At 65.6% G+C, this 111,049-nt stretch carries 116 protein-coding genes and 1 tRNA gene (1 of these 117 cut by a window edge); 48 read left to right on the top strand and 69 right to left on the bottom strand.

Annotated features, from left to right (window positions below):
* Positions 1 to 383: 383 nt before the first annotated feature.
* Positions 384 to 1,160 carry an enoyl-CoA hydratase gene (locus WT53_RS16780; protein WP_034209849.1) on the bottom strand — a complete coding sequence of 259 codons (777 nt, stop codon included), beginning with the start codon at positions 1,158 to 1,160 and terminating at the stop codon, positions 384 to 386.
* A gap of 129 nt (positions 1,161 to 1,289) precedes the next feature.
* On the opposite strand from WT53_RS16780, the gene paaN reads away from it, so the two are divergent.
* The 5 genes from paaN to paaK all read left to right on the top strand — a co-directional run bounded on the left by paaN (position 1,290) and on the right by paaK (position 6,914).
* Complete coding sequence (paaN, locus tag WT53_RS16785; protein WP_060260771.1) at positions 1,290 to 2,996, top strand: phenylacetic acid degradation protein PaaN; 1,707 nt, start codon at positions 1,290 to 1,292, stop codon at positions 2,994 to 2,996.
* An 87-nt stretch (positions 2,997 to 3,083) separates the two neighbouring features.
* Positions 3,084 to 4,286, top strand: a complete 1,203-nt coding sequence (pcaF, locus tag WT53_RS16790; protein ID WP_034209847.1) for a 3-oxoadipyl-CoA thiolase — start codon at positions 3,084 to 3,086, stop codon at positions 4,284 to 4,286.
* Positions 4,287 to 4,331: 45 nt separating this feature from the next.
* Positions 4,332 to 5,123 (top strand): 2-(1,2-epoxy-1,2-dihydrophenyl)acetyl-CoA isomerase PaaG, encoded by a 792-nt coding sequence (gene paaG / locus WT53_RS16795; protein ID WP_034209846.1) that lies wholly within the window; start codon positions 4,332 to 4,334, stop codon positions 5,121 to 5,123.
* A gap of 1 nt (position 5,124) precedes the next feature.
* Positions 5,125 to 5,577 carry a hydroxyphenylacetyl-CoA thioesterase PaaI gene (gene paaI, locus WT53_RS16800; protein WP_034209845.1) on the top strand — a complete coding sequence of 151 codons (453 nt, stop codon included), beginning with the start codon at positions 5,125 to 5,127 and terminating at the stop codon, positions 5,575 to 5,577.
* 38 nt (positions 5,578 to 5,615) lie between these two features.
* A complete protein-coding gene (gene paaK, locus WT53_RS16805; protein WP_034209844.1) occupies positions 5,616 to 6,914 on the top strand; it encodes a phenylacetate--CoA ligase PaaK in 1,299 nt (432 codons plus the stop codon).
* A gap of 255 nt (positions 6,915 to 7,169) precedes the next feature.
* Here paaK and WT53_RS16810 read toward each other — a convergent pair whose 3' ends face one another.
* Positions 7,170 to 8,294, bottom strand: a complete 1,125-nt coding sequence (locus WT53_RS16810) for a murein transglycosylase A (protein WP_230624987.1) — start codon at positions 8,292 to 8,294, stop codon at positions 7,170 to 7,172.
* 28 nt (positions 8,295 to 8,322) lie between these two features.
* On the opposite strand from WT53_RS16810, the gene WT53_RS34140 reads away from it, so the two are divergent.
* Positions 8,323 to 8,466 (top strand): hypothetical protein, encoded by a 144-nt coding sequence (locus WT53_RS34140; RefSeq protein ID WP_230624986.1) that lies wholly within the window; start codon positions 8,323 to 8,325, stop codon positions 8,464 to 8,466.
* Between the two features lie 19 nt (positions 8,467 to 8,485).
* On the opposite strand, the gene apaG is transcribed toward WT53_RS34140, so the two are convergent.
* Positions 8,486 to 8,860 (bottom strand): Co2+/Mg2+ efflux protein ApaG, encoded by a 375-nt coding sequence (apaG, locus tag WT53_RS16815; protein ID WP_006477037.1) that lies wholly within the window; start codon positions 8,858 to 8,860, stop codon positions 8,486 to 8,488.
* Positions 8,861 to 9,038: 178 nt separating this feature from the next.
* Here apaG and rpe point away from each other — a divergent pair, with 178 nt between their 5' ends.
* The 8 genes from rpe (at position 9,039) to WT53_RS16855 (ending at position 16,364) form a co-directional block, all read left to right on the top strand.
* On the top strand, positions 9,039 to 9,725 hold the full coding sequence (gene rpe, locus WT53_RS16820; RefSeq protein ID WP_006482066.1) for a ribulose-phosphate 3-epimerase: 687 nt from the start codon (positions 9,039 to 9,041) through the stop codon (positions 9,723 to 9,725).
* A gap of 4 nt (positions 9,726 to 9,729) precedes the next feature.
* Complete coding sequence (locus tag WT53_RS16825; RefSeq protein WP_034209843.1) at positions 9,730 to 10,494, top strand: phosphoglycolate phosphatase; 765 nt, start codon at positions 9,730 to 9,732, stop codon at positions 10,492 to 10,494.
* Between the two features lie 357 nt (positions 10,495 to 10,851).
* A complete protein-coding gene (gene trpE, locus WT53_RS16830) occupies positions 10,852 to 12,345 on the top strand; it encodes an anthranilate synthase component I (RefSeq protein WP_034209842.1) in 1,494 nt (497 codons plus the stop codon).
* A 13-nt stretch (positions 12,346 to 12,358) separates the two neighbouring features.
* Entirely contained in the window at positions 12,359 to 12,949 is a 591-nt protein-coding gene (locus WT53_RS16835) for an aminodeoxychorismate/anthranilate synthase component II (RefSeq protein WP_034209841.1), read from the top strand.
* A gap of 13 nt (positions 12,950 to 12,962) precedes the next feature.
* Positions 12,963 to 13,994, top strand: coding sequence for an anthranilate phosphoribosyltransferase (trpD, locus tag WT53_RS16840; protein WP_034209840.1), 1,032 nt, complete (start codon positions 12,963 to 12,965; stop codon positions 13,992 to 13,994).
* A gap of 27 nt (positions 13,995 to 14,021) precedes the next feature.
* Entirely contained in the window at positions 14,022 to 14,807 is a 786-nt protein-coding gene (gene trpC / locus WT53_RS16845) for an indole-3-glycerol phosphate synthase TrpC (protein WP_034209839.1), read from the top strand.
* Positions 14,807 to 15,433: a CYTH domain-containing protein gene (locus tag WT53_RS16850; protein ID WP_034209838.1), complete on the top strand. Its 627-nt coding sequence runs from the start codon at positions 14,807 to 14,809 to the stop codon at positions 15,431 to 15,433. Before trpC ends, WT53_RS16850 begins: the two co-directional genes overlap by 1 nt.
* A gap of 13 nt (positions 15,434 to 15,446) precedes the next feature.
* Entirely contained in the window at positions 15,447 to 16,364 is a 918-nt protein-coding gene (locus WT53_RS16855; RefSeq protein WP_034209837.1) for a uracil-DNA glycosylase, read from the top strand.
* Positions 16,365 to 16,512: 148 nt separating this feature from the next.
* Here the strand turns inward: WT53_RS16855 and WT53_RS16860 are convergent, their stop codons facing one another.
* The 4 genes from WT53_RS16860 to WT53_RS16875 form a co-directional block, all read right to left on the bottom strand.
* Entirely contained in the window at positions 16,513 to 17,109 is a 597-nt protein-coding gene (locus WT53_RS16860; protein ID WP_034209836.1) for an FMN-dependent NADH-azoreductase, read from the bottom strand.
* Between the two features lie 147 nt (positions 17,110 to 17,256).
* On the bottom strand, positions 17,257 to 19,056 hold the full coding sequence (locus WT53_RS16865) for a M61 family metallopeptidase (protein WP_034209835.1): 1,800 nt from the start codon (positions 19,054 to 19,056) through the stop codon (positions 17,257 to 17,259).
* A gap of 98 nt (positions 19,057 to 19,154) precedes the next feature.
* Positions 19,155 to 19,883, bottom strand: a complete 729-nt coding sequence (locus WT53_RS16870) for a DsbC family protein (protein WP_059827628.1) — start codon at positions 19,881 to 19,883, stop codon at positions 19,155 to 19,157.
* Positions 19,884 to 19,973: 90 nt separating this feature from the next.
* A complete protein-coding gene (locus WT53_RS16875) occupies positions 19,974 to 21,152 on the bottom strand; it encodes a UbiH/UbiF family hydroxylase (RefSeq protein WP_034209834.1) in 1,179 nt (392 codons plus the stop codon).
* Positions 21,153 to 21,399: 247 nt separating this feature from the next.
* Here WT53_RS16875 and ychF point away from each other — a divergent pair, with 247 nt between their 5' ends.
* Positions 21,400 to 22,494, top strand: a complete 1,095-nt coding sequence (gene ychF / locus WT53_RS16880) for a redox-regulated ATPase YchF (RefSeq protein ID WP_034209833.1) — start codon at positions 21,400 to 21,402, stop codon at positions 22,492 to 22,494.
* Positions 22,495 to 22,567: 73 nt separating this feature from the next.
* On the opposite strand, the gene WT53_RS16885 is transcribed toward ychF, so the two are convergent.
* From WT53_RS16885 to WT53_RS16900, 4 genes are all read right to left on the bottom strand, one after another.
* Positions 22,568 to 23,779: an MBL fold metallo-hydrolase gene (locus tag WT53_RS16885; protein WP_034209832.1), complete on the bottom strand. Its 1,212-nt coding sequence runs from the start codon at positions 23,777 to 23,779 to the stop codon at positions 22,568 to 22,570.
* Between the two features lie 255 nt (positions 23,780 to 24,034).
* Positions 24,035 to 25,426, bottom strand: coding sequence for a GABA permease (gene gabP, locus WT53_RS16890; protein ID WP_034209831.1), 1,392 nt, complete (start codon positions 25,424 to 25,426; stop codon positions 24,035 to 24,037).
* A gap of 430 nt (positions 25,427 to 25,856) precedes the next feature.
* A complete protein-coding gene (locus WT53_RS16895; protein ID WP_052100458.1) occupies positions 25,857 to 26,147 on the bottom strand; it encodes an MmcQ/YjbR family DNA-binding protein in 291 nt (96 codons plus the stop codon).
* An 80-nt stretch (positions 26,148 to 26,227) separates the two neighbouring features.
* Positions 26,228 to 27,493, bottom strand: a complete 1,266-nt coding sequence (locus tag WT53_RS16900) for an MFS transporter (protein WP_034209830.1) — start codon at positions 27,491 to 27,493, stop codon at positions 26,228 to 26,230.
* A 193-nt stretch (positions 27,494 to 27,686) separates the two neighbouring features.
* On the opposite strand from WT53_RS16900, the gene gcvA reads away from it, so the two are divergent.
* The 3 genes from gcvA (at position 27,687) to ettA (ending at position 30,860) form a co-directional block, all read left to right on the top strand.
* Complete coding sequence (gene gcvA, locus WT53_RS16905; protein WP_034209829.1) at positions 27,687 to 28,604, top strand: transcriptional regulator GcvA; 918 nt, start codon at positions 27,687 to 27,689, stop codon at positions 28,602 to 28,604.
* A 98-nt stretch (positions 28,605 to 28,702) separates the two neighbouring features.
* Entirely contained in the window at positions 28,703 to 29,023 is a 321-nt protein-coding gene (locus WT53_RS16910; protein ID WP_034209828.1) for a DUF3761 domain-containing protein, read from the top strand.
* Positions 29,024 to 29,192: 169 nt separating this feature from the next.
* The gene (gene ettA, locus WT53_RS16915) at positions 29,193 to 30,860 is read left to right on the top strand and encodes an energy-dependent translational throttle protein EttA (protein ID WP_034209827.1); all 1,668 of its coding nucleotides are present in this window, start codon (positions 29,193 to 29,195) and stop codon (positions 30,858 to 30,860) included.
* 130 nt (positions 30,861 to 30,990) lie between these two features.
* On the opposite strand, the gene WT53_RS16920 is transcribed toward ettA, so the two are convergent.
* From WT53_RS16920 to WT53_RS16935, 4 genes are all read right to left on the bottom strand, one after another.
* A complete protein-coding gene (locus WT53_RS16920) occupies positions 30,991 to 31,614 on the bottom strand; it encodes an HAD family hydrolase (RefSeq protein ID WP_034209826.1) in 624 nt (207 codons plus the stop codon).
* Positions 31,611 to 32,162, bottom strand: coding sequence for a cysteine hydrolase family protein (locus WT53_RS16925; protein ID WP_034209825.1), 552 nt, complete (start codon positions 32,160 to 32,162; stop codon positions 31,611 to 31,613). The genes WT53_RS16920 and WT53_RS16925 overlap by 4 nt, the downstream gene beginning before the upstream one ends.
* Positions 32,163 to 32,239: 77 nt before the next feature.
* Positions 32,240 to 34,054 carry an aminopeptidase P family protein gene (locus tag WT53_RS16930; protein ID WP_034209824.1) on the bottom strand — a complete coding sequence of 605 codons (1,815 nt, stop codon included), beginning with the start codon at positions 34,052 to 34,054 and terminating at the stop codon, positions 32,240 to 32,242.
* Positions 34,055 to 34,072: 18 nt separating this feature from the next.
* A complete protein-coding gene (locus WT53_RS16935; RefSeq protein WP_034209823.1) occupies positions 34,073 to 34,327 on the bottom strand; it encodes a hypothetical protein in 255 nt (84 codons plus the stop codon).
* 171 nt (positions 34,328 to 34,498) lie between these two features.
* Here WT53_RS16935 and WT53_RS16940 point away from each other — a divergent pair, with 171 nt between their 5' ends.
* From WT53_RS16940 to WT53_RS16970, 7 genes are all read left to right on the top strand, one after another.
* Complete coding sequence (locus WT53_RS16940; protein ID WP_034209822.1) at positions 34,499 to 35,263, top strand: response regulator transcription factor; 765 nt, start codon at positions 34,499 to 34,501, stop codon at positions 35,261 to 35,263.
* A 26-nt stretch (positions 35,264 to 35,289) separates the two neighbouring features.
* Positions 35,290 to 36,588, top strand: a complete 1,299-nt coding sequence (gene hemA / locus WT53_RS16945; protein ID WP_034209821.1) for a glutamyl-tRNA reductase — start codon at positions 35,290 to 35,292, stop codon at positions 36,586 to 36,588.
* Between the two features lie 90 nt (positions 36,589 to 36,678).
* Complete coding sequence (gene prfA, locus WT53_RS16950; RefSeq protein WP_034209820.1) at positions 36,679 to 37,761, top strand: peptide chain release factor 1; 1,083 nt, start codon at positions 36,679 to 36,681, stop codon at positions 37,759 to 37,761.
* A 7-nt stretch (positions 37,762 to 37,768) separates the two neighbouring features.
* A complete protein-coding gene (gene prmC, locus WT53_RS16955; protein ID WP_059827613.1) occupies positions 37,769 to 38,611 on the top strand; it encodes a peptide chain release factor N(5)-glutamine methyltransferase in 843 nt (280 codons plus the stop codon).
* 67 nt (positions 38,612 to 38,678) lie between these two features.
* Positions 38,679 to 38,990, top strand: a complete 312-nt coding sequence (gene grxD / locus WT53_RS16960; protein WP_006477066.1) for a Grx4 family monothiol glutaredoxin — start codon at positions 38,679 to 38,681, stop codon at positions 38,988 to 38,990.
* Between the two features lie 24 nt (positions 38,991 to 39,014).
* Positions 39,015 to 39,611, top strand: a complete 597-nt coding sequence (locus tag WT53_RS16965; RefSeq protein ID WP_034183704.1) for a UbiX family flavin prenyltransferase — start codon at positions 39,015 to 39,017, stop codon at positions 39,609 to 39,611.
* Positions 39,612 to 39,811: 200 nt separating this feature from the next.
* Complete coding sequence (locus WT53_RS16970; RefSeq protein ID WP_034209818.1) at positions 39,812 to 40,603, top strand: class III extradiol ring-cleavage dioxygenase; 792 nt, start codon at positions 39,812 to 39,814, stop codon at positions 40,601 to 40,603.
* Between the two features lie 109 nt (positions 40,604 to 40,712).
* Here the strand turns inward: WT53_RS16970 and WT53_RS16975 are convergent, their stop codons facing one another.
* Entirely contained in the window at positions 40,713 to 42,311 is a 1,599-nt protein-coding gene (locus WT53_RS16975) for an APC family permease (protein ID WP_034209817.1), read from the bottom strand.
* Positions 42,312 to 42,730: 419 nt separating this feature from the next.
* Between WT53_RS16975 and WT53_RS16980 the strand changes: the two genes are divergently transcribed.
* Positions 42,731 to 42,934: a cold-shock protein gene (locus WT53_RS16980; protein WP_006477070.1), complete on the top strand. Its 204-nt coding sequence runs from the start codon at positions 42,731 to 42,733 to the stop codon at positions 42,932 to 42,934.
* Positions 42,935 to 43,032: 98 nt separating this feature from the next.
* On the opposite strand, the gene WT53_RS16985 is transcribed toward WT53_RS16980, so the two are convergent.
* The 3 genes from WT53_RS16985 to WT53_RS16995 all read right to left on the bottom strand — a co-directional run bounded on the left by WT53_RS16985 (position 43,033) and on the right by WT53_RS16995 (position 46,516).
* Entirely contained in the window at positions 43,033 to 44,283 is a 1,251-nt protein-coding gene (locus WT53_RS16985) for an Hsp70 family protein (RefSeq protein WP_034209816.1), read from the bottom strand.
* 187 nt (positions 44,284 to 44,470) lie between these two features.
* Positions 44,471 to 45,076: a nitroreductase family protein gene (locus WT53_RS16990; protein ID WP_034209815.1), complete on the bottom strand. Its 606-nt coding sequence runs from the start codon at positions 45,074 to 45,076 to the stop codon at positions 44,471 to 44,473.
* A 156-nt stretch (positions 45,077 to 45,232) separates the two neighbouring features.
* Positions 45,233 to 46,516, bottom strand: a complete 1,284-nt coding sequence (locus tag WT53_RS16995) for an MFS transporter (protein ID WP_034209878.1) — start codon at positions 46,514 to 46,516, stop codon at positions 45,233 to 45,235.
* A gap of 217 nt (positions 46,517 to 46,733) precedes the next feature.
* Between WT53_RS16995 and WT53_RS17000 the strand changes: the two genes are divergently transcribed.
* Positions 46,734 to 47,354 carry a TetR/AcrR family transcriptional regulator gene (locus WT53_RS17000; RefSeq protein ID WP_060260774.1) on the top strand — a complete coding sequence of 207 codons (621 nt, stop codon included), beginning with the start codon at positions 46,734 to 46,736 and terminating at the stop codon, positions 47,352 to 47,354.
* A 76-nt stretch (positions 47,355 to 47,430) separates the two neighbouring features.
* Entirely contained in the window at positions 47,431 to 48,003 is a 573-nt protein-coding gene (locus tag WT53_RS17005) for a DUF1415 domain-containing protein (RefSeq protein WP_034209813.1), read from the top strand.
* 51 nt (positions 48,004 to 48,054) lie between these two features.
* Here the strand turns inward: WT53_RS17005 and WT53_RS17010 are convergent, their stop codons facing one another.
* The 5 genes from WT53_RS17010 to WT53_RS33545 form a co-directional block, all read right to left on the bottom strand.
* Complete coding sequence (locus tag WT53_RS17010) at positions 48,055 to 48,945, bottom strand: SAM-dependent methyltransferase (RefSeq protein WP_034209877.1); 891 nt, start codon at positions 48,943 to 48,945, stop codon at positions 48,055 to 48,057.
* A gap of 89 nt (positions 48,946 to 49,034) precedes the next feature.
* Positions 49,035 to 50,168, bottom strand: coding sequence for a class I SAM-dependent methyltransferase (locus WT53_RS17015; RefSeq protein ID WP_034209812.1), 1,134 nt, complete (start codon positions 50,166 to 50,168; stop codon positions 49,035 to 49,037).
* Positions 50,169 to 50,303: 135 nt separating this feature from the next.
* Complete coding sequence (locus tag WT53_RS17020) at positions 50,304 to 50,636, bottom strand: YegP family protein (RefSeq protein ID WP_034209811.1); 333 nt, start codon at positions 50,634 to 50,636, stop codon at positions 50,304 to 50,306.
* Positions 50,637 to 50,790: 154 nt separating this feature from the next.
* The gene (locus tag WT53_RS17025; protein WP_034209810.1) at positions 50,791 to 51,285 is read right to left on the bottom strand and encodes an LEA type 2 family protein; all 495 of its coding nucleotides are present in this window, start codon (positions 51,283 to 51,285) and stop codon (positions 50,791 to 50,793) included.
* Between the two features lie 417 nt (positions 51,286 to 51,702).
* Positions 51,703 to 51,912: a hypothetical protein gene (locus WT53_RS33545; protein WP_155294519.1), complete on the bottom strand. Its 210-nt coding sequence runs from the start codon at positions 51,910 to 51,912 to the stop codon at positions 51,703 to 51,705.
* Positions 51,913 to 51,929: 17 nt separating this feature from the next.
* On the opposite strand from WT53_RS33545, the gene WT53_RS17030 reads away from it, so the two are divergent.
* Positions 51,930 to 54,098 (top strand): M1 family metallopeptidase, encoded by a 2,169-nt coding sequence (locus tag WT53_RS17030; protein ID WP_034209809.1) that lies wholly within the window; start codon positions 51,930 to 51,932, stop codon positions 54,096 to 54,098.
* Between the two features lie 214 nt (positions 54,099 to 54,312).
* On the opposite strand, the gene WT53_RS17035 is transcribed toward WT53_RS17030, so the two are convergent.
* Entirely contained in the window at positions 54,313 to 55,341 is a 1,029-nt protein-coding gene (locus tag WT53_RS17035; protein WP_034209876.1) for a transporter, read from the bottom strand.
* Between the two features lie 213 nt (positions 55,342 to 55,554).
* Positions 55,555 to 56,526 carry a hypothetical protein gene (locus WT53_RS17040; protein ID WP_034209808.1) on the bottom strand — a complete coding sequence of 324 codons (972 nt, stop codon included), beginning with the start codon at positions 56,524 to 56,526 and terminating at the stop codon, positions 55,555 to 55,557.
* Positions 56,527 to 56,647: 121 nt separating this feature from the next.
* Here WT53_RS17040 and WT53_RS17045 point away from each other — a divergent pair, with 121 nt between their 5' ends.
* The 4 genes from WT53_RS17045 to WT53_RS17060 all read left to right on the top strand — a co-directional run bounded on the left by WT53_RS17045 (position 56,648) and on the right by WT53_RS17060 (position 63,695).
* Complete coding sequence (locus WT53_RS17045) at positions 56,648 to 57,493, top strand: M15 family metallopeptidase (RefSeq protein WP_034209807.1); 846 nt, start codon at positions 56,648 to 56,650, stop codon at positions 57,491 to 57,493.
* Positions 57,494 to 57,794: 301 nt separating this feature from the next.
* Positions 57,795 to 61,754 (top strand): type VI secretion system membrane subunit TssM, encoded by a 3,960-nt coding sequence (tssM, locus tag WT53_RS17050; RefSeq protein WP_034209806.1) that lies wholly within the window; start codon positions 57,795 to 57,797, stop codon positions 61,752 to 61,754.
* Entirely contained in the window at positions 61,751 to 62,740 is a 990-nt protein-coding gene (gene tagF / locus WT53_RS17055; RefSeq protein ID WP_034209805.1) for a type VI secretion system-associated protein TagF, read from the top strand. The genes tssM and tagF overlap by 4 nt, the downstream gene beginning before the upstream one ends.
* Before the next feature lie 4 nt (positions 62,741 to 62,744).
* Positions 62,745 to 63,695, top strand: coding sequence for an OmpA family protein (locus tag WT53_RS17060; RefSeq protein ID WP_034209804.1), 951 nt, complete (start codon positions 62,745 to 62,747; stop codon positions 63,693 to 63,695).
* 90 nt (positions 63,696 to 63,785) lie between these two features.
* On the opposite strand, the gene tssA is transcribed toward WT53_RS17060, so the two are convergent.
* The 9 genes from tssA to WT53_RS17105 form a co-directional block, all read right to left on the bottom strand.
* Positions 63,786 to 64,907, bottom strand: coding sequence for a type VI secretion system protein TssA (tssA, locus tag WT53_RS17065; RefSeq protein ID WP_034209803.1), 1,122 nt, complete (start codon positions 64,905 to 64,907; stop codon positions 63,786 to 63,788).
* A 42-nt stretch (positions 64,908 to 64,949) separates the two neighbouring features.
* Entirely contained in the window at positions 64,950 to 67,619 is a 2,670-nt protein-coding gene (gene tssH, locus WT53_RS17070; protein WP_034209802.1) for a type VI secretion system ATPase TssH, read from the bottom strand.
* Positions 67,620 to 67,658: 39 nt separating this feature from the next.
* Complete coding sequence (gene tssG / locus WT53_RS17075; RefSeq protein ID WP_034209801.1) at positions 67,659 to 68,759, bottom strand: type VI secretion system baseplate subunit TssG; 1,101 nt, start codon at positions 68,757 to 68,759, stop codon at positions 67,659 to 67,661.
* Positions 68,723 to 70,558 (bottom strand): type VI secretion system baseplate subunit TssF, encoded by a 1,836-nt coding sequence (tssF, locus tag WT53_RS17080; protein ID WP_034209800.1) that lies wholly within the window; start codon positions 70,556 to 70,558, stop codon positions 68,723 to 68,725. Before tssF ends, tssG begins: the two co-directional genes overlap by 37 nt.
* 76 nt (positions 70,559 to 70,634) lie before the next feature.
* Positions 70,635 to 71,120, bottom strand: a complete 486-nt coding sequence (gene tssE, locus WT53_RS17085) for a type VI secretion system baseplate subunit TssE (RefSeq protein ID WP_034209799.1) — start codon at positions 71,118 to 71,120, stop codon at positions 70,635 to 70,637.
* Between the two features lie 48 nt (positions 71,121 to 71,168).
* A complete protein-coding gene (locus tag WT53_RS17090) occupies positions 71,169 to 71,672 on the bottom strand; it encodes a type VI secretion system tube protein Hcp (RefSeq protein ID WP_059780291.1) in 504 nt (167 codons plus the stop codon).
* A 70-nt stretch (positions 71,673 to 71,742) separates the two neighbouring features.
* Entirely contained in the window at positions 71,743 to 73,233 is a 1,491-nt protein-coding gene (tssC, locus tag WT53_RS17095) for a type VI secretion system contractile sheath large subunit (RefSeq protein WP_034209797.1), read from the bottom strand.
* A gap of 15 nt (positions 73,234 to 73,248) precedes the next feature.
* Positions 73,249 to 73,764, bottom strand: coding sequence for a type VI secretion system contractile sheath small subunit (tssB, locus tag WT53_RS17100; protein WP_059780292.1), 516 nt, complete (start codon positions 73,762 to 73,764; stop codon positions 73,249 to 73,251).
* A gap of 46 nt (positions 73,765 to 73,810) precedes the next feature.
* Entirely contained in the window at positions 73,811 to 74,437 is a 627-nt protein-coding gene (locus WT53_RS17105; protein ID WP_034209795.1) for a M48 family metallopeptidase, read from the bottom strand.
* A 374-nt stretch (positions 74,438 to 74,811) separates the two neighbouring features.
* Between WT53_RS17105 and tssJ the strand changes: the two genes are divergently transcribed.
* The 3 genes from tssJ (at position 74,812) to icmH (ending at position 77,651) form a co-directional block, all read left to right on the top strand.
* The gene (gene tssJ / locus WT53_RS17110) at positions 74,812 to 75,423 is read left to right on the top strand and encodes a type VI secretion system lipoprotein TssJ (protein ID WP_034209794.1); all 612 of its coding nucleotides are present in this window, start codon (positions 74,812 to 74,814) and stop codon (positions 75,421 to 75,423) included.
* 102 nt (positions 75,424 to 75,525) lie between these two features.
* On the top strand, positions 75,526 to 76,872 hold the full coding sequence (tssK, locus tag WT53_RS17115) for a type VI secretion system baseplate subunit TssK (RefSeq protein WP_034209793.1): 1,347 nt from the start codon (positions 75,526 to 75,528) through the stop codon (positions 76,870 to 76,872).
* On the top strand, positions 76,869 to 77,651 hold the full coding sequence (icmH, locus tag WT53_RS17120; RefSeq protein WP_034209792.1) for a type IVB secretion system protein IcmH/DotU: 783 nt from the start codon (positions 76,869 to 76,871) through the stop codon (positions 77,649 to 77,651). Before tssK ends, icmH begins: the two co-directional genes overlap by 4 nt.
* A gap of 114 nt (positions 77,652 to 77,765) precedes the next feature.
* Here the strand turns inward: icmH and WT53_RS17125 are convergent, their stop codons facing one another.
* The 4 genes from WT53_RS17125 to WT53_RS17140 all read right to left on the bottom strand — a co-directional run bounded on the left by WT53_RS17125 (position 77,766) and on the right by WT53_RS17140 (position 79,352).
* Positions 77,766 to 78,101 carry a hypothetical protein gene (locus tag WT53_RS17125; RefSeq protein WP_060260779.1) on the bottom strand — a complete coding sequence of 112 codons (336 nt, stop codon included), beginning with the start codon at positions 78,099 to 78,101 and terminating at the stop codon, positions 77,766 to 77,768.
* 28 nt (positions 78,102 to 78,129) lie between these two features.
* Positions 78,130 to 78,534: an Imm1 family immunity protein gene (locus tag WT53_RS17130; RefSeq protein WP_179949027.1), complete on the bottom strand. Its 405-nt coding sequence runs from the start codon at positions 78,532 to 78,534 to the stop codon at positions 78,130 to 78,132.
* 14 nt (positions 78,535 to 78,548) lie between these two features.
* Positions 78,549 to 78,866: a hypothetical protein gene (locus WT53_RS17135; RefSeq protein ID WP_059795171.1), complete on the bottom strand. Its 318-nt coding sequence runs from the start codon at positions 78,864 to 78,866 to the stop codon at positions 78,549 to 78,551.
* Positions 78,867 to 78,971: 105 nt separating this feature from the next.
* Positions 78,972 to 79,352, bottom strand: a complete 381-nt coding sequence (locus tag WT53_RS17140; protein ID WP_060260785.1) for an Imm10 family immunity protein — start codon at positions 79,350 to 79,352, stop codon at positions 78,972 to 78,974.
* Between the two features lie 234 nt (positions 79,353 to 79,586).
* Here WT53_RS17140 and WT53_RS17145 point away from each other — a divergent pair, with 234 nt between their 5' ends.
* Positions 79,587 to 80,387, top strand: a complete 801-nt coding sequence (locus tag WT53_RS17145; protein WP_011546588.1) for a transporter substrate-binding domain-containing protein — start codon at positions 79,587 to 79,589, stop codon at positions 80,385 to 80,387.
* A 59-nt stretch (positions 80,388 to 80,446) separates the two neighbouring features.
* On the opposite strand, the gene WT53_RS17150 is transcribed toward WT53_RS17145, so the two are convergent.
* The 3 genes from WT53_RS17150 to WT53_RS17155 form a co-directional block, all read right to left on the bottom strand.
* Positions 80,447 to 80,650: a hypothetical protein gene (locus WT53_RS17150; RefSeq protein WP_027783368.1), complete on the bottom strand. Its 204-nt coding sequence runs from the start codon at positions 80,648 to 80,650 to the stop codon at positions 80,447 to 80,449.
* Between the two features lie 896 nt (positions 80,651 to 81,546).
* Positions 81,547 to 81,780, bottom strand: coding sequence for a type II toxin-antitoxin system MqsA family antitoxin (locus WT53_RS34430; RefSeq protein WP_082727504.1), 234 nt, complete (start codon positions 81,778 to 81,780; stop codon positions 81,547 to 81,549).
* Positions 81,781 to 81,850: 70 nt separating this feature from the next.
* Positions 81,851 to 82,519 carry a hypothetical protein gene (locus WT53_RS17155; RefSeq protein ID WP_060260788.1) on the bottom strand — a complete coding sequence of 223 codons (669 nt, stop codon included), beginning with the start codon at positions 82,517 to 82,519 and terminating at the stop codon, positions 81,851 to 81,853.
* Between the two features lie 129 nt (positions 82,520 to 82,648).
* Between WT53_RS17155 and WT53_RS17160 the strand changes: the two genes are divergently transcribed.
* From WT53_RS17160 to WT53_RS17200, 10 genes are all read left to right on the top strand, one after another.
* A complete protein-coding gene (locus WT53_RS17160) occupies positions 82,649 to 82,963 on the top strand; it encodes a hypothetical protein (protein ID WP_060260895.1) in 315 nt (104 codons plus the stop codon).
* Positions 82,964 to 82,970: 7 nt separating this feature from the next.
* Positions 82,971 to 83,267, top strand: a complete 297-nt coding sequence (locus WT53_RS17165) for a hypothetical protein (RefSeq protein WP_257127843.1) — start codon at positions 82,971 to 82,973, stop codon at positions 83,265 to 83,267.
* Between the two features lie 41 nt (positions 83,268 to 83,308).
* Complete coding sequence (locus WT53_RS17170; RefSeq protein WP_060260791.1) at positions 83,309 to 83,548, top strand: major capsid protein; 240 nt, start codon at positions 83,309 to 83,311, stop codon at positions 83,546 to 83,548.
* Positions 83,549 to 83,701: 153 nt separating this feature from the next.
* The gene (locus WT53_RS33550; protein WP_156447889.1) at positions 83,702 to 85,279 is read left to right on the top strand and encodes a hypothetical protein; all 1,578 of its coding nucleotides are present in this window, start codon (positions 83,702 to 83,704) and stop codon (positions 85,277 to 85,279) included.
* A 9-nt stretch (positions 85,280 to 85,288) separates the two neighbouring features.
* Positions 85,289 to 85,582 carry a hypothetical protein gene (locus WT53_RS17180; protein WP_060260799.1) on the top strand — a complete coding sequence of 98 codons (294 nt, stop codon included), beginning with the start codon at positions 85,289 to 85,291 and terminating at the stop codon, positions 85,580 to 85,582.
* A gap of 4 nt (positions 85,583 to 85,586) precedes the next feature.
* Entirely contained in the window at positions 85,587 to 86,684 is a 1,098-nt protein-coding gene (locus WT53_RS17185) for a zonular occludens toxin domain-containing protein (protein ID WP_060260804.1), read from the top strand.
* The gene (locus WT53_RS17190; protein ID WP_060260807.1) at positions 86,681 to 88,015 is read left to right on the top strand and encodes a type II secretion system protein GspD; all 1,335 of its coding nucleotides are present in this window, start codon (positions 86,681 to 86,683) and stop codon (positions 88,013 to 88,015) included. Before WT53_RS17185 ends, WT53_RS17190 begins: the two co-directional genes overlap by 4 nt.
* A 468-nt stretch (positions 88,016 to 88,483) precedes the next feature.
* The gene (locus WT53_RS17195) at positions 88,484 to 89,263 is read left to right on the top strand and encodes a hypothetical protein (protein ID WP_060260811.1); all 780 of its coding nucleotides are present in this window, start codon (positions 88,484 to 88,486) and stop codon (positions 89,261 to 89,263) included.
* A gap of 10 nt (positions 89,264 to 89,273) precedes the next feature.
* Positions 89,274 to 89,489 (top strand): DUF4224 domain-containing protein, encoded by a 216-nt coding sequence (locus WT53_RS32525; RefSeq protein ID WP_082727505.1) that lies wholly within the window; start codon positions 89,274 to 89,276, stop codon positions 89,487 to 89,489.
* A gap of 45 nt (positions 89,490 to 89,534) precedes the next feature.
* Entirely contained in the window at positions 89,535 to 90,512 is a 978-nt protein-coding gene (locus WT53_RS17200; RefSeq protein ID WP_218921413.1) for a tyrosine-type recombinase/integrase, read from the top strand.
* Positions 90,513 to 90,516: 4 nt separating this feature from the next.
* Here WT53_RS17200 and WT53_RS33555 read toward each other — a convergent pair whose 3' ends face one another.
* From WT53_RS33555 to WT53_RS17235, 9 genes are all read right to left on the bottom strand, one after another.
* Positions 90,517 to 91,203: a hypothetical protein gene (locus WT53_RS33555; RefSeq protein WP_156447890.1), complete on the bottom strand. Its 687-nt coding sequence runs from the start codon at positions 91,201 to 91,203 to the stop codon at positions 90,517 to 90,519.
* Position 91,204: 1 nt separating this feature from the next.
* The gene (locus WT53_RS33560; protein WP_156447891.1) at positions 91,205 to 92,221 is read right to left on the bottom strand and encodes a hypothetical protein; all 1,017 of its coding nucleotides are present in this window, start codon (positions 92,219 to 92,221) and stop codon (positions 91,205 to 91,207) included.
* A gap of 157 nt (positions 92,222 to 92,378) precedes the next feature.
* Positions 92,379 to 92,454, bottom strand: a tRNA-Thr gene (locus tag WT53_RS17205).
* A gap of 18 nt (positions 92,455 to 92,472) precedes the next feature.
* Entirely contained in the window at positions 92,473 to 92,994 is a 522-nt protein-coding gene (locus WT53_RS17210) for a ClpXP protease specificity-enhancing factor (RefSeq protein WP_027809263.1), read from the bottom strand.
* Positions 92,995 to 93,065: 71 nt separating this feature from the next.
* On the bottom strand, positions 93,066 to 93,677 hold the full coding sequence (locus WT53_RS17215) for a glutathione S-transferase N-terminal domain-containing protein (RefSeq protein ID WP_006400565.1): 612 nt from the start codon (positions 93,675 to 93,677) through the stop codon (positions 93,066 to 93,068).
* A 94-nt stretch (positions 93,678 to 93,771) separates the two neighbouring features.
* Positions 93,772 to 94,530 (bottom strand): cytochrome c1, encoded by a 759-nt coding sequence (locus WT53_RS17220; RefSeq protein ID WP_034209787.1) that lies wholly within the window; start codon positions 94,528 to 94,530, stop codon positions 93,772 to 93,774.
* 21 nt (positions 94,531 to 94,551) lie between these two features.
* Complete coding sequence (locus WT53_RS17225; RefSeq protein WP_034209786.1) at positions 94,552 to 95,934, bottom strand: cytochrome bc complex cytochrome b subunit; 1,383 nt, start codon at positions 95,932 to 95,934, stop codon at positions 94,552 to 94,554.
* A complete protein-coding gene (gene petA, locus WT53_RS17230; protein ID WP_034209785.1) occupies positions 95,934 to 96,554 on the bottom strand; it encodes a ubiquinol-cytochrome c reductase iron-sulfur subunit in 621 nt (206 codons plus the stop codon). Before petA ends, WT53_RS17225 begins: the two co-directional genes overlap by 1 nt.
* 218 nt (positions 96,555 to 96,772) lie before the next feature.
* Positions 96,773 to 97,519: a Nif3-like dinuclear metal center hexameric protein gene (locus tag WT53_RS17235; RefSeq protein WP_034209784.1), complete on the bottom strand. Its 747-nt coding sequence runs from the start codon at positions 97,517 to 97,519 to the stop codon at positions 96,773 to 96,775.
* Positions 97,520 to 97,540: 21 nt separating this feature from the next.
* On the opposite strand from WT53_RS17235, the gene WT53_RS17240 reads away from it, so the two are divergent.
* Positions 97,541 to 98,746, top strand: a complete 1,206-nt coding sequence (locus WT53_RS17240; protein ID WP_034209783.1) for a Do family serine endopeptidase — start codon at positions 97,541 to 97,543, stop codon at positions 98,744 to 98,746.
* A gap of 207 nt (positions 98,747 to 98,953) precedes the next feature.
* On the opposite strand, the gene tatC is transcribed toward WT53_RS17240, so the two are convergent.
* The 18 genes from tatC to WT53_RS17330 all read right to left on the bottom strand — a co-directional run.
* Complete coding sequence (gene tatC, locus WT53_RS17245; RefSeq protein ID WP_034209782.1) at positions 98,954 to 99,742, bottom strand: twin-arginine translocase subunit TatC; 789 nt, start codon at positions 99,740 to 99,742, stop codon at positions 98,954 to 98,956.
* A 41-nt stretch (positions 99,743 to 99,783) separates the two neighbouring features.
* Entirely contained in the window at positions 99,784 to 100,317 is a 534-nt protein-coding gene (tatB, locus tag WT53_RS17250) for a Sec-independent protein translocase protein TatB (RefSeq protein WP_034209781.1), read from the bottom strand.
* A gap of 26 nt (positions 100,318 to 100,343) precedes the next feature.
* Positions 100,344 to 100,574, bottom strand: coding sequence for a Sec-independent protein translocase subunit TatA (gene tatA, locus WT53_RS17255; RefSeq protein ID WP_034209780.1), 231 nt, complete (start codon positions 100,572 to 100,574; stop codon positions 100,344 to 100,346).
* A gap of 94 nt (positions 100,575 to 100,668) precedes the next feature.
* Positions 100,669 to 101,034 carry a histidine triad nucleotide-binding protein gene (locus WT53_RS17260; protein ID WP_034209779.1) on the bottom strand — a complete coding sequence of 122 codons (366 nt, stop codon included), beginning with the start codon at positions 101,032 to 101,034 and terminating at the stop codon, positions 100,669 to 100,671.
* A 31-nt stretch (positions 101,035 to 101,065) separates the two neighbouring features.
* Positions 101,066 to 101,458 (bottom strand): membrane protein, encoded by a 393-nt coding sequence (locus WT53_RS17265; protein ID WP_034209778.1) that lies wholly within the window; start codon positions 101,456 to 101,458, stop codon positions 101,066 to 101,068.
* Positions 101,459 to 101,528: 70 nt separating this feature from the next.
* A complete protein-coding gene (locus WT53_RS17270) occupies positions 101,529 to 101,894 on the bottom strand; it encodes a phosphoribosyl-ATP diphosphatase (RefSeq protein WP_011546603.1) in 366 nt (121 codons plus the stop codon).
* Positions 101,891 to 102,307, bottom strand: coding sequence for a phosphoribosyl-AMP cyclohydrolase (gene hisI, locus WT53_RS17275; protein WP_011546604.1), 417 nt, complete (start codon positions 102,305 to 102,307; stop codon positions 101,891 to 101,893). The genes WT53_RS17270 and hisI overlap by 4 nt, the downstream gene beginning before the upstream one ends.
* On the bottom strand, positions 102,307 to 103,080 hold the full coding sequence (gene hisF, locus WT53_RS17280; RefSeq protein WP_059499735.1) for an imidazole glycerol phosphate synthase subunit HisF: 774 nt from the start codon (positions 103,078 to 103,080) through the stop codon (positions 102,307 to 102,309). Before hisF ends, hisI begins: the two co-directional genes overlap by 1 nt.
* 106 nt (positions 103,081 to 103,186) lie before the next feature.
* The gene (gene hisA / locus WT53_RS17285) at positions 103,187 to 103,942 is read right to left on the bottom strand and encodes a 1-(5-phosphoribosyl)-5-[(5-phosphoribosylamino)methylideneamino]imidazole-4-carboxamide isomerase (protein WP_059827584.1); all 756 of its coding nucleotides are present in this window, start codon (positions 103,940 to 103,942) and stop codon (positions 103,187 to 103,189) included.
* Positions 103,943 to 104,105: 163 nt separating this feature from the next.
* Positions 104,106 to 104,747, bottom strand: a complete 642-nt coding sequence (gene hisH, locus WT53_RS17290) for an imidazole glycerol phosphate synthase subunit HisH (RefSeq protein ID WP_027783354.1) — start codon at positions 104,745 to 104,747, stop codon at positions 104,106 to 104,108.
* Positions 104,744 to 105,364: a YchE family NAAT transporter gene (locus tag WT53_RS17295; protein ID WP_034209776.1), complete on the bottom strand. Its 621-nt coding sequence runs from the start codon at positions 105,362 to 105,364 to the stop codon at positions 104,744 to 104,746. Before WT53_RS17295 ends, hisH begins: the two co-directional genes overlap by 4 nt.
* A gap of 61 nt (positions 105,365 to 105,425) precedes the next feature.
* Complete coding sequence (gene hisB / locus WT53_RS17300; protein WP_011546606.1) at positions 105,426 to 106,013, bottom strand: imidazoleglycerol-phosphate dehydratase HisB; 588 nt, start codon at positions 106,011 to 106,013, stop codon at positions 105,426 to 105,428.
* Positions 106,014 to 106,078: 65 nt separating this feature from the next.
* Positions 106,079 to 107,152 (bottom strand): histidinol-phosphate transaminase, encoded by a 1,074-nt coding sequence (hisC, locus tag WT53_RS17305; protein WP_034209775.1) that lies wholly within the window; start codon positions 107,150 to 107,152, stop codon positions 106,079 to 106,081.
* Between the two features lie 141 nt (positions 107,153 to 107,293).
* Complete coding sequence (gene hisD, locus WT53_RS17310) at positions 107,294 to 108,610, bottom strand: histidinol dehydrogenase (protein WP_034209774.1); 1,317 nt, start codon at positions 108,608 to 108,610, stop codon at positions 107,294 to 107,296.
* 24 nt (positions 108,611 to 108,634) lie between these two features.
* Positions 108,635 to 109,288 (bottom strand): ATP phosphoribosyltransferase, encoded by a 654-nt coding sequence (gene hisG / locus WT53_RS17315; RefSeq protein WP_034209773.1) that lies wholly within the window; start codon positions 109,286 to 109,288, stop codon positions 108,635 to 108,637.
* Complete coding sequence (gene murA, locus WT53_RS17320; protein WP_034209772.1) at positions 109,285 to 110,634, bottom strand: UDP-N-acetylglucosamine 1-carboxyvinyltransferase; 1,350 nt, start codon at positions 110,632 to 110,634, stop codon at positions 109,285 to 109,287. The genes hisG and murA overlap by 4 nt, the downstream gene beginning before the upstream one ends.
* Before the next feature lie 14 nt (positions 110,635 to 110,648).
* The gene (locus tag WT53_RS17325) at positions 110,649 to 110,888 is read right to left on the bottom strand and encodes a BolA family protein (RefSeq protein WP_006477131.1); all 240 of its coding nucleotides are present in this window, start codon (positions 110,886 to 110,888) and stop codon (positions 110,649 to 110,651) included.
* 55 nt (positions 110,889 to 110,943) lie between these two features.
* Positions 110,944 to 111,049, bottom strand: partial view of an ABC transporter permease gene (locus tag WT53_RS17330; RefSeq protein ID WP_230624984.1) — the final stretch only. The gene runs 716 nt beyond the window's last position; only the last 106 of its 822 coding nucleotides appear in the window; its start codon lies beyond the right edge, outside the window — the gene reads right to left on this strand; it ends in the stop codon at positions 110,944 to 110,946.

Below are 111,049 nucleotides of genomic sequence, written 5' to 3' on the forward strand. Positions count from 1 at the left end.
CGAGGGAACCTGAAGTTTCCCGGCAGCGCTGCGTTTTCAGCAGCAGAGAAGCGAGATTATGAACCGTGTTTCGCAGCGCGTCAACAACTTTCTGCACTACATCGTTGCGACTGCGGGACCATCTTTCTGCGCCGTCGGGCTCGCTACTTCCGAACCTCAACAGCACCGCTTCCCTTCCTTCCGCGCCACGTTTCCGTTGGCGCGAAAGAGGCGTGATTCTATGCATCCGCCCCCGTCCGCGCAAGCCCTTTGTGAAGAAAGTTTGAAAAAGCCTCCGTGCGCTACCGCTCACGGGAGGCTTTTGAGGAACCGGGCGAAGCAATCACGCCGAGAATCGACACAGAGCGGACAGCGGACTTGCCGCGGCGCACGGTGCCGGCCGATCAGCGGTGCTTGAACACTGGCTTGCGCTTCTCGACGAATGCCGCCATCCCTTCCTTCTGGTCTTCGGTTGCGAACAGCGAATGGAACAATCGCCGCTCGAAGTGGACACCTTCAGCCAGCGTCGTCTCGTACGCGCGGTTCACCGACTCCTTGACCATCATGACCGCCGGCAGCGAGAACTCGGCGATCGTCGTCGCGGCGGCAATTGCCTCGTCGAGCAGTTTGTCGGCCGGCAGCACGCGCGATACGAGCCCGGCACGCTCGGCCTCGGCGGCGTCCATGAACCGCGCGGTCAGACACATGTCCATTGCCTTCGCCTTCGATACCGCGCGCGGCAAACGCTGCGTACCGCCGGCACCCGGCATGACGCCCAGCTTGATTTCCGGCTGACCGAACTTGGCCGTGTCCGCCGCGAAGATGATGTCGCACATCATCGCCAGCTCGCAGCCACCGCCCAGCGCAAAGCCCGAAACCGCAGCGATGATCGGTTTGCGGATCTCGCGGACCGTCTCCCAGTTGCGCGTGATGTAGTCGCCCCGATAGACATCCATATAAGAGTAGGCCGCCATCATGCCGATGTCCGCGCCGGCCGCGAACGCCTTCTCGCTCCCGGTCACGACGATCGCGCCGATAGCGTCGTCCGCATCGAACGCCTTCAGCGCAGCGCCCAGCTCGTCCATCAGCGCATCGTTCAGCGCATTCAGTGCCTTCGGACGGTTCAGCGTCACCAGACCGACACGACCGCGGGTCTCCACCAGGATGTTCTCGTAAGCCATCTATTTCTCCTCGATCAATGAAATGAGAAACGCCTCGCACATGCGAATAGTTTGATGCTACCATTCTCCGACCAACCGGTCGGTTAATTAATCGATCCGATCCCTCTCAACGTTCATCAGGCCGCCGCCATGACCCATGCCCTGTTCACGAAGCACGAAGACACGCTGAAACACGCACTCGCCGCCATCGAGAGCCGCGGGTACTGGAGCCCGTTCGCCGAAATGCCGAGCCCCAAAGTGTACGGGGAAAGCGCAAACGCGGACGGTGAGGCCGCGTTCAAGTCGCACCTCGACAAGACTTTCGTGCTCGACCAGCCGGCGTCCGGTGAAACGGTCGGCGCCGAGCGCTCGCCGTACGGCATCGCGCTGGGTGTCCGGTATCCGAAATCGACGCCCGACGCACTGATCGCTGCCGCAGCCGCCGCGCAGCGCACGTGGCGCGAAGCCGGCCCGAGCGCGTGGATCGGCGTCAGCCTCGAAATCCTCGCGCGCCTGAACCGCGCAAGCTTCGAAATTGCCTACAGCGTGATGCACACCACGGGGCAAGCCTTCATGATGGCGTTCCAGGCCGGCGGCCCGCACGCGCAGGACCGCGCTCTCGAGGCGGTCGCCTATGCGTGGGACGAGCTGCGCCGCATCCCGGCCGATGCGCACTGGGAAAAGCCACAAGGCAAGAACCCGCCGCTGGCGATGCACAAGCGCTATACGATCGTGCCGCGCGGCACGGGCCTCGTGCTCGGCTGCTGCACGTTCCCGACCTGGAACGGCTACCCGGGCCTGTTCGCCGATCTGGCAACCGGTAATGCCGTGATCGTCAAACCGCATCCGGGCGCGATCCTGCCGCTCGCCATCACGGTGCGGATCGCCCGCGACGTGCTGCGCGAAGCCGGGTTCGATCCGAACGTCATTACGCTCCTCGCGACCGAACCCAACGACGGCGCCCTCGTCCAGGATCTCGCGCTGCGTCCCGAGATCAAGCTGATCGACTTCACCGGCAGCACGCAGAACGGCACGTGGTTCGAACGCCATGCCCACCAGGCGCAGGTCTACACCGAGAAAGCAGGCGTCAATCAGATCGTGATCGACTCGACCGACGACCTGAAGGCCGCCGCCAAGAACATCGCGTTCTCGCTGGCGCTGTACTCCGGCCAGATGTGCACGGCGCCGCAGAACATCTACGTGCCGCGCGACGGCATCCGGACGGCCGACGGCCATGCGAGCTTCGACGAGGTCGCGCAAGCGATCGCGATTGCCGTACAAAAACTCACCGGCGACCCGGCACGCTCGGTCGAACTGATCGGAGCGATCCAGAACGACAGCGTGACCGCGCGTATCGACGACGCGCGCAAACTCGGCCGCGTGCTCGCGGACAGCGTGCCCCTGCAGCATCCCGCCTTCCCCGATGCGCGCGTGCGCACGCCTCTCGTGCTGCAACTCGACGTGGCCGACCGCGAGAAATTCACGCAGGAGTGGTTCGGCCCGATCTCGTTCGTGATCGCGACCGACTCGACCGCGCAATCGCTCGATCTGGCTGGGGCAATCGCCGCCGAGCATGGCGCACTGACCCTCTCCGTCTACAGCACCGACGAAGCGATCGTCAACGCCGCACACGACGCAGCGGTGCGTGGCGGCGTCGCGCTGTCGATCAACCTGACAGGCGGCGTATTCGTCAACCAGTCGGCCGCCTTCTCCGACTTCCACGGCACGGGCGCGAATCCGGCCGCCAACGCCGCGCTGGCCGACCCGGCCTTCGTCGCCAACCGGTTCCGCGTGGTTCAGAGCCGCGTCCATGTTGCCCCGAAGGCCGTACCTGCGGAAGCTGGCCAGACGGCATAACCCGAATGGCCGACGTGCAAACGCCGCCACGTTCTCTACCATGAACGAATCCGCCACCCGGCGGGTTCGTCACTCACCGATACGCTCATGACAGACGCCTACATCTGCGACGCGATTCGCACTCCCATCGGCCGCTACGGCGGCGCCCTGAAAGATGTCCGCGCCGACGATCTCGGCGCGGTGCCGCTCAAGGCGCTGATCGAGCGCAACCGCGACGTCGACTGGACGGCGATCGACGACGTGATCTACGGCTGCGCGAACCAGGCCGGCGAGGACAACCGCAACGTCGCGCGCATGTCGGCGCTGCTGGCGGGCCTGCCCACGGCCGTGCCGGGCACGACGCTGAACCGATTGTGCGGCTCCGGAATGGACGCCGTCGGCACGGCCGCGCGCGCGATCAAGGCCGGTGAAGCGCGCCTGATGATCGCAGGCGGCGTCGAGAGCATGACGCGCGCGCCGTTCGTGATGGGCAAGGCCGCGAGCGCGTTCGCGCGCCAGGCCGATATCTTCGATACGACGATCGGCTGGCGCTTCGTCAATCCGCTGATGAAGCAGTTGTATGGCGTCGATTCGATGCCGGAGACAGCCGAGAACGTCGCGGTCGACTACAACATCAGCCGCGCGGATCAGGACCTGTTCGCGCTGCGCAGCCAGCAGAAGGCCGCGCGGGCGCAGCAGGACGGCACGCTCGCCGAGGAAATCGTGCCGGTCACGATTGCTCAGAAGAAGGGCGATCCGGTGGTCGTGTTGCGCGACGAGCATCCGCGCGAAACGTCGCTCGAAGCGCTCGCGAAGCTGAAAGGCGTCGTGCGCCCGGACGGCTCGGTCACGGCCGGCAACGCGTCGGGCGTGAACGACGGCGCCTGCGCGCTGCTGCTCGCCAATGCACAGGCGGCCGACCAATACGGCCTGCGCCGCCGCGCGCGCGTCGTCGGGATGGCGACGTCCGGCGTCGAGCCGCGCGTAATGGGCATCGGCCCCGCGCCGGCCACGCAGAAGCTGCTGCACCAGCTCGGCATGCGCATCGACCAGTTCGACGTGATCGAACTGAACGAGGCGTTCGCGTCGCAAGGTCTCGCGGTGCTGCGCATGCTCGGCGTCGCCGACGACGATCCGCGCGTGAACCCGAACGGCGGTGCGATTGCGCTCGGTCACCCGCTCGGCGCATCGGGTGCGCGGCTCGTCACCACGGCGCTCCATCAACTCGAGCGTACCGGCGGCCGCTTCGCGCTCTGTACGATGTGCATCGGCGTCGGCCAGGGCATCGCGCTCGCGATCGAACGCGTGTAACCGACGCGCCGCGCGCCTATAACGAAGTCATGAAGGAGACACTGCATGTCCTATCAGGCGATCCAGCTGGATATCGATCAGGCCGCGCGCGTGGCCACGATCACGCTCAACCGCCCCGACAAGCTCAACAGCTTCACGCGGGCGATGCATCGCGAACTGCAATCGGCGCTCGATGAAGTCGAGGCAGCCGGCGCACGCGCACTGATTCTGACGGGTGCGGGACGCGGCTTTTGCGCGGGCCAGGACCTCGCCGACCTCGACTTCACGCCAGGCGCGTCCACCGACCTCGGCACGCTGATCGACGAGCATTTCAATCCGCTGATCCGCCGCCTGCAGCGTCTGCCGATTCCGGTGATCGCCGCCGTCAACGGCACGGCGGCCGGCGCCGGCGCGAATCTCGCACTTGCGTGCGACCTGGTGTTCGCTGCCCGCTCGAGCAGTTTCATCCAGGCCTTCGTCAAGATCGGACTCGTACCCGATTCGGGCGGCACGTGGTTCCTGCCGCAACGCGTCGGCATGGCACGCGCGCTGGGGCTCGCGCTGACCGGCGACAAGCTCGGCGCCGAACAGGCCGAACAGTGGGGCCTGATCTGGCGCGCGGTCGACGACGACGCGCTCGTCGCCACGGTCCGCCAGCTTGCCGCCCAGCTCGCGCAGCAGCCGACGCTCGCCATCGCGTCGATCAAGCAGTCGATGCGAGACAGCGTCACGAACACGCTCGATCAGCAGCTCGACCTCGAGCGCGATCTGCAGCGCAAGCTCGGCCAGTCGGACGACTATGCGGAAGGGGTGAAGGCCTTCATCGAGAAGCGCGCGCCGCGCTTCGAAGGGCGTTGACATGATGAACGCCACCGCCACGCTCGACCCCGATTCGCTCGCCCGCGCCACCGCGCAGGCCATGTACGACGCCGACGCCTGCAGCCGCGCGTTCGGCATGGAAATCGTCGAAGTACGCGCCGGCTACGCCCGCCTGCAGATGCGCGTGCGGCCCGAATTCCTGAACGGGCACCAGACCTGTCACGGCGGCATCATCTTCACGCTCGCCGATTCGACTTTCGCGTTCGCGTGCAACTCGTACAACCTGAATGCGGTCGCGGCCGGCTGCTCGATCGAATTCCTGCGCCCCGTGCACGGCGGCGACGTGCTGACGGCCGAGGCGGTCGAACAGGCGCGTGCCGGCCGCCACGGCATCTACGACATCCGTGTCACGAACCAGACAGGCGACACGGTCGCGATGTTTCGCGGCAAATCCGCCCAGATCAAGGGCACGGTCATCCCGGAAGACCGCTGACGTCGACGGCCCGCCCATAACAAACACTGGAGACATGCATGACTACCCCGCTACCGCTCGAGCCGATCGAGACCGCCTCACGCGACGAGCTGACCGCGCTGCAGCTCGAACGCCTCAAGTGGTCGCTCCGGCACGCGTATGACCACTCGCCCGTCTATCGCCGCAAGTTCGACGAAGCCGGTGTGCATCCGGACGACCTGAAAACGCTCGCCGACCTGTCGCGCTTTCCGTTCACGACCAAGGGCGACCTGCGCGACAGCTATCCGTTCGGGATGTTCGCGGTGCCGCAGGACCAGATCTCGCGCATCCACGCGTCGTCGGGCACGACCGGCAAGCCGACGGTCGTCGGCTATACGGCCGCCGACATCGATACGTGGGCGAATCTCGTCGCACGCTCGATCCGCGCCGCCGGTGCGCGCCGCGGCGACAAGGTCCACGTCAGCTACGGCTACGGGCTGTTCACGGGCGGGCTCGGCGCGCACTACGGCGCCGAACGCGCAGGGCTGACCGTGATCCCGTTCGGCGGCGGCCAGACCGAAAAGCAGGTACAGCTGATCCAGGATTTCCGACCCGACATCATCATGGTCACGCCGAGCTACATGCTGTCGATCGCCGACGAGATCGAGCGCCAGGGCCTCGATCCCGTGCAGAGTTCGCTGCGCATCGGCATCTTCGGCGCGGAGCCGTGGACCAACGACATGCGCGTCGCGATCGAACAGCGGATGGGTATCGACGCGGTCGATATCTACGGGCTATCCGAAGTGATGGGCCCGGGCGTCGCGTCGGAATGCGTCGAGACCAAGGACGGCCCGACCATCTGGGAAGACCACTTCTATCCGGAAATCATCGATCCCGACACCGGCGAAGTGCTGCCGGACGGCCAGCTCGGCGAACTCGTGTTCACGTCGCTGACGAAGGAAGCGCTGCCGATCATCCGCTATCGCACGCGCGACCTCACGCGCCTGTTGCCGGGCACCGCCCGGACGATGCGCCGGATGGAGAAGATCACCGGCCGGTCGGACGACATGATGATCGTGCGCGGCGTCAACGTGTTCCCGACACAAATCGAGGAACAGTTGCTCAAGCAGCGCGCGCTCGCGCCGCACTATCAGATCGTGCTGACCAAGGAAGGTCCGCTCGACGTGCTGACGCTCAACGTCGAGCCGTGCCCGGAAACCGCGCCCGACACCGCGGCGATCCAGGCGGCAAAACAGGCGCTCGCGTACGACATCAAGTCGCTGATCGGCGTGACGGCCGTGATCAACGTGCTGCCCGTGAACGGCATCGAGCGCTCGGTCGGCAAGGCGCGCCGCGTCGTCGACAAGCGCAAGGGGTGAGGTCGCTCGTCGCGTGCCATCGCGCAGCGGCCGATCCGCGCCTGCAAACGAAACAGCCCGGTCGGCCAATGCCGATCGGGCTGCTCGACTCCAAAGCGTCGTTCGACGTAACGCGCACAGCATGACGCGAACTGAAATCACATGGGCACAGCGGCGATCAGACCGGCACGCCCACGCGCACGAGGCGCGCCCCGGGCTCTCAATGCCGCATATCGTTCATGAGCGACGATCCAGCGAACCCGCGCCGCTCCAAAATCACGAATTCGGGAACAGCAGCCACATCCTGCCGACCTGCTTCATCCGGCCGGCCAGGTCCCCGGCATCGTCGCCGAGCCCCCAGAAATAGTCTGCCCGCACGCCGCCCTTGATCGCCGAGCCCGTATCCTGCGCGAACACGAGCCGGTTCATCGGCGTATTCGTCAGCGGACGCGTGGTCTGCAGGAACACCGGCGTGCCGAGCGGGATCGACGACGGATCGACCGCGATCGAGCGCTCCGGGGTCAGCGGCACGCCGAGCGCGCCGATCGGCCCGTCCGCGCCGCCGTGCGGCGCATCTTCCTTGGTCGGCATGTCGCGGAAGAACACGAAGCGCGGATTCGTGTCGAGCAGCGCGTCGACGCGCGTCGGGTTCGCCTTCGCCCAGGCCTTGATGCCCTGCATCGTCGCCTGCGCGGGCGTGAGCTCGCCGCGATCGAGCAGCCACTTGCCGATCGAACGGTACGGCTGGTTGTTGGTGCCGCCGAAGCCGACCCGCATCACCGAACCGTCGTCGAGCAGCACGCGACCCGAGCCCTGCACCTGCAGGAAGAATGCCTCGATCGGATCGTCGACCCACACGAGCTCGTTGCCGTTCAGGATGCCGGCGCGCTCGAGCTGCGCGCGTGCCGGCAGCGCGGCGCCCGCGCGATAGCCGGCCGGCCAGCGATAGAGCGCGTATTGATACGGGCCGCGGCGCACGCGCGAGCCGTGCAGCAGCGGCTCGTAATAGCCGGTCACGAGCCCGTCGAGCGTCCCGTCGGTATTCGCGAGCTGGAACGGCGTGAAATACGTTTCGAAGAACGTGCGTGCGCTGCTGACGTCGAGTTCGTCGAGCCGGTCGGCGGCCGCGCAAGCGCGCGCCCACGCGGGCTGGCGCGCGAGCCGCGCGCAGTTCTGCCGCAGCGCGGCCGTCGCGCCGATCAGCGAATCGTCCTGCCAGCCCGGCACCTGCTGCCACGCGACCGGCGTGAGCCGCTTCGCGGCGACCTGCCCCGGCACGATCGCCGCGCCGGTCGGCGGCTTCAGCGCGGAGGTTCGCGTCGGCGCGCCGCCGCACGCGGCGAGCAGCGCCGCCGCCGCGGCTGCGGCCATCCACCCGGCCAGCCGGGGCCCAAACCACATACAATGTCCGTTCTTGATGGAAACCGCCATGTCAGATTTTCTCGACCAATATCCGATGCTCATCTTCGCGCTCGAAGCCTTCGTAGCGCTTGCCCTGCTGATCTTCATCGTCGTGTGGACGTCGTCGGGCAGGAAGAAGCACGCCCGCAGCAACGACCGCAAGCTGCGCTGAGCGCCGCCGCGCGCTCGATTCAATGCAACGTGCGCGGCATGTGCAGGGCGAACTCGTCGACCGGCGCCTCGAAACGCTCACCGTCCTCCGCCACGCAGAAGTACGCACCGCGCATCGTGCCGACCGGCGTCGCGATCACGGCCCAGCTCGTGTATTCGAAATGCTCGCCCGGCTGCAGCAGCGGCTGGTGGCCGACGACGCCGAGCCCCTTTACTTCCTGCACGTGGCTCTCGCTGTCCGTGATGATCCAGTGGCGCGCGATCAGTTGGGCCGCGACCTGTCCCGTGTTGCGGATGGTCAGCGTGTACGCGAATGCGTATTGACGGTGATCGGGGTCGGATTGTTCCGGCAAGTAGCTGGTTTTCACCGAAACGGTGAACTGATACTGACTCATGGTGTGTCCGCTGTAGGTAACCGCGCGCGCCGACTCGAGCGGCCGGGCCGCGGGCGCGCTGCATTGGTTCGGCATTCTATGCGCAATCGGGTCGTAACCGCACGGCCTGCCGCCGCGCACCGGGTCGCCGGACGGTAGAATGACGGTTTTGCGCCGCAACGTCCCCCGCTCCCCTGTCATGACTCAATTCCGCATCGCTCCCAGCATCCTGTCGGCCGACTTCGCACGGCTCGGCGAAGAAGTCCGCAACGTGGTCGCCGCCGGCGCCGACTGGATTCACTTCGACGTCATGGACAACCATTATGTGCCGAACCTCACGATCGGCCCGCTCGTCTGCGAGGCGATCCGCCCGCACGTGCAGGTACCGATCGACGTGCACCTGATGGTGCGCCCGGTCGACCGGATCGTGCCCGATTTCGCGAAGGCCGGCGCGAACCTGATCAGCTTCCACCCGGAAGGCTCGGACCACATCGACCGTACGCTGTCGCTGATCCGCGACCACGGCTGCAAGGCCGGCCTCGTGTTCAATCCGGCCACGCCGCTGAACTACCTCGACCACGTGATGGACCGCCTCGACTTCGTGCTGCTGATGTCGGTGAACCCGGGCTTCGGCGGCCAGTCGTTCATTCCGGAAACGCTGAACAAGCTGCGCGAGGCGCGCGCCCGCATCGACGCGTACACCGAACGCACGGGCCGCGAGATCCTGCTCGAAGTCGACGGCGGCGTGAAGGCCGACAACATCGCGGAAATCGCGGCAGCCGGCGCCGACACGTTCGTCGCGGGTTCGGCGATCTTCGGCAAGCCCGACTATCGCAAGGTGATCGACGAGATGCGAGCGGCGCTCGCCACCGTCGAGCGGAGCTGACGCCGTGGCCGACTCGTCGTTCGCCGGCCACGCGCCGGCCGGGGCCGCCACGGGCGCGGCCGCGATCCGCTTTGCCGCGCCGCGCATCGATGCCGCGCTGATCGACCTCGACGGCACGATGGTCGACACGGCCGACGATTTCACGGCCGGCCTGAACGGGATGCTCGCGCGGCTCGGCGCGCCGGCCACGTCGCGCGACGAAGTGATCGGCTACGTCGGCAAGGGCTCCGAACACCTGATCCAGAGCGTGCTGAAGCCGCGCTTCCCGGCCGATGAAGCGCACGCGCGCTTCGACGACGCGCTCGCGATCTACCAGACCGAATACGCGAAGATCAACGGTCGCCACACGCGTCTCTATCCGGACGTGGCGGCCGGGCTCGACGCGCTGCGCGCGGCCGGCATCCGGCTCGGGTGCGTGACGAATAAGCCGCACCGCTTCGCGGTCGAGCTGCTCGAGCAATACGGGCTGGCCGGCTGCTTCGGCATCGTGCTCGGCGGCGACAGCGTCGCGCGCAAGAAGCCCGATCCGCTGCCGATGCTGACGGCCTGCGACGCGCTCGGCGTCGCGCCGGGCACCGCGGTCGCGATCGGCGACTCGGAAAACGACGCGCTGGCCGGCCGCACGGCCGGGATGGCGACGCTGACGGTGCCGTACGGCTACAACCACGGCAAAGCTATACAAACGATAAATTCGGATGGTATAGTCGATTCGTTGCTGGTCGCGGCTCGCGCAATTTCCGCGCACAACGCCGGCCGGCCAACCCTCTGATTATTTCTTCCATCCGCATGTTTCTGAATAAAAAACGGAGTCTGAGCAGCATCGACCGGGGAGCCTGGCCCTGGCGTCGCTGGTCGCGCTAACCTCTTCGATGAGGTACGCTGAAGCACGTCTTCAGCGCCGTTTTTTATCTCGCTGCGCATCCGCGCGCCGATCGTCGCACTACCTCGAGTTCCACCGCATCCGAACGCTTGCGTTCAGGATCGGCCGCAGGCTCGCGACGTTCACGCCCGGAGCGCCGGCCGGCAACAGGCACTTCTCGATCGACCGCCCCTTCGCCGACGGCCACCCGCGCAGCGTCAAGTGATCCCTGGCGCCCGCGCCGCTCGTCCCGAACAGGACCGGAACATGACCGAACTCGAATTCCAATCGCTCGCGAACGAAGGCTACAACCGCATTCCGCTGATCGCGGAAGCGCTCGCCGATCTCGAAACGCCGCTGTCCCTCTACCTGAAGCTGGCCCAGCCCGAACGCGCGGGCGCCAACTCGTTCCTGCTCGAATCGGTGGTCGGCGGCGAACGTTTCGGCCGCTACTCGTTCATCGGCCTGCCCGCCCGCACGCTCGTGCGCACCCGCAGCGGCGTGTCGGAAGTCGTGCGCGACGGCAAGGTCGTCGAGACGCACGACGGCGACCCGTTCCAGTTCATCGAATCGTTCCAGGCGCGCTTCAAGGTCGCGCAGCGCCCGGGCCTGCCGCGTTTCTGCGGCGGCCTCGCCGGCTACTTCGGCTACGACGCGGTGCGCTACATCGAGAAGAAGCTCGCGAACACCGCGCCGCGCGACGATCTCGGGCTGCCCGACATCCAGTTGCTGCTGACCGAGGAAGTCGCGGTGATCGACAACCTCGCCGGCAAGCTCTACCTGATCATCTACGCGGACCCGGGCCAGCCCGAAGCGTACGCGAAGGCAAAACAGCGCCTGCGCGAACTGAAGCAGCGCCTGCGCACGACCGTGCAGCCGCCCGTCACGTCGGCGAGCGTGCGCACCGAGACGTTCCGCGAGTTCAAGAAGGACGACTATCTGGCCGCCGTGCGTCAGGCGAAGGAATACATCGCGGCCGGCGAACTGATGCAGATCCAGGTCGGCCAGCGGCTCACGAAGCCGTACCGCGACAATCCGCTGTCGCTGTATCGCGCGCTGCGTTCGCTGAATCCGTCGCCGTACATGTATTACTACAACTTCGGCGATTTCCACGTGGTCGGCGCGTCGCCGGAAATCCTGGTGCGCCAGGAAAAGCGCGGCGACGACCAGATCGTCACGATCCGGCCGCTGGCCGGCACGCGTCCGCGCGGCAATACGCCGGAGCGCGACGCCGAACTCGCGACCGAACTGCTGAACGACCCGAAGGAAATCGCCGAGCACGTGATGCTGATCGACCTCGCGCGCAACGACGTCGGCCGCATCGCGGAGATCGGCTCGGTGCAGGTCACCGACAAGATGGTGATCGAGAAGTACTCGCACGTGCAGCACATCGTCAGCTCGGTCGAGGGCAAGCTGAAGCCCGGCATGACGAACTACGACGTGCTGCGCGCGACGTTCCCGGCCGGCACGCTGTCCGGCGCGCCGAAGGTGCGCGCGATGGAACTGATCGACGAGCTCGAGCCGGTCAAGCGCGGGCTGTACGGCGGTGCGGTCGGCTACCTGTCGTTCTCGGGCGAGATGGATCTCGCGATCGCGATCCGCACGGGTCTGATCCACAACGGCAACCTGTACGTGCAAGCGGCGGCCGGCGTCGTCGCGGATTCGGTGCCCGAATCCGAATGGCAAGAGACCGAGAACAAGGCGCGCGCGGTGCTGCGTGCGGCCGAACAGGTCCAGGACGGCCTCGATAGCGACTTCTGACCGGAGACTGACCATGCTGCTCATGATCGACAACTACGACTCGTTTACCTACAACCTGGTCCAGTACTTCGGCGAACTCGGCGAGGACGTGCGCACCTACCGCAACGACGAAATCACGCTCGACGACATCGCGCGCCTGAATCCCGACACCATCTGCCTGTCGCCGGGCCCGAGCAATCCGCAACATGCGGGCATCACGCTCGACGTGCTGCGCGAATTCGCGGGCAGGAAGCCGATCCTCGGCGTCTGCCTCGGCCACCAGGCGATCGGCGAAGCGTTCGGCGGCCGCGTGGTGCGCGCGAAGACCATCATGCACGGCAAGGTGAGCCGGATCGAAACCGACTGCCGCGGCGTGTTCGCCGACCTGCCGAAGCATTTCGACGTCACGCGCTATCATTCGCTCGCGATCGAACGCGAATCGCTGCCCGATTGCCTCGAGGTGTCCGCGTGGACCGACGACGGCGAGATCATGGGCGTGCGCCACAAGACGCTGCCGGTCGAAGGCGTGCAGTTCCACCCGGAATCGATCCTGTCCGAGCACGGCCATGCGCTGCTCGAGAATTTCCTGAAACAGAGCCGCGCCGCGGCTGCACCGGCCGCCTGACGGGAGACGCACGATGACGATTACCCCGCAGGAAGCGCTGCAGCGCACGATCGAGCACCGCGAGATCTTCCACGACGAAATGCTGCACCTGATGCGGCTGATCATGCGCGGCGACATGTCGCCCGTGATGGCGGCCGCGATCATCACCGGGCTGCGCGTGAAGAAGGAGACGATCGGCGAGATCGCCGCCGCCGCGACCGTGATGCGCGAATTCGCGAACCACGTCGAGGTGCGGGACAACTCGAATTTCGTCGACATCGTCGGCACCGGCGGCGACGGCTCGCACACGTTCAACATCTCGACCGCGTCGATGTTCGTTACGGCGGCCGCGGGCGCGAAGGTCGCGAAACACGGCAACCGCGGCGTGTCGAGCAAGTCCGGCAGCGCCGACGTGCTCGAGGCGCTCGGCGTGAACATCGACCTGCAGTCGGACCAGGTCGCCGCATCGATCGCCGAAACCGGCATGGGCTTCATGTTCGCGCCGAACCATCACCCGGCGATGAAGAACATCGCGGCCGTGCGCCGCGAGCTCGGCGTGCGCACGATCTTCAACATCCTCGGCCCGCTGACCAATCCGGCCGGCGCGCCGAACCAGCTGATGGGCGTGTTCCACCCCGACCTCGTCGGCATCCAGGTGCGCGTGATGCAGCGCCTCGGCGCGCAGCACGTGCTCGTCGTGTACGGCAAGGACGGGATGGACGAGGTGTCGCTCGGCGCCGCGACGCTCGTCGGCGAATTGCGCGACGGCGAGGTGCACGAATACGAGATCCATCCGGAGGACTTCGGCCTGCAGATGGTGTCGAACCGCACGCTGAAGGTGGAAAATGCCGACGAATCGCGCACGATGCTGCTCGGCGCGCTGGACAACCAGCCGGGCGTCGCACGCGAGATCGTCACGCTGAACGCGGGCACCGCGCTTTACGCGGCCAATATCGCCGAGTCGATCGCGGACGGCATCCAGCTGGCCCGCGAAGCGATCGCGAGCGGCAAGGCCCGCGCGAAGGTCGACGAGCTCGTGCGCTTCACGCAGCAGTTCAAGCGCTGACCCCTTACGAATCAAGCAGGAATCCCTATGAGCGACATTCTCGACCGAATCATCGCCGTCAAGCGCGAAGAAGTGGCGGCGGCCATGCGCAGCACGCCGCTCGAGGCGCTGAAGCTGGAAGCCTCCGCGTGCGACCTGCGCGACTTCGTCGGCGCGCTGCGGGCGAAACACGCGGCCGGCAACGCCGCCGTGATCGCCGAAATCAAGAAGGCAAGCCCGTCGAAAGGCGTGCTGCGCGAGCATTTCGTGCCGGCCGACATCGCGCGCTCGTATGCGGCGCACGGCGCCGCGTGCCTGTCGGTGCTGACCGACGAGCAGTTCTTCCAGGGCGGCGTCCGCTACCTCGAGGAAGCGCGCGCGGCCTGCACGCTGCCGGTGCTGCGCAAGGACTTCATCGTCGACGCGTACCAGATCGTCGAAGCCCGCGCGATGGGCGCCGACGCGATCCTGCTGATCGCCGCCGCGCTCGACACGCCGCTGATGCAGGATCTCGAAGCGTACGCGCACTCGCTCGGCCTCGCGGTGCTGGTCGAAGTGCACGACCGCAACGAGATGGAACAGGCGCTGACGCTCAAGACGCCGCTGCTCGGCATCAACAACCGCAACCTGCGCACGTTCGAGACGTCGATCCGGACCACGCTCGACATGCTCGACATGATTCCGGCGGATCGCATCGTCGTGACCGAATCGGGCATCCTGTCGCGCACCGACGTCGACACCATGCGCGCGGCGAACGTGAACACGTTCCTCGTCGGCGAGGCGTTCATGCGCGCCGACCAGCCGGGCGAGGAACTCGCGCGGATGTTCTTCTGATGGCGATCGAAAAGGAAATCAAGCTCGCGCTGCCGGCCGGCCAGGCTGACGCCGCGCGCCGCTTCTTCGAGACGCTGACCGGCGAACCCGGCCACGCGATCACGCTCGCGAACGTCTATTACGACACGCCCGATCTCGCGCTGGCGCGCTCGAAGAGCGCGGTGCGCGTGCGCCGCACGCCGGACGGCTGGCTGCAGACGTTCAAGACGGTCGGCAGCGCGGAAGGCGGCCTGCACCGCCGCCACGAATGGGAGCTGCCGGTCGCGGGCGACGCGCTCGAGATCGACGCGCTCGTCGCGGCCTGCGACGTGCCGGAAGCCGCCGCCGCACTGAACGACGCGGCCGGCGCACTGTACGCGCTGTTCCGCACGGATTTTTCGCGTACGCTGTGGCGCATCGCAATCGGCGGCGCGACCGTCGAGGCCGCGGTGGACCTCGGCGAGATCGTCGTCCAGGCGGAACACGAAACGCGCCGCGAACCGATCAGCGAAATCGAACTCGAACTGATCGACGGCCCGGAAACGGCGCTCGCGACGCTCGCCGCCGAACTGCAGCAGGCGCTGCCGGGCCTCGTTCCCGAAAACATCAGCAAGGCGCAGCGCGGCTACCGGCTGCGCGCGCAATAAACACGCATCACGCATGGCAACCCGCAAGACTTCCCGCGCGCCGCAACAGGCGTCGCTGTTCGACGATCCCATGCCGGAACCGGCACCGGACGATATTCCGTCCGCGGCTTCCGAGCCGCCCGCGGCTCGGCGAAAATCCGCGAAGCAGGCGGCCGCACCGGCGCCCGCGCCGGCCCCGACCGCCTCGGCACCGCAACCCGGTGCCGCCGACGTGCCGCATCTCGCCGCGCAATTCGACGCGCTGCCGGCCGTCTGGCGCGACGTGCTGAAACCGTTCACCGACAGCGACGCGTACGCGCCGCTGTGCCGCTTCGTCGACGAGGAGCGCGCGGCCGGCAAGACGGTCTACCCGACCGACGTGTTCCGCGCACTGCGCCTGACGAGCCCGGACGACGTGAAGGTCGTGATCCTCGGCCAGGACCCGTATCACGGCGACGACCGCGGCACGCCGCAGGCGCATGGCCTCGCGTTCTCGGTGCCGCCGGCCGTGCGCACGCCGCCGTCGCTGCGCAACATCTTCAAGGAAATCGCCGCGAATTTCGGTCACGACACGCCGCGTCACGGCTGCCTCGATACGTGGGCGCGCCAGGGCGTGCTGCTGCTCAACACCGTGCTGACGGTCGAGCGCGGCGCGGCCGCGAGCCATGCGAAGCGCGGCTGGGAGCAATGCACGGACACGCTGATCCGCGAGCTCGCCGGCCGCCATCGCGGGCTCGTGTTCATGCTGTGGGGCGCGCACGCGCAGGCGAAGCGCGCACTGTTCGACGCGAACGCGCATTGCGTGCTCGAGGCGCCGCATCCGTCGCCGCTGTCCGCGCACCGCGGCTTCCTCGGCTGCCGCCATTTCGCGCTCGCGAACGACTATCTGATCGATGCGGGCCGCGAACCGATCGACTGGCGCCTGCCGGACGTAGCCGAAACGCTCGCGTGACGGCCTGGGGCCCGTTCACCCTGATAACGGGCTTGCGCTGGCCCAAGGGTTCGCCGGGCGCATACGAAAATGCCGCGTCCCTTTCGGGGCGCGGCATTTTTTATCGGGCGATGCAGCGGGTGCACCGCACCCGCATCGACCTGACGCGTTACGCGGCGGCGATCGCTTCGCGTGCGCTGGCCAGCGCGGCGCTCTGCGCATCCGGGCCGAGGTTCAGGCCTTCGGCGTAGATGAAGCTCACGTCGGTCATGCCGACGAAGCCGAGGAACGTGCGCAGGTACGGCGTCTGGCTGTCGTTCGGCGTACCGGCATACTTGCCGCCGCGCGCCGTCACCACGTGAACCTTCTTGCCCTTGATCAGGCCTTCCGGACCGTTCTCGGTGTAGCGGAACGTGACGCCTGCGCGGGCGATCCAGTCGAAGTACGTCTTCAGTTGCGACGAGATGCCGAAGTTGTACATCGGTGCGCCGATCACGATGATGTCGGCAGCCTGCAGCTCGGCGATCAGCGCATCGCTCTTCGCAACGATCGCATTCTGTTCCGCGGTGCGCTTGTCGGCCGGCGTGAAGAACGCGCCGAGCACCGATTCGTCGAGGTGCGGCAGCGCATCGGCCAGCAGGTCGCGAACCACGACGTTCGCGCCGGGGTTCGATTGTTGCAGCTTTGCCGTCAGTTCGTTGGCCAGCAGCGTGGATTGCGCACCTTGCGAACGCGCAGCGGAATTGATTTGCAGAATGGTCGTCATGTCAGGCTCCGGTAGGGTTGCGCTTCGGTAGCGCGAGTGACGCCATTGTGCGGGGCCGCATGGCCGCGAAAAAGCGGGTTCAGGGCGACGGATTGTTGCAGCAGCGGGACAATACCCGATCGCGCCCCGATACCCGCTCGCGTAGGGTTACCCGTTCAGCCACGCTTCGCGGGCCTTCGTGGCCGCAGCCGGCTTCGCGGCCGCCGTCAGCCGGTAGCGGGTGACTTCCGGACCGTCGAGCTTCAGTTTCGCGGTGCGCAGCTCGTCGCGGCGGAACGCGTGGATCTCCACCTTGTCGCCCGGCCGATAGCGGGCCAGCAGCGCATCCAGGTTCGTGCCCGTTACGCGCAGCCCGTCCACCGCGATCAGCGTGTCGCCGGCCGACAACCCCGCGCGATGCGCGGCGCCGCCTTCGTAGACGGCCGCCAACGTGCAGTCCGCGCCGCCGCGCAAGCGCGCGCCGATCGTCGGCTTCTCGGCCGCGCCGAGCGCGACGTCGGGGGCCAGCGTCACGCCGAACGGCGCGAGCAGTTCGCCGAGCGGCAGGTCGCGCGTGCCGTGCACGGCGTCGGCGAACAGGCGGCCGAGCGCGACGCCCGTCGCCTCTTCGATCAGCGTCTCGACTTCGTTTTCCTCCACGCCCGCCTGCTTGCCGCGATAGAAGTCGCGGCCGTAGCGTTGCCACAGCAGGCGCATCACGTCGTCGAGCGACTTCCGGTTACGCGTCTGCGCGCGGATCGCGAGGTCGAACGCGAGCGCCACGAGCGAGCCCTTCGTGTAATAGCTGACGATCGCATTGGTCGCGTTCTCGTCCTGACGGTAGTACTTGATCCACGCGTCGAACGAGCTTTCCGCGACGCTCTGCTTGAGCCGGCCCGTGCCGCGCAGCACGCCGCCGATCGTGCGGCCGAGCGCCGCGAAATATTCGTCCTGCGACATCAGCCCGCTGCGGACCAGCATCAGGTCGTCGTAATACGACGTGAAGCCTTCGAACAGCCACAGCAGCGACGTGTAGTTCTCGCGCGCGAGGTCGTACGGCACGAACGCCGCCGGCTTGATGCGCTTCACGTTCCACGTGTGGAAATACTCGTGGCTGCAGAGGCCGAGATACGTGCGATAGCCTTCCGTCGTTTCCGGCCGCCCCTTCACCGGCAGGTCGGTCCGGTTGCAGATCAGCGCGGTCGACGCGCGATGCTCGAGGCCGCCGTAGCCGTCGCTGACCGCGAGCGTCATGAACACGTAGCGGTCCATCGGCGCCTTCTTCGACTTCGGCTCGAACAGCGCGATCTGCGCTTCGCACACGCGTTTCAGGTCGCTACGCAGCCGCTCCAGGTCGAGCTGCGTCACGCGCCCCGCGATCACGATGTCGTGCGGCACGCCGTGCGCGTCGAACGTCGCGAGCGCGAATTCGCCGATCGTCACCGGATGGTCGGACAGTTCGTCGTAGTTCGCCGCGCGATACGCGCCGAAACCGTAGCGCTTCGTCCCGCTCGCCTCGGGCAGCGCGGTGCCGACCCGCCACGTGCGAAACGCCGCGCCGGCCGGTTTCGCGATGTCGACTTCGCACGGCGCGTGCTCTCGACCGGCGACGCTCAGGAACACGGCCGTCGCGTTGAAGAAGCCGCCCGACTCGTCGAGATACGCGGAGCGCACCGACAGGTCCCACGCATAGACGTCGTAGCGCAGCGTCAGCGCGCCGGTCACGGGCGCGGCCTGCCACGTGTGCTTGTCGGTCTTCGCGATGCGTACCTTGCGGCCCGCGTCGTTGAACGCGCGCAGCGTCACGATGTTGCGCGCGAACTCGCGCACGAGGTAGCTGCCCGGAATCCACACCGGCAGCGAGAAACGCTGGCCTTCGGGATCGGGATCGGCAACCGTCACCGTCACTTCGAACAAGTGCGCGGCAAGATCTTTCGGGACAATCGAATAGCGGATCGGCTGAGTCATCGTGGCAATCGGTCGGGGCGGGCGAAAACGAAGAGAGGCGCCGGCAGATCATGCGGGCGCCCCTCGCTGGCCGGGTCGTGCGCCCGGCGTGCGGTCGGTTACTTGCTCGAGGCGAGCGCCTGGTTGAGCTGGTCGGCCGATACCGCGCCCGGCAGGCGGCGGCCGTCCGGCAGGAAGATCGTCGGCGTGCCGGTGACGTTCATGCCGCGGCCGAGCGCGAGGTTCTTGTCGAGCGCGGTGGTGTCGCAGGTACCGGCGCCGGACGGCGCGCGGTGGTCGAGCATCCAGCTTTCCCACGTTTTTGCGCGGTCGGTCGCACACCAGATCGCCTTCGACTTCACGGTCGAATCCGGCGACAGCACCGGGTACAGGAACGTGTAGACGGTCACGTTGTCGACCGACTGCAGCGTCGTCTCGAGCTTCTTGCAGTACGGGCAGTTCGGATCGGAGAACACCGCGATCTTGCGGGCGCCGTTGCCCTTGACGACCTTGATCGCATTCGCGAACGGCAGGCTCGCGAAGTCGATCTTGTTGATTTCGGACAGGCGGGCGTCGGTCAGGTTCTTGTGCGTCCTGGCGTCGACGAGATCGCCGAGCAGCACGTAGTCGCCGGCCGCGTCGCTATAGATGATCTGCGAGCCGAGGTTCACTTCGTAAAGGCCTGCCACCGGCGATTTCGACACGCTCTTGATCGGCGCGTCGTTGCCGAGACGGGCTTGCAGCGTGGCCTTCAGCTTGTCGGTGGTCTGGTCGGCCTGCGCGGTGCAGCCAAGCGTCGCCATCGTGACGGCCAGCGCCAGCGATGCGATGCGGATCGTTTTTTTCATCGAAATCTTCCTTCAGCTCAATCGGAGTGCACGGCACAGTGTACGCCGTAACGGAACCGTCTCCGACCGGCGCGGCGGCGGAAGGTTCGTTCAGCCGAGCGCGGCCGACACGAGCCAGCGCTTCACGAGCGGCTGCGCGCCGACGAACGCCATGCCCGCATTGCGCACGGCCTTCGCGAGCGAGCCCGGCACCGCGAACAGCCGCTGCAGGCCGTCGGTCGCGACCATCAGCGCGCGGATGTCCTCGCGGCGCGAACGCTCGTAGCGACGCAGCAGCACCGTATCGCCGAGATTGCGGAAGCTTTCCTTGCCCGCGATCGCGTCGACGAGCGCCGCGACGTCGCGCAACCCGAGGTTCATCCCCTGCCCCGCGAGCGGGTGGATCAGGTGCGCGGCATCGCCGACCAGCGCGACGCGCGGCGCGATCAGCTTGTCGACCGTCTGCAGCGCCAGCGGGAAGCCGGCGGCCGGCGTCACGCATTCGAGCGTGCCGACCTGGCCGTGCGACACGCGCTCGACCTCGGCCGCGAGCTGCGCCGGATCGAGTGCGAGCAGTGCGTCCGCGTGCGCGGTGTGCGCGGACCACACGAGCGACACGTGGCCGTCCGGCAGCGGCAGCAGTGCGACGATCTCGCCTTCCCGGAACCACTGCCAGGCCGTCTCGCGGTGCGGCAGCGACGCCTTGAAGTTCGCGACGACGCCCGTCTGCCGGTAGTCGCGCCGCTCTACCCTGGCCCCCATTTGGGAACGCACCCACGAATGCGCGCCGTCGGCGCCGACGACGAGATCCGCTTCGAGCACCTGCCCCGACGACAGCGTGAGCACGGCCGCGTCGTCGCGCATGTCGAAACCCTGCGCACGCGCGTCGAACCACGTGAGGTTCGGCTGGAATCGCAGCGCGGCATCGAGCGACGCCTCGACCAGCGACGATTCGGCGATCCACGCAAGCTGCGGCACGGACGCCTGATAGGCGGAGAAATGCAGTTCGGCATGCGCATCGCCATACACGCGCATGTCGTACACCGGCGCGAGCCGGCCGTGGTCGAGCGCCTGCCAGACCCGCAGCCGCTCGAGCAACGCCTGCGAACTGGACGACAGCGCGTAGACACGCGTATCGAACGCGAGATCCGCGGGGCGCGGCGTGGCCGGCTGGGCGAGCAAGGCTGTCTTGTAGCCGGACTGGGTCAGCGCGAGCGCGGCCGTCTTGCCGACGAGCCCGCCGCCGACCACGGCGACGTCGAAGGTGTGGTGGGCAGTCATGGCGGGCATTATAGCCGCGGGGCCAAACCCTTACGCGGCCGGACTTTGCGGGAAATCAGCAGAACCGCGGGCCGGTGCGCCGACGCGGCGGCCCGCCGCATCGGCCGTTCGGCGCCCAGCCCGGAATCCGGGGCGCCGGCACGGTACAATAGCGTTTTTGACCGTCGGCCCGCCGCGCTCCACGCGCCGGCCGCCCTTTTTTCCCGCGCCGCCGTGCCCTGTCCGGCCGCGCCGCCTCACCCGTCCGAAGGATTCCATGAGTCTCAAATGCGGCATCGTCGGCTTGCCCAACGTCGGCAAGTCCACCCTGTTCAATGCGCTGACCAAGGCCGGCATCGCCGCCGAGAACTATCCGTTCTGCACGATCGAGCCGAACGTCGGCATCGTCGAAGTGCCGGATACGCGCCTGAAGGCGCTCTCCGAGATCGTCAAGCCGGAGCGCGTCGTGCCGGCCGTCGTCGAATTCGTCGACATCGCGGGCCTCGTCGCGGGCGCGAGCAAGGGTGAAGGCCTCGGCAACCAGTTCCTCGCGAACATCCGCGAAACCGACGCGATCACGCACGTCGTGCGCTGCTTCGAGGACGAGAACGTCATTCACGTCGCCGGCAAGGTCAGCCCGATCGACGACATCGAAGTGATCAACACCGAACTGGCGCTCGCCGACCTCGGCACCATCGAGAAGGCGCTCACGCGCTATTCGAAGGCGGCGAAGTCGGGCAACGACAAGGAAGCGGCGAAGCTCGTCGCGGTGCTCGAGAAGGTGCGTGCGCAGCTCGACCAGGGCAAGGCCGTGCGCGGCCTCGCGCTGTCGGACGACGAGCAGGCGCTGATCAAGCCGTTCTGCCTGATCACCGCGAAGCCGGCGATGTACGTCGCCAACGTGAAGGACGACGGTTTCGAGAACAACCCGCACCTCGAGGCGGTGCGCCAGTACGCGGAAAGCGAAAACGCGCCGGTGGTCGCCGTGTGCGCGGCGATCGAGGCGGAAATCGCCGATCTCGACGACGCGGACAAGGAAGCGTTCCTCGCCGACATGGGCATGGAAGAGCCGGGCCTCGACCGCGTGATCCGCGCGGGCTTCAAGCTGCTCGGCCTGCAGACCTACTTTACCGCGGGCGTGAAGGAAGTGCGTGCGTGGACGATCCACATCGGCGATACCGCGCCGCAGGCGGCCGGCGTGATCCACACCGACTTCGAGCGCGGCTTCATCCGTGCGCAGACGATCGCGTTCGACGACTTCGTCGCGTACAAGGGCGAGCAAGGCGCGAAGGAAGCCGGCAAGATGCGCGCGGAAGGCAAGGAATATGTCGTGCACGATGGCGACGTGATGAACTTCCTGTTCAACGTCTGAGCGTTGCTGTCGCATCGAGCGTAAAAAAGCCCGCTGAATGCGGGCTTTTTCTTTTCGATGGCGGAAAACCGACTCATTCCCGACCGACGACCTTCAGCGTCCCGGACATATGCAGGAACTGTCCGTCCTTCATCGCGATGTTCGTATCCACCGCGCCGCGTTCGAAATCCTCGACGTGCACGACGTTCGAACCGGTGGACGGCTCATGCCAGTACACCATGTACACCTGCGGACGGACCTCGCGCGCCGTGTACTGCACCGTATCCGTCACGCCCTTGAATTGGCCGGCCGTGCCGACGAACGACATCGTCTTGTCGTCCTTGAAGTTCAGGTCGAACGCGGTAGCGCCGAACTGCACGCGCACCGTCTTGCCCGCCGCGGGGAACGGCGCCGGCGCGGGCCACTGCATCTCGCCCTTCGCAACCTTCGCGCTCAGCTCGAGCGACGACTTCTCGCCAAGGTCCGGGTAGCGCGCCTCCATCGCCGCGATCAGCGTCGTCGAATCCTTCGCGCGCACCGCCTCCTGGTCGAACGCCTTGACGTAATTCCGCGTGAACGCGACGCCCGTGGTGAACGGCTGGCTGCCGTCGCGGTTCGGCAGGAAGTGGCCGGGCACGACGCGCGCCGGCTTCAGCGCATCGATCCGGTCGAGCGTCGCCAGCCAGTTCGCGTGCGACAGCGGCGTCTGCGTGTCGGCCATCCAGACATGAACGTTCGCGGCGACCGGGATGCCACCGACCACGGTCCGCGCGGAAGGAATCCATACGAACGTGCGATCGGGCGTCGGGCCGTCGGGCCCGACGATGCGCAGCGGCTCGCCATCGACGCGCAGCGTATTGCCGTCGAGCGGCTGCGGCACGATCACCGAAGTCGGCGCGTTGTCCTTCAGGATCGGGCCCCAGTAGGCAAGCTTGCCGTCCTTGCTGGCCTCGATCGCGGCGACGGTCTGCGGCGTCGCGACGATCTTCGCATCCGGGAACGCCGCGTGAATCGTTTCCAGCCCGAAGTAATAGTCGGGATCGCTGTGGCTCACGTAGACGGCCTTGAGCGTCTTGCCGCTCGCCTTGATCCGGCTCACCAGCGCCTGAGCGTCGTTGCGCTGGAACTGGGCGTCGATCAGGATCGCCTCCGTTTTGCCCGAAACGATTTCGGACGAAACCGGGAAGATGGCATGCGCGCCCGGATTGTAGACATCGACGGTCAACGGGGCCGCGATGCTCGCGGATGCGGCGCCGAGTAGTGCAGTCGCCGCGAATGCGGAAGAAAACAGATGACGGATCGACATGGTCGGACTCTTGATGGGTTGTGAGTGCCCGTAGAATAAATGAAACCATTTCGGTAACAAATAGCCCATTCATCGATGGCCTATTTCCCAACAGGAACGAATCGATCGCGACGCGGCCGTCTGAGCGGACGCCGGCCGGGCCGTTACCCGGTAATCCTTGATGAATAAAAAAAGCCCGGCCGGCATACGCCGGTCGGGCCACGATACTTCCGGGCGGTATCACTCAGGTGCTATCGCATCCGGCCGCTCGCGCGCTCACGTCGCCGACACCCGCCGCCCCGCGTTCGCCTGCGCATCGCGCCCGCGCTTGTTCAGCCACGACGCGAGCAGCACGATCGACGCCAGCACGGCCGTCGCGCCGACTTCCATCCTGTGCTCCTCGCTGACGAACATCACGGTCAACGTGCCGCAGATGAACAGGATCACGGCCCATGTGAGCCACGGGAACAGCCACATCCGCAGCGTCAGGTCGGCGCCGCCCGCTTCGAGCGTCTTGCGCATCCGCAACTGCGAGATCGCGATCACGAGATACACGAGCAGCGCGATCGCGCCCGACGTCGCGAGCAGGAAGCCGAACACCTGTTCCGGCATCAGGTAGTTCGCGATCACGGTCAGGAAACCGAACGCGGTCGACGCCAGCACGGCCGCGCGCGGCGTGCCGGTCGAATCGGTGCGATGCAGGAAGGCCGGCGCGTCCTGGCGCCGGGACAGCGAGAACAGCATCCGCGACGCCGTGTACAACGCCGAATTCAGGCAGCTCGCGACCGACACGAGCACGATCACGTCGATGATCGCCTTCGCGTTCGGCACGCCGATCAGCTCCATCGCGCGCTGGTACGAGCCGTGCTTCGGCAGCAGCGGGTCGTTCCACGGCACGATGGCCGCGACGACGAGGATCGAGCCGAGATAGAACAGCGTGATACGCCAGATCACGGAGTTCGTCGCGCGCACGATCTGGCGTTGCGGGTTGTCCGATTCGGCGGCCGCGATCGTCACGATCTCGGTGCCGAGGAACGAGAACATCGTCGTCAGCATCGCCGCGAGCACCGCGCTCGCGCCGTGCGGCATGAAGCCGTCGTGCACGAACAGGTTCGACACGCCCGACACGGCCGGCGCGGGGATGATGCCGACGATCGCCGCGCCGCCGATGCACAGGAACACGACGATCGCGACGACCTTGATCAGCGCGAACCAGAATTCGAATTCGCCGTAGTTCTTGACGGAGAAGAGGTTGGTGACGGTGAGCAGCAGCGTGATGCCGAGCGCGAAGATCCACGTCGCGATGCCCGGGAACCACGCATTGAGGATGGTCGCGGCGGCGGTCGCCTCGATCGGGATCACGAGCACCCAGAACCACCAGTACAGCCAGCCGATCGTGAAGCCGGCCCAGTGGCCGATCGCGCGATCGGCATAGGTCGAGAACGACCCGCTGTCCGGATGCGCGACGGCCATTTCGCCGAGCATGCGCATCACCAGCACGACCAGCACGCCCGCGATCGCATACGCGAGTATCGATGCCGGCCCGGCCTCCGCGATCGCGTGGCCGGAGCCGACGAACAAGCCCGCGCCGATGACGCCGGCAATCGACATCATCGTCACGTGACGCTGCTTCAGGCCAGTGCCGAGGCCTGTGTTGCTTCCACTCATCTGTCTCTCTCCAAAAAACGGTTCCGGTACGACCGGTGTCGCGTGAAGGCGGCGCGGGGGAGTTGTCGTTGTCGAATCCGGCTGCGGCCGCGCGTGCGATCGCACGCGGGCACGAGGCCGGACCGGGCCGTTCCGGTCGGGTCGTCCGCGCAGTCTGCGAAGCTGCGGGTGCGATGCGGCGCGCCGGGCGCCGGCGCATCGCGTACGCCCGTTCCGTCGGCTGTCGTCAGCCGCCTTCGAAGCGAAGGAGTGTAAGCATCAAACGGTTCGTCACTAAGAACCAATTGAAGAATTTCGATGGAACCACTCGTTGCATCGATACGAACCGATGCAACGCTTGATCCGGTTCGGCGGCGGCTCGTGCGCCGCGCGCCGCTCAGTTCGCGTCGCGGACGGTTTCGTCCCGCCACTTCGCCGGCACGCGTGCGTGCTATTCTCGCAGAAGCAGGTTTTTCACGGCGTCGGGATGCGCGGCCGACAGGCGCACCAGCACGATCGGCCAACCGACATAGTGATCGGTCACGTAATACACGTCGGGCGCCGATTCGATCAGCCATGCGCGCTCGTCGGGGCCGACGCCCTTCACGACGAGCGTGTCGCCGTCCTCGCGCAGCCGCGCGAGCACTTTTCCCTTCACCTTCAGCGCGGGCGTGCCGTACGACGTGCCTTCCTCGACGCCGCGCCACGCCAATGCGATCTGCCGGACTTCGTCGAATGTCACGATGCCTCCCCGACCATGCGTCGACGGTTGACGGTCCGGCCACCTTACCGGAAACCGCGCGACGCGCCCAGCGGACGGCGTTATCCGCCGGCCGCGCGCGCGGCGGCCGGCGCACGCCCGGTGGTCGCGACGATCGCGAACGCGATCGCATTCGCGGCGGCGCTCGCGAGGATCGGCACGAGATAGCCGCCGCCGGCATCGTAGACGAAGCCGGCGGCGGCCGGCCCGATCAGCGTGCCGAACGCGACGCTCGTGTACAGGATGCCGATGATCGCGCTCACGTTGCGGCCGCCGAAATAGTCCATCACGACCGCCGGCAGCACGGCGACCCAGCCGCCGTAGAACACGCCGAACACGAGCGCGAACGCAGCGAGCGTCGCGACGGTGCCGGCGCCCGCCCACCCGACCAGCGCGACGGCCATGCCGGCGAACATCGCGAGCAGCGACGCGCGGCGGCCGAAGCGGTCGGCCAGGCCGCCGAGGAAGAAGCGGCCGGCCGTGCTGCCCACGCCGATCGCGCCGAGCAACAGCACGGCCGTCGACGGTGCGACGCCGTGATCGAGCGCATATGGCACGAGGTGAACGAACGGGACGAACACACCGAACGAGCAGACGAGGCAGGCCGCATAGAGACTCGCGAACGGCCGCGACGTGACGGCTTCGCGCACCGTCGCGCCGGCATGCACGTTCGCGCCGGTCGATGCGGCAGCGGCATTCCGGCTGCCCTCGCCGACGACATCGCCGTCCGGCAGCCATCCGCGCCTGCGCGGATCGTTCTCGATCAGCAGCGACATGCCGGCGCCCAGCACGAGCGCGATCGCGGCCAGCGTGAAATACGCACCGCGCCAGCCGACCTCCGCGATCAGCGCGGACGCGAGCGGCGGCATCGCCAGCGTGCCGACGCCGATCCCCGCGACCGCGAGCCCCGATGCGAACCCGCGCCGGCGCACGAACCAGCGCTGCACCGCGCCGACGGCCGGCACGTACGCGCAACCGACGCCGAGCCCGACACCGAGCCCGTACGCGACATAGACCTGCAGCAGCGTATGCGCGGCGCCGGCGGCCGCGAGCCCCGCGCCGGTCAGCAGCATCCCGGCGACGGCGAGCCGCCGCGAGCCGAAACGATCGGCGAGCGGCCCGCTGACGATGCCGAAGCCGAAGTACAGGAAGCCGGCGAGCGAGAACACGAGCGAGATCTGGCCGCGCGACGCGGCGAAATCCCGCTGCAGTGACTCGACGAACGCGCTGAACGTATACGCGCTGCCGAACCCGACGAACGTGACGGCGAACGCGGCCGCCACCACGTACCAGCCGTAGAAAAGGCGCGATGTGCCCGGGCGGTTCATGACGATGCTCCTTTCGGGTTCCACCGGCTGCCGGGCGGCATCCGGATTGCCCCGTGGATATAGTTGAACTATGTTGATCGCATCGGCCGCCGACAGGCAGCCGCGCAACAGGCGATCCGATGTGTCGACGTTACTCGCGCGTACGCGTCGCCTCAAACCATATTTCGTCGGCCTTTCGCTTTAGAAAAACTGAATGAATCGTTCCCGCCTGCCGCCACTCAACGCGTTGCGCGCCTTCGAAGCCGCCGCCCGCCACCTGTCGGTGAAGTCGGCGGCCGAGGAGCTGTCGGTCACGCCCGGCGCGGTGAGCCAGATGATCCGCACGCTCGAGACCCACCTCGGCGTGCAACTGTTCGAGCGCGTGAACCGCGGCATCCTGCTGACGGCCGCCGGCCGCGACTACCTGCCGCCGGTGCGCAACGCGTTCCGGCAGATCGCCGACGCGTCGCAGCGCGTGTCGGGCGCCGCCGACAGCGGCGTGCTGACGGTGAGCGTCACGCCGTTCTTCGCGTCCGCGTGGCTCGTCCCGCGCCTCGCGCAGTTCCGCCAAGCCAGCCCCGACGTCGACCTGCAGGTCGTCACGAGCCATGCGCTCGCGGATTTCTCGCGCGACGGCGTCGACGTCGCGATCCGCCACGGTCTCGGGCGCTACGTCGGGCTGTGCAGCGAACGGCTGCTGACGGTCGAAATCGTCGCGCTCGCGTCGCCCGACCTCGTCGCGCGGCTCGGCATGCCGGCGACGCCGGCCGAACTCGTCGGCTGGCCGCAACTGCACGACGCCGAACGCAAGGGCTGGCACATCTGGTTCGGCGCGCAGCGGATCGACGATTTCGGGCCGCCGCGCGGTCCTGCGTTCGACGACTCGGGCCTGCTGCTGCAGGCGATCGTCGCCGGCCAGGGCGCCGGGCTGCTGCCGGCCGCGATGGTGCGCGGCGAGCTGGCGAGCGGCCGGCTCGTGCAGCTTGCCGACGCCGCATGGCTCGACGATTTCGCGTACTACCTCGTCTATCCGCCGCATCACGCGGAACGGCCGAAGGTTGCCGCGTTCCGCCGGTGGATTCTCGACGCCGCGCAGGCCGACGGCGCGGCGTCGATGTCCGGCGCGGCGTAGCGTCGCGCGGGTACACGGCGCGGATCCGCTAACATGCGGCGCGGGCCACCGGCCCGGCATCGACGACAACGACGACAACGAACATAACGAGAGAGGCCATGCGTACCCTGCTCCATCGCGCGACCCATGCCGCGGCCCTGTCCGCGACCCTGTCCGCCGCGCTCTTCGTCGCGGGCGCCGCGTTACCCGCTTCCGCGCACGCGTATCGCGCGCCGCCCGGCTACGGCAACGAAGCCGATCTCGACCGTCACGACACGTATCGCAACCGAGACGGCGAAACCGTGCATGCGCCCGCGCATTCGAAATCGGGCCGCGTGCCGGACGGCGCGAGCGCGCGGTGCCGCGACGGCACGTATAGCTTCAGCCGCCACCGGCGCGGCACGTGCTCGGGGCACGGGGGCGTCGCCGCATGGCTGTGAGCGCGGGTCGGCCGAATAGCCTGCACCGCGCCAGCGGCAGCCGGCGGCGCAGTACAATACGCGCTCGCACCGCCGCGCCCCGCGCGGCACGCTCCGTACCGAATCTCCCGACGCCGCCCCGCCCGCGCGCTGCGCGGCAGTCTCAACCACTTCTGACTTTCACACCGAAATGGCCCAATACGTTTTCACGATGAACCGGGTCGGCAAGATCGTGCCGCCCAAGCGCCAGATCCTGAAGGACATCTCGCTGTCGTTCTTTCCCGGCGCGAAGATCGGCGTGCTCGGCCTGAACGGCTCGGGCAAGTCGACGCTGATCCGCATCATGGCGGGCATCGACAAGGACATCGAAGGCGAAGCGACGCCGATGCCGAACCTGAACATCGGCTACCTGCCGCAGGAGCCGCAACTCGATCCGACGAAGACCGTGCGCGAAGCCGTCGAGGAAGGCCTCGGCGACCTGTTCCAGGCGAACAAGAAGCTGGAGGAAATCTACGCTGCGTATGCCGAGCCGGACGCCGACTTCGACGCGCTCGCGGCCGAGCAGGCCAAATACGAGGCGATCCTCGCGTCGAGCGACGGCGGCAGCCCCGAGCAGCAGCTCGAAGTGGCCGCCGACGCGCTGCGCCTGCCGCCGTGGGACGCAAAGATCGAGCACCTGTCGGGCGGCGAAAAGCGCCGCGTCGCACTGTGCAAGCTGCTGCTCGAAAAACCCGACATGCTGCTGCTCGACGAGCCGACCAACCACCTCGACGCCGAATCGGTCGACTGGCTCGAGCAGTTCCTGGTGCGCTTCCCGGGCACCGTCGTCGCCGTCACGCACGATCGCTACTTCCTCGACAACGCGGCCGAGTGGATTCTCGAACTCGACCGCGGCCACGGCATTCCGTGGAAGGGCAACTACAGCAGCTGGCTCGACCAGAAGGAAGAGCGCCTGAAGCAGGAAGAAGCGTCGGAATCCGCGCGCCAGAAGGCGATCAAGAAGGAACTGGAGTGGGTGCGCCAGAACCCGAAGGGCCGTCAGGCGAAGTCGAAGGCGCGTATCGCGCGCTTCGAGGAGCTGAGCAGCCAGGAATACCAGAAGCGCAACGAAACGCAGGAAATCTTCATTCCGGCCGGCGAACGCCTCGGCAACGAAGTGATCGAGTTCAAGAACGTCAGCAAGTCGTTCGGCGACCGCCTGCTGATCGACAACCTGAGCTTCAAGATCCCGGCCGGCGCGATCGTCGGCATCATCGGCCCGAACGGCGCCGGCAAGTCGACGCTGTTCAAGATGCTGACCGGCAAGGAACAGCCGGATTCGGGCGAAGTCGTGATGGGCCCGACGGTGAAGCTCGCGTACGTCGACCAGAGCCGCGACGCGCTCGACGGTTCGAAGACCGTGTTCGAGGAAATCTCGGGCGGCGCCGACGTGCTGACGGTCGGCAAGTACGAAACGCCGTCGCGCGCGTACATCGGCCGCTTCAACTTCAAGGGCGGCGACCAGCAGAAGATCGTCGGCAACCTGTCCGGCGGCGAACGCGGCCGCCTGCACCTCGCGAAGACGCTGATCTCGGGCGGCAACGTGCTGCTGCTGGACGAACCGTCGAACGACCTCGACGTCGAGACGCTGCGTGCGCTGGAAGACGCGCTGCTCGAATTCGCGGGCTCGGTGATGGTGATCTCGCACGATCGCTGGTTCCTCGACCGAATCGCGACGCACATCCTCGCGTTCGAAGGCGATTCGCAGGTCACGTTCTTCGACGGCAACTACCAGGAGTACGAAGCCGACAAGCGTGCGCGCCTCGGCGAGGAAGCCGCGAAGCCGAAGCGCCTGCGCTACAAGCCGATCAGCCGCTGACCGGCACGGCCCGGGCGCCCGGCGCCGCGATCGCGCGGCGCCGGATGCCGAAAGCGGCCGTATCCGGAACGGCCCAACGAAAAAGCGAGCCCTTGGCTCGCTTTTTTTCGCCCGACGTTCGCCCCGCCGCTTACGCGAGCGCGCCCAGCTCGCGCAGCCGCGCCTCGGTCGCCGCCGCGCTCGTATGATGAATGCCGTGCCAGCCGAGCGCCGTCGCAGCCGCGGCGTTCTTCGCGTTGTCGTCGATGAACACGAGCTCGTGCGGCGCGATGCCGGGCAGGTGCGGATCGATCCGCGCATGCATCTCGCGGTAGATCGCCGGATCGGGTTTCACGAGCTTCACGCGGCCCGACACGACGATGTCCTTGAACCGGCGCAGCACCGGGAAGTTGTCCCATGCATACGGAAACGTCTGCGCGGACCAGTTCGTCAGCCCGAACAGCGGCATCCCCTGCGCGTCCAGCCGGTCGACGAGGGCCGCGCCCTCTTCGAGCACGCCGCCGATCATCTCGTGCCAGCGCGCGTAGAACGCACGGATCAGCGCTTCGTGCTCCGGAAACTTCGCGACGAGTTCGGCCGTGCCTTCCTCGATCGTCTGCCCGCCGTCCTGACGGACCACCCAGTCCATCGCGCACACGTGCGTGAGGAACCAGCGGCGCTCGGCGGCGTCGGGAATCAGTTCGCGGTAAAGGTACTCGGGGCTCCAGTCGATCAGCACGCCGCCGAAATCGAACACCACGGCCTTGATCGTCATGCGAACTCCGTGGCGAGCACGTCTGCGAGCGGACGCGGCGTCACCGCGTTACCCGACAGCGAATTGTTGTTCCAGACGAAGTGATGATGCGCGACGATCTGCGCCGCCGACAGGTGGGCGCGCTCGTTCGTCGTATGCAGATCGGACACGACGGTGGTCCGGTAGCCGAGCAGCGCGGCACGGCGCGCGGCCGAATCGACGCAGAACTCGGTCGCATAGCCGCAGATCAGCACCGAGCGGATGCCGTGGCGATCGAGCTGCGCCGCGAGCGGCGTGTCGTGGAACGCGTCGCTCGCCTGCTTGCGCACGCGCCAGTCGTCGCGGCCGACGACCAGCCCCGCATGCAGTTCCCAGCCCGGCGTGCCGGGCACGATGTCGTCGTCCGCATCGCCGTCGTGCTGCACGAAGCACACCGGCGCGTTCGCCGCGCGCGCTGCCGCCGTCAACCGGTTGATGCCCGACACCACGTCGTCGAGCCGGTATGCGGGCTGCGCCCGCTCCACCAGCCCGCGCTGCATGTCGATCACGATCACCGCAGTGTCCGCCATGACTTGCCCTCGCTGTGATTGTTCCGCCGTCGTGCGGTCGCTATCCGGCCGCCCTCCGGCCATTACCGCGCGTTGCGTCAGATCGGCTGCGTGCGCGCATCGAGCCACGCCTTCGCGTCGCCGCTCAGGTGCCGGCCGACGCGCTCGCGCACCGTCGCGTGATACGTGTTCAGCCACGCGCGCTCTTCATCGTGCAGCATCTCGATCAGCACGCAGCGCGTGTCGATCGGGCACAGCGTCAACGTCTCGAACGCGAGGAAATCGCCGAATTCCGTCTGCCCGGCCGCACGGTTCACGACCAGGTTCTCGATCCGGACGCCCCACTGGCCCGGACGGTACACGCCCGGCTCGATCGACGTGATCATGCCCTCTTCCATCGCCGTGTACGGCTCGGCCGGCGCGTAGTGCGAGATGACCTGCGGACCTTCGTGCACGTTCAGGAAGTACCCGACGCCATGCCCGGTGCCGTGGCCGTAGTCGAGCCCGGCCGCCCACATCGGCGCACGCGCGATCGCGTCGAGCATCGGCGAGCGAATGCCGCGCGGGAAGCGGGCGCGCGACAGCGCCATCATCGATTTCAGCACGATCGTGAAATCGCGCCGCTGCAGGTCGCTGACGGTGCCGACCGGCACGACGCGCGTGATGTCGGTCGTGCCCGTCATGTACTGGCCGCCCGAATCGATCAGCAGCAGCCCGTCGCCGGCGATCGTCGCGTGCGACTCGCGCGTCGCGTGGTAGTGCGGCATCGCGCCGTTCGCGTTGAAGCCGGCGATCGTCGCGAAGCTCGCCGACACGTAGCCGGGGCGGCGGGCGCGCGCGGCCGTGAGCTGTTCCTCGATCGTCAGCTCGGTGATCGTCTCGCGATTGACGGCCTGTTCGAACCACGCGAAGAACTCCGCGAGCGCGGCGCCGTCATGCTCCATCGTCACGCGTACGTGCTCGATCTCGGCGGACGTCTTGCGCGACTTCGCGAACGTCGACGGATTCACGGCCTCGACGAGCTTCACGCCGGCCGGCACGGCCTCGAGCGTGCCGAACGTCACGCGGCGCGGGTCGATCAGCAGCGTCGCGCCGTCGGGCAGCGCCGCGAGCGACGCACGCGCGGCGTCGTAGGCGCGGACGTCGACGCCGTCCTGCGCGAGCGACGCGGCCAGCGCCGGCGGCACCTTGCCGTCGGCGACGAACAGCGTCGCGCGATCGGTGCCGATCATTGCGTGCGCAACGAACACCGGATTGAAGTTGACGTCGGCGCCGCGCAGGTTGAACAGCCACGCGAGATCATCGAGCGTCGACACGAAGTGCCATTGCGCGCCCTGCGCGTGCATCGCGCGGCGCACGTCGGCGAGCTTGCTCGCGCGCGTCGTGTCGGCCAGCGGCGCGACGTGCTCGAATACCGCGTGGCCGGGCAGCCCCGGCCGCTCGGGCCAGATCGCGTCGAGCAGGTCGACGTCGGTACGCAGCGCGATGCCGCGCCCACTCAGCGCGGCCGTCAGCCCGCGCGCGGCCGCGACGCCGAGCACGGCGCCGTCGACCCCGACCGTCGCGCCGGCCGCCACGTTCCGCGCGAGCCAGTCGACGTGCGGTGCGCTCTGCTGCCCGCCCGTCATCTTCATCAACTGCACGCCCGTGCCCGCCAGTTCGGCATCGGCCTGCACCCAGTAGCGGCTGTCGACCCACAGCCCCGCGAAATCCGCGGTCACGACCAGCGTGCCGACCGAGCCCGTGAAGCCGGACAGCCAGCGGCGCGCCTGCCAGCGCTCGGGCAGGTATTCGGACAAGTGGGGGTCGGCGGACGGCACGAGATAGGCGGCCAGATTCTCGCGGGCCATGGCGTCGCGCAGCAGCGCGAGACGGGCCGGCACCGGCGAGACTTCGGGGAGACGGGCATTCATGATTTCACCTGAGAGCATTCAGCGACGGGCCGACAGCGCGACCGTCACGGCTACGGCGAGGAACGCGACGCCGGTGCAGACCGGCCATTCGAGCGTCTCGCCATCGTAAAACAGTCCCGAGAGATTGCCGACCATGCGGGCGGCGGCCGCGCCCACGATGCCGACGAGCACCGCGATCCACCACGCCGGCCGGCCCGTGCGCCGCAGCGGATGCAGCCAGCGGCCGAACAGCCCGACGGCCGCTCCCAGGACAAGGATTCCAAACCAGTTCATTCAACGCCTTCTATAAATTCAGATTCGTCCCATAGGCGTGAACGCTGCCAGCGGCTAGCATCGATTCATCCATCGAACCCGAGACCAGCCGGGCGCCGCGAACATTCGAGTGTAGGGGCCGACTCGACGTTATGGCAAGCGCACACCGGCTGCCGTATTGAAGAAATCCTCATGCGAATCGCTCTGATCGATCCGGAATCGCGCCATACCGCACTCCTGAACCGCCTGCTCTTCGCGGGCGGTCACGTGTGCCATGCGTTTTCGTCCAGCACCGCATTCTTCCAGTGGCTCGCTGCCGACAATACCTGCGACATGCTGGTCACCGGCCACTGGGCCGGCGACCAGCCGGCGCAGGAAGTCATTCCGCGCGCGCAGGCGGTCCTGCCCGGGTTGCCGGCCATCGCGGTGATGCAGTCGGCGCGCGAAAGCGAAATCGTGTCGTGCCTGCACGCCGGCGCCGACGATTGCCTCGTGCGCCCGGTGAGCGGGCCCGAACTGCTCGCGCGCGTCAATGCACTGAGCCGGCGCGCCGGCGTACGGCGGGCGCCCACCCGCTCGCGCGAAATGTATGGCGAATACGCGTTCGACGCCACGCATTGCCTCGTGCGTTTCGGCGACGCAATCGTTTCACTCACGCCGAAAGAGTTCCGTTTCGCACAATTGCTGTTCACGAACCTGTCGCGGCCCGTGTCGCGCGCGCACATCCTGGAAACGGTATGGGCGCGCCGCCGCGACATGAAGTCGCGCACGCTCGACACGCACGCGTCCCGGCTGCGCAGCAAATTGCAGTTGCTTCCGGAGCGCGGCTACCAGCTGTTGCCGCTCTACGGCTTCGGCTATCGGCTCGACCGCGTACCGATCGAGCCCCCAAATTCGCGGCCGCGCCACGCCGATGCCCGGTATGCGGCGAGTGAGGAAATCGCCGAAACGCTATAATATGGGGCTAAACGATAGCCCTCGATATGCAACTCCTCACGATCGGAATCAATCACCACACTGCGCCTGTCGCCCTGCGCGAACGCGTGGCGTTTCCGCTCGAGCAGATCAAGCCGGCTCTCGTTACGTTCAAGAACGTGTTTCTCGGCCCGCAGGCGCCCAATACGCCCGAAGCGGCGATCCTCTCCACCTGCAACCGCACCGAACTGTATTGCGCGACCGACGATCGCGCGGCCCGCGAAGGCGCGATCCGCTGGTTGTCGGAGTATCACCGGATTCCGGTCGACGAGCTCGCGCCGCACGTCTATGCGCTGCCGCAGTCCGAAGCGGTCCGGCACGCGTTCCGCGTCGCCTCCGGCCTCGATTCGATGGTGCTCGGCGAAACCCAGATTCTGGGCCAGATGAAGGATGCCGTTCGCACCGCGACGGAAGCCGGCGCGCTCGGCACCTATCTGAATCAGTTGTTCCAGCGCACGTTCGCGGTCGCGAAGGAAGTGCGCGGCACGACCGAAATCGGCACGCAGTCGGTGTCGATGGCCGCCGCCGCGGTTCGCCTCGCGCAGCGGATCTTCGAAAAGGTGTCGGATCAGCGCGTGCTGTTCATCGGCGCCGGCGAGATGATCGAGCTGTGCGCGACGCACTTCGCCGCGCAAGGCCCGCGCGAGCTCGTCGTCGCGAACCGTACGGCCGAACGCGGCCAGCGGCTCGCCGAACGCTTCAACGGCCGCGCGATGCCGCTGGCCGATCTGCCCACCCGCATGCACGAATTCGACATCATCGTGTCGTGCACCGCATCGACGCTGCCGATCATCGGCCTCGGCGCGGTCGAGCGCGCGGTGAAGGCGCGCCGTCACCGTCCGATCTTCATGGTCGACCTCGCGGTGCCGCGCGACATTGAGCCCGAAGTCGGCAAACTGAAGGACGTGTTCCTCTACACCGTCGACGATCTCGGCGCGATCGTGCGCGAAGGCAACGCATCGCGTCAGGCCGCGGTCGCCCAGGCCGAGGCGATCATCGAGACGCGCGTGCAGAATTTCATGCAATGGCTCGACACGCGCAGCGTCGTGCCGGTGATCCGTCACATGCATACGCAGGCCGACGCGCTGCGCCGGGCCGAAGTCGAGAAGGCGCAGAAGCTGCTCGCGCGCGGCGACGATCCGGCGGCCGTGCTCGAAGCGCTGTCGCAAGCGCTGACCAACAAGCTGATCCACGGCCCGACGAGCGCGCTCAACCGCGTCAACGGCGCCGATCGCGATTCGCTGATCGACCTGATGCGCGGCTTCTACCAGCACGCGCCCCGCTCGAACGACCCGTCCGGCCACTAGCGCCGCTCGCCCTGCCGCCAGCCGGTCGTGGTTCTGCCGCCGGTCTATCCTTTCCGAATACCCCTTTGCCCGGGAGCGCCGCTCCACACCATGAAGACGAGCATGCAACGCAAGCTCGACCAGCTTTCCACACGGCTGGCCGAACTGAACGATCTGCTGAGCCGCGAAAACGTCACGGCCGACCTCGACCAGTACCGCAAGCTGACACGCGAACATGCGGAACTCGGCCCGGTCGTCGAGCAATACGCGTTATGGCGCCAGTCGCGCAGCGACGAGACGGCCGCGCAGGAACTGCTCGCCGATCCGTCGATGCGCGATTTCGCGGAAGACGAAATCCGCCGCGCGCGCGAGGACATGGCGCGCCTCGAGACCGAGCTGCAGAAGATGCTGCTGCCGAAGGACCCGAACGACGACCGCAACATCTTCCTCGAAATCCGTGCGGGCACGGGCGGCGACGAATCGGCGCTGTTCGCGGGCGACCTGCTGCGCATGTACCTGCGCTTCGCGGAACGCCAGCGCTGGCAGGTCGAAATGATGTCGGAAAGCGCGTCGGATCTCGGCGGCTACAAGGAAGTGATCGTGCGGATCGCCGGCCAGGGCGCGTATTCGCGCCTGAAGTTCGAATCGGGCGGCCATCGCGTGCAGCGCGTGCCGGCCACCGAGACGCAAGGGCGCATCCATACGTCCGCGTGCACGGTCGCCGTGATGCCGGAAGCCGACGAGATCGGCGAGGTCGAGATCAATCCGGCCGACCTGCGCATCGACACGTTCCGCGCGTCCGGCGCCGGCGGCCAGCACATCAACAAGACCGATTCGGCGGTGCGCGTCACGCACCTGCCGACCGGGATCGTCGTCGAATGCCAGGACGACCGCTCGCAGCACAAGAACAAGGATCGCGCGCTGAAGGTGCTCGCCGCGCGCATCAAGGACAAGCAGTATCACGAGCAGCATGCGAAGGAAGCGGCGACGCGCAAGAGCCTGATCGGCTCCGGCGACCGTTCGGAGCGGATCCGCACGTACAACTTCCCGCAGGGCCGGATGACCGACCACCGGATCAACCTGACGCTGTACCGGCTCGAGGCGATCATGGACGGCGATCTCGACGAACTGATCGGCGCGCTCGTCACCGAGCACCAGGCCGAGCTGCTCGCATCGCTCGGCGACGCCGACTGAGGCCGCGATGTCCGACACCACCGCCGACGCGCTGCTGCGCGCCTCGCCGCTCGACCCCGTCGATGCACGCGTGCTGCTCGCGCACGCGCTCGGCTGGACCCGCACGCAACTGATCACGCGCGGCGACGCGCCGCTCGACGCCGCCGCGGTCGAACGCTACCGCGCGCTCGAAGCGCGGCGCATCGCCGGCGAGCCCGTCGCGCAACTGGTGGGGATGCGCGAGTTCTTCGGCCGCCCGTTCGAGGTGACGCCCGACGTGCTGATCCCGCGCCCCGAAACCGAACTGCTCGTCGAAGCCGCGCTCGATGCGATCGACGGGCTGCCGCACGCCACCGTGCTCGATCTCGGCACCGGCAGCGGCGCGATCGCCGTGTCGATTGCGGCCGAGCGTCCCGATGCGCGCGTGTGGGCGCTCGACCGGTCGCCGGACGCGCTCGCGGTCGCGCAACGCAATGCCGACAAACTGCTCGGCACGCCGCGCCCCGGCGGCCCGCTGCACTGGCTGCAGAGCGACTGGTACGCGGCGCTCGATCCCGCGCTCGCGTTCGATACGATCGTCAGCAACCCGCCGTACATCGCGCAGCACGATCCGCACCTCGGACAAGGCGACCTGCGTTTCGAGCCGCGCGGCGCGCTCACCGACGATGCCGACGGTCTCAGCGCGATCCGCACGATCGTCGCGGGCGCCGGCGCCTATCTGAAACCGGGCGGCACGCTGTGGATCGAGCACGGCTACGATCAGGCCGAAGCCGTCCGCGCGATACTGGCGTCGCACGGCTTCGTCGCGGTCGAATCGCGCGCCGATCTCGCCGCCATCGAACGCACGACCGGCGGCCGCCTGCCGGGCTGACGCCCGGCCTGCCCGGTTGAAATCCGCTATCATTTCGATCTAACGCCCCGCAAACGCAAGGTCAGTCATGGACACCCAACAACGTATCAAGCAAATCGTCGACGAAAACCAGGTCGTGCTCTTCATGAAGGGCAACGCGCAATTCCCGATGTGCGGCTTCTCGGGCCGCGCCGTGCAGGTGCTGAAGGCCTGCGGCGTCGACCAGTTCAAGACGGTCAACGTGCTCGAGGACGACGAAATCCGCCAGGGCATCAAGGCATTCTCGAACTGGCCGACCATCCCGCAGCTCTACGTGAAGGGCGAATTCATCGGCGGCTCGGACATCATGATGGAGATGTACCAGTCGGGCGAACTGCAGCAACTGTTCGCCGCCGCTTGATACGCGGCACCCGTCCCCCTTTCGATGGCATCTCCCAGCGCGCCGCCACGCCGGCTGATCGTCGCGATCACCGGCGCCACCGGCGCGATTTACGGTGTGCGGCTGCTCGACCTGCTGCGCGCCGCCGGCGGCGTCGAAACACACCTGCTGATTTCGAACGCCGGCTGGCTCAACATCCAGCATGAACTGAAGCTGCCGAAGGCCGATGTCGAAAGCCGTGCGGACGTCGTGCATTCGGTGCGCGACGTCGGCGCGACGATCGCGTCGGGTTCGTTCGCGACCGACGGCATGGTGATCGCACCCTGCTCGATGAAGACGCTCGCGAGTGTCGCGCACGGGCTGTCCGACAACCTGATCACGCGCGCGGCCGACGTCACGCTGAAGGAACGCCGCCGTCTCGTGCTGATGGTGCGCGAAACGCCGTTCAACCTCGCGCACCTGCGCAACATGACCGCCGTCACCGAAATGGGCGGCATCGTCTTTCCGCCGTTGCCGGCGTTTTATGCGATGCCGAAGACGATCGAGGAACTCGTCGACCAGACCGTCACGCGCGTCCTCGACCTCTTCGCGCTCAGCGCGCCGCTCACGACGCCGTGGGCGGGCATCCGGCACGCGCAGTAACCACGCCGCTTTTGCGCGCATCTCCATCGATCTTCGCGGCAATCCCGGCGATTTCCCGCTTTCGGTGCGAATCCGCATTCGATTGATCGGCGCCGCCGCGATTATCAACGAACACGCGTCAATCAAATTCCCGTTCGCCGATTTATCAATGCACGGTGCGCGCCTATAGTCACAGGCAAATCCCTCTGCAGGTCACCATCATGAACCGCTTGCCTTCGCTGTACCTGTCCCACGGCGCCCCGACGCTGCCGATCGACCCGGCGCTGCCGTCCGGCGCGTTCACGCACCTCGGCGCCGAACTGCCGCGCCCGCGCGCGGTGCTGATGCTGTCCGCGCACTGGGGCACGCAACGGCCGGTCGCGAGCGTCGCCGCGCATCCGGACACGATTCACGACTTCTACGGTTTCCCGCAGGCGCTGTACGACATCCGCTATCCGGCGCCGGGCGCACCCGACGTCGCCGAGCGCGCGGCCGCGCTGCTGAACGCGGCCGGCATCGCGACCGCGACGACCGAACACGGCCTCGATCACGGCGCGTGGGTGCCGATGCTGCTGATGTTTCCGGAAGCCGACGTGCCGGTCGCGCAACTGTCGATCCAGCCGCGCGCGGACGCCGCGCATCACTTCGCGCTCGGCCGCGCGCTGCGGCCGCTGCGCGACGACGGCGTGATGGTGATCGGCTCGGGCCAGATCACGCACAACCTGCGCGCCGCCGATTTCGGCGCGGCGCCCGAGGACGCGGATCCGCGCGTCGCGGAATTCACGGACTGGTTCGAGGCGAAGCTTGCCGCGCGCGACGTCGACGCGCTGCTCGACTACCGTCGGCAGGCGCCGCACGCGGCGCTGATGCATCCGACCGACGAGCACCTGCTGCCGGTCTTCGCGGCGCTCGGCGCGGCGGACGACGACTACCGGCTCGGCATCCAGTCGCTCGGCACCTACCAGCGCGTGCTCGCGATGACGAACTACGTGTTCGCGAGCGCCGGCGCCTGAGCCGCGGCCCAACGGCCGAGGCAGCAAAAAGCCCGCCCGGGCATCGCTCGGGCGGGCTTCTTTTTATCGCTGCATCCTGCCGCCGCCGAATCCGGCGACAGGTCGGCCGTCAGACACCGACCCCTTCGAGGATCTCGTCGTGCGACTCGCGCTCGTCGAGATACTGGGTCCGGTAACCGGTATTCACGCCCCAGAAGTAGAACACCAGCGAGATCGCCGCGACGACCACCATGTCCCAGCCGTACGGCAGCAGGTCGTGACCGCCGAATTCCTTGCTGCCGATCAGCGACAGCACGGCCATCGTCGGCAGGTACGCGACCAGCCACCATGCCGCCTTCAGATCGGCGCCCCAGCCGGTCCAGCCCGCCTTCGCCTGGAAGTAGAAATACACCGGCAGCGCGACGATCATCAGCAGGATGATTTCGCCCGTCAGCGGCCACTTTGCCCAGTACAGGATCAGCGACGCGCACACGAACGCGAACGGTGCGATCAGCTTCATCAGCGGAATCGACAGCGGACGCTCGATGTCGGTCGCCGAACGGCGCAGCGCCATCAGGCTGATCGGGCCGGTCAGATACGAGATCACCGTCGCGACCGAGATCACCGCCGCGAGCGAGCTCCAGCCGCGGAAGAAGAACAGGAAGACAAAGGACACGAGCAGGTTGAACCACATCGCCTGGCGCGGCACGCCGTAGATCGGGTGCACGTTGCCGAACATCTTCGGCATCGTGTTGTTGCGCTCCATCGCGTAGATCATGCGGGTGGTCGTCGCCATGTAGGTCGTACCGGTGCCGCTCGGGCTGATGAACGCGTCGACGTACAGCAGGATCGCGAGCCAGTTCAGGTTCAGCGCGATCGCGAGTTCCGCGAACGGCGACGAGAAGTTGAAGTGCGCCCACCCCTTCGCGACGTCGGCCGGGTTCACCGAACCGATATACGCCATTTGCAGCAGCACGTAGATCACGAGCGCGAGCAGGATCGACGTGATCACCGCGAACGGCACGCTGCGCGCCGGATTGCGCGCTTCGCCGGCCAGGTTCACCGGGCTCTGGAAGCCGTTGAACGCAAACACGATGCCGCTCGTCGCGACCGCGGTCAGCACGGCCGACCAGCCGTACGGCGCGAAGCTCGTACTCGACGCGGTGCCGAGGTTTTCCGCGTGGAAGCTCGTCAGCATCAGGCCGAGGATCGTCAGGCCGGGGATCAGGAACTTGAAGATCGTGATCGCAGTGTTCGCCCGCGCGAAGGCCTTGACGCCCCAGTAGTTCAGCATGAAGTAGACGACGACCAACACGGCCGACAGCAGCAGGCCGAGTGTCTGCAATTCGCCGTTCACGAACAGTGCATGCGCCCACGGATACGGCCACGTGCTCATGTACTGGATCGACGCTTCGGCCTCGATCGGGATCACGGAGACGATCGCGATCCAGTTGGCCCATGCGCTGATGAAGCCCACCAGCGAACCGTGCGAGTAGCGCGCGTAGCGCACCATGCCGCCCGACTCGGGGAACATCGCGCCCAGTTCCGCATACGTCAGCGCAATCGCGAGAATCACGACGGCGCCGATGATCCATGCGCAGATCGCCGCCGGACCGGCGATCTTCGCGGCCTTCCAGGCACCGAACAGCCAGCCCGAGCCGATAATCGAACCCAGTCCCGTCAGCATCAATGCAAACGGGCCGATGTTCCGTTGAATAGAACTCTTCACATCCTCTCCTGTGTCTCAAAAAGCATGGTCGGCCGGCGGTCCGGGATCGGCTCGGACCGCACCGCGCACGCATTCTTGGGGGGAGGGTCACCCGATCGGGGCAACCCGTCCACGCGGCGCGTAGTTTAACGGTTGCACCTCGAACGTGGCGCCAAAATCGATCGGCCCCTACAAAAAATTCGCATCGCTTGCAAGCTTTGTAAACCTGATCTCCGCAATAACCCTGAGAGCATGGGAATACGGTTGACCGTCAGACCGATTAGCCGTATAAAGGACTTCGCAGGATTTCAAGTGGCGAGTGAATTGGTTCTTTCGTAGTTCGCCCATCAACGGTACTCCGGTTGGTCCTATTACCCCTTCCTTGATTTTCCGCACACCATGGGCTTCGGCCCCGTTTTATTTTTTTAGGAACAAGTAACATGGCAACCGGTACCGTCAAGTGGTTCAATGACGCAAAGGGCTTCGGCTTCATCACCCCGGAAGGCGGCGGCGACGATCTGTTCGCGCACTTCTCGGAAATCCGCGTCGAAGGCTTCAAGACGCTGCAAGAAAACCAGAAGGTTGAATTCGAAGTGAAGACGGGCCCGAAGGGTCTGCAAGCTGCGAACATCCGTCCGGTCTAAGCTGGCGCGATCATTCGTGTAAAAAAGCCCCGCTTCGGCGGGGCTTTTTGTTTTTGGGCGCCGGTCATCCTGCATGGCGACCGGTAACCGCCCTCCACTCAGCCGAACAGTCGCTGCGCGTGAATACCGAGACCCGTCGCGACACTCGCGAGGCGATCGCCGAACACCGGCTGCGCATCCGGGAACGCGCCGGCGAGCGCGCCCGACAGGAATGCGAGCCCCGTCGAACCGCCGGTGAAATACAGCGCACCGACATCGCGCGGCGCAACGCCCGCGAGCCGCACCGTCTCGCGCGCGGCATCGACGATGCGCGCGGTATCGTCCCGGCTCGCGTCGACGAGGCGATCCGCGTCGAACGCGATCAGCAGGTCTTCTTCCACGTCGTTCAGGTCGATCATCGTCTCCCCGCCCGCCGCGACGCCGATCTTCGCTTCTTCCGCGCGCGCCATCAGCGCATGCCCGAGCCGCTGCTCGACCACGCTCGTGAGCCGGTCGTACTGCCGCGGATCCTGGTACAGGTGCTTCATCAGCTTCAGCTCGCCGATCCGCTTCGGCGTGTAGACGGTATTGATCAGGTGCCAGGTCGCGAGATCGAAGTAGATCTTGTTCGGCAGTTCGCGCCCTTCCGGATCGAGCGAACGGTAGCCGAAGGCCGGCAGGATCGCCGCCAGCTCGACACGCCGGTCGTAGTCGGTGCCCGCGACGTGCACGCCGTGGTGCGCGAGCACGTCGTCCTTGCGCTCGAGCCGCGCCATCCGCTGCGGGCCGACGCGCACCAGCGAGAAGTCGGACGTGCCGCCGCCGATGTCGGCGACGAGCACCAGACGCTCGGCCGGCTGGCGCGATTCGTAGTCGAACGCGGCGGCGATCGGTTCGTACTGGAAGTGCACGTCCGCGAAGCCGACCGATTGCGCGGCCGCCTCGAGCTGAGCCTGGGCGAGGCGGTCGGCGCGCGGATCGTCGTCGACGAAGAACACCGGCCGGCCGAGCACCGCGCGGCCGATCGGCGCGCCAGCGCGTGCTTCGGCCTTGCGCTTCAGGTGCGTCAGGAAACGCGCGATGATTTCGGTGTACGCGATCGCACTGCCGTCGCCCAGATCGGTCGTCGTTTCCGCGAGCGGCGAGCCGAGAATGCTCTTCATCGAGCGCATCAGCCGGCCGTCGAAACCGTCGATATAGGAGGCCAGCGCCGCCCGGCCGTACTCGACCGTCTCTTCGTCGTTGTTGAAGAAGATTGCGGTGGGCAGCGTCAGATGGTCGCCCTCGACGGGCGCGAGGCGCATGCCGTCGCCGTCGGGCAGCGCCACGGCGGAATTGGACGTGCCGAAATCGATCGCGCAGTAAGTCATGGGAAGTTGCCGCAGCAGGCCGGCGCGAAAACGGAAAGGACGGGCTTTTTAACATGAAGCCCGCGCGATCACAACCGGGCCGGCCACCGGGGCCGCGCAACGGGCACCGGCTGCGGCCGACGCGCGGCGTGGCGCGCCGGGAACATGCGCGGGCAGGATGCGCGACGCCGCCTGCCCGCCTGCAGGATCAGGCCGCCGTGTCGAAGCTCTTCTTCCACGCGCCCGCGTAGACCACTTCGCCGATCGCATGGCGCGTGCGCGGCGCCTTCTCGCGATCGCGCAGCACGGGATCGAGCTTGTCGACGTTGCCGTAGTGGCCGAGCGAGATGATCGACACGATCGCGACGTCCGCCGGAATCGCGAACGCGTCGCGGAACGCCTTCGCGTCGAACCCGCTCATCTGGTGCGCGGCGAGGCCGAGCGCGTGCGCCTGGAGCACCAGCGACATCGCGGCGGCGCCCGCGTCGTACAGCGCGGTCGGCGCCGGCTCGCCCTTCGGCGTCAACGTGTGCGCGGTGACCGCGATCAACACCGGCGCCGGCGCATTCCAGCCCTGATTGAACGGCACCAGCGTCGCAAACGCGCGCTTGAACGCGTCTTCGTCCTGGGTGCGATCGAATACGATGAAACGCCACGGTTGCGCGTTGTACGCGGACGGCGCCCAGCGCGCCGCTTCGAGCACCGCGTGGAGATCGCCGGCGCTGACGGGTTCATCCGAATACGCGCGCGGGCTCCAGCGGCCCGCGATCAGATCGTGAATCGAAACAGTGGTGGGAGCAGGTTTGACGGACATGCGGTTCCTCGCTGACATCGATGAAGGGGCGCGAACGCCCGGCGAACCGCAAGCATACCTGCTTGAGCGACAGCGCGCCCGATGCTGCCGCGCTATGCAAATCTCCGTGCGTGCAATGGCCGGCCGCAGCGGGTGCGGCCGGCCGGGCCGCCGCGATCAGGCTGCCTGCGCGGCCGCGCGCGACGGACCGCGGTTGATCCGCAGCACGATCAGCGCGCCGACGATGCACAACGCGCCCGAGATCATCGACGCGATCGTATAAGTGCCGAGGCTCGCGCGCAACAGCCCCGCGCCGAGCGCCGCGAATGCCGCGCCGAGCTGGTGGCCGGCGACGATCCAGCCGAACACGACGGGCGCCGCGGCCTTGCCGAACACGTCGGTCGCGAGCCGCACGGTGGGCGGCACGGTCGCGATCCAGTCGAGCCCGTAGAACATCGCGAACAGCGGTAGCCCGAAGAAATCGATCCCGAACGCATGCGGCAGGTAGATCAGCGACAGCCCGCGCAGCCCGTAATACCAGAACAGCAGCACGCGGTTGTCGTAACGGTCGGACAGCCACCCCGACAGCGTCGTGCCGAACAGGTCGAACACGCCCATCGCCGCGAGCAGCGACGCGCCCTGCACTTCGGTCATCCCGTAGTCGCTGCACATCGCGATCAGGTGCGTGCCGACATAGCCGTTGGTGCTCGCGCCGCAGATGAAGAAGCTGAAGAACAGCAGCCAGAAGTCGCGCGAGCGGCTCGCCGTCAGCAGCGTGCGGAACGCGACCGCGAGCGGGTTCTCCTTCGTCGCATCGGGCGCGGGCGGCGCATCGGCCGGCTCGCCGTACGGGCGCAACTGCACGTCGGCCGGCCGCTCGGGCAGCAGGAACGCGACGAGCGGAATCACGATCGCGGCCGCCACCGCGACGACCAGCACGACCGGCCGCCAGCCGTGGCGCTGCGCGATCGCCGCGAGCATCGGCAGGAACACGAGCTGGCCGGTGGCCGTGCTCGCGGTCAGGATCCCCATCACGAGGCCGCGCCGCGCATGGAACCAGCGCGTGACGAAGGTCGCGGACAGCGTCAGCGCGACGACGCCCGTCGAGCAGCCGACCATCAACCCCCAGATCAGCACCATCTGCCAGCTCTGCGTCATCATCGACGACAGCGCGACGCCCGCACCCATCGTCACGAGCGCGGTGAGGATCGTCGGGCGCAACCCGAAGCGCTGCATCGCGGCGGCCGCGAACGGGCCCGTCAGGCCGTACAGCGCGATGTTCACCGAAATCGCCAGCGAAATCGCTCCGCGGCTCCAGCCGAGCTCGCGCTCGAGCGGCACCATCAGCACGCTCGGCGTCGCGCGTGTGCCGGCCGCCGCCAGCAGGATCAGGAATACCACCGCCGCCGCGAGCCATCCGTAATGGAAGCGCCCGCCGATTCGTGTCACTGCCCAGTTCATCTTCATGTTCTCCAGTTGGCGGTTCCGGTGTCGTCGCACCGGCTCCGCCCCAACCAGGCCACCTCCGCCGCACGCTGCATCGGCTGACCCGGGCCGATGCGTGGCATTTTTCCCGTCGATCCGGCCGGCATTGTTACCGGTCGGTCACAAGTGTGTTGCGATCGTAGTTACCAGTCGGTAACATGTCAAGCAATTCATCACGAAGTCGAGGGTCATCATGTCGGACATCGAGGTCGCCAAGCCGCTGGCGCGGCGCACGCGCCGGCCGATCGACGGTGCGACCGCGCAGGAGCACCTGCTGCGAGCCGCCGAGGAGTTGTTTTACAAGGAAGGCGTGCGAACGGTCGGCGTCGAGGCGGTGGTGGAGCGCGCGGGCGTCAACAAGATGAGCCTGTACCGCCAGTTTTCGTCGAAGGACGAGTTGATCCTCGCGTATCTGGAGCGGATGGACGCGTGCTTCTTCGAGCGGTTCGACACGAGCGTCGCGAAGCATCCGGGGCAGCCGAAGGCGCAGTTGATCCAGTACTTCGTCGATCTCGCCGAGCGGGCGACGCAAAAGGACTATCGCGGCTGCCCGTTCGTCAACGTCGCCGCCGAGTTCCCGGATGCGTCGCACCCGGCGCGCGAACGCGTCGCGCAGAACAAGGAACAACTGATGAAACGGCTCGTCGCGCTTTGCGAAGGCGCCGGCGCGCGACAGCCGAAGGCGCTGGCCGATGCGCTCGCGCTGGTGATCGAAGGCATCTACGCGGCGAGCCAGACCTACCGGCACGGCGAAACGCCGATCGGCATTGCGCCCGCGCTCGTCACGCAGTTGATCGAAGCCGCCTGCGCGTGACGGTCGGCGCGCGTTCGTCCCCGGCGCGCCCGCTACAATGCGGCCCTCTTCGCCCTTTCGCCCGACTGGCATCACGATGACCGACACCCGCCCCGACTCGCACGACGACATCCTCGCCGCCACGCGGCACTGGCTCGCGCGCGCGGTGATCGGGCTCAACCTGTGCCCGTTCGCGAAAAGCGTCTACGTGAAGGAACAGGTGCGCTACGCGATCAGCGAAGCGACGACGCTGGAAGACGCGCTCGCCGAACTCGAAACCGAGCTGCGCGCGCTGGAAGCGGCGGACCCGCGGCAGGTCGATACGACGCTCGTGATCTACCCGCACGCGTTCGCCGATTTCGTCGACTACAACGATGCGCTGTTCTTTGCCGAGCGGCTCGTGCGGCAATTGCGGCTCGACGGCGTGCTGCAGATCGCGAGCTTCCATCCGCAATACCAGTTCGAAGGCGCCGAACCCGACGACATCGAGAACTACACGAACCGCGCGCCCTATCCGATCCTGCACCTGCTGCGCGAGGACAGCATCGCGCGCGCGGTCGACGCGTTCCCGGACGCGTCCGCGATCTACGAAAAGAATCAGGAAACGCTACGCCGCCTCGGCCACGAAGGCTGGCGCGAATGGATGCGCCGGCCGGGCGACGACGTGTGACGCTGCGTGCAACGCCAGGCGGCGCGGGCGCGATGCCCGCGCGGCCGCACGTCAGCCTTCGGCCGGCTCGACGGCGCCGCCGCCCGCCGCGGCGGCTTGCGCGACGAAGAAGCGCTCGTTGAGTTCGGCGAGCCCGAACATCCCGAGGATCTCGGTCAGCCGCTCGCCGGGCTTGCGGCGCGGCAGGTTCTTGTACTGCGCGATGATCAGCTCGTTCTTCATCGAATGCTCCCAGCCGACCAGCTCGGTCACGCTGACCTGGTAGCCGTGCGCTTCGAGCTGCAGGCAGCGCAGCACGTTGGTGATCTGGCTGCCGAATTCGCGCGTATGCAGCGGATGCCGCCACACCTCGGTCAGCGCATTCGCGAGCGACTTGCCCTTGTTCTTGCGCAGCACGCCCGCGACTTCCGCCTGGCAGCACGGCACCAGCACGATGTGCTGCGCGCGCTTTGCGAGCGCGAAGCGGATCGCGTCGTCGGTCGCCGTGTCGCATGCGTGCAGCGCGGTGACGACATCGACGGTTTCGGGCAGTCGCGGCGACGTGATCGAATCGGCGACCGACAGGTTCAGGAACGACATGCCGCCGAAGCCGAGCCGCGCGGCGAGCTCGGTCGAGCGCGTGACGAGCTCCTCGCGCGTCTCGATGCCGTACACGTGCGACGCGAACGCCGGCGTGCCGTGCCCCGGCTGCTGCTTGAAGAACAGGTCGTACAGGATGAAGCCGAGATACGACTTGCCCGCGCCATGATCGACGAGCGTCACGTCGCCTTTGTCGGCCTGCACGCCGGCGAGCAGCGGCTCGATGAACTGGAACAGGTGGTACACCTGCTTCAGCTTGCGGCGGCTGTCCTGGTTCAGCTTCCCGTCGCGGGTGAGGATGTGCAGTTCCTTCAGCAGTTCGACGGACTGCTCCGGACGGATTTCGTGGGTCTTGTTCGACATCGTGAAGCGGCACCGGGCCACGGTCTGTCGACCACGGCCCGCAGGCGGGAATTCGTGAGGAATGGCGGTAGTTTACCGAAAATACGCGCTCAGGCCCGGACGCCGAGCCGCCACAACGACGTGACCTCGGCGCGACGCGCCGCATGCAGCGGATCGTCGGCGTCCGTCGACTTCGGATGCGCGGGGCGGATGTCGTCGCGGCCGAGCACGACGAGGCCGGCTTCGTCGATCCACTGCAGCAAGGTGTCGCGCGGCCGCAGGCCGAGATGCTCGGCGAAATCGGACAGGATCAGCCAGCCCTCGCCACCCGGCTCCAGATGCGCGGCCAGCCCGGCGAGGAAACCGCGCAGCATGCGGCTGTCCGGGTCGTAGACCGCATATTCGATCGGCGCGCTCGGCCGGGCCGGCACCCACGGCGGGTTGCAGACCACGAGCGGCGCGCGGCCGGGCGGAAACAGGTCGGCCTCGACGATGTCGACCCGGGCCGCGTGCCCGAGCCGCGCGACGTTCTCACGCGCACACGCCAGCGCGCGCGGATCCTGGTCGGTCGCGACGATGCGCTCGACGCCGCGCGAGGCGAGCACGGCCGCCAGCACGCCGGTGCCCGTGCCGATATCGAACGCGAGCGACGTCGCCGGCAGCGGCGCACGCGCGACGAGCGTCACGTATTCGCCGCGCACCGGCGAGAACACGCCGTAGTGCGGATGGATCGGCGCGCCGCCGAGCGCCGGGATCGGCACGCCCTTCTTGCGCCATTCGTGCGCGCCGACGAGGCCGAGCAGTTCGCGCAGCGACACGACCGACGGCGCACCGCCGGGGCCGTACGCCTCCTCGCAGGCCGCCCGCACGTCGGGCGCGCGGCGCAGCGGGATCGTGTAATCGGCGTCGAGCGGGATCAGCAGCATGCCGAGCGTGCGGGCGCGCTGCGATTGCGCGAGACGATGCAGGTTGAACGCATCGACGCCGGCCGCGGCTTTCGCCTTCTTCGGCTTGCGTTCGACACGGCGCGCCATCGCCTGCACGAGCTGGCGCGCATTCTGGAAGTCGCCCTGCCAGACGAGCGCGGTGCCCTCGCAGGCGAGACGGTAGGCCGCGTCGGCGGTGAGGCGGTCGTCGGCGGACACCGCGCGCTTCGGCGGTTGCACGCCGGCTTCGGAGCGCCAGCGCACGGCATGATCGACGCCGTCGGCGTCGGTCCAGTGGAAAACGGGGGAATCGGTCACGCGAATTCGGTACGGTTGGCTTCAACGGCGGCGAGAATTCACCGCGCGGACCACACCATACCGCGCTTTGCCCGGCCCGGCAAAACAGACGCCGCGACGGCCGCCCGAAAGCGTTCGTCGCGGCGCGACCGTCGATCAGGCGAGATCGAAGGTTTCCGCAACGGGCGCGTCGCGCTTGACGGCCGCGATGCCGTTCTCGCGTGCCTGCTCGCTGCTGTACGTCTCGCTCGTACCGATGACCTGGTGATTGGCCGCCTTCAGATTGAACATGGGCTCACCGTTGTGGGCGAGCTTCCGTTCGTAGCGCGCGTCGAGCGGCGCGTTTTCCCGTACGGACGCGATCCCGTTCCTCGCGCCGCTTTTCTCCTCGTACCGCTCGCTCGCGAGGATGATCTCGCCGTTCGCCGACTTCAGGTGGAAGTAGTACTGACCGTTCGTGGCTTTCTTGAGCTCGAATTTTGCCGCCATGGATTTCCCCTAAAAGAACGTCCGACCCTCGGACATCGTCAAGTGTAGGGCCCACGCCGACGAAAATCGATATTCCACGGAGATAAGCGTTAAATATTGTTGAATGGTGAATTTTTAGACACATTTGGCCGACGTTGCATGCCGACCGGACGACCTAGCCGCCCCACCCGGGCATGGTCGGCAGACGCAGCGTGCCCACGTCGCTGAAGTGCACCGTGCCCAGCACGCTGCCCGCGAGCCGGCCGCGCAGCGCATACGGCAGCTCGCCGTTCGCGGCCGCGCCGGGCAGGTTCCACGCCTGCCGCGCGGCCGCGAAAGCCGACACCGAAACCGGCACGTCGAGCACGGCCTCGCCGAACCGCGGCACGGTGCCCGCCCGGTCGCTGACGCCGCTCGCGAACGGCGTGCCGTTCAGGTCGAGCGCGACCGAGATGCCGTCGTAGTCGATTGGCGCATCGTTCGGGTTCTGCACGCGCAACTTCAGGCTGAAGCGCATCTCGAGGCCCTGCCCGACCAAGGGGTCGAGCCCGACGACCGACACGCGCACCGGCTCGCGCGTGAGCGCCGCGCAACCACCCAGCAGGAACACGGCGGCGAACAGCAGCAGCACGGCACGCAACGGCGCGATACGGAACAGGGCTCGCGGCATGGGACGGTCTCCTCGCGGCAATCGGTGAACGGGTTCGTCGCTGCATTGTACCGACCGTGCCGCCCTTCACCGGATTTCGTAGTTTTCGCGATGCCGCAAGATCGTTAATAGATTAAAACTACGAAATTTCCAGCTGAACGGAAAGCGCATTAATGCCTTTCAGCATTCAATGAAGCGCCAGGAATTCAATAGATGCGCTTTCTAATTTTTTCGTTTCCTTTACCCAAAACCATCAAGTATATTTACGCATCCTTGGAGCAAGCCGACAAACCTTGAAGCCGCATGACGGCGCACTTACGGGACGGCGACACGCTGTCCTTCCGTCCTGCGGACTGGCCCGGCCAGCCCCGTAGGTCGTCGGTTCAAAGGGATTGCGCGCCCGCGCCGGGCGTGCGGCCCCGTGTCGTGCGCGCGAAATCAATTCAGTACAACACGCGCCCGGCCATTTTGAACCGGCCAGTTAAACGACATCCGGAAATTCAGAGGGGGCAGTAAACCATGATTACCTTCACGTAGTCGGCCGCCGTCTTTTTCGAATAATCCGTCATTGGCATTTTTTCGCTGTTGATTAAACGGCGAGGGGATTGCTTTTGCCGGCGTTTTCGCAGCACTGAACGATTCTTTCAACAATCGAGGATTCAGTCATGTCGATTCATATTCGCAAGATGCGTTATCTGCCGCTCGTCGCCGCACTCGCGCTCGCCGGGTGCGGCGGCGACGACGGCGGTGCGGGCTCCGCTTCCGCGCTCAGCTCCGCCGGCGCGCCGCACACGGGCTCGTCGCCCGCCGTCACCGCGCCGCCGAGCGCATCCAACGTCGACAAGAGCGTGCAGCCCGTCGAACTGCCCGACACCGTGGTGCCCGTGAACTACCGGCTGTGGTTCCGCCCGAACGAAGCGCTGAACGCGTTCGACGGCCGCGCCGACGTCGAGATCAAGGTGCTGAAGCCGGTCAACAACATCGTGATCGCCGGCCACCGGATCAAGTTCACCAATGGCCGCATCACGCTGCAGCCGGGCAACATCCAGCTGATCGCGACGCCGCAGGACAAGGGCGACTTCTATCAGTTGCGCCCCGCCGCCGGCACGATCGCGCCGGGCAACTATTCGCTGCACATGGAGTGGTCGGGCATCATCAACTTCAAGTCGTACGACGATCCGGTCAACCACACGGGCGGCAGCTGCGGCGACGATCCGTATCCCGGCTGCTCGGCCGCGGAAGGCGTATTCCGCGTCGACCTGAAGGGCACCGACGGCAAGACGAGCGGCGCGATCCTCACGCAGGGCGAAACCAACCTGTCGCGCCAGTGGTTCCCCGGCTGGGACGAGCCGGCGTTCCGGCCGACCTATGAAGTGACGGCCGAAGTGCCGCAAAGCTGGCGCGTCGTGTCGAACGCGGCCGAGAAGCCGTCGACCAACGTCGGCGGCGGCTACAAGCTCGTGCAGTTCGAGAAGACCCCGCCGATGCCGTCGTACCTGCTGTTCTTCGGCGGCGGCATGTTCGACACCTACGAGGACGACTTCACGAGCCCGCTGCCGGGCGGCAAGGGCGGCCTGCACCTGCGCGTGTTCACGCCGCCGGGCATGAGCGAGTGGGCGAAGCCGGCGATGGACCGCACCAAGCAGGCGCTCGACTTCTACTACCGCTACACGGGCATCCCGCTGCCGCTCACGAAGTTCGACACGGTGGCCGCGAACGACGCGTTCAAGGAGCAGAAGGACCTGAACTTCGGCGGGATGGAGAACTGGGGCTCGATCCTCGAATTCGCCGACGACATCCTGCCGCAGCCGGGCCAACCGATGTCGCACTACGGCAACGAAGTGCTGACGCACGAAGTGGCGCACCAGTGGTTCGGCGATCTCGTGACGACCGACTGGTGGGACAACGTGTGGCTCAACGAATCGTTCGCGACGTTCTTCGAGACGAAGACCACGATCCAGTTCTTCCCCAACGAGTTCAGCTGGCTCGACCAGGTGAAGAACAAGTACCGCGTGATCAATCGTGACATCGGCCCGAACGCGTTCCCGGTCGCGCCGAACTTCAACGACTGGGCGTCGAACGACTTCGTGCTGAGCGCCAGCGCGTTCACGTACGACAAGGGCGGCCACGTGCTGAAGACGCTCGAGAACTATCTCGGCGAGCAGACCTTGCGCAAGGGGCTGCAGCAGTATCTGGTCGACTACTCGTTCGGCAACGGCACGCCGAAGCGTCTGTGGGATGCGCTGTCGAAGGAAAGCGGCCAGGCGGTCGGCCCGATCGGCGACAGCTACGTGCGTCAGACCGGCGTGCCGCTGATCTCGCTCGACACGCAGTGCGACCTGACGAAGAACCAGACGGTCGTCACGCTGAAACAGCAGCCGTTCCCGAACAAGAACGCGTATCCGGGCCTGCAGTGGACGGTGCCGATCACGCTCGCGTACGGCCAGGGGCTCGCGAAACGCACGACGCTCGCGCTGAAGGATACGCAGGCACAGACGCGGATCGACGGCTGCACGGGCGTGGTCGCCGATCCGAGCGGTCTCGACTACTACGTCGTGAACTACAGCGACGCGGCCTGGAGCGGGCTGCTCACGCAGGTCAACGGCTCGACCGATCCGGTGCTGCTGGCGAACCTGAAGAGCGAAGCCGCGCTGCTCGTCGCGAACAACCTCGCGCCGGCCTCGCGCTCGACGTCGATCGGCTCGGTCGCTTCGCCGGCTGCGATGAAGCTGCGCCAGACGCCGACCTTCGGCGGCATCGAACCGGTGACGAAGGAACGCCCGGCACGGCAATACCAGGGCATCTTCCGGCCGCGCAAGGTAGTGACGCAGTAACGGTGCGACTCCGGCCGGCGCCGCGCCACCCGCGGTGCCGGCCGGCGTACCGGTTTCTCCGACCTGTTGACGGGCCTCGCATGCGAGGCCCTTTTTTCATCGGCGGCGCCTCTGCCCGCCGTCCCGCCCACGCGGCGTTCCCGCGCCGGCTGCGCGAACCGCGCGGCGAAACGCGCTGCTGCGTCGATGCGTCGATGCGTCGCCCGATGCCGCGCTAGCGATCGTCGCGGCGCCGGAACGCCCACCACGCGGCCAGCGCGGTGAAGCCCGCGACGAGCAGCACCATCAGCCAGAACCCGTGCTTGTTCTCCGAGAACGGCACGCCGCCGACGTTCATCCCGAAGAAGCCCGCGACGATGTTGATCGGCAGCGCGATCACGGTGACGAGCGTCAGCGTGAACAGCGTCCGGTTGTTCTGTTCGTCGAGGCGCGAACCGATCTCTTCCTGCAGCAGCTTGATGCGCTCGTTGAGTCCCGCCAGGTCGGCGAGCACCAGCGAGAATTCCTCGGTCGACTCGCGCAGCTCCTGCACGTCCTCCGTGTGCAGCCACGCGGGCGGCTTCGCGAGCAGCCGGAAGATCGACCCGGGCTCCGGCGCGAGCATGCGTTGCAGGCGCGTCAGCGTGCGGCGCATCGCACCGAGCTCGATGCGGTTCGACGTGAGCCGCTGCGACAGGAAACGATCCTCGATGCGGTCGACGTCGACGCTCGTGCGCCGCATGATCTGGATCAGCAGGTCGGCCTGGTCGCGCAGCAGGTGCACGAGCAATTCCGCGGGCGACCGGAACTGCTCGCCGTCGCGCACGCACGCGCGCAGCGTGTCGACCGAGCGCAGCGGCTTGAGCCGCGCGGTCACCATGATGCGCCGTTCGACGTGGACGAACAGCGTCGCGATCTCCGACGGCGTGAGCTCGAGATTGAACATCACGTCGTTGACGATCGCGCGCAACGCGCCGTCCTCCTGCTCGATGCGCGTCGAGCGCGAGCCTTCGTGCAGGAATTCGAAGAAGCTGTCGGGCAACCCGAGATGCGTGCGCATCCAGCGCTCGCTCGCGCCATGCGCGAGATTGAAATGCAGCCAGACGAAATCGTCCGACGCGGCCGCGCCGTGCTCGCGGCACGTGCGCAACCACGCGGCGGCCGCGTCGGCATCGAGCATCGTGCCGGCGCCGCCCGGAACGAAGCGGAATCCGCACACCATGCCGGACGTATCGGCGCCGTAAGTCTGTACGATCAGGTCCATCGTGTCGAAGGTCGTGCGGCGCGCGCCGCGCCGCACATCGCGGGTCGCGGGCCCGCGCCGGGAAAAGAAAGGAAACGTATGCCCGACGGGCGTGACGCGTTCGTGACACCGTCACGCGGCATCATACCGGCGGTCGCTCCCTGCCCCCAAAAACAACGCGCCGCCCAGTGGGCGGCGCTGACAGGAAAGACCTCGCGGCGTGCGCGGCACGCGTTACTGCCGCGTCTCCGACTGCGCGGCGCTCGGGCACGCGGGGTCCTTGCCCCAGTGGCCGTCGCAGACGCGCCAGCGGCACAGCTGATCCTCGAAGAAACCGCGCTCCGAACACTCCTTCACGCGCGACGCCAGCGAGCCGCCGGTCGCCGCCGCCGTCTTGGTCGGCACGGCCTGCGCCTTCTGCGCGGCGAGTTTCTTGTCGGCCGGCTTCGTGCGCGCGACGAGCGCGGCGAGCAGATCGGCATCCGGATCGTCCTTCCCGGCCGCCTTCGCGGTTCGGGTCGGCGTCGCGTCGCGGCGCTTCTTCGCCTGCGCGAGCTCGGCCTGCTGTTCCTTGCGATGCTTGCGGGCTTCGGCCTTCGTGTCGGCCTTCGCATCGGTCTTGCCGTGCGCGGCGACCTTCGTGCCCTTCGACGCGTCGGCCTTCGCGGTCTTGGCCGTCGCCGCCGCGGCGGCCGCCGTTGCGGCTGCGCCGGCGGTGGCCGCGCCCGATGCGTCGTCGGCGCCGTTGGCAAGCGCACGCGACAGGCGGCCGGTGTCCGCGGCGGACGCAGTCGAAGCAGACGCAACGGCCTGGGACGCCGAATCGTCGTTGACGATCGTGGCCGGTTGCACGGCCGATGCGGCGGACGCGCCGTTCTGCGCGACCTGCGCGGCGCCGCCGCTGGCCGGTGCGGCCTTCTCCGGCGCAGCCGCCGCGGGTGCCGGCGCGGCCGCGACGACCGCGGGCCGTTCGCCCGACGACTGCTGCATGCGCCACGCGCCCCAGCCGCCGACGGCCACGACCAACGCCACCACGGCGGCGATCGGCGCCTTCAGCGAACGGCGCGGCGGCTCGGCGGGCGGCGTGACACGCCCTTCCAGATCCGCGAGAATGCGCGACTGCCGAGGTCCTCCCTCGCCTGCCGGTTTGGTATCGGACAGCAGGCTGGGCGGAGTTTTCGAATTTGAATTTTCCGGCGCACTCATTCAGCGTCTCATTGAATCCTGGTTTAATTCACCGCGATAATATAGCCCGGCTTCTCGAAGCAGCCTGATTCTAAGAGCAAGCATTGCAAAACACAATCAATTCCAATTTCCGGGGATTTCGTTGATTGCCGTCGCACTCGTCGCCTATTTCGCCCTTGCCGTCGCCGTCGCGGCACTGTTGCTTTTACCGGGTATCCGCGCGACCGTTTTCGAATCCGTCGCCCAGTTTCACGGCCGCCTTACGCGTCGTGCGAACGATCGCGCCGCGCGCACGCGGAGTCAGATTGTTAAATCGGCAAGCGCGACGCGCGGCGCATTAAGCGATGTGCAAAATTTACTGATTCGGCGACGCTTGATGATTATGGTATCGGCAGGTATTCTTGCGACGCCGCCATTGGTCGCCATTGCGTTACGCGGCCGGCAATTGTTCCAGTACGACGACACGGCGCGCGTGCCCGACGAGAAAATCGCCGCGCTGCTGCAGGGCGAGCAACTCGTGCCGCCCCCGCCGCTGCCGCCGGAAGTCTTCGCCACCAAGGAGGTCGAGCAGGTCCGCCCGGCGCTGAAGGATGCGAGCCGCGACTGGAACCTGCTGGACCCGGATTTCCGTACGCGTTTGCTGCTGGTCTACAAGATCATGCACGAACAGCACGGTTATGAAATGGCGTTGCTGGAAGGTTACCGGAGCCCGGAACGGCAGAACCGGCTGGCGCAGATGGGCAGCAACGTGACCAACGCGGCAGCCTTCCAGAGTTATCACCAATTCGGGCTGGCGGCCGATAACGCATTCCTGCGCGACGGCAAGCTGGTCATTTCCGAGAAAGATCCGTGGGCGATGCGCGGCTATCAGTTGTACGGCCAGGTCGCCGAGCAAGTCGGCCTGACCTGGGGCGGCCGATGGAAAATGATGGATCTCGGGCACGTGGAATACCATAAACCCGGTTTTAAACTGGGACGCGGCAGCTAGCCAGGGCTGCCGGACAAGAAATAATGAGGGCGGCATGGGGCTTTTTAATCACCCGGCAGGAAACGATTTGAGCGGCGCAAACAATCGGGCATTCCGGTGCGCGATTTTTTCCGGCCGCCGCTTCCGTTTTAAATCTCACAGCGTCCTTTCGTTAATGCGCGCGCCTTCTCCGATGCCGCGAGCGCGTTGATGCCAGCCTCCTTCATCCCGTTTGACAGCATGGCGACACATCGCGGCGCCACCCTTGCCGCTCGGCGCGCCTGCGTCGCCTCACCGAATCGCACCGGAACCTGAACGTCCTATGCAACGCATCCTCAACGTGCTGACTCATCCGCGTACGCTCTCGATCGTCGGGATCGTCGCGTTAGCGGCCATCCTGTTCATCGTCGCCGACATGCTGCAGTTGCCGCTCCTGTGGGCGGCGCTCGCGTTCGCGGCGGTCCTCGCGCTGTGGCTCGTCGTCGCGCTGTGGCGCCGCTGGCGCGTGAAGCGCGCGAACCAGCAGCTCGGCCAGGTGCTGGAAGAGCAGGCGGAAACCGGCAAGATCGCCGCTCCGGCCGCCGCGGCGCTCGCACCGGACGCGAAGACGGCCGACCTCGACGTGCTGCGCACGCGCCTGTCGGATGCGGTGAAGACGATCAAGACGTCGAAGATCGGCCAGGTGTCGGGCGGCTCCGCGCTGTACGAGCTGCCGTGGTACATCGTGATCGGCAACCCGGCCGCGGGCAAGAGCAGCGCCGTGCTCAATTCCGGCCTGCAGTTCCCGTTCGCGGACAAGAACAGCGCCGTGATCCACGGCATCGGCGGCACGCGTAACTGCGACTGGTTCTTCACGACCGAAGGGATCCTGCTCGACACGGCCGGCCGCTATTCGGTGCACGAGGAAGACCGCAGCGAATGGCTCGGCTTCCTCGGGCTGCTCAAGCGCTATCGTCCGAAGGCGCCGATCAACGGCATCATCGTCACGGCCAGCATCGCCGAACTCACCGGCAACCGCCCCGAATTCGCGATCAACCTCGCGAAAAACCTCCGCCAGCGCGTTCAGGAGCTGACGGAAAAGCTGGAAGTGTTCGCGCCGGTCTACGTGATGTTCACGAAGGCCGACCTGATCACCGGCTTCACCGAATTCTTCAGCAGCAGCGACAAGCACGAGTACGACCGCGTGTGGGGCGCCACCCTGCCCTACGAGCCCGACGACAAGCGTGACGTCGTCGCGCAGTTCGACACGCACTTCGAGGAACTCTACGAAGGGCTGAAGGAGATCAGCGTCGCGCAGCTGTCGCTGTCGCGCGGCAACCAGCTGTCGCCGGGCCAGTTGAGCTTCCCGCTCGAATTCTCGACGATCAAGCCGTCGCTGCGCGCGTTCCTGGCGACGCTGTTCGAGAACAACCCGTTCCAGTACAAGCCGATCTTCCGCGGCTTCTACTTCACCAGCGCGCTGCAGGAAGGCGAAACCAACAGCGCGGCCGCGCAGCGCATCGCGCACCGCTTCGGCCTCGACGGAAGCGCGCTGCCGAAACCGCACAGCGCGTTCTCGAAGAACGGCTTCTTCCTGCGCGACCTGTTCTCGAAGGTGATCTTCGCGGACCGTCAGACGGTGCGCCAGTTCGCGAGCCCGACCAAGACGCGGCTGCGCTACGCGACCTTCTTCGGCTTCGTCGCGGCGCTCGCGCTCGCGCTCGGCGGCTGGACCTGGTCGACGATCGGCAACCAGCAGCTCGTCGCGAACGTGCAGGCCGACCTCGACAACGTCACGCGCCTGCAGCAGGGCCGCAACGACCTGCAGTCGCGCCTGCAGGCGATGGACATCCTCGAGGACCGGATCGAGCAGCTCGAACAGTTCCGCCGCGACAAGCCGCTGTCGGTGTCGCTCGGCCTGTACCAGGGCGACCGTCTCGAACAGCACCTGCTGACCGAGTACTACAACGGCGTGCGCCAGATCCTGCTGGCGCCGGTGTCGCAGAACCTCGCGTCGTTCATGAAGGACGTGAACGCGCACCCCGAACAGCTCGTGCCGATGACGCGCCCGCCCGAATCGGGCGCCGTGCAGGGCGGCACGCTGCCGGTCTCGACGAACGCGGCAGGTGCCGCGCCGCAGGCCGGCGCCGTGCCGGCCGCGTCGGGCGCCGCACCGGCCGCCGCCCCGCAACAGGCGGCCGCGCCGCAGGGCGGCCTCTACAGCGACGCGTCGCCGACCAACGTGCAGGACGCGTACAACGCGCTGAAGACGTACCTGATGCTGTCCGACAAGCGTCACGTCGAGCAGGCGCACCTGACCGACCAGCTCGCCCGCTTCTGGCGCGGCTGGCTCGAGACGAATCGCGGCAACATGCCGCGCGACGAGATGATCAGGAGCGCCGAGCGCATGATCTCGTTCTACCTGTCGCGCGTGAACGACAACGACTGGCCGATGATCGACGCGAACCTCGCGCTCGTCGACCAGACCCGCGAGAACCTGCGCCGCGTGGTGCGCGGCATGCCGGCCCGCCAGCGCGTCTACGAGGAAATCAAGGCCCGCGCATCGACCCGCTTCGCGCCGATGACCATCGCGCGCATCGTCGGCGACGGCAACCAGTCGCTGGTTGCCGGCAGCTACGCGATTCCGGGCACGTTCACGCGCGAAGCGTGGTTCGACTACGTGCAGCCGGCGATCCGCGATGCCGCGACCAAGGAACTGCAGGCGAAGGACTGGGTGCTCAACACGTCGACGCAGGACGACCTGACGCTCGAGGGCAGCCCCGAGCAGATCCAGAAGACGCTCGTCGGCATGTACAAGACCGAGTACGCGCAGCACTGGCAGAAGTTCATGCAGGGCATCGCGGTACAGGGCTTCACCAGCTTCGGCCAGGCCGTCGACGGGATGAACCGCCTCGGCGACCCGCAGGATTCGCCGATCCGCAAGATCCTCGAGACCGCGTACGACCAGACGTCGTGGGACAACCCGTCGCTCGCGAACGTGACGATCAAGAAGGCGCAGACGGGCGTCGTGAACTGGGTCAAGCAACTGTTCTCGCGCTCGCAGGCCGGCCAGGTGGCGGCGGCCAACATCGACATCAACGGTAATCCGGCCGAGGTGCCGATGGGTCCGATCGGCCAGGAGTTCGTCGGGCTCGCGCGGATCGTCGCGACACATGACGGCACGTCGATGCTGAAGAGCTACATGGAGTCGCTGTCGAAGGTCCGCACGCGCTTCAACGTGATCAAGAACCAGGGCGACCCGGGCCCGGGCGCGCGCCAGCTGATGCAGCAGACCCTCGACGGCAGCGGTTCGGAGCTCGCCGATTCGCTGAAGCTCGTCGACGAGCAGATGCTGACGGGCCTGACCGATTCGCAACGCAAGTCGCTGCGCCCGCTGCTGGTGCGGCCGCTGATGCAGGCGTTCGCGGTCGTGATCCAGCCGGCCAGCGCCGAAGTCAACAAGGTGTGGAACGCGCAGGTCTACCAGCCGTTCCAGAGTTCGCTCGCGACGAAGTACCCGTTCGCGGCGAACGCGAAGGTCGAGGCCGGCGCCGGCGAAATCGCGCAGGTGTTCGGTCCGGACGGCTCGATCGCGAAGTTCGTCGGCACGACGCTCGGGCCGCTCGCGGTGCGCCGCGGCGACACGCTCGCCGCCCGCACGTGGGGCGACATGGGCATCGGGCTCACGCCGGAGTTCACGAACGGCTTCGCGCGCTGGGTCGCGCCGCTCGCCGGCGGCGCCGCCGGCAGCGCGGCCGCGTCGGCCGAGCCGCAGACCGTGTTCCAGATCCTGCCGCAACCGAGCACGGGCACGACGGAATACACGATCGCGATCGACGGCCAGCAACTGCGCTACCGCAACACGCCGCCGCAGTGGACCAACTTCGTGTGGCCGAACCCGCAGGGCTCGCCGGGCGCGACGCTGTCCGCGACGACCTTCGATGGCCGCACGGTGCAGCTCGTCAACGAGCCGGGCCGCTACGGCCTCGAGAAGCTGATCAACTCGGCGCAGCGCAAGCGCCGTCCGGACGGCACCTTCGACCTGACGTGGGCACAGGGCAGCGTGAACGTGTCGGTGACGATGCGCATCATCAGCACGTCGCAACCGTCGGCCGGTGGCGGCGACCAGCCGCAGCAACAGAGCCTGCGCGGCCTGCAACTGCCGTCGTCGGTCGCCGACGCGAGCGCGGGCGCCGCGCAGAACGCGACGCAGTCCGCAACCGGCACCTCCGCTACCGGCACGCCGGGCGCAGCGCCGGCCGTCGCGGCCGCCAACGCAACGAATGCACAGAGGGCGCAATGACGCAAACGGTACAGGCGCAAATCGCCTACTTCGGCAAGATTCCGTCGCGCGGCGACTTCGTGAAGAGCGCGCACAATCCGCAGTTGCTGCAGACGCTCGATCGCTGGATCGCGCAGGCGCTGGAGCTGCTCGCGGAAGATCCGCGCTGGAAGATCGTCTACGAGGATGCGAAGCCGATGCATTTCGCGTTCCTCGGCTCGCGCAGCAAGCTCGCGATCGCGGGCCACATGGTCGCGAGCCACGACGTGTCGATGCGCCGCTTCCCGTTCCTCGGCGCCACCGCGCTGGAGGTCGACCGGCCGCTCGCGTTCCTCGCGCGCAGCCCGCTCGCGTTCGCGCGGCTGTGGTCGCGCGTCGCCGCGCAGATCCCGCCGCTGCTCGGCAAGGACGAGCCGCCCGGCGCGCTGCAGGCGCTCGGCGACACCCAAGTGCCGATCGACATCGGCGGCCCGGGCACGTCGCATGACGGCACCTTCAACGATTTCGTCGAACACCAGTCGCTGTACGGCCTGCAGCAGATGCTGCTCGAAAGCGGTCATCCGGTGCGGCTGCGCGGCGCGATGCTCGCGCTCGGCTCGCTGCTGCGGCCGGTGATGCAGAGCGGCTCGTCGCACATCGAGCGCGGCCTCACGCTGCCGCTGCCGGTCGATCCGTTCTACCGCAGCCTCGTCGCCGCGTTCTGGCTCGAGCTGATCGCGCCGTTCGTCGCGCAGGCCGACTTCGAGCTCGCGATCTTCATCGGCACGATCGCCGAACGCGAACGGCTCATCATCGGCTTCAACGGTGCGTCGGCGAAAACGCTGCTGAGCGTCGTCGACCCGCAGACCTACGCCGCCCACAACATCGACATCGACGATCCCGAGTGGATCGACGCCCATGCGCAAAACGATCAGCAGATCAGCAAGCTCGTCAGCTACCTCGACCAACCGCAACTCTCGCTGCGCGTCGCCATCGACGCGTTCCGCGAAGCGTTCATCGGAGGCTGACGGCATGCATCGCACGATTCAGGTCCGGCGCACGCGCCTGTCGGCCGCCGTCTCGCCCGCCCTCGCCGCGCTGTTCGCGGCCGGCCTCGTCGCGAGCGGCGCGGTCTTCGCGCAGAACACGGGCGCGACCGTCACGCCGGTCGGCAACGGCACGGTCGCGACGACCGCGCTGCCGCAGGCCAACCCGAACGCCGGCGGCGCGTCCGGTACGGCGGTACACGGCACCGCCGGCACGATCGCGCCGCCGCCCGCGAACGCGACGCCCGGCCAGGTGGTCGTCGGCGGCAAGGTGCCCGACGAAGCGACCAAGGCGGCCGTGCTGCAGAAGCTGCGCGACACCTACGGCGCGACGAACGTCGTCGACCAGATCGAGGTCGGCGACGTCGCGACGCCGCCGAACTGGAGCGCGAACGTGCAGAAGCTGCTCGGCGCGCAGCTCAAGCAGATCAGCAAGGGCCAGTTGAGAATCAACGGCACGCAGATCGAGATGAAGGGCGAGGTGCACAACGAGGCGCAGCGCCAGCAGCTCGCGAGCGACATGGCGAACACGCTGAACCCGACGTACACGATCAAGAACGGGCTGCGCGTGTCCGCGTCCGAACAGGGCGTGCTCGATCAGACGCTCGCGAACCGGACGATCGAGTTCGAGACCGGCAGCGCGACGCTGACGCCGCAGGGCAAGCTGATTCTCGACCAGATGGCAGCCGCGCTCGCGAAGATGCCGAACCGCACGGTCGACATCATCGGCCACACCGACAACTCGGGGAATCGGACGTCGAACATCGCGCTGAGCCAGGCGCGCGCGGACGCGGTGAAGGGCTACCTGATCACGAAGAGCATTCCGCCGCAGCAGATGACGACGACGGGCGTCGGGCCGGATCAGCCGATCGCGCCGAACGATACGGCGGACGGACGGGCGCGGAACCGGCGGATCGAATTCCGCGTCGGGAAGTAACGGGAAATCGGCCGGCCGCTCGCGCGATGGCGACGCGGCACGGCGCGGCACACGACGGGCGGCGGCAGCAATGCGCCGCCCGTCCCGCGTTTACGACTGCTCGTCGGGCCGCACGCCCAGCAGCTCGCGAATGTGCGACAGCGAGCCGTCGTCCTTCACGACGCTCTCGAGCCACTTGTGCAGCGGCATGTCGGCCCATTCGGCCGCCTTGTCGGCGAGATACGCGACCGGGCTGTGCGGCTCGGTCTGGCGGAAATAGCGCGCCACCGCGCGCAACTGATCGACCGCCTGCGCACGGTTCTGGATGCCGGCGATCATCTGCGTCACCGGAGGACGCGAAGCGGTCTGCTGCGGCACGTGAGTCTCCTCGGTCTGGATCGGCTGGCCGAACACCGGCTCGATGCGCTCGGGCTGGGCCTGCGGCGCCACCTGTGCGTGCGGCGCGCTGCCCGTATAGCCCTGTTCGCGCGCAAAGCGCTCGGCGAGCCGGTACACGGTCTCGAACGCGTCGCGCGCCTGCCGGAAGCTCGGCGCCGAATCGCCCGCGCGCTCGACGAGCCGCTCCTCGAACGCATCGAGCGCGAATTCGAACGCCTTCAGGTTCGCCAGCAGCGCCGTGTAGAACGCGATCGACGTCATGCGCCGCGACGCATCGATCTGCTCGATCGACGGCTTGCCGCGCGCGATGTCGTCCGCGTGCTCGGGGTCGCGCTTGATCGACTGCGCGACGTGCTGCGCGACTTCCCAGTCGAGCGTGCTGAACGCATTCGATGCGCCGTCCGTCAGCGGCACCGCGCGCAGCAACTCGGCCGTGCGGCCGGACAGCCACGCGACGTTGCCGAGCCGGTGCTCGATGTCGTCGTCCTCGGGCAGCGGATGGAAGGTGTCCCAGAACTCGCGGCACAGGCCCTCGAGCAGCGCATAGCCTTCGGTGAGGCCCGTGATGCCGTCCTCGAGCGCGAGCGCCTCGGTCAGCCATACGGCGAGCCGCAGGTCCTTCGTGCGCGTGCGCAGCAGCTCGCCCGCATGATCGACGACGAAGCCCCAGTCGGCCTCCTTGATCTCGGTCACCCATTCGCCCTGGTCGAGCGTCGGGTCGTCATAGCGCCGCGCGTCCTGGATCGCGTCGAATTCGTTCGAAAACAGCAAGTCGTCGCCGCTGGGCGACGTCTCGCTGATCGGCGTCAGCAGCTCGGGGAGATTGATCGGCATGGTTCGGTCAGTTCATCAATGCTGGGCTGGGCGCGGCCGCGCTCATTCGACGGTGTACGCGAATTCGCCGGCCTCGTCCGCGCGCACCGCGATGCGCGCGATGGCCGCGCCGTCGGCGATCCGGCCGAGCACGTGGCCCGCGATCTCCGGCAGCAGCGTGCCGTTCAGGATGTGGTCGACGTTGCGGGCACCCGAGTCGACCTCGGTGCAGCGCGCGAGCACCGCGTCGACGAGCGACTCGTCCCATTCGAACGCGGCCTTGTGGTTCGTCTCGATCCGGCGGCGAATGCGCTCGAGCTTCAGCTCGATGATCTCGGCCAGCACGTCGTCGGAAATCGGATAGTACGGCACGACCTTCATCCGGCCGAGGAACGCCGGCTTGAAGGTCTTGTACAGTTGCGGACGCAACGTCTCGGCGAGCGCGTCCGGATCGGGCAATTCGTCGGCCGGCTTGTTCAGGCAGGCCTGCATCACCGCGGCCGAGCCGACGTTCGACGTCAGGATGATCAGCGTGTTGCGGAAGTCGATCTCGCGGCCTTCGGCGTCGTCCATCGTGCCCTTGTCGAACACCTGGAAGAACATTTCGAGCACGTCCGGGTGCGCCTTCTCGACCTCGTCGAGCAGCACGACGGAATACGGGTTGCGGCGCACGGCCTCGGTCAGCACGCCGCCTTCGCCGTAACCGACGTAGCCCGGCGGCGACCCCTTCAGGCCCGACACGCTGTGCGCTTCCTGGTACTCGCTCATGTTGATCGTGACCATCTTGCGCTCGCCGCCGTACAGGATGTCGGCCAGCGCCAGCGCCGTCTCGGTCTTGCCGACGCCCGACGGCCCGACGAACATGAACACGCCGCGCGGCTTGTTCGGATCCTCGAGGTTCGCGGTCGCGGTGCGCACGCGCTGCGCGATCGCCTCCAACGCATGGTCCTGGCCGATCACGCGCGCGGCGAGCAGCGGCTGCAGGTTCAGCACGGTGTCGATCTCGTCCTTCACCATCCGGCCGAGCGGAATGCCCGTCCACGCGGCGACGATCTCGGCGACCACGTGGCCGTCGACCTGCAGCGGCACCATCGGCTCGCCGCCTTGCAGCGCATGCAATGCCGCGACGCGTTCGGCGAGCTTGTCGCGGGTGGCCTGCACGTCGACCGGCTGGCCGTCTTCCGACGGGCCGCGCGCGCGATCGAGCGCGTCGCGCAGTTCGGTGATCTCGGCGACGATCGCCCGCTCGGCTTCGTAGCGTTCTTCGTCCTTCGCCAGTTGTTCGAGCGCCGTGTCGCGCGCGCCGCGCAGCTCGCCGAGCCGCTCGTCGTGCACCGCGCCGCCCGCCGCCTCGCGCTCCAGCGACGCGATTTCCGCGTCGATGCGTTCGATGCGCTTCTTGGTATCGTCGATCGCCGCCGGCGTCGCGCTGTGCGCGAGCGCGACTTTCGCGCACGCGGTGTCGAGCACGCTGATCGCCTTGTCCGGCAACTGGCGGCCGCTGATGTAGCGGTGCGACAGGCGCACGGCCTCGGTGATCGCGTCGTCGAGAATCCGCACGTCGAAATGCTTCTCCATCAGGCCCGACATCCCGCGCAGCATCGCCGCGGCCAGCGGCTCGCTCGGCTCCTCGACCTTCACGACCTGGAAGCGCCGCGCGAGCGCCGCATCCTTCTCGAAGTACTTCTTGTATTCGCTCCACGTCGTCGCGGCGATCGTGCGCAGCTCGCCGCGCGCGAGCGCCGGCTTCAGCAGGTTCGCCGCGTCGTTCTGGCCGGCCTGGCCGCCCGCGCCGATGATCGTGTGCGCCTCGTCGATGAACAGGATGATCGGATGCGCGCTCTTCTTCACCTCGTCGATCACGCTCTTCAGACGGTTCTCGAACTCGCCCTTCACGCTCGCGCCGGCCTGCAGCAGCCCCATGTCGAGCACGTGCAGCGCGACGCCGCGCAGCGGCGGCGGCACGTCGTCGGCCGCGATCCGCAGCGCGAGCCCTTCGACGACCGCCGTTTTGCCGACGCCGGCCTCGCCGGTCATGATCGGGTTGTTCTGGCGGCGGCGCATCAGGATGTCGATCGCCTGGCGGATCTCCGCTTCGCGGCCGATCACCGGGTCGATCTTGCCGTCGCGCGCGCGCTGCGTGAGGTTGGTCGTGTACGTGTCGAGTGCGGGCGTCTTCGACGGGCCGGCCGCGGGCGGCATGCCGTCGGCGGCCGGCGCGACGTCGCTGCCGTCTTCATCCGCCTGACGCGGCTCGGCTTCGCTCGAACCGGCCATGATTTCGTCGAACTTGTGCTTCAGGTCCGTCACGTTCATTTCCGCGAACCGCGACGACATCCGTTGCGCGAACTGCGCGAGATCGGGCGCGGTCAGCAGCGCGAGCAGCAGGTGCCCCGAACGGATGCGACCGAGCTGCGAATCGAGCGACGCGATCAGCCACGCCTGCTCGAACAGCGCGATCAGATGCACGGAGAACACCGGCGTGCGCGTGTTGCCCGTCTTCAGGCGCGTCAGCTCGCGTTCGAGATCGGCATGCAGCGCATGCGGGTCGACGCGGCTCGCGCGCAATGCGAGCGGCAGGTCGCCCGTCGCTTCGTCGAGCAACGCGAGGAACAGATGCTCCAGATCGACCTCGTAGTGGCCGCGCGCCAGGCACGCGCTCGCCGCGCGCTCGGTCGCGTGGCGGCACAGCGGGTTCAGTTTCGTGATCAGGGTCTTCAGAGGCGTGCTCATGGCGTCGATCTCAGGTTCGATTGCTTGTTGTTGTCAGGGTCAGTGAATCACGTGCAGTTCGTAGCGGGCGTCGGAGCGGTCTTCGGCGGCGTCGCGCGTGCAGAGGAACGCATCCCAGCCGAGCCGCGAGCCCGTGCCGAGCATGCTCGCGCCGACTTCCGTGCGCTTCAGCACGAGCCTCACCTCGTACTCGAGCGTGACGCCGGCGAGCAGCGTCAGCATCCGCTCGAGCGCGACGGCGTGCGCGCCGCCGGGCAGGAACGCCTCGTAATCGCGCTTGGACAGCGGGCCGACGACGATCCGCGCGCGCATGTCGCGCTGCCACACGCGCTCGCCGACGAGCGCCGTCGCGCCGAGCACCGCGTTGACTTCGCCGAGCACGCTCAGTTGATCGTGCGGCACGTCGTACCACTTGCCGACGAACTGGTCGATCTTCACCGGCACGCGGAAGTAATCGGACAGCGTGCGCTGCAGGTAAGCCGCCGACATCGGCCGGTGCCGCGCGGCCAGCGCGTAGCCGGCCACGGCCTCGTCGAGCACGCCGCCCGGGCCGGCGGCGAGACTGTCGCGCACCTCGTCGCTCGGCACGCCGGCGATCGCGAGCAGCAGCGGCAGGTAGCGCTCGTCGCGGTCGAGTTCGTAATGGAACGGCAGCCGGTATTTCTTCCACGCCGCATAGAACAGCGCGGTCGCGCGGTTCGAGAACACGTCGAAGAACGCACGCGCCGCGTGGTCGCGCCTCAGATGCTCGCGCGCGACGATCTGCTCGGTGTAGTGCAGCGGCAGCGCGCCCTGCCCGCCGAGCAGCCCGAAGAACGCGGGCGTCAGCTCGACGCGGCCGAGCTCGCCGGCGGCCAGCGCGGCGTCGCGCTGCGCGTCAGAGTTCAGCGGCGTGCCGTCGTCGTCGTACGAACGCGCGCCCTCGATCTCGCTCGGCGGGAAGCCGAGCGACAGCGTGTTGCGAAATGCGATGCGCTGCGCGACCACGTCGCCTTGCCGCCACGCGCCGGGCGCATCCGACGCCTGCCGCGCGAACAGCCCTTCGAGCACGCGCACCGCCTGAAAGAACTCGAAGCGATGCGGCTCGTCGAGCAGCGCGTCGACTACGCCAGGATCGATTCGCCGGTTCGGGGCTTGCATCGAATGATCTCCTCGCCGGTGCGCTTCGACACGACGACCAATTGAACGAAACTGTTGAGGTGGACGTACAGCCCGAAGAAGCTGTCGAGCACGCGCACGAACGACGCGAGGCTCGCGCCGACGAAGTGTTCCTCGTCGATCGTCAGCCGGATCTCGATGCCGCGCACGAACGTCGCGAACGGCTTGCCGGGCAGCCACTGCACGGCGCCGCGCTGCTCGATGCCCGCGAGGCCGTCGATCTGGCGCATCGACACGGCGGTGCGTCGCAGGTCGTACAGCGTCAGCATTTCCTTCAGCGGCGCGAGGCCGTGCGCGACGAGCGACACGTGGTTGAGCGCGAGGTGCGACACGAGCCGCCAGTGCGCGGCGCGGCCGCGCTCGAAGCGCACGCTTTGCGTCGGGCGGCGCAGCAGCGAGATGCCGCTCGTCTGCGCGCCGCCTTCCTGGAACAGGTCGCCGCCTTCGAGGCCGAACGCCAGCATCGCCGGCAGGTCGCGGTTCGTGCAGGTGAGGTCGAGGCTCAGCGTGTCGGTCTGCGGCGACGTCGGCTCGAAGTCGATGTCGACGATCGAGATCTCGGTTTCGTAGCCGGGGCTTTTCTGCGCGACCCAGTCGTTGCGGCGCGCGAACCAGTAATGGCCGATCCGCGCCGATTCGCCGTGATGCAGCGAATAGAACGGCCGGAACTCGATCACCGATTCCTCGTGCGCCTGCTGCCGGACGAGCTTCACCGAATCGATCGAGTACACCTCGTACGCGAACGCGCGCCGCGCCTCGGCGATCACCGGATACGATACCGCGCGGTGCGTGATGCGGATCGGCTCGCCGTGCTGCTGGAACAGGTTGACGATCGGCGTGCAGAACAGCCGGAAATGGCTCGCCGTCAGCAGCTCGAGCAGGCGCGCGACGTGCGAATCGCTGCGCACGTCCTGCAGCACGAGGTGCAGCGTCACGCGCTGGCAGCGGCCGGCCGCGCGTGCGATCGCAGCGAGGTCGAAGTCGACGAAATCGAACTTGTCGGGGAACGCGAAGTATTCGGTGAGCAGCCGGTACGCGGGATGCGATTTCGCCGGATAGTCGATCAGCGCGTCGTCTTCGGCGAAGCCGGCCTGCGCGATCGGCAGCTTGCGCAGCGCGGTCCAGCGGCCGTTGCGTTCGGGCTCGACGTACGCGCCGAGCACGTTGACGAACAGGCAGTCGGTCAGCGCGGCGACGAACGACTGCTCGCCGTGCAGATGCGCGCGCAGCGTCGACACCTTCAGCGCGCCGAGATCGAGCTGCGCGGCGAGCGATTCGAACGTGATCGAGATCACGCCCGTCGCGTTCGACGGCAGCACCGTCGCGCTCGGCGCGAGCGCGACCGGCGTATAGCGCGCCTCCGAGATGCGGATCGGCGCGAGCGTCACGTCGTAGGCGGTACGGAACCGGCATTGCACGCCGCGGATCGGGCGGCTCTTCAGCTCGGTGCCGCGATCGACCACGACCGGTTCGGTCTGCTGGCCGGGCGAAGCCGGCGTGAACTGCGCGATCGAGCACGACGGAAACGGCCGCAGGTAGTGCGGATACAGCACTTCCAGCAGCGCTTCGGTGAATTCCGGGTAGTCGTCGTCGAGCTTCTTGTTGATGCGCGCGCCGAGCAGCGCGAACGATTCGATCATCCGCTCGACGTGCGGATCCTCGCAATGCTCGCCGGACAGCGCGAGGCGCGCGGCGATCTTCGGATAGCGTTCGGCGAAATCTCGCGAATAGCGCCGCAAAAACGATAATTCGCGTTCGTAATACGGCAGCAACTCTTCCATCGACGACCCCGAACCTCAATGTTTCATGCCGGACCTGATCGACCACCGGGCGGTCCGGCCCGCTCGGCGGCTTGATTTACTGCATTCGTGCCGCGCGTGCACGCGTGACCGAATATTGCAGCGTCGACGGTTGCAACATCGCGTCGAAACTCACCGGCTCCTCGGCCGGATGCACGACGAGCAGCGCCTGGATCGCGAAGTAGAGCGCGTTGGTGGCTTGCTCGTTCAGCTCGAACGTCACCTGCACCTGCTGCAGGCGCGGCTCGTGGCGCGCGATGGCCTGCTGGATCGACTTGCAGATGAACGCGCGATCGTAGTGGCTCGCGAGGCTCAGCCCCGCGAAATCGTTCAGTCCGTAGGTCAGCACCGATTTCTGGCATTCCGGCAGGGCGGCCAGCTCGTCCTCGGTGTGCGCGATACGGGTGTTGAGGATCGCCTCGACGTCGCGGGCGACCGTATTCTTGAGCTCGTCCAGCGACAATTGCCGCATCGCGGCCGTTGCCGGCAGATGCGGTTCGTCGTCGAACAGCTTGTCGAGAAAACTGGGTTCGAATCGTTTCATGACGAAAACGGCAACGGGACGCGACGCGCCCCGTTGCCGCAACCGACCTTAGACCGCGTAGGTCTTGTCGTTCTTCGTCAGGCTCCAAGCGCCTTGCGTGTTGCCGCCCTGGTTGCCGCCGATCTTCTGCTGGGTTTGCTTCCACTGCACGGCTGCGTACTTCAGCGAGAACGTCTCGAGCGGCAGACCTTCCTCGCGAACGCTCGGCGCGATGCTCGAGATGATCACGTACTTGAGCTTGACTTCCAGATACTGCACGCGCTTGCCTTCACCGTCCGCGCGCGAGAAATGGACCGTCACTTCGTCGAACGTGGTACCGCCCGAAGCGTGCTGATACAGCAGCGGGCTCGACGAATCGATTTCCTTCGTGAAGATCATGTCGCCGTGCTCGCAACGCGTCATCGTGTGACCGCCAGCGGTCGATGCGGTTGCCGAACGCGGCTGAATGATCGAGTGATCCCACGATTTCAGTTCGATCCAGCCCTGATGGTCTTTGTCCGCGGACTCGCCCTTCACCGCGGGACTACCAAACTGCAAGTGCATATGTAACATGGCCCTTCGACTCCCCAAAGAGGTGGTTTTAACGTCCTACCCAGGCGGCCCGCCCGGGCGATTTACTCGCTTATGAATTTGCCGGTTTGGGCAGATCAGCGACAAGTCGCAGAGAAATCGAGAGTTCGTCGAGCTGAAAGTGCGGACGCAGGAACGCGACCGAACGATACGAACCCGGCTTGCCCGGAATCTCCGACACTTGTATGGATGCCTCGCGCAGCGGAAATTGCGCTTTCTGTTCCTGCGAGGCGTTGTCGTCGAGCAGGACGTATTGCGAAATCCACCGGTTGAGGAAAGTCTCCACGTTCTGCGCCGATGCGAAGCTGCCGATCTTGTCCCGCATCATCGCCTTCAGGTAGTGCGCGACACGCGATACCGAGAAGATGTACTGAAGCTGGGCGGACAGGACGGCATTCGCGTTCGCGCTGTCGGTGCTGTATTTTTTCGGCTTCTGCACCGATTGCGCAGCGAAGAACGCGGCGTAATCTGAATTCTTGCAATGGACGAGCGGGATGAAGCCGAGGTCGCTCAGCTCCTTCTCGCGGCGATCGGTGATCGCGATCTCGGTCGGGCACTTCAGCGCGACTTCACCGTCGTCGGTCTTGAACGTGTGGGTCGGCAGATCCTCGACGAGGCCGCCACCTTCGACGCCGCGGATCGCCGCGCACCAGCCGAAGTCGTCGAACGCGGCCGTCAGGCGCGCCGCGAAGGCCCATGCCGCGTTGCACCACAGGTACTTGTCGTGATCGGTGCCGTCGACTTCCTCGACGAAGTTGAAGTTCTCCGCGGTCTGGCCGTCCTTCGGATTGAACGGCAGGCGGCCGAGGAAGCGCGGCAGCGTCAGGCCGACGTAGCGCGAATCCTCGGCGTCGCGGAACGACTTCCACTTCGCGTATTCGACGGTATCGAACACCTTGCCGAGGTCGCGCGGCTTGCCGAGGTCGGCGAATGACTCGAGACCGAGCAGTTCCGGCGACGCCGACGCGATGAACGGCGCATGCGCGGCCGCCGCGACGTGCGACATCTGCTCGATGAAGTACATGTCTTCCGGCTGGCGCGAGATCTCGTAATCGCCGATCAGCGCACCGAACGGCGAGCCGCCGAACGTGCCGAATTCCTCTTCGTAGACCTTCTTGAACAGCGCGCTCTGGTCGAACTCGCTCGCGCCCTTGAAGTCGCGCACGAGGTCGCGCTTCGGTGCGTGCAGCGCCTTGATCTTGATCGTCTGGCCCGTGTTGCTTTCCTTGACCAGATAGTCCATCCCGCGCCACGTGCTTTCGAGGCGCTGGAATTCCGGCGCGTGCATCACGGCGGAAAGCTGCGTGGAAATCAGGCGGTCGAGTTCCGCGACGCGTGCGTCGATCGTGGCCGACAGGTTGTCCGACACGATCACCGTGCCGTCGAGCACCTGGTGCACGAGTTCGCCGATCAGGTCCTTCGCACGCGCATGCTCGGAATCGGATTTCGCGACCTTGCTCTTCTCGACGATGTCGTCGAGCAACGAAGTCCCGGCGGCGTATTCCGCGCCGCTCGCTTGGGCCGCAGCCGTTTGCTGGTTCATCTCAACACTCCGTCGTCATTCGCCGTCTTTGTCGCCGCCGGTGCCCTTCGCGAGCTCCTGCAGCTGCTGCGTGTTCTTCAGCACCTCGGACAGCAGATCCTCGAGCTTGTCGTTGCCGGCGAGCTTGTTGCGCAGGTCGGCGAGCTTCGAGCGCGCCTCGAGCAGGCGGCGCAGCGGCTCGACCTGTTCGACGACCTGGTCCGGGCTGAAATCCGACAGCGAGCGGAACTTCAGGTCGACCGCGAACTTGCCGCCTTCCGGGCTCAGGCGGTTTTCCACCTGGAACGCGGCACGCGGCTCGATCGCCTTCATCACGTCGTCGAAATTGTCGCGGTCGATATTGACGAACTTGCGGTCGCGCAGCTTCGGCTGCTCGATCTCGGACTGGCCCGCCAGATCGCCGACGACCCCGACGACGAACGGCAGTTCCTTCACCTCGATCGCATCGCCCTTCTCGACCTCGTAGGTCAGCTGGACGCGCGGCGGCCGTATTTTCTGCAAGCTTTTCTGAATGCTTTCTTTCTTGGCCATCTCGACGGCTCCCAGGTTAGTTGTGGTTATCGCGTCAGTTGCGGTTTCAGTTGCGCAGTGCGCCGAACGGATCCGCGCTGCCCTTTTGCGCCGCGGGCGGCGTCGGCGTGGTCGACGCCGCCGCCTCGGCGGCCGGTGCGGCACCGCCCTTCGGACGATGGACGACCCGGCGCGGCGGGCGCGGTTTCGCGACCTTCGTTTCCGGCGGGAACAGCGCCGATTCGCCGAGCGTGTCGCGCAGTTGCTTCGCGAGCGCCTGCGCGTCGGACTTCGCGTCGCCCGCGAGCGACGCGTCCTGGCGCAGCTCGCCGAGCGACTGCGTCGCGATCCGCAGGCCGGCGACGGCCAGCACGCTCTTCGCCTGACGATCGGTCGCGTCGCGCTGCAGCGCTTCCTGGGCGGCGACGATCGCCTGCCCGTAATGGTTTTGTGCGAACTGGATTTGCGCGATGCGCGACCACGGTTCCTCGCGCGTCGGATCCGACTTCGCGAGCTGCTGGTACAGGCCGAGCGCCTTGTCCTGGTCCCCCGCCTTCGCGACGGCGTCTGCATCGGCCAGCGACTTGTTGAACACTTCCGCAGTCGGCGGCGCGGGAGGCTGGCTCGCACAGCCGGCGATCACGCCGCAAGCCACCACTACCCCAGACAGTTTTGCGAACAGACGGTCTTTCATCGTTATATCCACCGGCGCGTGAGTTTTAAATCGTTGAGAATCTGGTTCTTTTGCTTTGCAAGAAGCGCGCGGGTATAGTACCGATCAATTTTTCATAATTCAATCGTCGTGTGAAGAGTAATTCCTTTTAAAACCGGGCGCTACCCCCTCGAATGGCCTCTCGCCGCGGGCTCGCGGCGGTTTTTCCTTTCGACCGGAATGCGCAAGTTTTACTGGCCGCACGACCCGCCGCCCGGATGGCGGAAAAAATTTCCGAACGCTTGCCTGGCGCGGGCGGGCTTAATAGTTGAACGATGCAATGTCGGGGATACGCAGCGAACGCGGCAATATCCCGGCAGTTTTGACAGGGATAAAGGCGGCACGCCGGAAAAACGATGAGATCGTCCATGATTCGCTACGCGCTGCCGCTGGTTGCGTGCGCCCTTCTGGCCGGATGCGCGGCCGCCCCGCTGCTCGGCTCGGCCGCCAGCGCCGTGATGTCCGCGGCCGGCATCGGCAAGCCCGAGGTGCCCGACGCGCAGAAGCCGCCGCGCAACATCGGCCTCACGCTGGCCGCCGCGCCGAACCTGAATGCCGCGACCGACCACAAGCCGCTCGCGCTCGTCGTCCGGCTCTATGCGCTGAAGGACCCGACCTCGTTCCAGCAAGCGCCGTTCGACGCATTTACCGATCCGACCAAGGAAAAAGCCGCACTCGGCGCCGATCTGCTGAATGTGCGCGAAATCACGCTGATTCCGGGCCAGCGCTATACGGCAACCGAGAAGGTGTCGCGTGAAGCGCAGGCATTCGGCATCGTCGCGCTGTTCCGCGATCCCGCAATACAACGATGGAAACTGACGTTCGATCCGGTGAAGTCGGAGAAATCCGGCATAATCGTCGGCCTGCATAATTGCGCGATGACGGTCACCGACGGTACGGTCATCGCTCCGCAGCAGGGTGCGCCGTCGCAACCGCTGAATATGCTGTCTTCGGTCTCCTGCGGTTAAACATGACGCACGAATGTCAATTAACAAGAGTTAACAATTGGCGATTTAATTCGGGCACGAACAAATCGATTACATCGCAACGCCACATTAACCGGATTTGACATGAGTTATTCGGCCAAGGTGCTGTGGGGGGAAGGGCTGTTCCTTCGGCCTCAACACTTTCAGCGGCAGGACGCGTACCACGAGGCGCGCCTGTTCGAGTCCATCCAGGCGATCCAGCCGTACAACTGGGGCGTGCGCTCGGTGCGCATCGACCGCGACGCGCTCGGCAGCAACGTGCTGCGGGTGGCCGAGCTCGCGCTCGTGTTCCCGGACGGCGCGCTGTATGCCGCGCCGCAGGCCGACGACCTGCCGCCGCCGATCGCGCTGGATACGTTGCCCGACGGCATCAACGAATTCGTGTTCTATCTCGCGCTGCACCCGCTGCGCGAGAACGGCACCAACTACAGCGACGATCCGGCCGCCGGCTTCATGACGCGGTTCGTCAGCGAGCAGACGAGCGTCGCCGACAACTTCACCGACGCCGCCGAAGCCGACATCACGTTCCTGAAGACGCAGGTCAAGCTGATCGCGCACAGCGAGCCGCGCGACCAGTTGCTGTCCGTGCCGCTCGTGCGCGTGCGCCGCACCGCGACGTCCGGTTTCGAGATCGACGACAGCTTCGTGCCGCCCTGCCTCGCGATCGAAGCGTCGCCGATCCTGCACCAGCGGCTGCGCCAACTGGTCGACGCACTGCAGGCGAAGGTGAACGCGCTGTACGGCTTTCACCGCGAGCCGTCGAAGAACATCATCGAATTCCGCTCCGGCGACATCGCGTCGTTCTGGCTGCTGCACACCGCGAACGCCGCGTTCGCGACGCTCGCGCACCTGCACCAGCACGCGGCGCTGCATCCGGAGCGGCTGTTCCACGAACTGCTGCGCCTCGCCGGTCAATTGATGACGTTTTCGAAGGGCTATACGCTCGCCGACCTGCCCGTGTACCGCCACGACGATCCCGGGCCGAGCTTCGCGCGTCTCGACCTGATGCTGCGCGAATTGCTCGACACCGTGATCTCGACGCGCTATTTCGCGATCACGCTCGACGAGGTGCGCCCGTCGTTCCACCTCGGCCGCCTCGATTCCGGCAAGATCGACGACAAGACCGAGTTCTACCTCGCGGTGTCGGCGGACATGCCGAGCGTCGAGCTCGTCGATGCGGTGCCGGCCCGCTTCAAGGTCGGTGCGCCCGACGACGTCGACAAGCTCGTGCTGTCGGCCATGCCCGGCGTGCGGCTGTCGTACACGCCGCAGGTGCCGCCCGCGATTCCGGTGCGCCCCGGCGCGTGCTACTTCGCGCTCGATTCGCGCAGCCCGCTGTACGAGCGCATGCTGCAGGCCCAGTCCGCGATGATCTACGCGCCGACTGGCATCAATGACCTGAAATTCGAACTGATCGCGGTCACATCATGAGCTACGCGCCCTCCCTGTTCGGCGACAACGTGCCGCCGCCCCAGCATAGCCCGGCGTCGACGGACTCCGCGTTCCAAGCCCGCTCGTTGCTCGATTTGCTGTACGACGGGTTCTTCATGCTGTTCCTGCTCAAGAACGGGCGGGAACCGGACAGCGCCAGCGAGTTCAGCACGCGGATCCAGGAATTCCTGTCGGATTTCGAGCGCGGCGCGAAGAAGCTGAACATCGCCGCCGAGGACGTGTACGGCGCGAAGTTCGCGTTCTGCGCGGCCATCGACGAGATGGTGCTGTCGTCGCAGTTCAAGATCAGGACCGACTGGGAACGCCGGCCGCTGCAACTCGTGCTGTTCGGCGAGCAACTCGCGGGCGAGAAGTTCTTTCAGTATCTCGAGGAAGGTCGTGCGCAGGGTGCGGCCCGACTGCAGTCGCTCGAGGTGTTCCATATGTGCCTGCTGCTCGGCTTCCAGGGCAAGTACCTGCTCGAGGGGCCGGAAAAGCTCGCGTATCTGACCGCGCGGCTCGGCGACGAGATCGCGCACATGAAGGGCAAGCGCGCGCCGTTCGCGCCGCATTGGCCGCTGCCCGATCAGATCGCGCATCGACTGAAGCGCGAGGTGCCGGTGTGGGCGATCGGGGCGGTTTTCGCGCTCGTCGCGCTGCTCGCGTTCATCGGGCTCAACACGTATCTGAAGGACAAGACGCTGCAGACGCTCGCGCCCTATTCGCAGGTGATCAAGGTCGGGCCGGAGTCGGCTAATTTGACGATTTCGCTGCCGTAACGGGCATACGTTTTTCGAACGCCGTTTCATGGGAAAAGGACCGCTTGGCGGTCCTTTTTCGCTTCTGTCGGCTTTGTCCGGACAACTGAAGAAGACCGACGGCGTACCGATTCGTCACGCCATCCAGACGTCTTCGTAGCCGGCATCGTCGATGATGAAGCGTGCGCCTGGCGGCAACCGCAGATAAGGCAGAACCCATGGCAGGCAGGTCGACAAGTGCGCGGCGTGCACGGGCTGATAGAAGTCGGCGGCGTCGCTGTATTCGCCGCAATGGAAGTACCAGCCGACGTTGTCGCCTTCGGACAGCGCGATGCGCATGCCGTAGACGGGCATGCGCCCGAGCGTCGACATCGCGACGGCAACCATGTCTTCGGGTTCGACCGCATGCAGCCCGTAACGTGCGCAAACGGCATCCTGTTGCGCGCGCAGCACTGCCGGATCGTCGGCCATGTTCGTTTTCTTCCTGTCTTGCGGCGAGTCAGCCGGGTTGCCAGCACAACCGCGGATCGGCGCCGCCGGTCGATACGAAATGGGCAGCCGCCTGCGCCGCCGTCGCGCGGTCAACGCACTGCCGCGCCGGATAGGTGCCTCGCTGCCCGCCTGCCACGAGTTCGATCGTTTCATCTGCCGGCGCCTCGGGCGTCGTCAGGGTCAGCAACGCTGCGTCGATCTCCGATGCGATGAAGACGACATATCGACCGTCGTCGCCACCGCCGATCGTCATCACCGTTGCGTCGCTCGCTTCGAAGGCGACGGTCGAGCGATCGTGGCCATTCAGTCGTTCGACGGCCGCGATCGCCAGCGCGGGATCGTCGCACGGCGCCTCCGTCACGTGCGAACGGTTGCCGACGATCGCTTCCTCGATCACGATCGTCGTTCGCATTCGCCGGCCCGTCGTCATAACAGGATGAACGCGTCGTTCTCGACGTAGAAGACGAACGCATCGAGCAATTGCGCGACGCTCGGCTCGTCGACCTGATCGTGCGCGTTGATCACGATGTCCTCGATCGTCGCGCTGTCCAGCGTGACCTTCCAGCCAGGCCCGGCCGCGATGGCAGACGCAACGTCCGCTTGCGCGTCATCGGCATCTTCGAAAAACGCGCCCTCGGTGTCGAGCGTCCACGGCATCGGCGGCAGGTAAAGCCACCCGGAGAAATCGCCGGGACGTTCGAGAATATGGTGCAGCGACACTGCGCTAGGTGAATCGAGCGACATGGGTATTGCGGTGGTATCCGGATTGATTGCGTTGCATCGGCCGCGCGCGACCCGCGGCAGGCCGTCATTATGCCAATTCCCGGCGCGCCCGCCTCCGCGCGCGCGTCAGTCGATGCGCAGCGTGACCGGTGTTCCCGCAAAAACCGCCGCCAACCCCTGCTTCACGTGTTCCAGTCCGTCCGTCGCGCGCACCACGATCGTGACCCGCGCCAGCCCTTGCGCCCATCGCGCATCCGGCGCCAGCTGGATATCCAGCATTTCTCCGCGCAACGAGACGGACTCGACACCGCCATAGCCGGCCACCCCGCTCTCGCACACTTCCATGTAATACGTGCCGAGGCCGAGCGCCTCGTCTCGTTCGTCGTCTTCGGCACCGCGCTGCAGGATCACGTAGTGTGTCGGCGGGTCGCGATCCGCCACGCCGACGACATGAACGCCGTCCTCGAACGTGTAAGCCGCGACCTCGGCGAAAAAACTGAAATCCATGTCGATCTGCTCCCGGCCCGATGATTTCGACGCCCTCCGGCGCATTATTTTCGTCAGATTATTCGGCCTGCGCGAGCACGTCACCGGTTTTTCGTGAAATCGATTGCAATCAGGGCCACTTCGACTTCCGGTAAGGCACGGTTGCGAGTAGTGTCTACGTGCCCGTATTTCGGCTCAGCCGGGCCCGACCGCGCCCGGCGCTCATTACCCCACGCTGCACACTGGAGATCTGCGATGAAACGTTCGAAGTTCCTGTTGTCGGGCCTGCTGCTCGCGTCGGCCCTCGGCTTCACGGCCGTCGCCGCGCACGCGGACGACCTGCTCGATTCCGTGAAGAAAGCCGGCGTGCTGCGCGTCGGCCTCGAGGGCACGTATCCGCCGTTCAATTCGCGCGGCACGTCCGGCCAGCTCGAGGGCTTCGACGTCGACGTCGCGAACGCCGTCGCCGGCAAGCTCGGCGTGAAAACGCAGTTCATCCCGACCGAATGGAGCGGCATCATCGCCGGCCTGCAGGCCGGCAAGTTCGACGTGATCGTCAACCAGGTCACGATCACGCCGCAGCGCAAGGAAGCGCTCGACTTCAGCGAACCGTACACGTACTCGGCCGCGCAGCTGATCCAGCGCAAGGACGACACGCGCAACTTCAAGTCGCTCGACGATTTCAAGGGCAAGAAGCTCGGCGTGACGCTCGGCACCAACTACGACCAGATGGCGCGCACCGTGCCGGGCATCGAGGTGCAGACGTATCCGGGCGCGCCGGAGAAGCTGCGCGATCTCGCCGCGGGCCGCATCGAGGCGACGCTCGACGACCGCCTCATGCTGCCGTACATGATCAAGACGTCGAACCTGCCGCTGCGCGCGGGGGCGGTGCTGAACGGCGGCAAGCAGGAAATGGCGATCCCGTTCCGTAAGGGCAACCCGAAGTTCGAGAAGGCGATCAACGACGCGCTCGAGTCGCTGCGCAAGGACGGCACGCTGAAGAAGATCTCGACGCACTGGTTCGGCAGCGACGTGACGGTGCCGGTCGCGCAGTAAGCGATCGGGCGCTTCGACGCGTCGCGCCGGTCATGTCGACGAAGGCGTGACGCGTCTCCTCAAGCCGCTTCGTCGAAGCGCGCGAGCAGCATCTGGCCGATCGGCGTCAGCGCCGGACGCACGGCCACCGCATTCACGCGCACCTGCGTCGGGTCCACCAACCGCTTCTCGACCAGCACGGCGAAAGCGGGATTCGATTGATCGACACTGTCCGGCGCACGTGCAATGCGCAGCAGCATCGAGAATTCATGCGGGCTCAGCATGGTTCGTGTCTCCTGATCGTCCGCGATCCGGTCCGAACCGGCGTCGATCGTGTTTTCGAGGGAAATGGCGCGATGCATGATCGCTGCGGCGCCGGGAGCGAGATCCCGGTGGTTTGCAGGCGACGCGGGCACGTCGTCGCCTGCAGGTTGCGCGGTCGCGATCGGGCAAGGTCGCCGCGACGGGAACGTAACGTTAGGGGTGCACCGTGACGCAGGCGTGACAGCGAAACGGGGGCGAAACGACGGCGGCCGTCCACCGCAGGGTGCGTGCTGCAACTGATATGCGTGGTCGCACGTCGAGCATGGACTTCGAGCAGAATCGAAAAACTGCGTCAGTCCTGCGTGAACTGTTCGTGAAGCCGCCCCGGCTTCGCTTTGCCTTTCGCAATTGCTCAACCGCATCGGACGCATTGGCGTAGGTTTGACGCCGTCGGGTTCGAGCACGTCGAGAGCTTGTCGTCACATAGCCCGATGCGCGAGCGATGGGCAACCCAAAGTTCTGTTCGAATCGGACAACGACAACGCAATCCTGGACATCCGAGAACCCTACTTGCTCTTCTGCATACGTTGGTCAGACGCAATAGTGCAGCCGAATTGATTCTCTCGAGACGCGAGAAGTGCGCCAGAAAAGACGAAGGGCCGGGAGAACAAATCTCCCGGCCCTTCGTTCAATGTGGTGCCGGCTGCAGGACTCGAACCCGCCACCTGATGATTACAAAGCTTCGCCAACCATTTGAAAAAACAACGACTTAGGTAGAAATCTAGTCTACAAACATGAGGAAAGTCCCGCTGGCAAACGGGCACCAGTGTTAGCGCCCTCTCCTGTTTGTAGAACGTCGTTTGTCAGCGTTTCGGGAGTTCTTCAGCGCACCGGGAGTTCTTCAGCGCACGGCGCATCAACTACCGGCGTCCTCGGAGCCATGTGCAATTTGTTCGTCGACGCGAAGCCGAAACCGCAGCGCCTCCTCAACGAAACGATCCCCGTCCGTCTTCACGAGCAAGCTGTCTCCGCATTTCTCACAGAAATCACCAGTCAGCCCAAGAATTACGGTGGTTCTACCCTTGTAAGAAAAGGATACGTTACGCGTGTCGCGCGTTAGCTCGGATGCGCCGCAAGCCGGACAGATCATAAAAGCTCCTCAGATGAGCGACGCCCGATTGTCGATGGCATCACTCGACGTGCCGAATGTTCGATAGGAGTCACTGCTGCCCACGTTTCGAACTCTTTTGTGACACAAGCGATGTGCCAAACGGCTTTTTGCTCAATTGGAGAGCGTCATCGGCACGGGCCAAGCGCAGCTCATCAATCAACGCAATGAGCTTCCGTGGATCATCGTTCTCGATCGGGGCGTCCTTGAATTGCTCGCGCAGGGATTCAAGCCTTCGCTGGTGAGCAAGCCACGCTATCGCTGCGCCAAGCGTGGTGCTTGCTTTCGATCCATCCGTCGATTGTCCAGGGCCGATGGGTTGCGCCGAAGTGGCGCTGTGCGACTTCCACGTTGGCTGCTCAATCGATTCGTCCGGCCCATAGAAGTGATCTTGCAGCAGCGTAACTGCGTCGAAATACTTCTCCGTGAGCTGCTCAACCTCCGGTGGCGATATGCCTTGACGCGACGTATATGCGCCAGGTGGTGCCGTGTGGCCGTTTTCAGGGTCGGTAAGGCCCGTCGCTATCCAAAAGGCGTACTTGGGCCACCGCCGGGACAGGGCCTCGATCATCACAGCGGTCGGCTTCTGCTTCCCCTTCGCCGCACTTTGCCAGTTGGTCGCCGGGATGCCGGTCCACTCCTCCAGCTCCTTATAGCGGCGTCGTTCGGACGTTACGGCCCGAAGTACGGCCAGCGTCCTGCTCGAAATGTCATGGCGCACGAATTTTCCCCTTGTAGACCCATGTCAAAGTGGGTATATTTCACATGGGTGTATTTCACCCACGCAAAATTTCCATCGATCTATTCTACCGTGCTAGCCGACGCGGAAACGACCTCAAAGGAAACCTCTATGAGCAAGCAAAAGCTGACCATTCTGAGCATCAACGTGCGCAGCGGCGTATCTCAAAAGACCCAGCGCCCGTACACCATCCGGGAAGCACAGTGCATCCTGGAACAGTCTGTGGACGGCGCATCAAACATCGTCGTCGGTGTCATCAATCTTCCCGAAGCCCTGGCTGACCGACCCGCCGGGGAATACCTTGCGGAATTCTCGCTCGCACAGGGCAATGGCCAAGACGCGGGGCGACTTGTGCCGCGCATTGTCTCCCTTGTGCCGTACGGAAACGTGCGCGCACAACCCAAACCTGACGCCAAGGCCGCATAAGGCGCAAATGGCTGCCGGGTCCATTCAAGCCGTGCTTGTCTGTGCACCAGCTCTGGTATCTGACCAAGTAACGGCAATTGATCAACAGATCTGTCCGCCTACCAACGGGCAGAGCTTCCATCTTCAGCAACAACAGGCATACGTACTTACGCCAGACAGTGCGGGGTACATCGACTCGATAGCTCAGCCGTTCGACTACATCGCTGCGGCTGGCTTTTGGGGCGTGGCGTTCACCACGATCATTTCGGTATGGCTGGTGAGCCACGGCGCGGGCGCGATTGTGAATTTCGTACGGCGCGCCTAGTTCATCGTCCGCGGCTAAGACCGCTTTTTTAGGAGTACGATATGAAAGAAAAACTGAAACAACTCAAGTCCATTGCAACTCATTCGGCAGTCGTGGCCGGTGTTGCATCTGCCATCGAAGCACACGCCGCAACGACCGCACCCGACTTCTCGACGCTCACGAGCGGCATTGACTTTTCGACCGTGACGACCGGCATTCTCGCTGTCGCTGCGACGGTGATCACCGTGTATATCGCAATCAAGGGCGCAAAAATCTTGATCGGCATGGTTCGCGGCGCGTAAGTCTCGGGCCACGCGGCATTGCGTTGCGGGGGCTGTCGCCCCCGTTTTCGTTGGGGGAGGCGTCGTGGATTCGAATAGCGCTTGGTATCTGGTGATGTTCATCTTCGGCATGGTCTGCGCGTGGGCCGTGATCGTCGGTTTCAAGGAGTCGTGATGCGGATCAGAAATGCGGTGTTGTTCGTCTCGCTCGGTTGTTTGCTTGGCGCGCAGGTCGCGCACGCTCAGGCGTTGCTGGCGCCGGTCGAGAACTTTGTCATCAATCGGGCGGAAGCGGCCATCATTTCTCGTGTGGCGATCTCGCGTGGATTCGCGGCCAATGATCCGCGTATTGCGGCGACGTTGGCTGGCATGGGGCAGGTTTCGACGGCGCTTAATGTTGTGAGTACGGGGGCTGCTGTGGGACTTGGATTCTTGGGTGCGCCAGTGTGGCTGACGATTGCGGCGGGAGTTGGCATTCTCGCTGCAGGGTCCGCTTTGTATGCGGGGAGCGTGTCGCTGTCGCGCTCGCTTGATGGCAAGACGATTTCGGCGAGCCAGCCTGCCCCCGCGTTGCCGGTCTATACCGGCCCGATGTACCAGCCGACGCCGCCCGTGGCTGGGGCGATGCAGTCGCCGTTCAATTACGGGGCAACCACGCTCGGGATGCAGGTGTACCGGACGAGTTCGTGCATGGCGAGTGATTCCAGTTGCGCGGGTTATCCAGCGTTACCTGCGTCCGGGACGAGCGGTTTGAATTTCGTGCGCAACTATGGCTCGTTGGCGCTGGTGGCAGCGAGCATTGGCGCGGTGCAGTCGTTCGATTTGTACGAGCAGCAATACAACTGCAACGGCGGCAGCACTGGCGGGCCGTCGATGATTGCGTCGTGTTCGGCGGTGCAAAGCGTGGCGGTGAATTTTCAGCCGAACGCTAACGGCACGTCGCAGACGCTGATGGAGAGCCGGACGATTACGCACATGGAATTCAACAGTGCGTCCGGTAATTTCGACATTCCAGTGACGCAGACCAACAGCCAGCCAGCGACGTGGTGGACGCCGGGGCCGGGGGTCGCGCCGATCAGCGGTAGCGATCTGTCGGCGATTTATCCGCAGTTGTCGCCGGCCTCGCTGAGTCAGCCGCTTGACCCGATGACGCTCGCGCAGCTCGCGAACCAGACGTGGCAGCAGGCAGCAAATCAACCGGGCTATCAGGGGCTTCCGTATTCGGTGACGCAGCCGATCAGCTATCAGGACGTTCAGCCGTGGGCGATGGCGAATCCGACTGCGGTGCCAAACATCGGCGACCTGTTCCGTCCGGCGACCGATCCAGGCGTGTCTACGGTGACGATCAGCCCGACCGTGCAGCCGGGGGATGTGTCAGCGCCAAATCCCGGCAGCAATCCGAGTGCGACGCCCGGCAGCAATGTGAATGTCGTCAATACGCCGAACGTGAATGTAGTCAACAAGGTGTCGGTGGACCTGGGTGCCGATCCGGGTGTGGCGCCGCCGTCGTTGGAAGCGACGCCGACGATTTCGATGATCCTGTCCCCGCTGTTGAACCTGCTACCAGACCTGAAGCACTGGTCGGTGCCTTCGCATGGTGCGGTTTGTCCGGAACCGTCATTTTCGGTGCTAGGTCATTCGTTCACGCTGACGGCACAGTGCGATCTAGCCGAGTCGAATCGCACGGCGATCTATACGGCGTTCGCGGCAATGTTCACGCTGGCCGCGCTTTTCATCGTGCTGCGCGCGTAAGGGAGAAGCATGTTTGCGATTCTGGTATCCGCGGCCAATGTTGCGCTCGGTTTTCTGCTGCGCTCGGTGATCGCGAAGTTCTTTCTATATTTCGCGCTGTACTTCTTCGTGACCGAAGCTGTGTCGCTGTTGCAGTCGGCAGGCATTTTGCCATCGGCGGCGTCGGTGGCCGGGGCGTTGGGCGCGATCGGCAATGACGTTTGGTATTTCCTCGATCTGTGTGCGTTCAGCTACGGCGCGCCGCTGCTAGTGTCGGCCTACGTGACGCGCTTCATTATTCGGCGTCTGCCGATCATCGGGTGACGTGATGGCGATAAATGCATATTGCGGTGTGCAGGGATCGGGTAAGTCGTATGAGGTCGTGCAGGGTCCGCTCCTTGACGCGATTGCCAGCGGGCGGCGTGTCGTTACCAACGTGGACGGCATTAACAACGAGCGCATTCACGAGTTTCTCGTTAGCAAGGGGCGCGGCGACGGCACTGCGTTCGGCGCAGTGGTGTACGTGCGTACCGATGACTTTTTGGTGCCCGCGTTCTTTCCGGTTGAGCATGAGTCGCCGGAGGGGGCGACTGTTACGCCGGGGTTCGTGCAGGCGGGCGATCTGGTGGTGGTAGACGAGGCGTGGAAGCTGTGGAACTCGGACAAGAAGATTTCCGATGAGCACATGGCATTTTTTCGCATGCACCGGCACTTCACGCACGCCGAGACTGGCGTGGCCTGCGACGTGGTGCTGATGGTACAGGACATTGGTGACCTGCATCGCAAGGTCAAGCCGGTCGTGGAGCTGTCGTTCCGGATGCATAAGCTCAAGTCGCTGGGGCTGTCGTCAGGCTACCGCGTCGAGCAGTACGAGGGGTGGAAGCAGAATAGCAAGACGCGGGTCGGCACCTACGTACGCAAGTACAGCAAGGAGATTTTTCCGCTTTACAAGAGCTATGCGGGCGTGGGTGGCAAGGAGGTGGTGGTCGACAAGCGGCAGAACATCCTGCGCAACAAGCGGATGTGGCTGATCGTAGCGCTACTGGCGGTGATGCCGGTCGTGTCGGTGCGGTTCCTCTGGTCGTTCTTCCATCGGGCCGCGCATGGTACGACGGCGGCCGCCACGACCCCTCAGGCGGCTGCGCCGAGCGCTACAGGGTCGGCGGGGATGTCCGGAGGCGCTGGAGGCGGTTCTAAGCCGTCGTTTTCGGAAAGTTGGCGCATCGTCGGGAGCTACAGCGGTCCGGGCCGCGCGTGGGTGGTGGTGGCTGATAGCTCGGGGCGGTTGCGGATGGAAAGCCCGTCTATGTTCCAAAACACCGGTGTGGTGCGAGTTGGGACGATCGATGGCGAGCAGGTGTCGACGTTTTCGGGTGCGAAGCTGTCCGTTGCCGGCGGTGTAGGGCTGGGCGGGGCAGCGAAATGAGGATTCTTTTCTCGGTGCTGCTCTTCGTTGCGGGCGCGAGCTGGGGTGCTGAGTCGCCGGTGCCGGCTTCGATGCCGCCGTTGCCATCCGTCGTGGGTCTGTCGGGCGGGGTTGGGCCGTTGCCTGCGCCGCCGCTGATGCCGTTGAAGATGGGCAATGCGAAGTCGGTCGATCTGCGTTTCGTCAACGTCGCTCAGGTGATCGATCTGGTGTATGCGGACATGCTGCAGTCGCAGTACGTGATTACGCCCGACGTGCTGGCGGATACGCGCACGGTGTCGTTTCGGTTCGACCGTTCCAAGGGCGACATTCGCGACGTGTTGGGCGACTTCCTTGCGTCGCTCGGGTTTGGCATGGTCACGAAAAATGGCGTCGATTACGTGTTCAAGCGCAAGGAAGACGACAAAAAGGAACCGGACAAGCAAGCGTTCGTTTACGTGCCGAAGTACCGGACTGCGGACTATCTCGCACGTCTGGTACAGCCGCTGTTTAGTGGTCAGTTCACGATGAACCGTGCGGTGCCTGCGCCTCCCGGTGCGCGGGCGAAATCAGATGCGCCGTCCACTTCAGCCGCAGCGATGGTCGATCAGTCATCGGACACGATGGTATTTCTCGGCTCGGAGAAGGAAATCGCGATGCTGAAGTCGGTGCTGCCGCAAGTCGACACCAAGACGGGCGAGGTGGCGATCCGAGCCTGGGTGTATGAGGTCTCGACTGAGAATGATCGTACGACGGGCTTCCAACTCGCGGCAAACCTGCTGGGGGGGCGTCTGGGGATTTCGCTCGGCGCAGGCACGGTGGATCAGAACGCGAACGCACTTCGGCTTCATACCGGCGTACTCGATGCGGCGATCGCGGCACTCGACTCGGACAGCCGATTTCACGTGGTCACGTCGCCGAACCTGCGCGTGGAGTCAGGCAAGCATGGGCGGTTGAACGTGGGCCAGTCGGTGCCGGTCATTGACTCGGTTTCGTACCCGAACTCAAGCGGTGCGCCGGTGCAGTCTGTGGCGTATCAGGACGCTGGGATCATTTTCGATGTGCAGCCGACCGTGCGTGGTGACGTGATCGATACCGATGTGACGGTCGAGATTTCGGACTTCCAGAAGACCAGTACGGGCGTCAATAACTCGCCGACCAAGAACACGCGCAAGTCCGAAACGAGCATGGCGCTGCGGGACGGCGAGGTAGTGGTGATGGGCGGGCTGAGCCAGGGGAAAGATTCGACGCTGACGAGCGGAATCCGCTGGCTACCGTCATTTCTGGACGGACGCAACGTCGTGCGCTCACGTTCAGACATCGTTTTGGTTTTGCAGGTATCGAAGATTTAAGGAGCGGAGTCGCAAACGATTGTGTGCTGATCGTAGCCGGACACGCATGCGCATGTGTCAAGGCTCGGCGCAGCCGACCGCGCAGCGGCTTGGCCTTGACGCAGGCTACACCGCCTCACGCTTCGGTGTGGGTTGTGACGGCCATGGGACGGCACAACCCATGCCGAACAGCGGCGGTGAACTGGGTAGCGAGCGAACGCTTCACGCGCCCGCCTGCCCGCAGCGAGCAGCGAGGACAGCCGGGCGCGCGAAGCGCGCCTAGATTTATATCAGGGACACTTAACGTATGAGGTTGAACGCAGGCCGCCGAACTCGCGTAGGAATTGGGACATAGCTTTGCCTAGAACTATGTTCGATACAGAACTTCAATCTCCAACGTAGTCCTGATCGATTTAACGCGACGAAAAAAAGCCCCGACCGCTGCAACGGTTCGAGGCTCTGACAACAGCATTACAAGGATGAGTTGCAATGCACGACGGCAGTATAGGAGATTTCTCGGCTTTTCGCCGGGAGTGGGTGGTCCGCGGTCGCAATTTCGGCGACGGACAAGTTGAAATCACGGCCACGCGGTTTGATCGCTACATGGGCGCGCAGCGCCTGAGTACGTTACCGCGTGCCAAGCGCGGGGAATCGGAGAATACCGAGCAGAACCTTATGGATGCCGCGAAGCGCGCGAAGCAGCAGGTTCGTCTTCGCTGTAAGGCGATTGGCGCAGACCGGATGATTACGCTGACCTATAGAGAAAACATGATTGATAAGGTCCGCCTCAAGAAGGATTTTGACGCGCTCCGCAGACGCCTCAGCCGGATTCAAGATTTTCAGTACGTGGCGGTAGCGGAGCGGCAAAAGCGTGGCGCGTGGCACCTACATGTTGCCGTGAAGGGCCGACAGAACTATCGAGTGCTGCGGTCGATCTGGCGACACATTGTCGGAGAAGACAACGGAAACATCGATGTCCGAAATCCGTTCCGACAAAAGGGGCTTAGGCACAAGCTTGCCTCGTATCTGAGCAAATACATAACGAAAGACTTCGCGGAGCACGCACTCAACGAGAAGCGATATTGGACGAGTCGAGGCGTGGAGGTACCAGCGCTGCATCCGATTGCTCACTTGGTTTTCAACGATGTCGTCGGGGCCATCAAGACTGCGTTTGAAGCTGCGAGCAAGGTAGGAGCAACTCTAGATCGGTGCCAGACATACTGGAACGAAGAACTTGGTTGCTTCTGGTTATCAACAATGGAGGCTTGACGTGACAGACATGTTTTTGTCTCCACTTGAATTAGCAGTACTTACCGGTAGAAAGGTCAAGTCCAAGCAAGTGGAAGCTCTTCGACGCATGGGCGTACCGTTTTTCATCAATGCTTGCGGACGCGCCGTCGTTGCTCGGTCTGCTATCGAGGGGCGCACGAGCATTGTAGGTCGATCGGAAGGCGGTACTCGCTCCGGTTGGAGCCCCGCTGTTCTAGGAGGATGATGGGTGGGACGCAGGCCAACAAAGAATCTCCATTTGCCGCCCCGAATGCGGTTAAAGCAAAAGTTGCGCGGCAAGACATACTATTACTATGACATGGGAGGCAAACCGCGTCGCTGGATTGCCCTCGGATCGGATTTTGTGGAGGCTCTGCGCAGGTATGCTGACCTGGAGCAGGGCAACCGCGATAAGCTGGCTATGATCACGTTCAGACACGTTGCTCAACGTTATCAGTGTGAGGTGCTACCAAAGAAAGCCCGAGAAACGCAGCGCACAAACATGATTCAACTAGAACGGCTCTTTGAGTTTTTTGACAACCCTCCGGCGTTGCTCGATGAGATAAAGCCGATTCACATTCGTAAGTACCTTGACTGGCGTCGCTCGTATCCGGTGGCTGCGAATCGGGAGGTCGCACTGTTTTCCCACATCTTCAACATGGCGCGGGAATGGGGAGCGACCGACCAACCGAATCCGTGTATGGGAATCAGGAAACACAAGGAGGTTGGTCGGGACGTCTACGTCGACGATCACCTTTATCGTTTGCTGTGGAACAAGGCGGACCAAGCGCTTCGCGATGCGATGGATTTGGCGTATCTGACAGGACAAAGGCCTGCGGATGTACTCAAAATTGACGAGCGCCACATTCGAGACGGGGTAGTCGAAGTACGGCAAAACAAAACGCGCACCGTCTTACGAATTGAAATAAGCGGCGAACTGGCGACGCTCTTGAGCCGCATCGCCGTACGGAAAGCGTCCTACAAGATAAGGTCGACTGCGTTGATTGTCGATGAGGCGGGCCGTCCTCTTGGTAGCGCGGGGCTACGTTTCAGGTTCGACCGCGCGAGAGAAGCCGCAGGAATTGAAAAATCAGCGTTCCAATTCCGCGACTTACGCGCGAAGGCCGGGACTGACAAGGAGGCATTTAGTGATATCCGCGAGGCTCAAGCATTGCTCGGACATGGCAGTGTCGCCATGACCGAGCATTACGTAAGAAAGCGAGGGAAGAGAGTTACGCCGACAAAATAAACCACTACTGCCCTTCTACTTGTTTTACAAAATTCTGAACCAGCTTAACAATCGTCTCAACCTTAAATGTGTAAGCATCAAGCCGTGACTTATCCTCTGAAGCGTTCAATTTTGTCGGCTTTTTTGGCAATTTAGCGAGCGCAACCAGAAAATTTGACCAAACCAATCTTTTATCTCTTGGGTCGTCTAATTGCACATTGAGAAACGTGGCCTTATTCTCGATATTCAGCAAGGCACCCATAATCTTCTTTGAACCGTCATCTGAAAACGAATTTGCCGCCGCCGAAGTCATGTCAAATAAATCTTTAGTCGTCTTGACAACACCGGTTCGAGCTTCGGAGCGCGTGAGGCTTTTACGAGGAGCTTTCGACAGAAACAACCCCTCTAACACGCACGCATCCGCAAGCATTTTTGATGACACATAAAGTGCATTAAGCGCACTCATGAATCCATCTGACAAATCACCTATCGCATCAGTCAAAGAGCCGTAAACGGTTGCATAGACCTTCACCGAACCGTCTTTGGTTTTTACCTCGGGAACAATCGACGACGACATCATTAATTTCGCCCGACTTTCCTGATACGTGCGCAGCGCCAGTTCGAATTCCGTCTTTTCCTCTGGGGTCAGGGATTTTCTTTGAATATGCGCGTAGCCCTGCGACAGAATCGTCTTTCTTACATAATCCGCCATCTTACTGCTCCCCGAATTCAGCCAGATTACTTTTCTCGATAGTGGTAAAAAACTTCTTGACCAACTCCATCCGCTCAGTTCCGCCCTGTCGACGATCCAAAATATTGATAATGATACGAGATAGATTCATTAACATGAGCGTCTCGTATGCATACCCCATGAATTCTTCGAATCGACTAGAAGCAAAAAGCGCTGAATTCCCGCGATTGAAATTCAACGAATATGCCATCGCGTAACGCCGAAATTGCTTTTCGACGTCATCCTCGACCAAGCCAAGCAGGTAGACTGACGACAAATAGGAATCGAGAGATGGAATGGATGATATATTGTAGTTAAAATCATCCAACAATGTTGGATCAGATAGCTCACCGATCGTTTTGAACACCATTGACGAATCATTGATTCGCACGGGACAATTCTTTGAAGCCAGATGAAGCTCGAGGGCTTTTGCGAATATATCCAAACAGGCATCGGCAGCACTCGCGATTCCGCCAAGGAAGGCAGACGCTTTACGAACCGGCAACATCATCCAAAATGCGGCACGATGATTTAGGATCTTGAGAACCGGCGATTCGTAACTATCGTGATTCGTTTCGTACTCGGCCAGTTTTTCGACGAGAAATCGCTCTAGATCACGCGTTGCAGTAAGACTATATGGGTGAGTGTAAAGACCACTTACATCAAAAATCTTTTTATTCGTGCTGCTCTCTTCCCGAATCAAGATCGTCGGTTTCGGCGATGTGGCCAATCGCAACCCAAGTTCGAACATCACGTTAGGGTTAGCAGCCTCCCCGGACAGATCGCAAATCACCACGTCAGCTTTAGCGATGTCCTCGATAATCGTGTCGAGGATCGTAAACGAGTTACCGGATCGGTGGACAACGTACTCGCTGGCCAACCCTCTGGCTGATTCGATTGGGTGTTTGATGTAGTCGTTGAAGAAACTGGTGAGCGACGATTCGTTGCGAGAATTCGCAGTTACGAACGGCATAATTACGAAGATCTTTTTCTTTGTCATGCGCCTCTCCGTTGTCACCACACGCGCTGCATCCATGCCGGACAGACGGCCCCCTAGATGCAGCTGCCCCGCGCTTCGCTTATCTCGATTGTAGAACGACCAAGCGTTTGTAGACCAAAAAAAGGGCCCGCGCTATTGCGCGAGCCCTTTTACAGATTGGTGCCGGCTGCAGGACTCGAACCCGCCACCTGATGATTACAAATCAACTGCTCTACCAGATGAGCTAAGCCGGCGTAGCGCGAGATTCTACCTCATTTCACGATCTTGAGGCGAGGTCTGCTGCCGCCTTTCGAGCCGTCGCCGTCGGTTTTCGGCGGTTCGTCGGCCCCTTCGGACGGCTCCTCGTTCGCGCCGCTGTCGGCGACCGGCGCCAACGGCGAGACGGACTCGTCGCGCTGCGCGTCATCGGCCGGCACGGCGTCATCGTCGAACGCGCCCGAATCCTCGCCTTCGCCTGCGACCGCATCGACCTGGAACGCCATGCCCTGCCCGTTCTCGCGCGCATAGATCGCGAGCACGTTGGCAACCGGAATCTCGATCTTGTGCGCCTTCCCGGAGAACCGGGCCGTGAACTCGATCCACTCGTTGCCCATCTGCAACTGGCTCGTCGCCTCGAAGCTGATGTTGAGCACGATCTCGCCGTCACGCACGAACTGACGCGGCACGCGCGTCGAGTTGTCGACCCTCACCGCGATATGCGGCGTGTAACCGTTATCGGTGCACCACTCGTACAACGCGCGCAGCAGATAAGGCTTCGTTGAAATCTCTTGCATCACAATCCTCGAACCCGGAGCGGGCACGCGGCACGCCGCGCCGCCCGCTCCGTCATGCCTTCATTGCAACGTTAACGACGCATGACCTTTTCGGACGGCGTCAGTGCTTCGATGTAGGCCGGACGGCTGAAGATCCGCTCGGCATACTTCATCAGCGGCGCGGCGTTCTTCGACAGCTCGATCCCGTAGTGATCCAGGCGCCACAGCAGCGGTGCGATCGCGACGTCGAGCATCGAGAACTCCTCGCCGAGCATGTACTTGTTCTTCACGAAGATCGGCGCGAGCTGCGTCAGGCGATCGCGGATCGCGAGGCGAGCCTTCTCGTGATTCTTCTCCGCCGCCTTGCCCTTCTCGTTCTCGAGCGTGCTGACGTGGACGAACAGTTCCTTCTCGAAGTTGAGCAGGAACAGGCGCGCACGCGCGCGCTGCACCGGGTCGGCCGGCATCAGTTGCGGGTGCGGGAAGCGCTCGTCGATGTACTCGTTGATGATGTTCGATTCGTACAGGATCAGGTCGCGCTCGACCAGGATCGGCACCTGACCGTACGGGTTCATCACCGAAATGTCTTCCGGCTTGTTGAACAGGTCGACGTCACGGATTTCGAAGTCCATGCCCTTCTCGAACAGCACCAGCCGGCAACGCTGGGAGAACGGGCAAGTTGTGCCGGAATACAGAACCATCATATTTGCGTTTCCTCAAAAAAGCCGAGGGCCGGCACGCGGCGAAACCCCTTTCACGGGTTCCGCCTTGCGCCGGCCCCACGCCGGTCAGGCGTGTTTACTTGATATCTTTCCAGTACGCGGCATTCAGCCGCCAAGCCAGGAAAGTCAGGACACCGAGAAAGATCAGCACCCACACGCCGAGGCGCTTGCGGGTCTGCTGGGCCGGCTCGGACATCCACGTCATATAGGCCACCAGGTCGGCCACCGCAGCATCGTAGTCGGGCGACGACAGCGTCCCCGGCGTGACCTGCTGGAAGCCGACGAGCGTGTGGACCTTCTCGCCCGTCTCCTCGTCCGTCTTGTCTTCGAATTTGGCTACGCGTTGCCCCTGCAGTTGCCACAACACATGGGGCATGCCGACGTTCTCGAACACCGCGTTGTTCCAGCCGGTCGGCCGCGTATCGTCGCGGTAGAAGCTGCGCAGATACGTGTACAGCCAGTCGCGGCCGCGCGCGCGCTCCTCGACCGACAGGTCGGGCGGCGTGGTGCCGAGCCAGTTCTTCGCGTCGTCGGGCCGCATCGCGACGGACATCGTGTTCCCGACCTTGTCGGTCGTGAACAGGAGATTCTTTTCGATCTCCTTCTGGGATATGCCCAGATCCGTCAGACGGTTGTAGCGCATCAGGTTCGCGCTGTGGCAGTTCAGGCAATAGTTTACAAACAATTGCGCGCCGTGCTGAAGCGAAACGAGATTTTCCGTGTTATCGGGCGCCCGGTCGAGCGGAAAATTACCCTCCGCCCGCGCGGCCGGCACCGCCAGCAACGCACAGGCGGTCGCCCCGATCAGCGCGAGCGTCGAAAGCAGTTTCTTCATGTCGTTCTCTCCTCGCTCACGTTAATGGGGCTTGAAGCGCACCCGTTCCGGCGGCTGCTTGAACGTGCCAAGCGGCGTCCAGACGGGCATGCCGAGGAAGAACGCGAAGTAGATCAACGCACAGGCCTGCGCGATCAGCGTCGCCGCCGGCGATGGCGGGCGCGTGCCGAGGAACGCGAGGGTCAGGAACGCCGCGACGAAGATCCCGAGGAACACCTTGTGGAACAGCGGCCGGTAGCGGATCGACTTCACCGGGCTGCGGTCGAGCCACGGCAGGAAGAACAGCGTGATCACCGCCGACCCCATCACGACGACGCCCCAGAACTTCGACTCCGTCAGGTACATGAACACGACGATCGCGGCGGCGAGCACCGGCAACCCGACCTTCCACTTGCCGCGCGCGCGGATCAGCGCGAGCACGCCGAGCAGCGCGATCACGATCATCAGCACGATCTTGAACGGGTCGGTGGTCGCGCGCAGCATCGCGTAGAACGCGGTGAAGTACCAGACCGGCGCGATCTCGGGCGGCGTCTGCAGCGGGTTCGCCGGGACGAAGTTGTTCGCCTCGAGGAAGTAGCCGCCCATCTCCGGCGAGAAGAACACGATCAGCGCGAACACCATCAGGAACACGCACACGCCGAGGAAGTCGTGCACCGAGTAGTACGGGTGGAACGGGATGCCGTCGAGCGGGATGCCGTTCTCGTCCTTCTTCGCCTTGATCTCGATGCCGTCCGGGTTGTTCGACCCGACTTCGTGCAACGCAACGAGGTGCGCGACGACGAGCCCGACCAGCACGAGCGGAATCGCGATCACGTGGAACGCGAAGAAGCGGTTCAGCGTGACGTCGGACACGACGTAGTCGCCGCGAATCCACAGCGACAGGTCCGGGCCGACGAACGGGATCGCCGAGAACAGGTTCACGATCACCTGCGCGCCCCAGAACGACATCTGGCCCCACGGCAGCAGATAGCCGAAGAACGCCTCGGCCATCAGGCACAGGAAGATCGCGCAGCCGAAGATCCACACGAGCTCGCGCGGCTTGCGGTACGACCCGTACAGCAGCCCGCGGAACATGTGCAGGTAGACGACCACGAAGAACATCGATGCACCGGTCGAGTGCATGTAGCGGATCAGCCAGCCCCACGGCACCTCGCGCATGATGTACTCGACCGACGCGAACGCGAGCGTCGAGTCGGGCTTGTAGTTCATCGTCAGGAAGATGCCCGTGACGATCTGGTTGACGAGCACCAGCAGCGCGAGGGAGCCGAAGAAGTACCAGAAGTTGAAGTTCTTCGGCGCGTAGTATTCGGATACGTGCTTCTTCCAGGTGGACGTGAGCGGGAAGCGCTGATCGATCCAGCCGGTGAAACCTGTCGTGGAGACTTCCTTGTTGTCGACGGCCATCACGCTTCTCCTTTCTCGTCCTTGCCGATCACGAGGGTCGTCGCCGACGTGAACATGTAGGGCGGGATGTCGAGATTCTGAGGCGCCGGCTTGTTCTTGAACACGCGGCCGGCGAGGTCGTAGGTCGAACCGTGACACGGGCACAGGAAACCGCCCGGCCAGTCGTCCGGCAGGTTCGGCTGCGGACCCGGCGTGAAGCGTTGGCTAGGCGTGCAGCCGAGGTGCGTGCACACGGCCATCACGACGAGAATGTTCTTGCGATCGGCCCGCGCGCGATATTCGTTCGCGCAATACGCGGGCAACGGCATCGAATACGGGGATTTCGTGGTCGGATCGGCCACTTCCTTGTCGGCCTTGACCACGTCGGCCAGCATCGAATCGGTGCGATTGAGGATCCAGACGGGTTTGCCGCGCCACGGCACGGTGACCATTTCGCCGGGCTTCAGGCCGCTGATATCGACCTCGACCGGTGCACCGGCCGCTTTCGCTTTCGCGGACGGCGCGAGCGACGCCGCGAAAGGTATGACGGTGGCTACGCCTCCTACGCCACCTGCTACGGATGTCGCAATCAGCCAGGTACGGCGGCCGCTGTCGACGCGTTTCTCTTCCTTGTCTCGCATCACACGCCCCACTTCTGAGTTGGATTTTCCGTCACGACTTTTCATTCCGCCGCTAGTTTGCGCGAATGGAGTCGCCATTTACAAGGCCCGGCGATGAAAATCCCTTCGAAGTGATTGATAGTTAAGGGTTATCCCCCACTATCGGAGCGATTAAATCATTTCTCTTTTAAGCGGATGCTACATTGTCGAATTTCGATGCGCTGCCGCAAATCCGTCGCTCAGACCGGATTATGAATATCGATAAAAAGGTGTTCGAGATCGAATTCTTCGGACAAGTGGCGTCCCAGCGCCTGAATTCCGTAGCGCTCGGTCGCATGGTGCCCCGCCGCAACGAACGCGACACCGCTCTCCGCCGCCGCGTGCGTGGTCGATTCGGACACCTCGCCGGTCAGGAACACGTCCGCGCCGGCATCGATCGCCGCGTCGAAATAGCTCTGCGCGGCGCCCGTGCACCACGCGATGCGGCGCAGTTGCGTGTCCGGGTCGCCCAGCACGAGCGGCGTGCGGCCGAGCGTGCGCTCCACCTTCGCGACGAAGTGCTCGAGCGTGACGGGCATCGGCAGCGTCGCCATCCAGCCCAGGTCGCCTTCGCCGAAACGCTGCTCGCCGATCAGGCCGAGCTTTTCGCCGAGCTGCGCGTTGTTGCCGAACTCGGGATGCGCGTCCAGCGGCAAGTGAAACGCGAACAGGTTCAGGTCGTTCGCGAGCAGCAGCTTCAGGCGCTGATACTTGCGGCCGGTGATCTGCGGCGCCTCGTTGCGCCAGAAATAGCCGTGATGGACGAGCACGGCATCCGCCCCCCATTCGAGCGCGGCTTCGAGGAGCGCGACCGACGCCGTCACGCCGGTGGCGATCTTCTCGATCTTGCGACGCCCTTCGACCTGGAGGCCGTTCGGGCAATAGTCCTTGAAGCGCGCGGTTTCAAGGGTATTGTTCAAGTACAATTCAAGTTCGATCCGATCCATATAAACCTCTAATCCATTCAGATGCTTAGACGCTTCTGGCTGTTCTTCGCGCAGGCGGTGACCGTACTGCTCGCGCTGATGTTCATCGTCGTGACGCTCAAGCCGCAATGGCTGCAACGGCAAGGACAGCTCGGCAAGCAGCTCGCCACGCCGATCGTCGCGCTGCGCGAAGTCGCGCCGGGCATCGGCGGCGCACCGGCGACCACGTCGTATGCCGAAGCCGCGCAGAAGGCGATGCCGGCCGTCGTCAACGTGTTCTCCAGCAAGGACGGCTCGCTGCCGCCCGACCCGCGCGCAAAGGATCCGCTGTTCCGTTACTTCTTCGGCGACCGCAACGCCCGCAAGCAGCAGGACGAGCCGGCCGCCAACCTCGGCTCCGGCGTCATCGTGAGCCCTGAAGGTTACATTCTAACGAACCAGCACGTCGTGGACGGCGCCGACCAGATCGAAGTCGCGCTCGCCGACGGCCGCACGGCCACCGCGAAAGTGATCGGCAGCGATCCCGAAACCGATCTCGCGGTGCTGAAGATCAACATGACGAATCTGCCGACGATCACGCTCGGCCGCTCCGACCAGTCGCGCGTCGGCGACGTCGTGCTCGCGATCGGCAACCCGTTCGGCGTCGGCCAGACGGTGACGATGGGGATCATCAGCGCGCTCGGCCGCAACCACCTCGGCATCAACACGTTCGAGAACTTCATCCAGACCGACGCGCCGATCAACCCCGGCAATTCCGGCGGCGCACTGGTCGACGTGAACGGCAACCTGCTCGGCATCAACACGGCGATCTACTCGCGCTCGGGCGGCTCGCTCGGCATCGGCTTCGCGATTCCGGTGTCGACCGCGCGCACGGTGCTCGAAAGCATCATCACGACCGGCTCGGTCACGCGCGGCTGGATCGGCGTCGAGCCGCAGGACGTCACGCCGGAAATCGCCGAGTCGTTCGGGCTCCAGCAGAAATCGGGCGCGATCGTCGCGGGCGTGCTGCAGGGCGGCCCCGCCGACAAGGCCGGCATCAAGCCGGGCGACATCCTGGTGAGCGTCAACGGCGAGGACATCACCGACACGACGAAGCTGCTGAACGTCGTCGCGCAAATCAAGCCGGGCACGCCGACCAAGGTGCACGTCGTCCGCAAGGGCAAGCAGTTCGACGTGAACGTCGTGATCGGCAAGCGTCCGCCGCCGCCGAAGCAGACGCTCGACGAGCAGGACAGCGACACCGAATGAGGCGCGGCGGGCGGCACGCCGCTTTCCGTTCGCGATGCGATTTGATGCGGCGCGGAAATGAAAAAGGGCAGCCGGCTGGCTGCCCTTTTGCTTTGCTTCGAACGATGTCCGGTGCCGGAAAGGCCGCGTTGGCATGTGCTGGCTAGCGGCCAATCACGGGTACCGGCCCCTCCGGCCTGACCGGAAAAGCCGCCCGGCGCCGCGCCGTCAACCCGCGGCTTCGCCGTTCCCCGCCTCGCCCTCTTCCGCCGGCTTCTTCGGCACGAAGAACCGCGCGGCCAGCAGCCCGATCTCGAACAGCACGACGAGCGGCAGCGCCAGCATCAGTTGCGAGAACACGTCCGGCGGCGTGACGACCGCCGCGACCACGAATGCGCCGACGATCACGTACGGTCGCATTTCCTTCAGCTTCTTCAGGGACAGCACGCCCATCCGGACGAGCAGCACGACGACGATCGGCACCTCGAACGTGACGCCGAACGCGATGAACATCCCGAGCACGAAGCTCAGGTAGTTGTCGATGTCGGTCGTCATCTCGGCCCCGAGCGGCGCGTTGTAGTGCGCCATCACGCGGAAGATCGTCGGAAACACGAGGAAGTACGCGAATGCCATCCCGCACAGAAACAGCACGTAGCTGCTGCCGACGAGCGGCGTGACGAGCTTCTTCTCGTGCTGGTACAGCCCCGGCGCGACGAACGCCCAGATCTGGTACAGCACGATCGGCAGCGCGATCACGAGCGCGACGAGCATCGTGACCTTCATCGGCACGAAGAACGAGCCGGTGACGTCGGTGACGATCATCTTGCCGTCTTTCGGCAGGTTCTCCATCAACGGCCGCGCGAGCAGCCTGAAGATGTCGGGCGCCCAGTAGACGAGCCCGAGGAACACGACGATCACGGCCAGCCCCGCGCGAATGATGCGATCGCGAAGCTCGACGAGATGGGAAATGAAGGTTTCTTCCGGGGCGTCGCCCGGGTTCTGCTGGGGGTCGCTCACACCGGCCCTCGGTAGGATTGACGAGCGAGCATGCGCTCGACTCAGAAGAAGCGCGTCGGCCGGCGCAGGCTGGCCGGCTGGTGGCGCGCGACGCGTGCGGCGCCCGACTGCACGTGGGTGCGGCGGGTCGTCGCGCGCTTGTACCAGACAGGCGTCGCCGCCTGCTTGATGCGCCAGTTGCGACGCTTCGGCGCAAGCGCGGCCGAACTGCCGGCACGCCACGACGGCGCCGCGGGCGTGTCGCTACCGTACGTGCCGGCATCGACCGAGCCTTCGTTGACCCCGCCGACCGCGGAATGCCACGTGTCGTTCAGCGCCTTCTCGTGCTCGCGCAGGTTGTCGTGAATCGTCGTCTCGACATTGCGCGCGGCCGATTCGAAATCGGTCTTCATCGTCCGCAGCGCGTCGAGTTCGATTTCGCGCGAGACCTCGGCCTTCACGTCGTTGATGTACCGCTGCGCGCGGCCGAACAGCGCGCCTGCCGTACGCGCGACGCGCGGCAGGCGCTCGGGGCCGAGCACCACGAGCGCGACGACGCCGATCAGCGCCATCTTCGAAAGACCGAGATCCAGCATCGCGAATGCCTGTCAGCGTGCCGGCGTTACGCCTTGTTCGAATCGGAACGCGTCGTTTCCTTCGCGTTGACGTCGACCGTGCCCGAACGCGGCAATTGCTGCGCGTCCGCCGGCGTTTCGCCTTCCTTCATGCCGTCCTTGAAACCCTTCACGGCGCTGCCGAGGTCGTTGCCGATGTTGCGCAGCTTCTTCGTACCGAAAACCAGCGCGACGATCAGCAGCACGATCAGCCAGTGCCAAATGCTCAATCCACCCATGATGAAACCTCTCCTCAACCACGCCGCGATGCGGCGCAAATCGCCGGCGACGCGCCGGCTTCGACTATCGGATGCGGGGAAACGCCCCGCGTCGTCAACCCATCCGTTGCCACGGGCGCGGGCCGGCCAGGATATGCGCGTGCAGGTGGTAGACCTCCTGCCCGCCGCCCGGGCCCGTGTTGATCACCGTGCGAAAACCGGTTTCGCCGCCCGTATACGCGACCCCGAGCTGGTCGGCCAGACGCGCGACGAGCAGCATCAGCCGGCCGAGCATCGGCGCATCGGCGTCGCCCACCGCCGACAGCGTCGGCACGTGCCGGCGCGGAATCACGAGCACGTGCGTCTCGGCCGCCGGGCGGATGTCGCGGAACGCGACGAATTCGTCGTCCTCGTGCACCTTCGTGCTCGGGATCTCGCCTGCCGCGATCTTGCAGAACAGGCAATTCGGATCGTGACTCATGTTGCTCCTGCAAACGCCCGCGCGCGGCCGGTCAGAACCACGCCTGCGGATCGAGCGTCTTGTTGTCGTTCAGGTACAGCCAACCCTTGATGATACGGTACAGCGTCCAAATCCATGTGACAAACATCACGACGAATCCGACCGCGACGAACAGCAGCGCGATCCCGATCGCGTAAGCGATCAGCGCGCGCCAGAACGTGCGGATCTGCCACTCGAAGTGATCGGCGTACGGCGTGCCGGCCACGTCGCCGCGCTTCACGTAGTTGATGATGATCGCGACGATGCCGGTGACACCGCCCGTCAGCCAGTGAATCGCATAGAGGCCGTACAGCACGTGGGTCAGCGTGCGCAGCCCGTTCAGGCGTTCGGCATCGGCTGCTCCCGGCACCGCCGGCGTCGGAAACTGGTTCGACGTTTCGTTCATGATGCTACCCCCGTCAGATGACAATTCTTACAGCTTACCGCACTGTTGCCACCGCGGCGGGGCCTGTGCGTCACCCGCCGTTTTCCTCGCGCTCGCGGCGCTTGCGCAGCGCTTTTTCCTCGATGCCCGACAAGCCTTCGCGGCGCTCGAGTTCGGCGATCACGTCGGCCGGGCTCAGGTCGAAATGCGACAGCATCACGAGGCAGTGGAACCACAGGTCGGCCACCTCGCCGACGAGCGCGCTCGGCGCGCCGCCCTGGCGCACGTCCTTCGCGGCCAGCACGACTTCCGTCGCCTCTTCGCCGATCTTCTTCAGCACCGCGTCGTCGCCCTTGTGGAACAGGCGCGACACGTACGATTGATCGGGATCGCCGCCCTTGCGGCTATCGATCACGGCCGCGAGGCGCAGCAGCGTGTCTTCGGTCGATTGCGTCATTTGTAGATGTGTTCGGGGTCTTTCAGCACCGGCTCGACCGCGACCCAGTCGCCGCCGTCCACGGTGCCTTCGAATTTCTGGAAGAAGCACGAATGCCGGCCGGTGTGGCACGCGATGCCCGACACCTGCTCGACCTTCAGCAGCACGACGTCCTCGTCGCAGTCGAGCCGCACCTCGTGCACGTGCTGCACGTGGCCCGACTCCTCGCCCTTGAACCACAGGCGCTTGCGCGACCGCGAATAATAGACCGCGCGCTGCGTCTCGATCGTCTTCGCGAGCGCCTCGCGATTCATCCACGCGAACATCAGCACGTCGTTCGTCGACGCTTCCTGCGCGATCACCGGCACGAGGCCGTTGTCGTCCCAGCGGACTTTGTCGAGCCAAGCGGGCAGGGATTTCGTTTCGGTATTCATCACAGCCTCACCGGGATGCCCTGGTCGGACATGAAACGCTTCGCCTCGCCGACCGTGTGCTCGCCGTAGTGGAAGATGCTCGCGGCCAGCACCGCATCGGCGCGACCGTCCTTGATGCCGTCCGCGAGATCCTGCAGGCAGCCGACGCCGCCCGACGCGATCACCGGCACCGGCACCGCGTCCGACACGCCGCGCGTGAGCGCGAGGTCGAAGCCCGACTTCGTGCCGTCGCGGTCCATGCTCGTGAGCAGGATCTCGCCCGCGCCGAGTTCGGCCATCTTGCGCGCCCATTCGATCGCGTCGAGGCCCGTGTTCTTGCGGCCGCCGTGCGTGAACACTTCCCAGCGCGGCGTCTCGCCGTCCGCCGATACGCGCTTCGCGTCGATCGCGACGACGATGCACTGCGAGCCGTACTTGTCGGCCGCGTCGCGCACGAGCTGCGGATTCGCGACCGCCGACGAATTCATGCTGACCTTGTCCGCGCCCGCGTTCAGCAGGCGCCGTACGTCCTCGACGGCACGCACGCCGCCGCCGACGGTCAGCGGAATGAACACCTGCGACGCAACGGCTTCGATGATCGGCAGGATCAGGTCGCGCTGGTCGGACGTCGCGGTGATGTCGAGGAAAGTCAGTTCGTCGGCACCCTGCTCGTCGTAGCGGCGGGCGATTTCGACGGGGTCGCCGGCGTCGCGCAGCTCGACGAAATTGACGCCCTTGACGACACGCCCGGCAGTCACGTCCAGGCAGGGGATGATGCGTTTAGCTAGAGCCATGATGTTGCGCCAAATGCCGCGCTGGGACGGCCGGTTGCGGAAGCCTCGCGCGAGGCTTCCGGTCGGGGCTGCTCGCGGGCAGCCCCGGCGAACGCGACGACCGCGGTTACGCGTTGTCGAGTTCGCCGTTCAGTTCGTCCGCGCGCTTTTGCGCGGCCGCGAAATCGAGATCGCCGGAGTAGATCGCACGGCCGCAGATCACGCCTTCGACGCCGTGCTCTTCCACTTCGCACAGGCTCTCGATGTCCGTGAGGTTCGACAGGCCGCCGCTCGCGATCACCGGGATGCCGACCGCCTGCGCGAGCTTCACGGTCGCGTCGATGTTGATGCCCTGCAGCATCCCGTCGCGGCCGATGTCCGTGTAGACGATCGATTCGACGCCGTAGTCCTCGAACTTCTTCGCGAGATCGATCACTTCGTGGCCGGTCAGCTTGCTCCAGCCGTCGGTCGCGACCTTGCCGTCCTTCGCGTCCAGCCCGACGATGATGTTGCCCGCGAACGCGGTGCATGCGTCCTGCAGAAAGCCCGGATTCTTCACGGCGGCCGTGCCGATGATCACATAGGACAGGCCGGCGTCGAGATACTTCTCGATCGTCTCGAGGCTGCGGATGCCGCCGCCGAGCTGCACCGGGATTTCGTCGCCGACTTCGTCGAGGATCGCTTCGATCGCCTCGAGATTCTTCGGCTTGCCGGCGAATGCGCCGTTCAGGTCGACGAGATGGAGCCGCCGGGCGCCGAGATCGACCCACTTGCGGGCCATCGCCGCCGGGTCCTCGGAGAAAATCGTGGCCTGGTCCATATCGCCCTGTTTGAGGCGCACACACTGACCGTCTTTGAGGTCGATGGCCGGAATCAGCAACATAGCAATCGGGTGTCGTCGTGGAAAATGAAAAGAATCCGGCGCGTACCGGCCAAACCGGTGCCGCGCCGTCTCGCTAGTTTAGTACAACTCTATCGGCGCTTAAGCGGGCAAGCCCCGCGCGACAGGCCGTTCGGCCGGATCGACTGTGGCTCGCGCACCACGTTTACGGTTTCCAGTGTACGAAGTTGCGATACAGACGCAACCCGACCTCCGCGCTTTTCTCGGGGTGGAATTGGGTCGCGAAGAGATTGTCCCGCGCGACCGCGGACGTAAACGGCGCGCCGTAGGCCGTTTCGCCGACCGTGTGCGCCGGGTTGTCCGGCGTCACGTAATAGCTGTGCACGAAGTAGAAATACGCGTCGTCGGGCACGCCGTCCCACAGCGGGTGCGGCTGCGCCTGGCGCACGCGGTTCCAGCCCATCTGCGGCACCTTGAAGCGCGAGCCGTCGTCCTGCAGCCGGCCGTCGAGCTCGAAGCGCACGACCTTGCCGGGCAGCAGCCCGAGGCCCTTCGTGTCGCCTTCCGCGCTCCAGTCGAACAGCATCTGCTCGCCGACGCACACGCCGAGCAGCGGCTTCGTGCGCGACGCTTCGATCACCGCTTCCTGCAGCCCCGATTCGCCGAGGCAGCGCATGCAGTCCGGCATCGCGCCCTGGCCGGGCAGCACGACGCGGTCGGCCGCGCGAATCGCGGCCGGCGTGTCGACGATCGCCACGTCGGCGGCCGGTTCGGCCTTCTTGAGCGCCTGCGCGACCGAGCGCAGGTTGCCCATCCCATAATCCACAATCGCAATCGAAGTTTTCATCTCAGTGCAGGCAGTAGCGCCCTCAGTCCATTGACGATGAATTCCACCGCCAGCGCCGACAGCATCAGACCCATCAGCCGCGTGGCGATGTTGATGCCGGTGCGGCCGATCCAGTTCGCGATCGGCTCGGCGAGCCGCATCGCGACGAAACACAGAAAAGCCAGGGCCGCGCCGATCGCGACCAGCCCGGCCCGCTCATACCAGTGATGCGCGCTCGCCGCATAGACGATCACCGTGCTGATCGAGCCGGGGCCCGTGAGCAGCGGAATCGCCAGCGGCACGACCGCGATGTTGTCCTTCAGCTCGGCTTCGTCGCGCTCCTCGGGCGTCGATCGCGTGTTGCCGATCTGCGCGTTGAGCATGTTGATCGCCATCAGCAGCATGATGATCCCGCCGCCGACTTCGAGCGATCCGACCGAAATGCCGAAGAAGTGGATGATCTGCTGCCCGAGCAGCGCGGTCACCGTCATCACGCAGAACACCGACACCGACGCGATCCGGATCGTGCGCCGCCGCTCGGCTTCCGTCTGCTGCGCCGTCAGGCTCAGGAAGAACGGCACCGCGCCGACCGGATTGATCAGCGCGAGCAGCGAAATGAACGATTTGAGCAGATCCATCGCAAGCCGGCGCCGCGCGCCGAAGCCGTGAGGTTGTCCCGAGCGCAGTCCGTTCGGACGTTCAGAGGCTTCCTTTCGTCGACGGAATCTGCCCCGCCGCGCGCTCGTCGAGCTCCACCGCCGCGCGCAGCGCGCGGCCGAAGGCCTTGAACACCGTCTCGAGCTGATGGTGCGCGTTGATCCCGCGCAGGTTGTCGATGTGCAGCGTGACGCCCGCGTGGTTCACGAACCCGCGGAAGAACTCGATCGACAGGTCGACGTCGAACGTGCCGATCCGCGCGCGCGTGAACGGCACGTGGAATTCGAGGCCGGGCCGGCCCGAGAAGTCGATCACGACGCGCGACAGCGCCTCGTCGAGCGGCACGTACGAATGGCCGTAGCGGCGGATGCCCTTGCGATCGCCGATCGCCTTCGCGACGGCCTGGCCAAGCGTGATGCCGACGTCCTCGACCGTGTGGTGATCGTCGATATGCGTGTCGCCATGCGCTTCGACCTCGAGATCGACCAGACCGTGTCGCGCGATCTGGTCGAGCATATGGTCGAGAAACGGCACGCCGGTGGCCAGCTTCTGCCGGCCGGTGCCGTCGAGATCGAGCTTCACACGGATCTGCGTTTCGCTGGTATTGCGAACGACTTCCGCCACACGCATGGCAATTCCTTGATCGAGTCTGATGTAAATGGGGATTGATCGTCGCGCGCCGCCGCGCCCTGGGCTCAACCGGGCAGCGCGAGTTTCAAGGCGGCCAGCAGGCGGGCGTTTTCGTCGGGAGAACCGACGGTCAGCCGCACGCATTCGGCCAGTAATGGATGCATTTTACTCACGTTTTTGACCAGCACCCGCTCGGTGAGCAGCGCATCGAACACGGCAGCCGCGTCCGGCACGCGCACCAGCAGGAAATTGCCGGCGCTCGGGAACACCGTCGCGCCCGGCAGCGCGGCCACCGCCTGCGCGAGGCGCGCGCGCTCCGCACGCAATTGCGCCGCCTGCGCATCGAGCACGTCGAGGTGATCGAGCAGGAAATCGGCGGTCGCCTGGGTCAGCACGTTGATGTTGTACGGCGGGCGCACCTTGTCGAATTCGTTCAGCCAGGCGGGCGAGCCGACGAGATAGCCGAGGCGGATACCCGCGAGGCCGAGCTTCGACACCGTGCGCATCACGACGACGTTGTCGAACTCGGCGGCACGCGGCAGCCACGAGCGCTCCGCGAACGGCTGGTACGCCTCGTCGATCACGATCAGGCTGTGCCGCGCGGCCGCGACGATCCGCTCGACGTCGGCATCGTCGTACAGCGTGCCGGTGGGGTTGTTCGGATACGCGAGATAGACGATCGCCGGCCGGTGCTCCTCGATCGCCGCAAGCATCGCGTCGACGTCGAGCGTCAGGTCGGCCTTCAGCGGCACGCCGACGAATTCGAGCTGCGCGAGCTTCGCCGAAAGCTCGTACATCACGAAGCCCGGCACCGGCGCGAGCACCTTCGCGCCCGGCCGCGCGCACGCGACCGCGATCATGCTGATGATTTCGTCGGAACCGTTGCCGAGCAGCACGTCGCAACCGGCCGGCACGCGCATCGCGTGGCGCAGCTTGTCGAGCAGCGCGGCCGGGCGCGGCGCCGGGTAGCGGTTCAGCGCGACCTGCGCGAGCCGCTCGCCAAGCGCCGCGGCGAGCGGCGCCGGCAGCGGATACGGGTTCTCCATCGCGTCGAGCTTCACGAATCCGCTCGCGTCGGGAACCGGGTAGCTCGTCATCGCGAGCACGTCGCGGCGAATGATGTCTTGTGGCGTCGTCATGGTCTCAAGCCGGCGTGCGTCGCGCCGGCGTCAAATGGTCGGCAAGGCGGCGGCTGCCGCCCTGCACTCGTCTCCTGCGTCGATCCGGGGCCGCCGGTGTCGGCGCCTGCGCGCCCGCCCGGCCCCGCGCACCATGCGCGGTCAGCCCTTCATCCGGAACTCTGCGCTCCTCGCATGCGCCTGCAGCCCTTCGCCGTACGCGAGCTCGGACGCGATCTCGCCGAGCGTCTGCGCACCTTCCGCGCTGACCTCGATCAGGCTCGAGCGCTTGATGAAGTCGTACACGCCGAGCGGCGACGAGAAGCGCGCGGTGCGCGACGTCGGCAGCACGTGGTTCGGCCCCGCGCAGTAGTCGCCGAGGCTTTCGCTCGTATAGCGGCCGAGGAAGATCGCGCCCGCATGGCGGATCTGCTGGCCCCATTGCTGCGGCTCCAGCGCCGAGATCTCGAGGTGTTCCGGCGCGATGTCGTTCGCGATCCGGCACGCCTCGGCCATGTCGCGCACCTTGATCAGCGCGCCGCGCCCCTCGAGCGACGCACGGATCACGTCCTGGCGCGGCATCGTCGGCAGCAGCTCGTCGATCGCCTTCTCGACGCGATCGAGGAACGCACCGTCCGGGCACAGCAGGATCGACTGCGCGAGTTCGTCGTGCTCGGCCTGCGAGAACAGGTCCATCGCGACCCAATTCGGATCGGTCGTGCCGTCGCACAGCACGAGGATTTCCGACGGCCCGGCGATCATGTCGATGCCGACCGTGCCGAATACGCGCCGCTTCGCCGACGCGACATACGCGTTGCCGGGGCCGCAGATCTTGTCGACGGCCGGCACCGTCGCCGTGCCGTACGCGAGCGCACCGACCGCCTGCGCGCCGCCGATCGTGAACACGCGATCGACGCCGCCGAGCAGCGCCGCGGCGAGCACGAGGTCGTTCTTCACGCCGTCCGGCGTCGGCACGACCATCACGATCTCGCCGACCCCCGCGACGCGCGCGGGAATCGCGTTCATCAGCACCGACGACGGATACGCGGCCTTGCCGCCCGGCACGTACAGGCCGACGCGGTCGAGCGGCGTGACCTTCTGGCCGAGCACCGTGCCGTCGCTTTCCGTGTACTGCCAGCTATGCGTGCCGCACTCGATCTTCTGCTTCTCGTGGTACGCGCGCACCCGCGCCGCGGCGGCTTCCAGCGCCGCGCGCGCCTTCGGCGCGAGGCCGTCGAGCGCCGTCTGCAGCGCGTCCTGCGGCAGTTCGAGCGCGGCGACGCTGTCCGCGCTCAGCCGGTCGAAGCGGTTCGTGTACTCGAGCACCGCGGCGTCGCCGCGCGACTTCACGTCGGCGAGGATCTGCGCGACCGATTGCTCGATCGCTTCGTCTTCGCTCGCCTCGAACGCGAGCACGGCGCGCAGCGCGGCGCCGAAGTCTTCGTTCGTCGAATCGAGCTTGCGGATGGTGATGGACATGGGAGTTCCGTTACGGTGATGCGCTCAACCGCCATTCTGCGACGCGCGTTCGAACGCGTCGAGGATCGGCTTGAGCGCCGCGCGCTTCAGCTTCAGCGCGGCCTGGTTCACGACGAGGCGCGACGAGATCGCCATGATCTCCTCGACCTCGACCAGATTGTTCGCCTTCAGCGTGCCGCCCGAGCTGACGAGGTCGACGATCGCATCGGCCAGCCCGACCAGCGGCGCCAGCTCCATCGAGCCGTACAGCTTGATCAGATCGACGTGCACGCCCTTCGCGGCAAAGTGTTCGCGCGCCGTTTCGACGTATTTGGTCGCGACCCGCAGGCGCGCGCCCTGGCGCACCGCGTTCGCGTAGTCGAAACCGGCCGGCACGGCCACCGACATCCGGCAGCGCGCAATGTTCAGATCGATCGGCTGGTACAGGCCCGAACCGCCGTGCTCGACCAGCACGTCCTTGCCGGCCACGCCGAAATCGGCCGCGCCGTATTCGACGTAGGTCGGCACGTCGCTCGCGCGCACGATGATCACGCGCAGGTTCGGATCGGTCGTCGGCAGGATCAGCTTGCGCGACGTTTCCGGATCCTCGGCCACCTGCACGCCGGCGGCCGCCAGCAGCGGCAGGGTTTCCTCGAAAATCCGGCCCTTCGACAGGGCGAGGGTCAGCGGCGCGCTCATGCTTGGCTCCCGGAGAGGCGGCGCACGTTCGCGCCGACGGCGGTCAGTTTGGTTTCCATGCGGTCGTAGCCGCGGTCCAGGTGATAGATGCGGTCGACGAGCGTTTCGCCGTCGGCGCGCAGCCCGGCGATCACGAGGCTCGCCGACGCACGCAGGTCGGTCGCCATCACGTTCGCGCCCGACAGCTTCTCGACACCCGTCACGAGCGCCGTGTTGCCGTCGATCGTGATGTTCGCGCCGAGCCGGTTCAGCTCCTGCACATGCATGAAGCGGTTCTCGAAAATGGTTTCGACGACCTGCGCGGTGCCCGTCGCGACCGTATTGAGGGCCATGAACTGCGCCTGCATGTCGGTCGGGAACGCCGGGTATTCCGACGTGCGGATCGTCACCGCCGACGGCCGGCGTTCCATCTTCACGCGCAGCCAGCTGTCGCCTTCCTCGATCGACACGCCCGCTTCGCGCAGCTTGTCGATCACCGCGTCGAGGATGTGCGGGCGCACGCCCGTCAGCGTCACGTCGCCGCCGGCCGCCGCGACCGCGCACAGGAACGTGCCGGCCTCGATGCGGTCGGGGATCACCGAATGGCGCGCGCCGTGCAGCCGCTCGACGCCCTGGATCACGAGGCGGTCGGTGCCGATGCCGTCGATTTTCGCGCCCATCGCGACCAGCAAGTGTGCGAGATCGCTCACTTCCGGCTCGCGCGCGGCGTTTTCGATCACCGTCTCGCCGTCGGCGAGCGTCGCGGCCATCAGCAGGTTTTCGGTCCCCGTCACCGTGATCATGTCGGTGACGATGCGCGCGCCCTTCAGGCGCTTCGCGCGCGCTTCGATGAAGCCGTGCTCGATGCTGATCTCGGCGCCCATCGCCTGCAGGCCCTTGATGTGCTGATCGACCGGCCGCGCGCCGATCGCGCAGCCGCCCGGCAGCGACACCTTCGCCTCGCCGAAGCGCGCGAGCAGCGGCCCGAGCACGAGGATCGACGCGCGCATCGTCTTCACGAGCTCGTACGGTGCGACGAGGTTGTCGACGCGCGACGCGTCGAGCTGCACGCGGCAGCCGTCGGTCTCGCTCTTCACGCCCATCTGGTTCAGCACCTTCAGCGTGGTGCGCACGTCCTTCAGGTTCGGCACGTTGTCGAGCTCGACCGGCTCGGCGCTGAGCAGCCCCGCGCACAGGATCGGCAACGCCGCGTTCTTCGCGCCCGACACGACGATCTCGCCGGACAGGCGACGACCGCCTTCGATCACCAGCTTGTCCATCCCCTGTCCCTGCGATTCCCCGTTGGCGGCCGGGTGTGCCGTGGCGACGCTCTGGACGGCGTCGCGCTCGTTGGCGGTGACTTGCACTCAGTGATTTCCGTTTATGCGTTCTGCCATTCGGCGGGCGTCAGCGTCTTCATGCTGAGCGCGTGAATTTCCTGCTTCATGCGATCGCCGAGCGCCGCATAGACGAGCTGGTGCCGCTGGATCGGCCGCTTGCCTTCGAAGGCCGCCGACACGATCGTCGCGAAGAAATGCTGGCCGTCGCCTTCGACTTCCAGATGCGTGCAGGCGAGACCGCCGGCGATGTATTGCTTGACCTGTTCGGGAGTCGGCAACATGGTGTAAGGCTCCTGTCGGCGCGCGCCGCCCAAGGGCGGCCGCGGCCTGTCGATATCAATGACGCAGTTTGTAGCCGGTCGCGAGCAGCCGCATCGCGATCAGCGCGAGCAGCACGAAGAAACCGGTGACGATCGCGAGGCTTGCGAACGGGTTGATGTCG

The sequence above is a fragment of the Burkholderia sp. MSMB2157WGS genome (assembly GCF_001532755.1).
Classification (GTDB): Bacteria; Pseudomonadota; Gammaproteobacteria; order Burkholderiales; family Burkholderiaceae; genus Burkholderia.

What these genes read in the sequence shown, in the direction of transcription:
- WT53_RS16780 (WP_034209849.1), bottom strand. Translation starts at nt 1,160, where the DNA reads ATGGCTTACGAGAACATCCTGGTGGAGACCCGCGGTCGTGTCGGTCTG.
- paaN (WP_060260771.1), top strand. Translation starts at nt 1,290, where the DNA reads ATGACCCATGCCCTGTTCACGAAGCACGAAGACACGCTGAAACACGCA.
- pcaF (WP_034209847.1), top strand. Translation starts at nt 3,084, where the DNA reads ATGACAGACGCCTACATCTGCGACGCGATTCGCACTCCCATCGGCCGC.
- paaG (WP_034209846.1), top strand. Translation starts at nt 4,332, where the DNA reads ATGTCCTATCAGGCGATCCAGCTGGATATCGATCAGGCCGCGCGCGTG.
- paaI (WP_034209845.1), top strand. Translation starts at nt 5,125, where the DNA reads ATGATGAACGCCACCGCCACGCTCGACCCCGATTCGCTCGCCCGCGCC.
- paaK (WP_034209844.1), top strand. Translation starts at nt 5,616, where the DNA reads ATGACTACCCCGCTACCGCTCGAGCCGATCGAGACCGCCTCACGCGAC.
- WT53_RS16810 (WP_230624987.1), bottom strand. Translation starts at nt 8,294, where the DNA reads ATGTGGTTTGGGCCCCGGCTGGCCGGGTGGATGGCCGCAGCCGCGGCG.
- WT53_RS34140 (WP_230624986.1), top strand. Translation starts at nt 8,323, where the DNA reads ATGTCAGATTTTCTCGACCAATATCCGATGCTCATCTTCGCGCTCGAA.
- apaG (WP_006477037.1), bottom strand. Translation starts at nt 8,860, where the DNA reads ATGAGTCAGTATCAGTTCACCGTTTCGGTGAAAACCAGCTACTTGCCG.
- rpe (WP_006482066.1), top strand. Translation starts at nt 9,039, where the DNA reads ATGACTCAATTCCGCATCGCTCCCAGCATCCTGTCGGCCGACTTCGCA.
- trpE (WP_034209842.1), top strand. Translation starts at nt 10,852, where the DNA reads ATGACCGAACTCGAATTCCAATCGCTCGCGAACGAAGGCTACAACCGC.
- WT53_RS16835 (WP_034209841.1), top strand. Translation starts at nt 12,359, where the DNA reads ATGCTGCTCATGATCGACAACTACGACTCGTTTACCTACAACCTGGTC.
- trpD (WP_034209840.1), top strand. Translation starts at nt 12,963, where the DNA reads ATGACGATTACCCCGCAGGAAGCGCTGCAGCGCACGATCGAGCACCGC.
- trpC (WP_034209839.1), top strand. Translation starts at nt 14,022, where the DNA reads ATGAGCGACATTCTCGACCGAATCATCGCCGTCAAGCGCGAAGAAGTG.
- WT53_RS16850 (WP_034209838.1), top strand. Translation starts at nt 14,807, where the DNA reads ATGGCGATCGAAAAGGAAATCAAGCTCGCGCTGCCGGCCGGCCAGGCT.
- WT53_RS16855 (WP_034209837.1), top strand. Translation starts at nt 15,447, where the DNA reads ATGGCAACCCGCAAGACTTCCCGCGCGCCGCAACAGGCGTCGCTGTTC.
- WT53_RS16860 (WP_034209836.1), bottom strand. Translation starts at nt 17,109, where the DNA reads ATGACGACCATTCTGCAAATCAATTCCGCTGCGCGTTCGCAAGGTGCG.
- WT53_RS16865 (WP_034209835.1), bottom strand. Translation starts at nt 19,056, where the DNA reads ATGACTCAGCCGATCCGCTATTCGATTGTCCCGAAAGATCTTGCCGCG.
- WT53_RS16870 (WP_059827628.1), bottom strand. Translation starts at nt 19,883, where the DNA reads ATGAAAAAAACGATCCGCATCGCATCGCTGGCGCTGGCCGTCACGATG.
- WT53_RS16875 (WP_034209834.1), bottom strand. Translation starts at nt 21,152, where the DNA reads ATGCCCGCCATGACTGCCCACCACACCTTCGACGTCGCCGTGGTCGGC.
- ychF (WP_034209833.1), top strand. Translation starts at nt 21,400, where the DNA reads ATGAGTCTCAAATGCGGCATCGTCGGCTTGCCCAACGTCGGCAAGTCC.
- WT53_RS16885 (WP_034209832.1), bottom strand. Translation starts at nt 23,779, where the DNA reads ATGTCGATCCGTCATCTGTTTTCTTCCGCATTCGCGGCGACTGCACTA.
- gabP (WP_034209831.1), bottom strand. Translation starts at nt 25,426, where the DNA reads ATGAGTGGAAGCAACACAGGCCTCGGCACTGGCCTGAAGCAGCGTCAC.
- WT53_RS16900 (WP_034209830.1), bottom strand. Translation starts at nt 27,493, where the DNA reads ATGAACCGCCCGGGCACATCGCGCCTTTTCTACGGCTGGTACGTGGTG.
- gcvA (WP_034209829.1), top strand. Translation starts at nt 27,687, where the DNA reads ATGAATCGTTCCCGCCTGCCGCCACTCAACGCGTTGCGCGCCTTCGAA.
- WT53_RS16910 (WP_034209828.1), top strand. Translation starts at nt 28,703, where the DNA reads ATGCGTACCCTGCTCCATCGCGCGACCCATGCCGCGGCCCTGTCCGCG.
- ettA (WP_034209827.1), top strand. Translation starts at nt 29,193, where the DNA reads ATGGCCCAATACGTTTTCACGATGAACCGGGTCGGCAAGATCGTGCCG.
- WT53_RS16920 (WP_034209826.1), bottom strand. Translation starts at nt 31,614, where the DNA reads ATGACGATCAAGGCCGTGGTGTTCGATTTCGGCGGCGTGCTGATCGAC.
- WT53_RS16925 (WP_034209825.1), bottom strand. Translation starts at nt 32,162, where the DNA reads ATGGCGGACACTGCGGTGATCGTGATCGACATGCAGCGCGGGCTGGTG.
- WT53_RS16930 (WP_034209824.1), bottom strand. Translation starts at nt 34,054, where the DNA reads ATGAATGCCCGTCTCCCCGAAGTCTCGCCGGTGCCGGCCCGTCTCGCG.
- WT53_RS16935 (WP_034209823.1), bottom strand. Translation starts at nt 34,327, where the DNA reads ATGAACTGGTTTGGAATCCTTGTCCTGGGAGCGGCCGTCGGGCTGTTC.
- WT53_RS16940 (WP_034209822.1), top strand. Translation starts at nt 34,499, where the DNA reads ATGCGAATCGCTCTGATCGATCCGGAATCGCGCCATACCGCACTCCTG.
- hemA (WP_034209821.1), top strand. Translation starts at nt 35,290, where the DNA reads ATGCAACTCCTCACGATCGGAATCAATCACCACACTGCGCCTGTCGCC.
- prfA (WP_034209820.1), top strand. Translation starts at nt 36,679, where the DNA reads ATGAAGACGAGCATGCAACGCAAGCTCGACCAGCTTTCCACACGGCTG.
- prmC (WP_059827613.1), top strand. Translation starts at nt 37,769, where the DNA reads ATGTCCGACACCACCGCCGACGCGCTGCTGCGCGCCTCGCCGCTCGAC.
- grxD (WP_006477066.1), top strand. Translation starts at nt 38,679, where the DNA reads ATGGACACCCAACAACGTATCAAGCAAATCGTCGACGAAAACCAGGTC.
- WT53_RS16965 (WP_034183704.1), top strand. Translation starts at nt 39,015, where the DNA reads ATGGCATCTCCCAGCGCGCCGCCACGCCGGCTGATCGTCGCGATCACC.
- WT53_RS16970 (WP_034209818.1), top strand. Translation starts at nt 39,812, where the DNA reads ATGAACCGCTTGCCTTCGCTGTACCTGTCCCACGGCGCCCCGACGCTG.
- WT53_RS16980 (WP_006477070.1), top strand. Translation starts at nt 42,731, where the DNA reads ATGGCAACCGGTACCGTCAAGTGGTTCAATGACGCAAAGGGCTTCGGC.
- WT53_RS16985 (WP_034209816.1), bottom strand. Translation starts at nt 44,283, where the DNA reads ATGACTTACTGCGCGATCGATTTCGGCACGTCCAATTCCGCCGTGGCG.
- WT53_RS16990 (WP_034209815.1), bottom strand. Translation starts at nt 45,076, where the DNA reads ATGTCCGTCAAACCTGCTCCCACCACTGTTTCGATTCACGATCTGATC.
- WT53_RS16995 (WP_034209878.1), bottom strand. Translation starts at nt 46,516, where the DNA reads ATGAACTGGGCAGTGACACGAATCGGCGGGCGCTTCCATTACGGATGG.
- WT53_RS17000 (WP_060260774.1), top strand. Translation starts at nt 46,734, where the DNA reads ATGTCGGACATCGAGGTCGCCAAGCCGCTGGCGCGGCGCACGCGCCGG.
- WT53_RS17005 (WP_034209813.1), top strand. Translation starts at nt 47,431, where the DNA reads ATGACCGACACCCGCCCCGACTCGCACGACGACATCCTCGCCGCCACG.
- WT53_RS17010 (WP_034209877.1), bottom strand. Translation starts at nt 48,945, where the DNA reads ATGTCGAACAAGACCCACGAAATCCGTCCGGAGCAGTCCGTCGAACTG.
- WT53_RS17020 (WP_034209811.1), bottom strand. Translation starts at nt 50,636, where the DNA reads ATGGCGGCAAAATTCGAGCTCAAGAAAGCCACGAACGGTCAGTACTAC.
- WT53_RS17025 (WP_034209810.1), bottom strand. Translation starts at nt 51,285, where the DNA reads ATGCCGCGAGCCCTGTTCCGTATCGCGCCGTTGCGTGCCGTGCTGCTG.
- WT53_RS17030 (WP_034209809.1), top strand. Translation starts at nt 51,930, where the DNA reads ATGTCGATTCATATTCGCAAGATGCGTTATCTGCCGCTCGTCGCCGCA.
- WT53_RS17035 (WP_034209876.1), bottom strand. Translation starts at nt 55,341, where the DNA reads ATGGACCTGATCGTACAGACTTACGGCGCCGATACGTCCGGCATGGTG.
- WT53_RS17040 (WP_034209808.1), bottom strand. Translation starts at nt 56,526, where the DNA reads ATGAGTGCGCCGGAAAATTCAAATTCGAAAACTCCGCCCAGCCTGCTG.
- tssM (WP_034209806.1), top strand. Translation starts at nt 57,795, where the DNA reads ATGCAACGCATCCTCAACGTGCTGACTCATCCGCGTACGCTCTCGATC.
- tagF (WP_034209805.1), top strand. Translation starts at nt 61,751, where the DNA reads ATGACGCAAACGGTACAGGCGCAAATCGCCTACTTCGGCAAGATTCCG.
- WT53_RS17060 (WP_034209804.1), top strand. Translation starts at nt 62,745, where the DNA reads ATGCATCGCACGATTCAGGTCCGGCGCACGCGCCTGTCGGCCGCCGTC.
- tssA (WP_034209803.1), bottom strand. Translation starts at nt 64,907, where the DNA reads ATGCCGATCAATCTCCCCGAGCTGCTGACGCCGATCAGCGAGACGTCG.
- tssH (WP_034209802.1), bottom strand. Translation starts at nt 67,619, where the DNA reads ATGAGCACGCCTCTGAAGACCCTGATCACGAAACTGAACCCGCTGTGC.
- tssG (WP_034209801.1), bottom strand. Translation starts at nt 68,759, where the DNA reads ATGCAAGCCCCGAACCGGCGAATCGATCCTGGCGTAGTCGACGCGCTG.
- tssF (WP_034209800.1), bottom strand. Translation starts at nt 70,558, where the DNA reads ATGGAAGAGTTGCTGCCGTATTACGAACGCGAATTATCGTTTTTGCGG.
- tssE (WP_034209799.1), bottom strand. Translation starts at nt 71,120, where the DNA reads ATGAAACGATTCGAACCCAGTTTTCTCGACAAGCTGTTCGACGACGAA.
- WT53_RS17090 (WP_059780291.1), bottom strand. Translation starts at nt 71,672, where the DNA reads ATGTTACATATGCACTTGCAGTTTGGTAGTCCCGCGGTGAAGGGCGAG.
- tssC (WP_034209797.1), bottom strand. Translation starts at nt 73,233, where the DNA reads ATGAACCAGCAAACGGCTGCGGCCCAAGCGAGCGGCGCGGAATACGCC.
- tssB (WP_059780292.1), bottom strand. Translation starts at nt 73,764, where the DNA reads ATGGCCAAGAAAGAAAGCATTCAGAAAAGCTTGCAGAAAATACGGCCG.
- WT53_RS17105 (WP_034209795.1), bottom strand. Translation starts at nt 74,437, where the DNA reads ATGAAAGACCGTCTGTTCGCAAAACTGTCTGGGGTAGTGGTGGCTTGC.
- tssJ (WP_034209794.1), top strand. Translation starts at nt 74,812, where the DNA reads ATGAGATCGTCCATGATTCGCTACGCGCTGCCGCTGGTTGCGTGCGCC.
- tssK (WP_034209793.1), top strand. Translation starts at nt 75,526, where the DNA reads ATGAGTTATTCGGCCAAGGTGCTGTGGGGGGAAGGGCTGTTCCTTCGG.
- icmH (WP_034209792.1), top strand. Translation starts at nt 76,869, where the DNA reads ATGAGCTACGCGCCCTCCCTGTTCGGCGACAACGTGCCGCCGCCCCAG.
- WT53_RS17125 (WP_060260779.1), bottom strand. Translation starts at nt 78,101, where the DNA reads ATGGCCGACGATCCGGCAGTGCTGCGCGCGCAACAGGATGCCGTTTGC.
- WT53_RS17130 (WP_179949027.1), bottom strand. Translation starts at nt 78,534, where the DNA reads ATGCGAACGACGATCGTGATCGAGGAAGCGATCGTCGGCAACCGTTCG.
- WT53_RS17135 (WP_059795171.1), bottom strand. Translation starts at nt 78,866, where the DNA reads ATGTCGCTCGATTCACCTAGCGCAGTGTCGCTGCACCATATTCTCGAA.
- WT53_RS17140 (WP_060260785.1), bottom strand. Translation starts at nt 79,352, where the DNA reads ATGGATTTCAGTTTTTTCGCCGAGGTCGCGGCTTACACGTTCGAGGAC.
- WT53_RS17145 (WP_011546588.1), top strand. Translation starts at nt 79,587, where the DNA reads ATGAAACGTTCGAAGTTCCTGTTGTCGGGCCTGCTGCTCGCGTCGGCC.
- WT53_RS17150 (WP_027783368.1), bottom strand. Translation starts at nt 80,650, where the DNA reads ATGCTGAGCCCGCATGAATTCTCGATGCTGCTGCGCATTGCACGTGCG.
- WT53_RS34430 (WP_082727504.1), bottom strand. Translation starts at nt 81,780, where the DNA reads ATGATCTGTCCGGCTTGCGGCGCATCCGAGCTAACGCGCGACACGCGT.
- WT53_RS17160 (WP_060260895.1), top strand. Translation starts at nt 82,649, where the DNA reads ATGAGCAAGCAAAAGCTGACCATTCTGAGCATCAACGTGCGCAGCGGC.
- WT53_RS17165 (WP_257127843.1), top strand. Translation starts at nt 82,971, where the DNA reads ATGGCTGCCGGGTCCATTCAAGCCGTGCTTGTCTGTGCACCAGCTCTG.
- WT53_RS17170 (WP_060260791.1), top strand. Translation starts at nt 83,309, where the DNA reads ATGAAAGAAAAACTGAAACAACTCAAGTCCATTGCAACTCATTCGGCA.
- WT53_RS33550 (WP_156447889.1), top strand. Translation starts at nt 83,702, where the DNA reads ATGCGGATCAGAAATGCGGTGTTGTTCGTCTCGCTCGGTTGTTTGCTT.
- WT53_RS17180 (WP_060260799.1), top strand. Translation starts at nt 85,289, where the DNA reads ATGTTTGCGATTCTGGTATCCGCGGCCAATGTTGCGCTCGGTTTTCTG.
- WT53_RS17185 (WP_060260804.1), top strand. Translation starts at nt 85,587, where the DNA reads ATGGCGATAAATGCATATTGCGGTGTGCAGGGATCGGGTAAGTCGTAT.
- WT53_RS17190 (WP_060260807.1), top strand. Translation starts at nt 86,681, where the DNA reads ATGAGGATTCTTTTCTCGGTGCTGCTCTTCGTTGCGGGCGCGAGCTGG.
- WT53_RS17195 (WP_060260811.1), top strand. Translation starts at nt 88,484, where the DNA reads ATGCACGACGGCAGTATAGGAGATTTCTCGGCTTTTCGCCGGGAGTGG.
- WT53_RS32525 (WP_082727505.1), top strand. Translation starts at nt 89,274, where the DNA reads ATGTTTTTGTCTCCACTTGAATTAGCAGTACTTACCGGTAGAAAGGTC.
- WT53_RS17200 (WP_218921413.1), top strand. Translation starts at nt 89,535, where the DNA reads ATGCGGTTAAAGCAAAAGTTGCGCGGCAAGACATACTATTACTATGAC.
- WT53_RS33555 (WP_156447890.1), bottom strand. Translation starts at nt 91,203, where the DNA reads ATGGCGGATTATGTAAGAAAGACGATTCTGTCGCAGGGCTACGCGCAT.
- WT53_RS33560 (WP_156447891.1), bottom strand. Translation starts at nt 92,221, where the DNA reads ATGACAAAGAAAAAGATCTTCGTAATTATGCCGTTCGTAACTGCGAAT.
- WT53_RS17210 (WP_027809263.1), bottom strand. Translation starts at nt 92,994, where the DNA reads ATGCAAGAGATTTCAACGAAGCCTTATCTGCTGCGCGCGTTGTACGAG.
- WT53_RS17215 (WP_006400565.1), bottom strand. Translation starts at nt 93,677, where the DNA reads ATGATGGTTCTGTATTCCGGCACAACTTGCCCGTTCTCCCAGCGTTGC.
- WT53_RS17220 (WP_034209787.1), bottom strand. Translation starts at nt 94,530, where the DNA reads ATGAAGAAACTGCTTTCGACGCTCGCGCTGATCGGGGCGACCGCCTGT.
- WT53_RS17225 (WP_034209786.1), bottom strand. Translation starts at nt 95,934, where the DNA reads ATGGCCGTCGACAACAAGGAAGTCTCCACGACAGGTTTCACCGGCTGG.
- petA (WP_034209785.1), bottom strand. Translation starts at nt 96,554, where the DNA reads ATGCGAGACAAGGAAGAGAAACGCGTCGACAGCGGCCGCCGTACCTGG.
- WT53_RS17235 (WP_034209784.1), bottom strand. Translation starts at nt 97,519, where the DNA reads ATGGATCGGATCGAACTTGAATTGTACTTGAACAATACCCTTGAAACC.
- WT53_RS17240 (WP_034209783.1), top strand. Translation starts at nt 97,541, where the DNA reads ATGCTTAGACGCTTCTGGCTGTTCTTCGCGCAGGCGGTGACCGTACTG.
- tatB (WP_034209781.1), bottom strand. Translation starts at nt 100,317, where the DNA reads ATGCTGGATCTCGGTCTTTCGAAGATGGCGCTGATCGGCGTCGTCGCG.
- tatA (WP_034209780.1), bottom strand. Translation starts at nt 100,574, where the DNA reads ATGGGTGGATTGAGCATTTGGCACTGGCTGATCGTGCTGCTGATCGTC.
- WT53_RS17260 (WP_034209779.1), bottom strand. Translation starts at nt 101,034, where the DNA reads ATGAGTCACGATCCGAATTGCCTGTTCTGCAAGATCGCGGCAGGCGAG.
- WT53_RS17265 (WP_034209778.1), bottom strand. Translation starts at nt 101,458, where the DNA reads ATGAACGAAACGTCGAACCAGTTTCCGACGCCGGCGGTGCCGGGAGCA.
- WT53_RS17270 (WP_011546603.1), bottom strand. Translation starts at nt 101,894, where the DNA reads ATGACGCAATCGACCGAAGACACGCTGCTGCGCCTCGCGGCCGTGATC.
- hisI (WP_011546604.1), bottom strand. Translation starts at nt 102,307, where the DNA reads ATGAATACCGAAACGAAATCCCTGCCCGCTTGGCTCGACAAAGTCCGC.
- hisF (WP_059499735.1), bottom strand. Translation starts at nt 103,080, where the DNA reads ATGGCTCTAGCTAAACGCATCATCCCCTGCCTGGACGTGACTGCCGGG.
- hisA (WP_059827584.1), bottom strand. Translation starts at nt 103,942, where the DNA reads ATGTTGCTGATTCCGGCCATCGACCTCAAAGACGGTCAGTGTGTGCGC.
- hisH (WP_027783354.1), bottom strand. Translation starts at nt 104,747, where the DNA reads ATGAAAACTTCGATTGCGATTGTGGATTATGGGATGGGCAACCTGCGC.
- WT53_RS17295 (WP_034209776.1), bottom strand. Translation starts at nt 105,364, where the DNA reads ATGGATCTGCTCAAATCGTTCATTTCGCTGCTCGCGCTGATCAATCCG.
- hisB (WP_011546606.1), bottom strand. Translation starts at nt 106,013, where the DNA reads ATGCGTGTGGCGGAAGTCGTTCGCAATACCAGCGAAACGCAGATCCGT.
- hisC (WP_034209775.1), bottom strand. Translation starts at nt 107,152, where the DNA reads ATGACGACGCCACAAGACATCATTCGCCGCGACGTGCTCGCGATGACG.
- hisD (WP_034209774.1), bottom strand. Translation starts at nt 108,610, where the DNA reads ATGTCCATCACCATCCGCAAGCTCGATTCGACGAACGAAGACTTCGGC.
- hisG (WP_034209773.1), bottom strand. Translation starts at nt 109,288, where the DNA reads ATGAGCGCGCCGCTGACCCTCGCCCTGTCGAAGGGCCGGATTTTCGAG.
- WT53_RS17325 (WP_006477131.1), bottom strand. Translation starts at nt 110,888, where the DNA reads ATGTTGCCGACTCCCGAACAGGTCAAGCAATACATCGCCGGCGGTCTC.